Below are 115,343 nucleotides of genomic sequence, written 5' to 3'. Positions count from 1 at the left end.
GGCCAGTCGCTCGACGTCGAGCAGGATCACCGCACGGGCCTCCAGGCGGAGCCAGCCGCGCTGGGCGAAGTCGGCGAGCGCCTTGTTCACCGTCTCGCGGGAGGCGCCGACGAGCTGGGCCAGCTCTTCCTGGGTCAGGTCGTGGACGACGTGGATGCCCTCCTCCGACTGCACGCCGAAGCGGCGCGACAGGTCGAGGAGCGCACGGGCGACACGGCCCGGCACGTCGGAGAAGACCAGGTCGGACATCTGGTCGTTGGTCTTGCGCAGTCGGCGGGCGACCGCGCGCAGCAGGGCGGTGGCGACCTCGGGGCGCGCGTTCAGCCACGGCTGGAGGTCGCCGTGGCCCAGGCCCAGCAGCTTGACCTCGGTCAGCGCGGTCGCGGTGGCGGTGCGCGGACCCGGGTCGAAGAGGGACAGCTCGCCGATGAGCTCGCCGGGGCCGAGGACCGCCAGCATGTTCTCGCGGCCGTCGGGGGAAGTGCGGTGGAGCTTGACCTTGCCCTCGGTGACCACGTAGAGGCGGTCGCCGGGGTCGCCCTCGTGGAAGAGGGCGTCGCCGCGGGCGAGCGTCACCTCGCTCATCGAGGCGCGGAGCTCCGCGGCCTGCTCGTCATCGAGCGCCGCGAAGAGCGGGGCGCGCCGCAGAACGTCGTCCACGAGTTCTCTCCTTGTCGACCGGTACAGGGGACCGTGCTGCCCATTTTGCCGGACGGGGTAAACAGTGCGATCAATCACACGGGTAATCACAAGGATGACGCACCCGAACGCCGGACTGTGCGGCAGGGGGCCGATTGGGGTGGTGATTCGCGGTGGCCGGGGCGGATGTCGGCGTGTGGCTTTAGGCTGGCCGGGTGTCCAATTCGCCGGTGAGAGCGCAGGCCAGGGGGGCCACAAGAGTGTCCGCAGGCAGTGATTCCGCTGTGGGCGAACAGCCCGCGATTAAACCGAAAAATGCCGCGAAAGAATCAAAATCGGCCAATCGGGCCGCGTCGGAGGCCCAGCCCGCCCCGGGCGCGTCGCCCGCCCCGACCGGACCGGTGACGCCCGCGGGCGCGCCCAAGAAGAGCCCGTCCCAGAGGGCCGCGGCGAAGAAGCCTGCGGGGCAGAAGCCCGCGGCGAAGAAGGCCGCGGCCAAGGGATCCGTGGCCAAGAAGGCCGCGGCCCAGAAGCCCGCCGCCGGGAAGGCGGTCGCCGGGAAGACGGCCGCGGCGAAGCCCGCAGCCAAGAAGGCGCCCGCGACGGCGTCGGCCGAGAAGCCCGCCGCCACGCCCGCGGCGAAGAAGTCCGCCGCCCGCAAGACGGCTCCGGCCACCAAGAAGACCGCGACCGGAGCCACCGGCACCACCACCGCCGCCGCCCCCGCGAAGAAGCCCGCCACCAAGGCAGCTGCGGCCACCAAGGCGGCCCCCGTGAAAAAGGCCGCCACCAAGGCCGCCCCGGCGAAGAAGCCCCCGGCCAAGCCCGAGTCGCACCTCTCCATGGTCCGCCGGGCCCGCCGGATCAACCGGGAGCTGGCGGAGGTGTATCCGTACGCCCATCCGGAGCTCGACTTCCGCAACCCCTTCGAGCTGCTGGTCGCCACCGTGCTGTCCGCGCAGACGACCGACCTGCGGGTGAACCAGACCACGCCCGCGCTGTTCGCCGCGTACCCGACCCCGGAGGACCTGGCGGCGGCCGACCCGGAGGCCGTCGAGGAACTCATCCGGCCCACCGGGTTCTTCCGCGCCAAGACCAAGTCGATCATGGGTCTGGCCGCCGCCCTCCGGGACGACTTCGGGGGTGAGGTGCCGGGCCGCCTCGACGACCTGGTCAAGCTCCCGGGAGTCGGCCGCAAGACGGCGAACGTGGTGCTCGGCAACGCCTTCGGCGTTCCCGGCATCACCGTCGACACCCACTTCGGCCGTCTGGTCCGCCGCTGGAAGTGGACGGACGAGGAGGACCCGGTCAAGGTCGAGGCCGTCGTCGCCGAGATCTTCCCGAAGAGCGAGTGGACGATGCTCTCGCACCGCGTCGTCTTCCACGGCCGCCGCATCTGCCACTCCCGCAAGCCCGCCTGCGGCGCCTGCCCCATCGCCCCGCTCTGCCCGGCGTACGGGGAGGGCGAGACGGACCCGGAGAAGGCCAGGAAGCTCCTGAAGTACGAGAAGGGCGGCCTGCCGGGCCAGCGGCTCTCCCCGCCCCCGGACTACCCGGGCCTGCCCGCCGCGCCGCTGGGAGCCGGATGACGGATGGCGGATGACCGGACGGAACGAACGCGACCGTCCCGGACGTTGTGACCGGTGGACGACGGGGGTGCCTATGACGCACGCGAGTGACACCAGCAACACCAGCGAGACCAGCAAAAGGTACGGAACGTACGAAGGCGGCGCCCGGGTCTACGAGGGCGCGGCCGGTGCGGACGGGCGCCCCGGCGGGCCGGGCGGCGCCCACGCCCGCCCGCCCGCCCCCGATGCGCGCAGTGCCCCCGAGGTGCGCCGCGACGGCCTGCCCGACTGGCTGGACCCCGTCGTGCGCGCGGCCGACGGCATCGAGCCGCTCCAGCTCAGCCGCTTCCTGCCGCCGGAGAGCGGGGCCGGGCGCCAGTCCGCCGTGCTGATCCTCTTCGGCGACGGCCCGGCCGGTCCCGAGCTGCTGCTCATGGAGCGCGCCAGCCAGCTGCGCTCGCACGGCGGCCAGCCCTCGTTCCCGGGCGGCGCCCTCGACCCCGAGGACGGCGACCCGCAGACCACGGGCCCGCTGCGGGCCGCCCTGCGCGAGGCCGAGGAGGAGACCGGCCTCGACCCCGAAGGGGTCCAGATCTTCGGCGTGCTGCCCCGGCTCTACATCCCGGTGAGCGGCTTCGTGGTCACCCCGGTCCTCGGCTGGTGGCGCGCGCCGAGCGCGGTGCGCGCGGTGGACGCGGCCGAGACCGCGCGGGTCTTCACCGTCCCCGTGGCGGATCTCACGGACCCGGCCAACCGCGCCACCGCCGTCCACCCGCGCGGCCACGCAGGACCGGCCTTTCTGGTCGAATCCGCCCTCGTCTGGGGCTTCACGGCCGGTGTGATCGACCGGCTGCTGCACTACTCGGGCTGGGAGCGGCCCTGGGATCGCACCAGGCGGGTCCCGCTCGACTGGCACGCGTGACAGGGTGGGCCCGTGAACGTGCTGGACATCCTGTTGCTGGTCGCCGCCGTGTGGTTCGCGATCGTCGGCTACCGCCAGGGCTTCGTCGTCGGCATCCTGTCGGTGATCGGATTCCTCGGCGGTGGCCTCATCGCCGTGTATCTGCTCCCGGTCATCTGGGACCAGCTGACGGACAAGCGGGCCGTGTCGACCACCGCCGCCGTCATCGCGGTCGTGGTGGTGATCGTCTGCGCCTCGGTGGGCCAGGCGTTCACGACCCATCTGGGCAACAAACTGCGCCAGCACATCACCTGGCAGCCCGCCCGCGCCCTGGACGCGACGGGCGGCGCGCTGGTCAACGTCCTCGCGATGCTCATGGTCGCCTGGCTGATCGGCACCGCGCTCTCCCCGCTGGCCGACCCCCAGGAGGACCCCTCCAGCAAGGGCAACGCCCTGGGCAGGGCGGTCAACGACTCCCGGATCCTGCGCGGTGTGGACAAGGCGATGCCGAAGCAGGCGTACACCTGGTTCTCGGACTTCTCCTCGATGCTCGCGAAGAACGGGCTGCCGCAGGTCTTCGCCCCGTTCACCAACGAGTCGATCACCAAGGTCCCGCCGCCGGACCAGGCGCTCGCCTCCAGCCCCGTCGCGGCCCACGCCAAGAAGTCGATCGTCAAGGTCACCGGCACCGCCCCCAGCTGCGGCAAGCGCCTGGAGGGCACCGGCTTCGTCTTCGCCGAGCGCCGGGTGATGACCAACGCCCACGTAGTGGGCGGAGTGACGGACCCCAAGATCCAGATCGGGGGTACGGGCCGGACGTACGACGCGACCGTGGTGCTCTACGACTGGCGCCGCGACATCGCCGTGCTGGACGTTCCCGACCTGACCGCCCCGGCGCTGCGCTTCTCCACGACGCAGGCGCACAGCGGCAGCGGCGCCATCGTCGCGGGCTTCCCCGAGGACCAGCCGTACGACGTGCGCGCCGCGCGCGTGCGCGGCCGGATCACCCCGCCGGGCCCGGACATCTACCACCGGGGCACCGTCACGCGCGAGGTCTACTCGCTGTTCACCACGGTCCGCCCCGGCAACTCGGGCGGCCCGCTGCTCACTCCCGACGGAAAGGTGTACGGGGTGGTCTTCGCCAAGTCGCTGGACGACCCGAACACCGGATACGCGCTGACGGCCAACGAGATCCGCGAGGACATCCAGCTGGGCCGCACCGCCAACCAGCAGGTCGACAGCCAGCAGTGCGCCCTGTGAACCCCGGCCCCGGCCCCCGCCGCTGACCCCGGTCCCCGGCACCCGGTCCAGGGCGTCCGGCCCCCGGAACCCGATCTCCCGGAAGAGGCATCCATGCGACTGACGATCCTCGGCGGCGGCGGTTTCCGCGTGCCGCTCGTGTACGGCGCCCTGCTGCGCGACCGCGCGCCCGGCCGGGTCACCGAGGTCACGCTCCACGACGTGGACGCGCCCCGGCTCGCCTCCATCACCAAGGTCCTCGCCGACCAGGCGCACGGCGTCGCGGACGCGCCCGCCGTGCGCGCCGCCACCGACCTCGACGAGGCGCTGCGCGGCGCCGACTTCGTCTTCTCGGCCATCCGGGTGGGCGGTCTGGCCGGCCGCGCCGCCGACGAGCGGGTGGCACTGGCCGAGGGCGTCCTCGGCCAGGAGACGGTCGGCGCGGGCGGCATCGCGTACGGGCTGCGGACCGTGCCCGTGGCTCAGGAGATCGCCCGCCGGGTCAAGGCGGTCGCCCCGGGCGCCTGGGTCATCAACTTCACCAACCCGGCCGGTCTCGTCACCGAGGCCATGGCCCGCCACCTGGGGGAACGGGTGATCGGCATCTGCGACTCGCCGGTCGGACTGGCCCGCCGCGTGGCCCGTACGGTGGGCGCCGACCCCGACGCCGTACGGCTGGACTACGCGGGCCTAAACCACCTCGGCTGGCTGCACGGGCTGTACGAGGGCGAGGAGAACGTGCTGCCGCGCCTGTTCGCCGACGACGCGCTGCTCACCTCGTTCGAGGAGGGCAGGCTCTTCGGCGCCGACTGGCTGCGCTCACTGGGCTCGGTGCCCAACGAGTACCTGCACTACTACTACTTCAACCGCGAGGCCGTCGCCGCCTACCAGCGGGCCGAGCGCACGCGCGGCGCCTTCCTCCTCGACCAGCAGGCGCGGTTCTACGCGACGGTGGCCGGCTCCGAGCGCGCGTGGGACGTCTGGGACCGCACCCGTGCCGAGCGCGAGGCCACGTACATGTCGGAGAACCGCGAGGTCTCGGGCGCGGGCGAGCGCGCCGCCGACGACCTGGAGTCCGGCGGGTACGAGAACGTGGCGCTGGCGCTGATGCGGGCCATCGCCCGCGACGAACCGGCGACGCTCATCCTGAACGTGCGCAACGGCTCCTCGCTGAGCGCGCTCGACGCCGAGGCCGTCATCGAGATCCCGTGCCTCATCGACGCCTCGGGCCCGCGCCCGCTGCCCGTCAGCCAGTTGACGGGGCATGAGGCGGGCCTGGTCAGCGCGGTGAAGGCGGTCGAGCGGTGCGTTCTGGAAGCAGCCGCGAGCGGGTCGGCGCGGACGGCGGTCAAGGCGTTCGCCCTGCACCCGCTGGTCGACTCCGTCCAGGTCGCACGCCGGCTCGTGGACGGCTACCGGGACGCGCACCCGGGCCTCGCGTATCTGCGCCCGTAAGCCCGTAAGCCCGTAAGCCCGTAAGCCCGTGAGGCCGTACGCCCGTAAACCCATGAGGCCGTAGGCCCGTGAGCGTGCGCCGACTCGCACCGCGCGAACCGCCGCCTACGTCCGTGGATGGCGCAGCCGCGCCGAGACCCAGCGGGCCCGGCGGCGCAGGATACGCGGAATGCCGAGTTGGGGATCATGGCCCTGACCTTGCGGGCCACCCCTCTCGTGGGAAATCGGCGCGGTGGCCGAGCGGCGGTTGCGTGCTGCGTCACCGTAGTCGTGCGTCCAGCCCATACCGGGACGTCTGCCCGTACCCCAAGGTCGGTAACCGCGCCCAAGGGGGCCAATTGGCCTATGCGCCGGGCATTTGGCTGTTCGTCGGACAAGCGTCCCCGTGCGCTCACCCGTACGGGTGACTCAGCGGTCCGGCTCGGGATCCTTCAGCCAGTTGACCAGCTCCGCCGAGAACGCCGCCGGGTCCTCCTCGTGGGGGAAGTGGCCCAGCCCGTCGAACAGCCGCCAGCGGTACGGCGCTTCGACGTACTCGCCGGAGCCCGCCGCACTGCGCGTCCGCATCACCGGGTCGAGCGAACCGTGCAGATGCAGGGTCGGTACCCGTACCGGCCGCTTCATCCGGCGGTTGAACTGGATGCCGTCCGGCCGTGCCATCGACCGCACCATCCAGCGGTACGGCTCGATCGAGCAGTGCGCGGTGGACGGAATCGTCATCGCGCGCCGGTAGACCTCGACGGCCTCCTCCTCCGGCGCGACCGGACCCGACCACTCCCGCATCAGACGCCCCACCAGAGCCGCGTCGTCCGCGACCAGCTGACGCTCCGGCAGCCACGGCCGCTGGAAGCCCCACACATACGAACCGGCCCGCGACTGCGCCACGTCCGAGAGCATCGCCGAGCGCCAGCGCCGGGGGTGCGGCATCGACGAGACGGCCAGCCGGCGCACCAGCTTGGGCCGCATCACCGCCGCCGTCCACGCCAGATAGCCGCCCAGGTCGTGCCCGACCAGGGCCGCGTCGGGCTCGCCGAGCGACCGTACGACCCCGGTGATGTCCAGAGCGAGGTTGGCCGGGTCGTAACCCCGGGGCGTGCGGTCGCTGCCGCCCACGCCGCGCAGGTCCATCGCGACCGCCCGGAACCCGGCGTCCGCCAGGGCCGTCAGCTGGTGCCGCCACGTCCACCAGAACTGCGGAAAGCCGTGGAGCAGCAGCACCAGCGGGCCGTCACCGAGCTCCGCGATGTGGAAGCGCGCACCATTGGCGGCCACGTCCCGGTGTGTCCAGGGACCATCGATGCGGACGGGGCTGCCATTGCCGCCAGGGCTGCCCGTGGCGCCGGTACCGGTATCAGCTGCGCTCATGCAGACGAGCGTGCCACAGCCGGGGCCTGGTCCGTGACCGGGCGGGGATGCGGCTTGACGCCCCCGAGCACGGCGGCGGTCTGCTTGGCCGAGGCGATGGACTTCTCCGGCGGCTTGACCTTCTTGAACTTCGCCACCGACAGCAGCGCGAGCAGCCCCGCGAGCAGCAGGAACGCGCCGCCCACGATCAGGAACGACCAGGCGAGGCCGAGTCCCAGGTTGTGGATCCCGTACGCCGCCGCGAAGCTCAGCACCGGCAGCGAGAACAGCACGAGCACCCCCGCCGTACTGATGGCGAGGCCACCGATCGCGCCGCGCTTGACGTCCTGGCGCAGTTCCGCCTTGGCGAGCGCGATCTCGTCGTGCACCAGCGCGGACATCTCGGCGGTCGCCGAGGCGACCAGCTGACCGAGGCTGCGCTCGGCGCCGGCGGTGTTGCTCGGGTCGCTCATTCGCTGACTCCCACTTCTCTTCTCCGGTCCCGTCATCTCCGGCCCAGACGTCCTTCTCCGGTCCAGATGTCAGATCATGCCGGACGGCCGCCCTCGTCGCTCCCCGCCCCCGCCAGTTCCGCGAGGCGGCGGTGCTCGGCGGCCTTCGCCTCGTAGATGTCGGCCATCCGCAGGTGGTAGGCCGGATTGTCCTGTTCGTACACGTCCGGGATGCCGTCCTGGTCCTCGTCGCGCTCCTCGTCCTCGACGAGCGCCCGGTAGCGGCGTACGCGCAGCTTCAACAGGACCGTGGCCAGTACGGCCGCGATGAGCGAGCCCATCAGGACGGCGGCCTTGATCTCGTCCGTCAGCGCGCCGTCGCCGTCGAAGGCCAGCTCGCCGATGAGCAGCGAGACCGTGAAGCCGATGCCCGCGAGCGTGGCCACGGCGAACACGTCCGGCCAGGCCAGGTCGTCGTTCAGCTCCGCCCTGGTGAACCGGGCGGCCAGCCAGGTGCCGCCGAAGATGCCCACCGCCTTGCCGACCACCAGACCGAGCACCACACCGAGCGTCTCCGGCCGGGTGAACACCTCGGCCAGCGCGCCTCCGGTGATGCCGACACCGGCCGACATCAGCGCGAACAGCGGCACGGCGAGCCCGGCCGACAGCGGTCGCACCAGGTGCTCGATGTGCTCGCCCGGGGAGTGCTCCTCGTCCTCGCGCCGGGTGCAGCGCAGCATCAGGCCCATGGCGACGCCCGCGATGGTGGCGTGGACGCCGCTGTTGTACATCAGGCCCCAGATGACCAGCGCCAGTGGTACGTACACGTACCAGCCGCGTACGCCCTTGCGGAGCAGCAGCCAGAAGACCGCGAGGCCGACGACGGCGCCGCCGAGCGCGGCGAAGTCGATCTCCTTGGTGAAGAAGACGGCGATGATGAGGATGGCGAAGAGGTCGTCGACCACGGCGAGCGTCAGCAGGAAGGCGCGCAGGGCGGACGGCAGCGAGGTCCCGATCACCGCCAGCACCGCGAGCGCGAAGGCGATGTCGGTGGCCGTCGGCACGGCCCAGCCGTCCATCTCCCCGCCGCCGACCGTGTTGACCAGCGTGTACACGAGCGCGGGCACGGCCATTCCGCATATCGCGGCGATCACCGGCAGGGCCGCGGCCTTGGGGTCGCGCAGTTCGCCCGCGACCAGCTCGCGTTTGAGCTCGATGCCCGCGACGAAGAAGAAGACGGCGAGCAGGCCGTCGGCCGCCCAGTGCTGGAGCGAGAGGTCGAGTCCGAGGGCGCCGATCCCCACGTGGTACCCGCGCACATCGGCGTAGCTCCCGCCGAACGTGTTGGCCCAGATGAGCGCCGCGATCGCGGCGACCAGCAGCAGCACACCGCCGACGGTCTCGGCGCGGAGCGCGTCGGCGACGAAGTTCCGCTCGGGCAGGGAGAGCCGTCCGAGGAACTTCCTGCTGGTGTCCTGACGGTTCACGGGCGCGACCACGGGGTGACCTCCGGTCGGTTCGGCGGGCATGACGAGCACGTTGCCGACCAGACTTCCCGGCGCACCTGGGTCCCTCTTGTCGCGCCATTGACGCGGGTCCTTACTTTACCTAACTCTTTACCCGGGTGCGGGGTGGGATGGTTCCGGTTGATTTTTACGATATGTGGAAGTGGGGGGAGGGGCGCGGGCAATGGCGCGCCCGGCCCGCCCGGACCCGCCGTGGCAGCCGCGGCTGAACGGGGGGGCGGGGCCCCGGATGCGTACGCCCAGCGGGGTGCGGCCCCCGCGCCGGTGGCCCGGGGCGGGCAGGAAAAACGCCGGGCCCGGCCACGCGCACCGCGCGGCCGGGCCCCTGCGCACACTCCCCGCTCAGTCCTCGCTGGACGCGGCCGGCAGCTTCGTCTGGATCAGATCCATCACGGACGAGTCCGTGAGCGTCGTGACGTCCCCGAGCTCCCGGTTCTCGGCGACGTCCCGCAGCAGTCGCCGCATGATCTTCCCCGAACGGGTCTTCGGCAGCTCCGCCACCGGCAGGATCCGCTTCGGCTTGGCGATCGGCCCCAGCGTGGCGCCGACGTGCGCCCGCAGCTCGTCCACGAGGCCGTCGGACTCCGCCGCCGAACCCCGCAGGATGACGAACGCCACGATCGCCTGCCCGGTCGTCTCGTCGGCCGCGCCGACGACCGCCGCCTCGGCGACCGACGGGTGCGAGACGAGAGCCGACTCGACCTCGGTCGTGGAGATGTTGTGCCCGGACACGAGCATCACGTCATCGACGCGGCCGAGGAGCCAGATGTCCCCGTCCTCGTCCTTCTTCGCCCCGTCGCCCGCGAAGTACTTGCCCTCGAAGCGCGACCAGTACGTGTCGATGAACCGCTGGTCGTCGCCCCAGATGGTGCGCAGCATCGACGGCCACGGCTCGGTCAGGACCAGGTATCCACCGCCCCCGTTGGGGACTTCGTGCGCCTCGTCGTCCACGACGGTCGCCGCGATGCCCGGCAGCGCGCGCTGGGCCGAACCCGGCTTGGTCTCGGTGACGCCGGGCAGCGGCGAGATCATCATCGCGCCGGTCTCCGTCTGCCACCAGGTGTCCACGATCGGGCACTTGTCCGCCCCGATGTGCTTGCGGTACCAGATCCACGCCTCGGGGTTGATGGGCTCGCCCACCGACCCGAGCACCCGCAGCGACGACAGGTCGAACTTGGCGGGGATGTCGTCGCCCCACTTCATGAACGTACGGATCGCCGTCGGCGCCGTGTAGAGGATCGTCACCCCGTACTTCTGGACGATCTCCCAGAACCGCCCCTGGTGCGGGGTGTCCGGCGTGCCCTCGTACATGACCTGCGTCGCGCCGTTGGCCAGCGGCCCGTACACGATGTACGAGTGGCCGGTCACCCAGCCGATGTCGGCGGTGCACCAGTACACATCGGTCTCGGGCTTGAGGTCGAACACCGCGTGGTGGGTGTACGCGGCCTGCGTCAGATAGCCGCCGGACGTGTGCAGGATGCCCTTCGGCTTCCCCGTCGTCCCGGACGTGTACAGGATGAACAGCGGGTGCTCGGCGTCGAACGCCTGCGGGGTGTGCTCGGTGGACTGCCGCGCGACGATGTCGTCCCACCACACGTCCCGGCCCTCGGTGAAGGCCGTCTCCTGCCCGGTGCGCCGCACCACGAGTACGTGCTCGACCTGCGGGCACTTGGCCACGGCCTCGTCGATCGCGGGCTTCAGCGCCGACGGCTTGCCGCGCCGGTAGCCGCCGTCCGCGGTGATGACCAGCTTGGCGTCGGCGTCCTGGATGCGGGAGGCGACGGCGTCGGCCGAGAACCCGCCGAACACCACCGAGTGCGCCGCGCCGATACGGGCGCAGGCCAGCATCGCGACGGCCGCCTCGGGGATCATCGGCAGGTACACCGCGACCCGGTCGCCGGCCCGGACGCCCAGCTCGGTCAGGGCGTTGGCGGCCCGCGAGACCTCGTCCTTCAGCTCGGCGTAGGTGATCGCGCGGCTGTCGCCGGGCTCGCCCTCGAAGTGGATGGCGACCCGGTCGCCGTTCCCGGCCTCGACGTGCCGGTCCACGCAGTTGTACGCGACGTTGAGCCGGCCGTCGGCGAACCACTTCGCGAACGGCGGGTTCGACCAGTCGAGCGTCTCGGTCGGCTCGGTGGCCCAGGTCAGGCGCCGGGCCTGCTCGGCCCAGAAGCCCAGCCTGTCCGTCTTGGCCTGCTCGTACGCCTCCGCCGTCACGTTGGCGCGCGCGGCCAGCTCGGCGGGCGGCGCGAACCGCCGCTCCTCCTTGAGCAGGTTGGCCAGGCTTTCGTTGCTCACGACATCTCCCTTTCCCAGGGCGTCCTATGTGCCTATGTGTCCCGGCCCATAGCTCATCAGGCCAATCGCCGGGTGACAAGTAGTCTCCCGAAAATTGGTTTAGACCTGTAGGGGGATCGGGGTGTCGGCGTGTCGTGAGTGCGGGCCCTGCCGCGTACGCGATGGCGGCCCCGCCCCGGCGCGGTCGGGGGCGGGACGGGGCGGCCGGTACCGCGTCAGGTACGGGACTCCTCCAGCACGGTCGGTCCCACCCCTTCGAAAACCTCCTGCACGTCGTCGTAGGACAGCAAGTACGCCTGGGCCTCGGCCACATGGAAGTACATCCCGTGCAGCGCCAGCGTCCCCTCGGCGAGCCTGCGCGCCACCGACTCGTGCCGCCGCAGGTGCTCCAGCTGCTGCACCACATTGGTCAGGCACAGCTGCTCCACGGCGTCGGCGGGCAGCCGCCCGGAGATCCGCGCCCAGGCGTGCTGCCGGCTGGCCATCCGCTCCAGGCTCGGCAGCCCGTGCCGCAGCCAGCGGCGCAGCGGCGTCGGGGGGTCGTCCGGCGTGCTGTTCAGCAGCGCCTGCATCGCACCGCAGCCGGAGTGTCCGCAGACCGTGATGGACTCGACCCGCAGCACCTCCACCGCGTACTCGATGGCCGCCGCCACCGAGTCGTCACTGCTCTCCGCGCCGGGCAGGGGCACGAGGTTGCCCACATTGCGCACGGTGAACAGATCCCCCGGTCCGCTCGACGTGATCATGCTGGTGACCAGCCGGGAGTCGGCGCAGGTCAGGAAGAGCTGCGAGGGCTGCTGCCCCTCGCGCGCCAGCCGTGCCAGCTCGTCCCGCACCAGCGGCGCGGTGTTGCGCTGGAACGAGCTGAGCCCGCTGGCCAGTTGGTGGCCGTGTGTCCTGGGCGCGGGCGCCTTGTCGTGGCAGTGGTGGTTGCGCCACGGCGTCCACGGCCGGCAGCAGTTGTGCGCGGTGGAGGCGGGCTCGGCGATCCGCCCGCCGCCGCGCCCGGTCGTCCGCACGCTGCCGCCGCGCGCGGTGTGCGCGTCCTGCCAGCTCTGGAGCGCCTCGTACGCCGCGTGGTCCATGAATGATCCATCCAGTTCGATCACGGTGTTCACCCCCTGGGGCACCTGGGCGAGCGATCGGGTCAGCCTCGGCACGGCGAGGAAGGTCAACTGGCCGCGGGCCCGCACCAGATAGCTGTGGTCGTCCTGGCGCTGCACCGTGATCCGGGTGCGCGAGAGCCGGTGCAGGGCGACGGCGACGGCCACCGCGATCCCGATGGCCACGCCCTGGAGCACGCCGGACAGGAGCACCCCGCCGACCGTCGCCCCGTACACCAGGAACTCGCGGTGCTTGTGGACGTTGCGGATGTGCGCGTAGGACACCATCTGGATGCCGACCATCATCACCAGTGCGGCCAGTGCGGCCAGTGGGATCCACTCCAGCACGGCCACCAGCAGTCCGGCGGCCAGGAGCACCCACACCCCGTGCAGCACGGTGGAGGCACGGCCGGTCGCGCCCGCCCGCACGTTGGCACTGGCGCGCACCGCGCCGCCCGAGACGGCCATCCCGCCGAGCAGCCCGGAGACGGCGTTGGCGACGCCCTGCCCGCGCAACTCCCGGTCGAGGTCGGCGCGGGCGGGCGCGAGGCCCCCGGACCGCTCGGCGGCCAGCTTGTCCACGGCGACGGCCGACAGCAGCGACTCCAGGCTGGCCACCAGCGTCACGGTGATCACGGCGGTGACCAGCCCGGTCACCGGCGCGTGGGGCAGCTCGGGCAGCACGTGCGCGTCCCACGACGGGAGCTGGACGCGCGCGATGCCGGGGGCGGCCCAGGCGGCGACGGCGGTGGCGATCACCACGCAGGCGAGCGCCGCCGGGATCCGCCGCAGCCCCTTGCCGATCCGGCCGGGAAGGCGCGGCCAGGTCAGGAGCACGGCGATGGTGAGAGCTCCCACCAGAGGTGCGGCGGGGCCGACCTTGGCCAACTGGCCGGGCAGTGCTCGGGCGTTGTCGAGGGCCGAGCTCTGTGGGGAGCCGCCCAGGACGATGTGGAGCTGGGCGAGCGCGATGGCGGCGCCGATGCCGGCGAGGGTGCCGTGCACGATGGCGGGGCTCACGGCGAGCGCGGAGCGCGCGGTCTTCAGTGAGCCGAGTGCGATTTGGAGCAGACCCGCGAGAACGGTGATGGCGCAGGTGGTGCGCCAGCCGTAATTCTGGATCAACTCGGCCGACACCACCGTGAGTCCGGCGGAGGGGCCACTGACAAGGAGCGGTGAGCCGCCGAGCAGTCCGGCGACGATGCCGCCGACTCCGGCGGCGATGAGGCTGGCTTCCAGCGGCGCGTCGATGGCGACGGCGAGGCCGAGCGACATCGGGACGGCGAGCAGGAAGACGGTGAGCGATGCGGACACATCGGATCCGGCGATTCTGAAGCGGCGGCCTCCTTTCCGGGCCGGTGGGGGGTGCGGGTGCTGCTGGTTCGGGCCGTCTGGTTGAGCGAGTGGCTGGGTGCGGGTGGGGACGCAGGCAGGCATGGTTCCCGTCTCCTCCGGGGCGGCGCGGTCGCGGATGTGGGGTCGCGGCCGTGGGTCACGGCGTGCAGCGGCGGGATTCTCAACTCTCGGTAAATGAATCGTAATGGAGAGTAAAGGGCTGCGCTTCGCTTTTCGGTCAAATAGGTCAACGATTCACTCTCAACGGTGAATAAGCAGCTTTTCGTGCGGCTTGTCGCACCGTCTTCCCGGATCCTCCATGTCACTTTTGCGGCGATTTGATGGCATCCAGTGCGAGAGATCCGTGGATCTCTGGCTCTCCAGGAAGAGGGTGGGCGGATGATGGCCGCCACGAAGAGGATCGCGACCGGGGCCGTCGTCGCCGCGCTGGTCGCGGGCGTCGCCGGATGTTCCGTCGGCAACCCCACCAAGGCGGGCGCGCCCGGGGCCCGGCCGGTGGGCGCCGCCGCCGCGCCGAAGAGTGCCGTACGCCTGATCGGCGACGGGTCCACCGCGTACACCGGACTCCAGCCGCACCTGCTCAGGGCCCAGAAGCTGGCGCCCGGTCAGCAGCCGCCCCAGTTCGTGGTGTTCTCCTGGGACGGCGCCGGCGAGGACAGCCAGCGGCTCTTCTCCCACTTCCGCGAGGTCGGCAAGAAGTACAACGCGACCATGACGTACTTCCTCAGTGGTGTGTACATGCTCCCGGAAGAGAAGCGTGAGCAGTACACGGCCCCCAAGCACTCCCCGGGCAGCAGTGACATCGGGTTCAACGACCTGAAGGGCATCAAGGACACGGTCACCCAGCTGCGGGACGCGTGGCGGGAGGGCAACGAGGTCGGCACCCACTTCAACGGCCACTTCTGCGGCAACGACGGCGGCGTCGGCACCTGGTCGGTGGACGAGTGGAAGAGCGAGATCGCCCAGGCCAAGTCGTTCGTGAAGAACTGGAAGTCGAACTCCGGCCTCAAGGCGGAGGCGCCCCTGCCGTTCGACTACGACAAGGAGCTCATCGGCGGTCGCACGCCCTGCCTGGAGGGCCGCAAGAACTTCGTGCAGGCGGCCGGCCAGCTCGGCTGGCGCTATGACACCAGCGGTGTCAACGACCAGGTGTGGCCGAAGAAGAACGACAACGGCATCTGGGACCTGTCCATGCAGCTGGTCCCCGTGCCCGGCCGCGCCTTCCAGACGCTGTCCATGGACTACAACTTCTACATGAACCAGTCGGGCGCGGTGACCGGCGACGCCGAGCAGCACGAGTTCTGGGGCAACCAGATGCGCGACGGCCTGCTACAGGCGTTCGACCGCTCGTACAACGGCAACCGGGCGCCGCTGATCATCGGCAACCACTTCGAGTCCTGGAACGGCGGAACGTACATGCGGGCCGTCGAGGACACGATCAAGACGGTCTGTGTGAAGCGCGAGGTGCACTGCGTGTCGTTCCGTCAGCTCGCCGACTGGCTGGACGCGCAGGACCCCTCGACGCTCGACAAGTTCCGCCAGCTGAAGGTCGGTGAGGCGCCGAAGGGCGGCTGGCCGGCCTTCCTGGCCGCCCAGCCCGCCGTTCCGGCCCAGCCGGCCAAGCCGCTCCAGCAGCCCGGCCTCAAGCAGGCTGCGGCTCACTGACCTCGACGAGCTGCTCGCCGAACGGCTCCCCGAGCACGAAGGCGGGGTCGACCTGCGCGGCCAGGTCGGCGCCCGTCTTCGCGTTCCCCCAGCTCTCCGCGTTCTTCAGATGGAAATGGACCATCTGACGGGTGTAGCGCTCCCAGTCGCGCACCTCGTACGAGTCGTCCGCCGCGTTCTGGAGCGCCTGGAGGGCGAGCCGGTTGTCCGCCTCCAGGAGCTCGAAGCGCGGCGGGCGCCCCTTCTCCATCGCGCGCACCCAGTCCGAGTGGCCGATCGTGACGAGCAGGTCGTCGCCGACCTCGTCGCGCAGGAACTCCAGGTCGTCCGGGCACTGCACCTTGTTGCCGACGACCTTCAGGGCGACCCCGAAGTCGCGCGCGTACTCCTTGTACTGGCGGTACACCGACACCCCCTTGCGGGTCGGCTCGGCCACCAGGAACGTCATGTCGAAACGGGTGAACATCCCGGAGGCGAACGAGTCGGATCCGGCCGTCATGTCGACGACGACGTACTCGTCGGGCCCGTCGACCAGGTGGTTCAGACAGAGCTCGACCGCCCCGACCTTCGAGTGGTAGCAGGCCACCCCCAGGTCGGATTCGGTGAACGGGCCCGTCGCCATCAGCCGGATGTCCCCGTCGTCCAGCACCACCCGCCGCGCGCACGCCTCGTACACCGGGTTGGACTCGCGGATCCGCAGCAGCCGCGAGCCCTGCCCGGGCGGGGTGGTCTTGATCATCGTGTCGGCCGAGGCGATACGGGGGTTGGTGCCCCGCAGATAGTCCTTGATCAGCGGCAGCTGCGCGCCGAGCGCGGGCAGCGCTGCGGCCTCCGCCTCGTCGAGCCCGAGCGCGGCGCCCAGGTGCTGGTTGATGTCGGCGTCGACCGCGAGCACGGCGGCCTCGTTGGCGGTGAGATGGCGGATGAAGAGCGAGGACAGCGTCGTCTTGCCGCTGCCGCCCTTGCCCACGAAAGCGATCTTCATGTTCACCAACGGTAATCGTGAGGTAGCACGATGTGGGGGTGGCGAGTGAAGAAGACCACTCGAAGGTGGGGTGTGGGCCACGGGCGCGTAGCCTCCTTACTTATGAGTACGAACGCCTCGTCGGCCGCCGATCCGCTAGTCGCCCTGGGCTCGCTGCCGGGCGTCCCGGACGCCGTGGACTCCGTACGCAAAGCCGTCGACCGGGTCTACGGGCACCGCGTCATGCGGCGGCGCAGCAACGAGATCACCTCGGAGGCCGCGCTGCGCGGGGCGCGCGGCAGCGCCGCGCTCTCCGGCGCCGACTGGGCGCTGGAGGAGGTGCGCCGCCGCAGCGACTTCGGCTCGGAGAGCGAGGCGCGCACGGTCGGTGCGGCCCTGCGGCTGACCGCCGAGGCGGGCCAGCTGCTCTCCATCTGGCGGCAGTCGCCCCTGCGGGTGCTGGCCCGGCTGCACCTGGTGGCGGCTGCCGACTCCGGTGACACGGTGGGGCGGCCGAGGCAGCGGGGCGAGGCGGTCGACGAGCCGCTGATCGAGCTCGCGCTGCCGGACGCGGACGAGGTGGCGGGGCGCCTGGAGGGGCTGTCCCAGCTGATCATCGCGGGCTCCTCGGCCCCGGCGCTGGTCACCGCAGCGATCGTGCACGGCGAGCTCCTCGCCCTGCGCCCGTTCGGCTCGCACAACGGGCTGGTGGCGCGGGCCGCCGAGCGGATCACACTGATCGGCAGCGGTCTCGACCCGAAGTCGATCTGCCCGGCCGAGGTGGGCCATGCGGAGCAGGGGCGCGCGGCGTACGTGGCGGCGCTGGACGGCTATGCCTCCGGGACCCCCGAGGGTGTCGCCGCCTGGATCGCCCACTGCGGACGCTCGGTCGAGCTCGGTGTACGGGAGTCGACGGCCGTGTGCGAGGCGCTTCAGCGCGGCGCCGCGTAGCCGTAGCTGCCAAGGTCGGCGGCGGGCGGGGAAGGCGCGGGAAAAGAGTTGCGGCGGTACCGGATCGGTACCGCCGCTGGCATGTTCACCGTGTTACCAAGCGTCCTCGAAGGTTGCCCATCAGGTCGGGAACTTCTGCCCGTCACCTGGTGCGGCTGGCCCGTAATCGACGGGTCGACGTCGCGTGGGTGCTCGATGTCCATGCTTCGGTCCGTGGGGCCGTGTTGCGTAGAAGGTGATCCTCTCGGATGTCCCAGGTCTCGCGGGCCGTTGCCTTATTTGTACTCCAGCACGGGGTGAAGCGGAACCCCTGACTGCACTTCTTTACTTTTAGGTTCAAACAGAACAAAAGGGATGCTGCTGGTGGGGCGGTGCCGCCGGGTCAGCCGAGGGCCGCCGAGCGCCGGCGGCTCGCGTACCAGACGAGCCCGGCCGTCGCCGCCGCCGCACCCACCGCCGCCGCCGCGACCAGTGCCGGGCGGGGCGGCATAGAGATCGCGGGCAGCCGCTGCTTGAGCCGGACGGGCCGGTTGAAGACCAGAACAGGCCAATCTCGATTGGCCGCTTCGCGCCGGAGTGCCCGATCCGGGTTGACCGCGAAGGGGTGTCCGACGGACTCCAGCATCGGTACGTCGGTCGCCGAGTCGCTGTAGGCGTAGCAGCGGGCCAGGTCATAGCCCTCGGAGGCGGCCAGCTCCTTGACGGCCTCCGCCTTGGTGGGGCCGTACGCGTAGTACTCCACATCGCCCGTGAAGCAGCCGTCGGGGCCGACGACCATCCGGGTGGCCACCACGCGGTCGGCGCCGAGCAGCTCGCCGATCGGCTCGACCACCTCCGCGCCCGACGTCGAAACGATCACGACGTCCCGCCCGGCGGTGTGGTGCTCCTCGATGAGGGAGGCGGCCTCGTCGTAGATGATCGGATCGATCAGGTCGTGGAGGGTCTCGGCGACGAGCTCCTTGACCAGTTGGACGTTCCAGCCCTTGCAGAGCGCCGACAGATACTCGCGCATCCGCTCCATCTGGTCGTGGTCGGCGCCGCCCGCGAGGAACACGAACTGTGCGTAGGCCGTGCGCAGCACGGCCCGCCGGTTGATGAGTCCCCCTTGATAGAAGGACTTGCTGAACGTGAGAGTCGACGACTTGGCAATGACTGTCTTGTCCAAGTCGAAGAAGGCGGCCGTCCGCGGCAAGGAGTGGTTTTCCACGAAGGCGAGCATAGGCGCCCACCATTCGGCGTACGCTGGGGCGTGTGGGTTTGCCTGAGAAGGCTCTCGGGTACACCATGGAAGTCACGGATCGTTCGCGACCGTGCTAACCCGGTCCGGCTCCTCCCCCCCCGAGTCGGCCGGAGAGACGACCCCCGCTCTCCCCCCCGGCGGGGGTCGTCGCATGTCCGGATGCATTTTCGGGTGTCGCACACGATCCATCTCCCCTCCCTCGGGCCGCATCGGCCGGCCCCTCTGCATGTCCTGACTCGTCACGCAGCGTGATGGTTCCGGTGCGCTCCGGAAGTCACCGGTATAGGTGAACGGAATATTCACAACCGGCGAGTTGTCCACAGTTTTTGACCAAGATCCACTTGATTTCCGGAACCGCTCCACCGTGATTCCAGTTCGCGAGATCCGCGGACGCAAGGAATCGCAGTGAGAGGGGGCGGAGATCATGGACGGACCCATGGCTTCCGAACGGCCGCCGAGTGCGGAGGGGCGGCGCGCCGGGCCGCTGATCGTCACCGAGGACGAGGCATTGCTCGACGATCTGCTGCGGCTGTGCGCCGCCGCCGGAGCCGAGCCCGAGGTGCACCACTCGGTGCCCGAGCGCCGGTCCGGCTGGGAGGGGGCGCCGCTGATCCTGGTCGGGGACGACGCCGCCGCCCGGGTGCGCGGCGCCGCGCGAAGGCGCGGAGTCCTGCTCGTCGGACGCGACCAGGACGACCCCGGCGTGTGGCAGCGCGCCGTGGAGATCGGCGCCGACCACGTGCTGCTGCTGCCCGACGGCGAGCAGTGGCTGGTCGACCGGATCGCGGACGCCGTGGAGGGCGTGGGGCGGCAGGCGCTGACGGTCGGGGTGATGGGCGGGCGGGGCGGAGCGGGGGCGTCCACGCTGGCCTGCGCCCTGGCGGTGACCGCCGCGCGGGCCGGCCGGCGCACCATGCTCATCGACGGCGACCCGCTCGGCGGCGGTATCGACGTGCTGCTCGGCGGCGAACAGGCCGAGGGCAGACGATGGCCGGATTTCGCCGCTTCCCGAGGCCGGGTCGGAGGCGGCGCCCTGGAGGAGTCGCTGCCCCACCTCCACGCCCTGCGGGTCCTCAGCTGGGACCGGGGGGACACGGTGGCGATCCCGGCGGAAGCCATGCGGGCGGTCCTGGCCGCCGGGCGCAGACGCGGCGGAGTGGTGGTCGTCGACCTCCCGAGGCGGGTCGACGACTCGGTGGCGGAGGCACTGGCCCAGCTCGACCTGGGCCTGCTGGTCGTCCCCGCCGAACTGCGAGCGGTCGCGGCGGCCAACCGGGTCGCCTCCTCCGTGAGCATGGTCCTCCGCGACCTGCGCGCGGTGGTGCGCGGACCGTACGCGGCGGGGCTCGACGAACAGTGGGTGGCGGCGGCGCTCGGCCTGCCCCTGGCGGGCGAACTGCCCATGGAACACGGGCTGCTGGAAGGCGTGGAGAAGGGCCTGCCGCCCGGCAGCGCAGTGCGCGGACCGCTCTCCCGCTTCTGCACGGCCTTCTGGGAGCAGGCGCTGACCGGAGGTGCCGTCGCATGAGCACGGGGACGACGGGCACACCTTCCGACGGCGTACGGGGCCTGGCGGGGGCCGCGCCCGGCCCGCTCCTGGACGCGGTGCGCCGACGGCTCGCGGAGAGCGGCGCCGAACCCACACCGGCCCGGGTCGCGGCGGCGCTGCGGGCCCAGGGCCGCCTCCTGGGCGACGCGGAAGTCCTCGGCGGCGCCGAGAAGCTCCGCTCCGAGCTGGTCGGCACGGGCCCGCTCGAACCGCTCCTGGCCGATCCGGCCGTGACGGACGTTCTGGTGTCCGCCCCGGACCGGGTCTGGGTGGACCGGGGCGCCGGGCTCGAACTCACGGACGTCCGCTTCCCCGACACGGCCGCGGTGCGCAGGCTGGCCCAGCGGCTGGCGGCCGTCGCGGGGCGGCGCCTCGACGACGCCCGGCCGTGGGTGGACGCCCGGCTGCCGGACGGCACCCGGATGCACGCGGTACTGGCGCCGGTCGCGGTCGGGGCGGACTGTCTGTCGCTGCGAGTGGTGCGGCCCAGGGCGTTCTCCCTGGACGAACTCGTCGCGGCGGGCACGGTGCCGCCCGGCGGGGAAGGAGTGCTGCGCGCGCTGATCCAAGCGCGGGCGTCGTTCCTGGTGAGTGGTGGCACCGGGTCCGGCAAGACCACGCTCCTGTCGACCCTGCTGGGCCTCGTCGGCACGCGCGAGCGGATCGTCCTGGCCGAGGACTCGGCCGAGTTGAGGCCCGACCACCCCCATGTGGTGTGGCTGGAGTCACGGCCCGCCAACCAGGAGGGCGCGGGCCAGGTCACCCTGCGGGACCTGGTGCGCCAGGCCCTGCGGATGCGGCCGGACCGGCTCGTCGTGGGCGAAGTGCGCGGCGCCGAGGTCACCGACCTGCTGGCCGCGCTCAACACCGGCCACGAGGGCGGCTGCGGCACCGTCCACGCGAACACGGCGGCCGACGTGCCCGCCCGTCTGGAGGCCCTGGGCACGGCGGCCGGGCTCGACCGGGCCGCCCTGCACAGCCAGTTGGCGGCGGCCCTGTCGGTGGTGGTCCATCTCGCACGGGACAGGGCCGGGCGGCGCCGGGTCGCCGAGATCCGGGTGCTGGAGCGCGACCCGGCGGGCCTGGTGGTGGCCGTTCCGGCGCTGCGCTGGGGTGTGGGCGGCTTTGTGCAGGAGCGCGGCTGGGACCGGCTGCGGACACTGCTCGGAGGTGCGTGGTGACGGGTTGGAGCGCATCGGGCCCGACCGTGCCGTTCTCCCCGGCCTCGGCGGCGGCCGTCTGCGCCTTCGCCGCCGCCTGGCTCTCGGTGGGGCGGGGCCAGGGGCCGCGCAGGACACGGCTGTTGCTGGCGGGCGGGGCCGTCGAACCGGAGGAGCCGCTGTGGGGGCGGCAGTGGGAGCGGCTGCGCCGTCGGGCCCGCCCGGAGTGGCTGTGTCTGCCGGGCGCGGTGGTTCTGGCGGTCCTCGCGGACTCGCTGCTGCCGTTGGCCGCCGGGGTGCTCGCGGTGCCGCTGGTGGGGCGGTGGCTGCGGGCCCGTGAGCGGGAGCGGGCGAAGTGGCGCCGGGGTGACGAGGTCGTCGTGTGGTGCGGGGCGGTCGCGGGGGAGCTGAGGGCGGGACGGCAGCCCGGCCAGGCGCTGACGCTGGCCGCCCTGGACACGGAGGCGCTGGGCGCGGCCGAGGCACAGGTGCTCGCCGCGGCGAGGTTCGGCGGCGATGTGCCCGGCGCGCTGCGCGAGGCCGCGCGCGAGCCGGGCGCGGAAGGGCTCGCCGGGGTCGCCGCGTGCTGGCAGGTGGCGGTGGACGGCGGCGCCGGCCTCGCGGCGGGCCTGGAGCGCCTGGAGGCCGCGCTGCGCGCCGATCAGGAGCAGCGGGAGGAACTGAGAGCCCAGTTGACGGGCCCTCGGACCACGGCCGTGCTGCTGGCGCTGCTGCCCGTTCTCGGCCTGCTGCTCGGCACGGCCATGGGCGCGAGCCCCCTGCGCGTACTGCTCCACACACCGGCCGGACTCGGCTGCCTGGCCGTCGCGGGGGTCCTGGAGGCGGCGGGCCTGTACTGGACGGCGCGGATCACGCGGACGGGGGAGAAGCGGTGAGGGGCTGTGCGGCGGGGGTGGGGCTCGCCGTGACTGGCGCCGGAGCCGGGCCCGGACCGGGCGGGCCGGCGGTGGCCGGGCCTGATGTGGCCGGACTCGACTTGGCGCGGCTCGCCGTGGCTCTGCCCGGGGTGTCCCACTCCGGGGTTTTCCACAGGCTGGGGGTGACGGCGGCCTTCGTGGCGCTCGCCCTGTGGATGGTGGTGGAAGTGGCGGACCGCCGACGGGAGCGCTCGATCCGACGCAGGGGTGGGGCCTTGCTGGCGGGTGCGGATGCGGATGCGGGTGCGGGTGCGGGTGCGGGTGCGCTGGCGCGGTCGAGGGCTGTGGTCGTGTGGCGGGCGCGGGTGCTCCCGGGGCTCCCTGACGGGCCGTCACTGGGGGGAGAGAAGCGGGTGAAGGGGGCCTGGTGGGGGCCTCTGGGGGTTCTTGCCGCCGGATACGGGGTGATCGGCGGAGTGCCGGGGGTGCTGGTCGGGCTGGTGGCGGCGTACGGGGTCGGGCGCTGGCAGAGGCGGCGCGGACGGCGGCCGGAGCCGGGAAGGGACACGGCTGCGGGAGGAATCCGGGGCGGGGTTGGCTCGCGCATACCGGCGGGTGCGGGGGCGAGTGCGGGCGCGGGGGCCCGCAGGGGGCCGGGGCCGGGGCCGCGTTCAGGGTTCGCGCCAGGGCCTGGGGGATGGCTTCGGCCCGGGAGCGGCGGCTGGGGTCGGCTTGGTAGTGGCGACCCGGGGTGGGCCGGGAGGGGCGTTCCGAGGTGGGCCGGGAGGGGCGGCCCGGGATGGCCCGGGAACGGCGGCCGGGGTCGGGCCGTGGACGTGGATCCCGAACTGCCGCTCGCGGCCGACCTCCTGGCCGCGTGCCTCTCCGCCGGTGCGGGCCCGCGTGAGGCGGCCGAAGCGGTGGGGGAGTCGCTGGGCGGCCCGGTGGGGCGTCGGCTGGCCGAGATCGCCGCCGAGTTGCGGCTGGGAGGTGATCCGGCCGAGGCGTGGGGGCGGTTGGGGGCGATACCGGGCGCGACGGGGCTGGCCCGATGTCTGGAGCGGGCCGGTTCCTCGGGGGCGCCCGCGGCGGGCCCGGTGGGGCGGGTGGCCGAGCGCTGCCGAGCCGAGAGGTCCCGGGCGACGGCGGCCAGGGCGAGACGCGCGGGCGTACTGATCACCGGCCCTCTGGGCCTGTGCTTCCTGCCCGCGTTCCTGGCGGCCGGTGTGGCTCCGGTGGTGATCGGCCTGGCGGGCGGACTGCTCGGGCGCTGAGTGCACGCGAGAGGGGAGGAGCCGAGGGCGGCGCGACGGAGATCCCGTCGGCGCGGCCAAGGGAGAACACGAAGGTCGACGGCAGCAACAGGCATGACAGGCATGACAGGCATGACGGACGCGACGGACGCGACGGACGCGACGGACGCGACGGACGCGATGGACGTGCGGACACAGGCATGGACACGAACACGGAGGTTGCACGGACATGGGGGTTGCGATGAAGGCATGGATGCGGCGCGTCAGGTCGGGCGTGCGCGGGGACACCGGGATGACGACCAGCGAGTACGCGGTCGGCACGATCGCCGCGTGCGGCTTCGCGGCGGTGCTCTACAAGGTCGTGACCAGTGGTGCCGTCACCTCGGCGCTCCAGTCGCTGGTGGAGAGGGCGCTGGATGTCCAGTTCTGAGTGCGGCTTCGCCACGGCCGGCCGCGCTGGTCCCGGCACTGCGGAGGCCCGGCTCGAAGGGGATGGCCTCAAGGGGGATCGCGGCTTCGTGACGGCCGAGGCGGCCGTGGTGATACCGGCACTCGCTCTGTTCGCCCTGGCCCTGCTGTGGGCGCTGATGGCGGCGGCCGGGCAGATCGAGTGCGTGGACGCGGCACGGGTGGGCGCTCGCGCGGCGGCGCGGTCCGAGACCGAGGGGGCGGTGCTGGCCGCCGCCCGCTCGGCGGCCCCGGACGGCGCGCGGGTCACGCTCGGGCGAACGGGCGACCTTTGGCGCGTACGCGTGGAGGCGCCGACCCCGGGCCCCGGCGCACTGTCCCTGACGCTCAAGGCGGAGGCGGCGGCCCTGGCCGAGGACGCGGTGGGGGAGGAACCATGAGGGTGCAGCTCCGGGGGAGGGCCCGCGCCGCTCGGACGGTCGGGAGTTCATGCCTCGTCGTGTGCTGGGCCGGGCGCGTGCGGGAGGTGGTGGCGAGACGGGACGGGCGTGCGCGTGGGAACCGGCGGGGATCAGGCGCTTGGTCCTCATCCCGGGAGCGGGACGGGCGTGTGCGCGAGGACGGGCGGGGATCAGGCGCCTGGGCCTCATCCCCGGAGCGGAGCGGGCGTCCACGCGGGGACCGGGGTTCGGCGACCGTGTGGGTGGCCGTGGCGGCCTCCGCGATGTGCGTGGTCTTCGCGGGCGTCCTCGCCTTCGGACAGGCGGTGGCGGCTCGGCACCGCGCGGGTGGCGCCGCGGACATGGCCGCGCTGGCGGCCGCCGACCGGGCGCTCTGGGGGACAGCGGATGCCTGCGCCGTCGCCGCGCGGGTCGCCGGAGCCCAGGGCGGGGAGGTGGTGCGGTGCGCCGTGGACGGGGAGATCGCGGATGTGGCCGTACGGGCGAGGTTCGGGCCGTACGCCCCGGTGGTCCGGGCCAGAGCGGGCCCGGCGGTCCCGCCGCCGTACGACGTCCCGGCCTCGCCCTCGCCCTCGTACCGCGTTCCGGTCCGGCCCGCGGAGGAGGCCGTTTCGCTCCGGCCGATGGAGCTCGCCGATCCGATCCGGCTTGTGGAGCCCGCCGCTGGCTCCTCCGGGGTGGACGACGGGCCGCCCCGGCCGCGGCCTCGTTCACCTCCGCCGCCGCGCCCTAGGAGCCCTCCACACCCCGACGCCTCCGGTTCCCCCTGCCCTCCTCGCGCCCCACGCGCCCCTTCCCCGCTCGCCAGCCCTGTCAGCCCCTCTGAGGCTCGTACGGGTCCTACCGGCCGTCTTGGCCGCCCGGCGCCGGTTCAGGAGCGGAGGGAGCCGCCGTGGCCTCCGGTGGCGCAGGGGTTCCGGGGGCAGCGACGGGCGCCGGATCGGCCGGGGCCGCGCGGAGGAGCTCCGTGAGCAGCCGTACCGCGCCGCGCTTGTGCAGGGGTTCGTTGCCGTTGCCGCACTTGGGGGACTGGACGCAGGACGGGCAGCCCGCCTCGCACTCGCAGGAGGCGATGGCCTCGCGGGTCGCGGTGAGCCACTCCCGGGCGGTGTGGAAGGCGCGCTCGGCGAACCCGGCGCCGCCCGGGTGCCCGTCGTACACGAAGACCGTCGGCAGCAGGGTGTCCGGGTGGAGCGGGACGGAGACGCCGCCGATGTCCCAGCGGTCGCACGTGGCGAACAGCGGGAGCATCCCGATGGAGGCGTGCTCGGCGGCGTGCAGGGCGCCGCCGAGGATCTCCGGGTTGATCCGGGCGGCGTCCAGCTGGTCCTCGGTGACCGTCCACCACACGGCCCGGGTGCGCAGGGTGCGGGGCGGCAGGTCCAGCTTGGACTCGCCGAGGACCTCGCCGGTGATGAGTTTGCGGCGCAGGAAGGAGACGACCTGGTTGGTGACCTCGACGGAGCCGTAGCAGAGGCGGCCGGCTCCCCAGGGGACCTCGGTGTCGGTTTCGAGTACGGAGATGGAGGTGGTGTCCCGGGCGACGGTCGAATACGGCGGACTGGCTTCCTCGACGAGGGCCACCGAGCTGCCGGGGTCTTCCAGGTCCAGGTGCTTCACCAGGTACGTACGGCCCTGGTGGAGGTGGACGGCGCCGTCGTGGACGGTGGTGTGGGCGGCGGACGCGTCGACCGTGCCGAGCAGCCGTCCCGTCGACGCCTCGACGATCTGGACCGGGCGGCCCCCCTCGCCCCGGATGTCGGCGAGGTCGGCGGCCCGCTCGCGGCGGGTCCAGTGCCAGCCGGACGCCCGGCGCCGCAGCAGCTTCGCGGCCTCCAGCTGGGGCATCAGCTCCGGGCTGGCCGGGCCGAAGAGCTCCAGGTCGGCCTCGGTGAGCGGCAGCTCGGCGGCGGCGGCGCACAGGTGCGGGGCGAGGACGTACGGGTTGTCCGGGTCGAGCACGGTCGACTCGACGGGCTGCTGGAACACGGCCTCGGGGTGGTGGACGAGGTAGGTGTCCAGCGGGTCGTCCCGGGCGACCAGGACGGCCAGCGCGCCCTCGCCGGAGCGCCCGGCCCGGCCCGCCTGCTGCCACAGGGAGGCCCGGGTGCCCGGGTAGCCGGAGATGATCACGGCGTCCAGCCCCGACACGTCGATGCCGAGCTCCAGGGCGGACGTGGCGGCCAGGCCGAGGAGCTCGCCGGAGTGCAGGGCCTGTTCCAGGGCCCGGCGCTCCTCGGGGAGGTAGCCGCCCCGGTAGGCGGCGACGCGGCGGGCGAGGGCGCGGTCGACCTCGGACAGCCGCTCCTGGGCGATCACCGAGATCAGCTCGGCGCCGCGCCGGGAGCGGACGAAGGCGACCGTGCGGACGCCCTGGACGGTCAGGTCGGTCAGCAGGTCGGCGGTCTCTGCGGTGGCCGTGCGGCGGACGGGGGCGCCCTTCTCGCCGTGCAGGTCGGTGAGGGGCGGCTCCCAGAGGGCGAAGACCAGCTCGCCGCGCGGGGAGGCGTCGTCGGCGACCTCGACGACCGGCAGCCCGGTCAGCCGGCGGGCGGCCACGGACGGCTCGGCCGCCGTGGCGGAGGCGAGGAGGAAGACGGGGTTCGCGCCGTAGCGGGCGCACAGGCGGCGAAGGCGCCGCAGGACCTGGGCGACGTGGGAGCCGAAGACGCCCCGGTAGGTGTGGCACTCGTCGATGACGACATAGCGCAGGGCGCGCAGGAAGGAGGACCACTTGGGGTGGGACGGGAGTATGCCCCGGTGCAGCATGTCGGGATTGGTGAGGACGTAGTTGGCGTACTGGCGTACCCATTCGCGTTCCTCGACCGGGGTGTCGCCGTCGTAGACGGCGGGCCGGACGGCGTTGCCCAGGGGCGTGGCCAGGGCTTTGACGGAACGGCGCTGGTCGGCCGCGAGGGCCTTGGTGGGGGCCAGGTACAGCGCGGTGGCGCCGCGTCCGTTGGGGGCCTCGGAGCCGTCCAGGAGGGTGCTGAGGACGGGGGCGAGATAGGCCAGCGACTTGCCGGAGGCCGTTCCGGTGGCGATCACGACGGATTCGCCGTCCAGGGCGTGCTCGGCGGCGGTCGCCTGGTGGACCCAGGGATGCTCCACTCCGGTCCGCTGAATGGCGTTGATCACTTCTGGGCGGATGCGGTGCGGCCAGACTGCATGGCGGCCCTCACGCGGGGGCAAGTGCTCCGTATGAGTGATGCGCGCAGCCCGGTCCGCTCCCGAGGCGAGCCGGTGCAGGACCGTGCCGGGGTCGGGTCGTTCACCCGTGCCCTTGGCGGGTGTTCTGGGGCGGTGATTCCTGGCCATCGGCACCGAGTGTGTCACTGGCGTGACGGACAATGGTCCCAAGGCGTCGTGCATGGCTGCTGGTAAGTGATTGAATGCCATCGCGGCTGGCGATCCGTTCTCTGGCTCCGCCGGGGAGACTCAGGGGGCGGCCGCTCGATAGCAAGGTGCTGGAGGATCCGTGGACCTGTCCCTGTCGACTCGCAATGTGTCCGGCCCTGGTGGCGACCGTACGGTCGTCGAGGTCGGTGGCGAGATTGATGTGTATACCGCGCCCAAGCTGCGCGAGCAGTTGGTCGAGTTGGTGAACGACGGCAGCTACCACCTGGTTGTCGACATGGAGGGCGTGGACTTCCTCGACTCCACCGGCCTCGGCGTGCTCGTGGGCGGACTCAAGCGGGTCCGTGCGCACGAGGGCTCCCTGCGGCTCGTCTGCAACCAGGAGCGCATTCTGAAGATCTTCCGGATCACCGGCCTGACGAAGGTGTTCCCGATCCACGGCTCGGTCGACGAAGCCGTAGCGGCCACTGACTGACGGCTCCGGAGGAAGGACAGGGGCACCGGGCTCTTCATGGCCCGGGGCCCCTGCAAAGCACGCCCGTACGTTCGAGGGGGATCCGCATGGCCACCGTTGAACTCCGCTTCAGCGCCCAGCCCGAGCATGTCCGGACGGCCCGCCTGGTGGCAGCCGCCGTGGCACGTCGGGCCGGGGTCGACGAGGCGGTCCTCGACGAGGTCAGGCTCGCCGTCGGCGAGGCGTGCAGCCGTGCGGTGGGTCTGCACCGCGCGTACGGGATTCCCGCGCCGGTGCGCGTCGTGCTGACCGAGGAGGAGAAGTCGTTCTCCATCGAGGTCGGTGACGAGGTGCCCGGCCCGGGTTCCGCAAAGGCCGAGCCGGGCGGCCGGGGCGCGGGGCCCGAGGACGAGCCGGACGACGGCGGGGAGGACGGTATGGGCCTCGCGGTCATCAGCGGCCTCGTCGACGACGTGGAGGTCACTTCGGACGAGTCCGGTGGTGTCATCCGCATGTCCTGGCCGACCACACCGGCCACGGCGGTGCCCTGACCCGCCGCTTGATCGATTTTCGTACAGGCCCTGCTGAGCAGGGCCTTTTTCATTTTTGGAGATTATTCCCTAGATCGTTCATCGGCCGTCAATGCTTTTGCCCCATTACTGCTTTCGGGGGCCTTTCCGTGGCGCGATCATTTGCTGAGTAGCAACTGAAGGTCAATTCCGCTAACCGCGCCCTGTTTTGATCGTGTTCCGCTCCCTACAATCCGTCCACATCTTGAGCTCTGAACGTCAAGGAGGACGAATGGCGGGGCTCTTCAACCCACAAGAACTCGATCACCCCACTTCTCTCGCGGCCGCGGTGCTGACCGACGGCAACCGGTTGATCGTGATCGTCATCGCGGCGGTGGCCCTGGCGGCCCTGATCGTCGCCCAACTGCTGGTCCGCCAGGTGCTGGCGGCCGGCGAGGGCACCGACTCGATGAAGAAGATCGCGGCGGCCGTACAGGAAGGAGCGAATGCCTATCTGGCCCGGCAGTTGCGCACCCTCGGCATCTTCGCCGTAGTGGTGTTCTTCCTGCTCTTCCTGCTGCCGGCCGACAACTGGTCGCAGCGCGCGGGCCGGTCGGCCTTCTTCCTGATCGGCGCGCTCTTCTCGGCGACGACCGGATACATCGGCATGCGACTGGCCGTACGCGCGAATGTGCGTGTCGCCGCGGCGGCCCGCGAGGCGACCCCTGCGGAAGGCGAAGCCGAAAAGGACCTCACGGCGGTCTCGCACAAAGCCATGAAGATCGCTTTCCGTACGGGCGGCGTGGTCGGCATGTTCACGGTGGGCCTCGGCCTGCTGGGTGCCTCCTGCGTCGTCCTGGTCTACGCCGCCGACGCACCGAAGGTGCTGGAGGGCTTCGGCCTCGGCGCCGCGCTGATCGCCATGTTCATGCGTGTCGGCGGCGGCATCTTCACCAAGGCGGCGGACGTCGGCGCCGACCTCGTCGGCAAGGTGGAGCAGGGCATCCCCGAGGACGACCCGCGCAACGCCGCCACCATCGCCGACAATGTCGGCGACAACGTGGGCGACTGCGCGGGCATGGCGGCGGACCTCTTCGAGTCCTACGCCGTGACCCTGGTCGCCGCGCTGATCCTCGGCAAGGCCGCCTTCGGCGACCTGGGCCTCGCCTTCCCGCTGATCGTGCCGGCGATCGGCGTGGTCACCGCGATGATCGGCATCTTCGCGGTCGCCCCGCGGCGCGCCGACCGCAGCGGGATGTCCGCGATCAACCGCGGCTTCTTCATCTCCGCGGTGATCTCGCTCAGCCTGGTGGCGGTGGCGGTCTTCGCCTACCTGCCGTCCACGTACGGCGAGTTGGACGGCGTGACCGACGCCGCCATCAAGTCGCACGACGGCGACCCGCGCGTCCTGGCGCTGGTGGCCGTGGCCATCGGCATCGTGCTGGCGGCGGTCATCCAGCAGCTGACCGGGTACTTCACCGAGACCACCCGGCGCCCCGTCCGCGACATCGGCAAGTCGTCGCTCACGGGCCCCGCGACGGTCGTCCTGGCCGGCATCTCCATCGGTCTGGAGTCGGCCGTCTACACGGCCCTGCTGATCGGTCTGAGCGTCTACGGGGCCTTCCTGCTCGGCGGCACCTCGATCATGCTCGCGCTGTTCGCGGTGGCGCTGGCCGGCACCGGCCTGCTCACCACGGTCGGCGTGATCGTCGCCATGGACACCTTCGGTCCGGTCTCCGACAACGCGCAGGGCATCGCCGAGATGTCCGGCGACGTCGAGGGCGCCGGCGCCCGGGTCCTCACCGACCTGGACGCCGTCGGCAACACCACCAAGGCCATCACCAAGGGCATCGCCATCGCCACCGCGGTCCTCGCGGCGGCGGCGCTGTACGGCTCGTACCGCGACGCGATCGCCACGGCGGTCAACGACGTGGGCGCCAAGGGCAGTGAGATGACGCTCAGCATGGACATCTCGCAGCCCAACAACCTGGTCGGCCTGATGCTGGGCGCGGCCGTGGTCTTCCTCTTCTCGGGCCTGGCCATCAACGCCGTCTCCCGCTCGGCGGGCGCGGTGGTCTTCGAGGTGCGGCGGCAGTTCCGCGAGCACCCCGGGATCATGGACTACAGCGAGAAGCCGGAGTACGGCCGAGTCGTCGACATCTGCACGAAGGACGCCCTTCGGGAGCTGGCAACCCCCGGCCTGCTCGCGGTGCTGGCGCCCATCGCGGTCGGCTTCACGTTCGGCGTCGGCGCGCTCGGCTCCTACCTCGCGGGCGCGATCGGCACCGGCACCCTGATGGCCGTCTTCCTCGCCAACTCCGGTGGCGCGTGGGACAACGCCAAGAAGATGGTCGAGGACGGCAACTTCGGCGGCAAGGGCAGTGAGGCCCATGCCGCCACCGTCATCGGCGACACGGTGGGCGACCCGTTCAAGGACACCGCGGGCCCGGCCATCAACCCGCTGCTGAAGGTGATGAACCTGGTGGCGCTGCTCATCGCGCCCGCCGTGGTCAAGTTCAGCTACGGGGCGGACGCCAGCCCCGGAGTGCGCGCGCTCGTGGCGGTGCTCGCCACGGCCGTCATCGTCGGCGCGGTGTACGTCTCCAAGCGCCGCGGAGTGGCGGTGGGCGACGAGGGAAATCACGAGATGACCGCCAAGTCACCTGACCCGGCGGTCGTTTCCTAGCATCATCGGAACAAGAGCGGGCGGGCGGTGCGGACTGACGCACCGTCCGCCCGCCTTTTTTCGGCCGTGAGGCTTCTCTCCCTTGGTGCAAATGGCTGCAAAAGCCATCAGGTCCGGCGTACGACACGCGGTTGTCGCCCACTTGGCGTGTATGTTCCGGGGCCGAGAGCCTTGGAAGGGACCGATCCGGTGAACAAGAAGCTTGCGGCCGCACTGTCCGGCGGCGCGGTACTGGTGCTCGCACTGTCGGGTTGCAGCAGCGACGACTCGGACAAGAAGGTGAACGACTGGGCCAAGACCTTCTGCGACCAGGCCCAGCCGCAGATCAAGAAGATCACTGACGCCAACGCGGCCATCGAGAAGCAGACGGCGGACGAGAGCAAGCCGGCCGACGTCCAGAAGACCGACTCCGCGGCCTTCCAGCAGATCTCCGACGCGTACAAGGCGCTCGCCGACAGCCTCGACAAGGCCGGTGTCCCGCCCGTCAAGGACGGCGACAAGACCATGCAGGAGGCCGTCAAGGAGCTCAACGCCTCCTCCGTCTCCTACGCCAACCTCAAGAAGAAGGTCGACGCGCTCGACACGGGCGACCAGGCCAAGTTCGCCGACGGCCTCAAGGGCGTCGCCGACCAGCTGAACACCATCAGCAAGAGCAGCGACGACGCGCTGAAGAAGCTGGAGTCCGGCGACCTGGGCAAGGCGATGCAGAAGCAGCCCGGCTGCCAGAAGCAGAACGCCTCGGCCTCGCCCGCCGCCGGCGGCGACGCCTCCAAGGCCGCCTCCCCGTCCGGCTCCGCCTCGCAGAGCGCCAAGCCCTCCGGGTCGGCCAAGCCTTCGGACTCCGTGAAGCCCTCGGACTCGGCCAAGCCGTCCGACTCCGCCAAGCCGTCGTCCTCCGCCAGCAGCGACTGAGCGGGCGACGGCCCCGGCGGCGCGCCCGCCGACGGCCGGAACACGCGGCCCGGACCCCATGTGGGGGCCGGGCCGTCGCTGTTTGTCAGTGGCAGCCGCCACAATGGCCGGGTGAGTACGACCAGTGTTTCCGCCGACCTGCCCGACGGCCTGCCCCGGCCCGACCGCGCCGCCCGGCTCCGCGACGCCCTGCTCGCGGCCGACTTCACCGCCGACGGGCTGCTCGACCTGCTCGGCGCGCCCGCGTACGCCGCGCTGGCCCGCAGCGAGACGGTGCCCGCCCTGCGCGCCACCCGCGGGGGCGCCCCACTGGACACGCTGGTGCGGCTGTTCCTGCTCCAGCAGCCGGTGGCGTACGAGCGCGTCCGCGCGGCCCTGCCGGGCGAGGAGGCGCTGGAGGACGGCTGGCTGACCCGCTCCGGTGACGACGTGCGCGCGACCGTCGACGTCCGGCCGTACGGGGGACCGGACGGCGAGGACTGGTTCATCGTCTCCGACCTCGGCTGCGCCGTCGGCGGCGCGGGCGGCGCGAGCGGGCGCGACGAGGGCATGGTCCTCGGCGTCGGCGGCGCGTCCACCACGCTGGCCGGGCTCACCGTGCGGGGGCCCGTCGCCTCCGCCCTCGACCTCGGCACCGGTTCCGGCATCCAGGCGCTGCACGCGGCCCAGCACGCCACCCGGGTCACCGCCACCGACCTCAACCCGCGCGCGCTGTCCTTCACCCGCCTCACCCTCGCCCTGTCCGGCGCCCCCGAGGCTGAGCTGGTGGAGGGCTCGCTGTACGAGCCGGTGGGCTCCCGGACGTACGACCTGATCGTCTCCAACCCGCCCTTCGTCATCTCGCCCGGCGCCCGGCTGACCTACCGGGACGGCGGCATGGGCGGGGACGATCTGTGCCGCTCGCTCGTTCAGCAGGCGGGCGACCGGCTGAACGACGGGGGGTTCGCGCAGTTCCTCGCCAACTGGCAGCACGTGGAGGGCGAGGAGTGGCAGGAGCGGCTGCGCTCCTGGGTGCCGCGCGGCTGCGACGCCTGGATCGTGCAGCGCGAGGTCCAGGACGTCACGCAGTACGCAGAGCTGTGGCTGCGCGACGCGGGCGACCACCGCACCGACCCCGACGCGTACGCGGCGCGGTACGGGGCGTGGCTCGACGAGTTCGAGGCGCGCAAGACCAAGGCGGTCGGCTTCGGCTGGATCACCCTGTACAAGTCGGGGTCCGCGCAGCCGTCGATCACCGTGGAGGAGTGGCCCCACCCGGTCGAGCAGCCCCTGGGCGAGACCGTACGGGCGCACTTCGCCCGCCAGGAGTATCTGCGCACCCACGACGACGCGGCGCTCCTGTCCGACCGGTTCCGCCTCGCCGCCGAGGTGGTGCAGGAGCAGGTGGGGCTGCCGGGCGCCGAGGACCCGGAGCACGTGGTGCTGCGGCAGAACCGGGGCATGCGCCGGGCCACCACGGTGGACACGGTCGGCGCGGGCTTCGCGGGCGTCTGCGACGGCCAGTTGGACGCCGGGCGGATCCTGGACGCCATCGCCCAGCTGATCGGCGAGGACCCGGTGCAGCTGCGCGACCGCACCCCGGAGGCGATCCGCATGCTGGTCGGCCAGGGCTTCCTGGAGCCGGTGGAGGAGTAGCAGGCGGAGTGGAGGAGGACTGGCGGCGGGGTTCGGCGGCGGGGCGGCAGGAGGGTGGACGGCCCGTCACCGCCCCGCCCGGTGGACCGGCCCATCTCCTGGGCCCTGCCCGCCATTTGGGGTGCCCAGGTCCGGGTCCTCGCGTCGCGCGTGGCCAGTTCCGTACGGCCGCCGCCCACCGGCGCCCCGGTGCCGTGCGGCGCGCTGTCGGGGTGGACGCGTACGACAGGTGAGGTACGGCCGCTCACCCATGCGGCGGGTGCGGCCCGTAGGCCGGTGTCGGGCGGGGCTACCGCATGGCGCCAGGTCGGGGCGGAACGCGCGGTGGGCGGGGGCCGGGCGCTGCCCGCCGTGCCGCTCCCGGCCGTCTTCGAGCACGTCGGCCGCCGCCGGGCCGCGCCCGGCGCGCTGTGGCGAAGGGGAAGGGCGAGGCGGGTGGGGGAGGGGACGTGCCCCCAAGGGTAGGAATTCGGCCAACACGCCCTGCCCTCTTCCGCTGGGCCGGATGGGGGTGCGGCCGTTCACCTGGAGTTCGCCGGGGCTCCTCCCGGGGGTGCCAGGATCCGCGCCATGAACGGGATGGGTGGGGCGGAGGCCGGTCCGGCCGTGTTCGCGGGGACGGTCTTCGTCCTGTTCGGGGGCGCGCTGCTGGCCTGGACGGGGATGCGCGTACGGCACCGCGCACCGGTGGCGGACGGGGCGGCCCCGGTGCTGTCGGCCGCGCTGGCCACTTTCTTCGGCGCGGCGTTCCTGCTGGCCGGGGTGTGGTGCTTCACACGCCTGTGAGCGCCGGAGGGCCGGGCGGCGACCCGCCGCGCGGGGCGCCGCGGCACCGGTTCTCCGCTGGGACGAAACGCTTTTCAGAACGTTGTGGGACGGTCCAGGCGGCAGACTCGCCGTAAGTCGGGTTACCGTTCGAGTGGCCGCTGCGGGCTTTTGCTGTTTGACACGGGGGCGGGTTGTACCGTCACACTCCGCAGCGACCGTACAGCTCGTACGTGCCACCCGAGTGCCGACCGGAGAGAAGAGCGAAGTTGTCCCCGACCAGCGAGACCGCAAAGGGCGGCCGCCGACTCGTCATCGTCGAGTCTCCTGCCAAGGCGAAGACGATCAAGGGCTACCTCGGCCCCGGTTATGTCGTCGAGGCGAGTGTCGGGCACATCCGCGACCTCCCGAACGGCGCCGCCGAGGTGCCGGACAAGTACACCGGTGAGGTGCGCCGCCTCGGAGTGGACGTCGAGCACGACTTCCAGCCCATCTACGTCGTCAACGCCGACAAGAAGGCCCAGGTCAAGAAGCTCAAGGACCTGCTGGCCGAGTCGGACGAACTCTTCCTCGCCACCGATGAGGACCGCGAGGGCGAGGCCATCGCGTGGCACCTCCAGGAAGTCCTGAAGCCCAAGGTCCCCGTCCACCGGATGGTCTTCCACGAGATCACCAAGGACGCCATCCGGGACGCCGTCGCCAACCCGCGCGAGCTCAACCAGCGCATGGTCGACGCCCAGGAGACCCGGCGCATCCTCGACCGCCTCTACGGCTACGAGGTCTCGCCGGTGCTGTGGAAGAAGGTCATGCCGAAGCTGTCGGCGGGCCGCGTCCAGTCGGTGGCGACCCGGCTCGTGGTGGAGCGGGAACGCGAGCGCATCGCTTTTCGTTCTGCTGAGTACTGGGACCTGACCGGGACGTTCTCCACCGGCCGGGCGGGCGACGCCTCCGACCCGTCCTCGCTGGTGGCACGGCTGGCCACGGTCGACGGCCGCCGAGTGGCGCAGGGCCGCGACTTCGGTCCCGACGGACAACTCAAGAGCGACGTGCTCCACCTCGACGAGGCGAACGCCAGAGCCCTGGCCGCCGCCCTCGCCGACTCGTCCTTCGCCGTGCGCTCGGTCGAGTCCAAGCCGTACCGCCGCTCGCCGTACGCCCCGTTCCGTACGACGACGCTCCAGCAGGAGGCGTCCCGCAAGCTGGGCTTCGGGGCCAAGGCCACCATGCAGGTCGCCCAGAAGCTGTACGAGAACGGCTTCATCACCTATATGCGTACGGACTCCACGACGCTCTCCGACACCGCGGTGTCGGCGGCCCGTGCGCAGGTGACGCAGCTGTACGGCGCGGACTACCTGCCGGAGAAGCCGCGTACGTACGCGGGCAAGGTCAAGAACGCGCAGGAGGCGCACGAGGCGATCCGTCCGTCGGGTGATCGTTTCCGCACTCCGGCCGAGACGGGTCTGACCGGCGACCAGTTCCGCCTGTACGAGCTGATCTGGAAGCGGACGGTCGCCTCCCAGATGAAGGACGCCGTCGGGAACTCGGTGACCGTGCGGATCGCGGGCCGGGCGAGCGACGGGCGGGACGCCGAGTTCACCGCGTCCGGCAAGACGATCACCTTCCACGGCTTCATGAAGGCGTACGTCGAGGGCGCGGACGACCCGAACGCGGAGCTGGACGACCGCGAGCGGCGCCTGCCGCAGGTCGCCGAGGGCGACGCGCTGTCGGCCGAGGAGATCACCGCGGACGGCCACGCGACCAAGCCGCCGGCCCGCTACACCGAGGCTTCGCTGGTCAAGGAGCTGGAAGAGCGCGAGATCGGCCGCCCGTCGACGTACGCGTCGATCATCGGCACGATCCTGGACCGCGGCTATGTCTTCAAGAAGGGCACGGCGCTCGTCCCGTCGTTCCTGAGCTTCGCCGTGGTCAACCTGCTGGAGAAGCACTTCGGCCGGCTCGTCGACTACGACTTCACCGCGCGCATGGAGGACGACCTCGACCGCATCGCGCGCGGCGAGGCCCAGTCGGTGCCGTGGCTGAAGCGTTTCTACTTCGGCGAGGGCGAGGCGGGCGCCGGTGCGGCCTCCGACGCGGGCAACGGCGACGGCGACCACCTCGGCGGTCTGAAGGAGCTGGTCACGGACCTCGGCGCGATCGACGCGCGCGAGATCTCCTCGTTCCCGGTGGGCAGCGGAATCGTGCTCCGGGTCGGCCGCTACGGGCCGTACATCGAGCGCGGCGAGAAGGATGCGGAGGGCCACCAGCGCGCCGACGTGCCGGAGGACCTGGCGCCCGACGAGCTGACGATCGAGCTGGCGGAGGAGCTGCTGGCGAAGCCGAGCGGCGACTTCGAGCTGGGCACGGACCCGGTGAGCGGCAACCAGATCGTGGCGAAGGACGGCCGGTACGGGCCGTATGTGACCGAGATCCTGCCCGAGGGCACGCCCAAGACCGGCAAGAACGCGGTGAAGCCGCGCACGGCGTCGCTGTTCAAGTCGATGGCGCTGGACACGGTGACGCTCGCGGACGCGCTGAAGCTGATGTCGCTGCCGCGTGTGGTGGGCGCCGACGCCGAGGGCGTGGAGATCACCGCGCAGAACGGCCGGTACGGGCCGTATCTGAAGAAGGGCACCGACTCCCGTTCGCTGGAGACCGAGGACCAGCTGTTCTCCATCACGCTGGAGGAGGCGCTGGCGATCTACGCGCAGCCGAAGGCGCGCGGCCGGGCCGCGGCCAAGCCGCCGCTGAAGGAGCTCGGCACGGACCCGGTGAGCGAGAAGCCGGTGGTCGTGAAGGACGGGCGCTTCGGTCCGTACGTCACGGACGGCGAGACCAACGCGACCCTGCGGACCGGCGACAGCGTGGAGGACATCACGCCGGAGCGCGGCTACGAGCTGCTCGCGGAGAAGCGCGCCAAGGGGCCCGCCAAGAAGACGGCGAAGAAGGCGGCGGCCAAGAAGGCGCCCGCCAAGAAGACCGCGGCGAAGAAGACCGCCGCCAAGAAGACGGCGGCCACCGCGAAGAAGGCGCCTGCCAAGAAGACGGCAGCGGCGGCCAAGAAGGCCGCCCCGGCGGAGTAGACGGAGCGGGACGTGTGTCGTACGGGCGGGGTGATCCCCGCCCGTATGTTCGGGCGGGCCCCCGGGGATCGTGGCGCTCCGGATAGGCTGGGCGGATGACGCGAGCCGAGCATCCCCAGAGCTCCGAAGGCGGGACCCCCACGGTCGGGAGCCCCATCTCCGACGCCCTTGCCGCCGACTCACGCGAGCGCGCCGTCAGGGCCCTGTTGCGCATCCCGCCGTTGCGACGGTTGTGGAGTGCGCAGTTCGTCGGCGGTGTCGGCGACGCCCTGGGGGTCCTGGTACTCCTGCTGCTGGCGCTGCAGGCGGCGGTCTCCGAGGACGCGTTCGGCGGCGGCTACCGGGGTGCGGCGTTCGCCGTGGCCGCGGTGCTCGGCGCCCGGGTCGTGGCGACCGTGCTGTTCGGGGCGGTGCTGCTCGGGCCCGTCGCCGCGCTGACCGCGACCGACGGTCCGCTGGACCGGCGCTGGACCATGATCGGCGCCGACGGAGTACGGGCGGCGCTGCTGATCGTCGCGCCCCTGTGGATCGACTGGACTCCCGGCAACGCGCTGACCCTGCTGCTCGTGACCGCCTTCGTGGCCGGTGTCGGCGAGCGCCTGTGGACGGTGTGCAAGGAGAGCGCGGCACCCGCGCTGCTGCCCGCGCCGCCGCTGGAGGGCGCCGCCGTGCGCCCGCTGCCGGACCATCTGGACGCGCTGCGCAGGCTCTCGCTGCGCACGACGTTCGCCGCCGGGCCCGCCGCTGCCGCCGCCCTGCTGTTGGCCGCGCTGGTCAGCAAGGCCCTGGGCAAGGGCATCGACTGGTTCTCGCTGCACCAGGCGGCGCTCGGCTCCTATGTGGCGGCCGGTCTGTTCGCCGCGTCCGTCTCCGTCCTGGCGATGCTGGAGCTGCCGGACGCCCAGACCCCGCGCGCCCGCTCCCCGCTGGAGGGCCTGCGCCGCCCGTCGACGGCCGGCGGCCCCGACAAGGGGCGTACGGGCGCGGTCCCGCTGCTGGTGCTGGCCTGCGGCGCGGTCGCGGGGGCGATCGCCTCGGCGGCGGCCGTCGCCGTACTGCACGCGGCGGACCTCGGCGGCGGCCCGGCCGGATTCGCGCTGCTGGTCCTCGCGCTGGTCGGCGGCGTGGGCGTGGGCATCCGCACCGCGCCGAAGGTGCTGCCGGTCCTCTCGCGGCGGCGGCTGCTCGCCCTGGCCCTCGCGATCACCGGGGTGGCGCTGCTCGCGATGGGGCTGGTGTCGGACACGGCGACGGTCCTGTTCATCGCGCTGCTCGCGGGCGTGGCCGCCGGTGTGGCCGCCAACAGCGGGCACACGCTGATCGACCAGGAGACCGAGGAGTACCGCCGGCCCCGCACCACCGACCACCTCCAGGCGGTCGTACGGGTGGCGATCGGCCTCGGCGCGATCGTGGCCCCGCTGCTCGCCGCCGCCATCGGCCCGCACCGGCTCGCCGGTGACGGCTTCGTCTTCGCGCACGGCGGCGCCGGGTTCACGCTGATGCTGGTGGGCGCGCTGCTGCTGCCCGTGGCGGCCGTGGTGCTGGCCAAGACCGACGACCGCCAGGGCGTGCCGCTGCGGCGCGATCTGCTGGACGCGGTGCGCGGCGCCGACCCGGTGCAGGCCCCGGCCGCGACCGGCTTCTTCATCGCCCTGGAGGGCGGCGACGGGGCGGGCAAGTCCACCCAGGCGCAGGCGCTGGCCGAGTGGATCAGGGCCAAGGGCCATGAGGTGGTGGTGACCCGTGAGCCGGGCGCGACCCCGGTCGGCAAGCGGCTGCGCTCGATCCTGCTCGACGTCTCCAGCGCCGGACTCTCCAACCGCGCCGAGGCGCTGCTGTACGCGGCGGACCGCGCCGAGCACATCGACTCGCTGGTCCGCCCCGCCCTGGAGCGCGGCGCGATCGTCATCTCGGACCGCTACATCGACTCCTCGGTCGCCTACCAGGGCGCCGGGCGCGATCTGTCGCCGACCGAGATCGCCCGCATCAACCGCTGGGCGACCGACGGTCTCGTACCGCATCTGACGGTGCTGCTCGACGTGTCGCCGGAGACCGCCCGCGAGCGGTTCACGGAGGCGCCGGACCGGCTGGAGTCGGAGCCGCCCGAGTTCCACGCGCGCGTACGCGCGGGGTTCCTCACCCTCGCCGCCGCCGACCCGGCCCGCTATCTGGTGGTGGACGCGGGCCAGGAGGCCGAGGCCGTCACCACGGTCGTACGCCACCGGCTCGACCAGGTGCTGCCGCTCTCCGAGGCCGAGGTGAAGGCCCAGGAGGAGGCGCGCAGGGCGGCCGAGGAGGAGGCCCGGCGCAAGGCCGAGGAAGAGGCGGCGCGCAAGGCCGAGGAGGAGCGCCTGGAGCGTGAGCGCCAGGAACAGCTCGCCAAGCTGCGCGCCGAGGAGGAGGAGCGCAAGCGGCGCGAGCTGGAGGAGGCGCGCCGCCGCGAGGAGGAGCGCCAGGCGGAGGAGGCCCGGCTGCGGGCCGAGGAGGCCAGGCGGCTCGCCGAGGAGGAGCGCGCCAAGCGCGAGGCGGAGGCCAAGGCCGCCGCCGCCGAGCAGGAGCGGCTGCGCAAGCTCGCGGAGGAGCAGGCCAGGCTGCGCGCCGAGGCCGAGGAGCGCCGTCTGGAGAAGCAGCGCAAGGCCGAGGAGGCGCTGCTGCGGGCGGAGGAGGCGCGGCGGCTCGCGGAGGCCGCGGCTGCTGCCGCGGCGGCCACGGCGAGTACCGCTGTCGTGTCTCCGTCCGCGGGGACCGGGGCCGGGGCTTCGACCGCTTCGGGTGCTTCGGCGTCCGACAACCCGGCTTCCGGGACTGCCGGGGCCTCCGGGGCCTCCGGCGAGGGTGCGCGGGCTGCCGAAACTGCGACTACGCGCGCGAAGCGGAAGCCCGCGCCGGAGTCGGACTCCGAGGTGACGGTTCCCACTCCGGTGGTGAACCCCAACGAGGTCACCCAGGAGGTCCGGGTGCCGGGCGCGAAGGCGGCCGAGCGGGGCGCTGCTGGACAGGGCGGTTCCGGGGCGGAGGCTTCCGGCAAGGGCGCCGCTGCCGGTGCTGCCGGGTCGGGCGCGCGTGCTGAGGAGGCGCGTGGTGCGGGCGCGGGCGCTTCGGAGGCAGGGGCTTCGGGCGCGCGTGCTTCGGGCGCGAGCGCTTCGGACGTGACCGAGACCACGGTTCTGCCGCAGATCCCGGCCGACGCGGACGAGACGACCGTGCTTCCGGCCGTGCGGGACGTGGACGAGACGGCTGTGCTGCCGCCCGTACGGCCCGCGCGCGACGGGGCCGGGACGAGCGCCGCGCAGCTGCCGGTGCGGGACGCGGACCGCTTCCCGCCGGGGATCTTCCGCGACGAGGAGACCGGGCACCCGGAGCGGGCGAACGAGCGGACGCGCGAGCTGCCGCAGGTCGACCCCGCCGCGCTGCGGCCCGGGGCCGAGCCCTCGCCCGAGCCGGACGACGCGCGGGGCCGCAGGCCGCGGCGGCGTTCGGACTGGGCCGAGGAGACTCCGCTGGACGATCTGCCGACGCTCGCCGACGAGCTGCTGGGCCCGCACGCCGACGAGGACGAGGACCGGCGGGGCCGCCGCCGCTGAGGGGTTGCTCGGCTGTGGGGGTGGCGGCGCCGGCTGAGGGGTGGCCGTGCTCGGTCGGGCACTGCGGCTCGGGTGCCCGGCCGGTCGCCGGGCACCGGCCGTCCGTTGGACCCGGGTCACGGGCTTTGGACCGTCCGTTGGACTGCTGCACCGCGAACCGAGGGCCGTACGACGGGCCGCCACGTCGCGTACCGTCGCGCCGGCGCCCGGCAGGCGGCGCCCGGCGGTCGGCAGCCTGCCGCCGGCCGCCAGGCGGACGCCGCTGACCTGCGCGGATGCCGGGCCGGACGGGATTGTCGGACCCCTGCCCCACAATGGGGTCGTAGCAGGGCAGAGCAGGGACATACGGGGCGGAACAGAGCGCGGAGGCGGTGGCCCATGGCCGTGTGGGACGACCTGGTCGGGCAGGACCGGGTGCAGGAGCAGCTGGCCGCTGCCGCGCGCGACGCCGACGCGCTGGTGACCGCCACGGCGGCGGGGACGCCCGTTCCGGAGGCGTCGAAGATGACGCACGCGTGGCTGTTCACCGGGCCGCCGGGTTCGGGCCGCTCCACGGCGGCGCGCGCGTTCGCCGCCGCGCTCCAGTGCGTCAGCCCGGACCGGGCGCTGGGCGGCTCGCCGGGCTGCGGGTTCTGCGACGGCTGCCACACCAGTCTGGTCGGCACGCACGCGGACGTGGAAGTGGTGCGTACGGACCTGTTGTCCATCGGCGTCAAGGAGACCCGAGACCTGGTCCGCCGGGCGCAGCTCTCGCCCGCCGTCGGCCGCTGGCAGGTGATCGTCCTGGAGGACGCCGACCGGCTGACCGAGGGCGCGGGCAATGTGCTCCTGAAGGCGGTGGAGGAGCCCGCTCCGCGTACGGTGTGGCTGCTGTGCGCCCCCTCGTTGGAGGACGTGCTCCCGACGATCCGCTCCCGCTGCCGCCACCTGACGCTGCGCACCCCGCCCGTGGAGGCGGTCGCCGATGTGCTGATCCGCCGTGACGGCATCGCGCCGGAGACCGCGCTGGCTGCCGCCCGCGCCACCCAGGGGCACATCGGCCGGGCCCGCAGGCTGGCCACCGACGAGCGCGCGCGTGCCCGCCGCACCGCCGTCCTGAAGGTGCCGCTGCGGATCGAGGACGTGGGCGGCTGCCTCAAGGCGGCGCAGGAGCTCGTCGACACGGCCGCCGAGGACGCCAAGCAGCTCGCCGAGGAGGTGGACGTCAAGGAGACGGAGGACCTGAAGGCGGCGCTGGGCGCGCAGGCGGGCGGCCGGATGCCGCGCGGCACGGCCGGGGCGATGAAGGAGCTGGAGGACCGGCAGAAGCGCCGCAAGACGCGTACGCAGCGCGACAGCCTGGACCTGGCGCTCACCGATCTGACCGCGTTCTACCGCGACGTCCTGGCGCTCCAGCTCGGCTCGCGCACGGCGCTGGCGAACGAGGACGTACGGGACGCGGTCGACAGGGTCGCGCGCGGTTGCGGCCCCGAGGGAACCCTGCGCCGGATAGAGGCGGTCCTGGCCTGCCGCGAGGCGCTCGACCGCAATGTGGCGCCGCTGCTGGCGGTGGAGGCGATGACCATGGCGCTGCGGGCGGGCTGAGCCGGGGAGCCGGGGGCGGTGGCGGCCCCCCGGATGCGGGGCGGGCAGCGCGCGTCCACCCGGGGGGGCTCGTCCACGCGAGGCCGGTGGTGCCCGTCGACCCGAAGGTGATGGCGCCCATCGCCACGGGACGCCCGCCGATCCGAGGGCGGTGGCGAGTGTCGATGCGGGAGCAGTCTCCCGTCCACGCGGGGGCGTGCCACTGTCATCAGGGGGCGTACCGGCGCGCGGCGGGTTGACCGACTCACTCGTACGAGCCGTCGTCCGGCCGCCAACAGGGCACATGCGGTCACTACCCGGTTACGCTCCGGGGATGGACACCAGGCGCCTGATCCGTTCCTCCGCCATCGCCGTCGTGACCGCCGGGCTGTTCGCCTCCGGATGCTCGTCCGGCACCTCGTCCACCCGGGCGAACGCGTCCACCACCTCGGTCGCGGGCGCGCCGACCTCGGACGCCCTGCGCCCCTACTACCAGCAGAAGCTCAGCTGGCGGGAGTGCGGAGCGTCCGGGTTCGAGTGCGCCACGATGAAGGCGCCGCTCGACTACGCCGACCCCGGCGCCGGCCCGATCAAGCTGGCGGTGGCCCGCAAGAAGGCGACCGGACCGGGCAAGCGGATCGGCTCCCTCCTGGTGAATCCGGGCGGCCCGGGCGGGTCGGCCGTCGGATACCTCCAGCAGTACGCGGGCCTCGGCTACCCGGCCCCGGTGCGGGCCCGCTACGACATGGTGGCGGTCGACCCGCGCGGGGTGGCCCGCAGCGAGCCGGTCGAGTGCCTGTCGGGCCCGGAGATGGACGCGTACACGCAGGTCGACCAGACGCCGGACGACGCCGCCGAGAAGGCAGCGCTCGCCACGTCCTTCAAGAAGTTCGCGGCGGGCTGCGAGAAGCGGTCCGGCAAGGTGCTGCCGCACGTCTCGACGATCGAGGCGGCCCGCGACATGGACATCCTGCGCGCCCTGCTGGGTGACGAGAAGCTGTACTACGTGGGGGCGTCGTACGGCACGTTCCTGGGCGCGACCTACGCCGAACTGTTCCCGGACCGCACCGGGCGGCTGGTCCTGGACGGCGCGATGGACCCGTCCCTGCCCGCCCTGGAGATGAACCGGGACCAGACGGCGGGCTTCGAGACGGCGTTCCAGGCGTTCGCGGCGGACTGCGTGAAGAACAACAAGGACTGCCCGCTGGGCACGGAGTCCCCGGCGGACGCGTCGAAGCGCCTGAAGAAGTTCTTCGCCGACCTCGACGCCAAGCCGGTCGAGACGGGCGAGTCCCGCAAGCTCGGCGAGGCGCTCGCCACGACCGGGGTGATCGCGGCGATGTACGACGAGACGACCTGGCCCGAGCTGCGCACCGGCCTCACGCGCGCGATGCAGGGCGACGGCGCGGGCCTGCTCGCCCTCGCCGACTCGTACTACGAGCGGGACGCGAAGGGCGGCTACGCCAATCTGATGTACGCCAACGCGGCCGTGAACTGCCTGGACCTGCCGCCCGCCTTCACCGGCCCCGACGCGGTAGCCGCCGCCGTGCCCTCCTTCGAGAAGGCGTCCCCGGTCTTCGGCGAGGGCTTCGCCTGGGCGGCCCTGAACTGCACGTACTGGCCGCTGAAGGCCACCGGCTCGGCCCACCGCATCGAGGCGAAGGGCGCGGCCCCGATCGTGGTGGTCGGCACCACCCGCGACCCGGCCACCCCCTACAAGTGGGCGCGCTCCCTCGCCTCCCAGCTGTCCTCCGGCCGACTCCTGACCTACGAGGGCGACGGCCACACGGCGTACGGCCGCGGCAGCGACTGCATCGACACGGCGATCAACACGTACCTCCTGGAGGGCACGGTCCCGCCCGCCGGCAAGAAGTGCACCTGAGCTGCGAGGTCGCCCCGCAACGGGGGTGGTCGGGAGCACTCCCGAAACTGTGTAGACTTGGCGGCGTTGCTGATCGCACCATGGTGCGCACGGCGCGCCGCCTTAGCTCAGTTGGCCAGAGCAACGCACTCGTAATGCGTAGGTCTCGGGTTCGAATCCCGAAGGCGGCTCAGAGGAAGCCCAGCCCAGACACTGTCTGAGCTGGGCTTTTCTGGTTACTGAACGCGTCGGCGGCGCCGGGCACGGGCTGCTCGGCTGTCCGTGGTCTCATTCCTGGTCTCAGTTGCCGTCTCCGGCTGGCGCTCGCCCTGGCTCTGCGGCCAGAAGGCATCTCCCATCCGCCGCATGGCGTCCTTCGAGAGGGTGGACCTTCCCTTCACGTACCGCCGGGTCTGGCTGATCTGGGTGTGTCGGAGGATCTCCATGATCGTGGGCATGTCGACGCCGAGCTCGTTGAGGATGGTGCCCGCGGTGTGCCGACTGCCGTCGTAGAGGCGTCGATCACTGATCCCGGCCTCCGCAAGCAGCTCCTTGAATTCGTCCCAGTCGGATCGGGGGTCAATGGGGCGCCCGTCCGGCCGGGTGAATACCGCCTCGTGCTCCTCCCACGCGTCTCCGGCAGCGGCTCGCATCTCGTCCTGCTGTGCTTTGTGTTCGTACAGGTACGGGATGAAAGGCGGCGGGATCGGCACGGGATCCCGGCTCTTCTTTGTCTTCGGCCGAGTGAAGACGAGCCCGCCGCCCTTGCGCTCCGGACATGTACTCGCGTGCCGCTTGCACGACTTCGGACACGGCTTGGGGCAGCCGCGCTTGTAGCTCTTGTGTGTGGGGCAGTCTTTCGGGCACGGCTCGAATCTGTGAAGCCGAGCTCCGCACGCGTGTGGGTCCTTGCACCCATGCCGCCATGTCAGTCGTTGAAGCTGCCACCGCGGGTGGAAGAGCTCCTGATCGAGGTCGACGTACGGCCACCGCAGACCAAGCGCCTCCCCTTGCCGGAATCCCATCCCGACGCCGACACACCAGCGCATGAAGGTGGGCCGCTTGGCCGCTGCCTCCAAGAACGCCTTGGCCTCTTCGGTCGTGAAGGGGTTGGCCTCGGTCTCGTCGACCGTAGGGGGATCCACGAGTGTGGCGACGTTCTCGCTGATCATGCGACGGCGGTGGGCGATCTTCAGAGCGCGCGACAGGATGCGGTGGACCTTGAGTACGTGCGACGGCGCGTGTCCGGCGTCCAGCATCGCGCGGTACATCTTCTCCAGGTGCTCCGGCGCCAACTTGTCGATGCGATGGCCCCCGACGCCCGGCACGATGTCGTTGCGGGTCTTGGACCAATAGTCGTCCAGCGAACGCGGCTTGAGCTTCAGGCTCGCGATGTCGGTGAGGTACGTGTTCATCCATTGCGCGACGGTCGGCTTGCGGCCGGCCTTGGGTGCGCGTCCCTCGTCCCGGAGCTTCTCCAACTCCTTGACCTTGCGCTTGACGGCCGTTTCGGTCCTGGCCCTGCGGTGTCGCCGATCTGGCCGGCCGTCGTCCTTCACACCCATCGTGACGCGGCCGTGCCACCAACCGTCGCTGCCGAAGTAGATGGACGATTCCATGTTCGCCTTGCGGGGGCTCATGTTCTCCTCCAAGCAAAAGGCGGCCCCGGAACCCCCAGGGCCGCCTGCGGTGGGCCGGGGTTCAACGGGGCAGCGCTTCGAGGCTGTTCACATACGCCTCAAGGTCGCTGCGACGGATACGGCGGGAGCGGCCCCGCTTCACGTACTTCAGAACTCCGGCAGCCATGAGTTCGTACACCGTCGAGCGGCCGTAGCGGAGGACGTCAGCCGCTTCCTCGGGCGTATAGAGGAGCGGCTCCACGGTTCGCGTCTTGGGGTTCATCGCGGTAACCCCGTTTGTACGCGGCCGAGTTCGGCCGCACTGACTGATGGGCGGTCGATTCCGGCCCGGGGCAGCGGGGGAGAGGTGGGCTGGGGCATGCTTGGTGCACCTCCTGTTTCTTTGGGATGGGAGGCCGGGGCAGTGGGCTGCGTTGACCCGTCGACCGCTGCCCCGGGCAAAGCTCAGGCGACCTGGGCGTGACGCCAGCTGCGGTACTCCTCGCGGACGTACGCACGGAAGTCGTCGGCGGTGGCCAGCTCCGCTCCTCTGAACGTGAGCGGCCCGTGCTCCGCGTCGTACGTGGCGAAGTCTTCCGCCGCCTGGACCGCAGTCGCGATCGCCTCGGCGGCGAGGCCGGACGGGCGGGTGGCCTCTTCCTGGAGCGCGATGCGGTCCAGGGACGCGGCCTTCCGGAGGCGGAACTCGCGCTCGGCCAACGCGTCGGCCGGCGGAGTGTTGGTGTGCTTCGCGATCCACCCGATCTCGGCCGCGATTTCGGGAGCGTTCGCGTACGCGGCTTCGGGGCCGCTGGGGTCGTTGATCATCGGGCATCCTCCTCGGGGAAGTGGTTCGCTCGTGCGGCGAGGAGGAGGTAGTTCAGGGCGCTCTCCGCGACCTCGCCGTATGCGTACGCGCTGTCCGCCAGGCTGGCGGTGAACTCGGAGGCGGGGAACACCTCGGAGGCTTCGTGATCCGTCAGGTAGTTGTTCGATGAATCGTCGGTGGCCACGGAAGCGGTGAACTCGCGCCGCATGACCTCTGCGCGGAGTCGCGACAGGTGATCGCGGCCCGGCCACCTGATCATTGCCCTGTTGAGATCGGGCAGCAGGCTCGTGGGCGGCAGGACGTAGAGCCCGTCGTGGCGGCGCAGCTCGATGTGCCGGGGGCGTTCGCCCAGGGACACGAGACGAACGCTCTCGGCGGCGCCGTAGGCATAGGCGAGGCACGCGTTCTCGTGGAGGTGCCTGGTGTGGTGACGCAGCCCTCCGAACAGCTCGCTGAGCAGCGTGATCGCGGTGTCGTGCGGCTGGAGCAGACGCGTCTCGTTGACGCGCAATGTGCCGTCGGCGGGTAACAGCCGGTTCGGCTCGACGCTCCAGGCGGCGAAGCGCGCCGCCTCGCTGGCCGCACGATGTTCGCGGGCCGCGGCACCGAGGGCGAACACGCTGTCCGACAGGCTGATGAACCACGCGTAGGTGGTGTCGGGCATCGGAGCCCTCCGTTCTCCTCGGCGGGACTCGCGGCGCGGATGGCGACGTCCCGAGGCTGTTCTGCGGGCGAGCGCGGCGGGGCGGCGCCGCTACCTCACCTTCAGCAAGCTGGTGTTCCCGTCGGCAGCCGCGAGGAGCAGGCCGCGGAGGTCCCCGCCCACGGCGGCGACGCGGTGCTCCATCGCCTGCCACGAGTCCGCGTCGATGGCCATCAGGGCGGCGACCGCGACGGAAACCTTTCCTCGCTCCAAGGCGGCGAGGGCGTCCCGCAGGTCGCCGACCGCCATCAAGGTGGGGCGCTCAGGCTTGGCCGAATGCAGCTCAGACATGGGTTGTCTCCCTCGTTGTAGATCGTGGATCTAGGTCAGTTGATGAAGCCTGCGACGGCGTCCTTGAACGCGGTCATGATCTGGTCGACGGAACTCGCCCCGTCGCTCCTCGCGAGGTAGAAGCCGAAGAGCAGGGCGACGATGGCCGCGCCGGCGCCGAGTGCCTTGAAGCGCAGCAGCAGGAGCAGAAGGACCCCGAACAGCGCGAGGGCCGAGATCGAGAACTGCATGACGCGACTCCTCGGGGTCAGCGGGTGCCTTCGTGGTGGAAGCGGGCGAAGGTGTTGTAGAGACGACGCCCGACGCGGATCCGCTTGCCGTAGCCCCGGCAGCGGCGGCACTCCCGGCCGCGCCGGATCCGACCCCGACGGTTCTGCTTCACCTTGAAGCCGAACCCCCTGCACCCGCGGCAGTTCCCGAACGGGCTGAGCGAGCAAAGGGCGATGTAGCAGAGCGTGAGGAGCGTTAAGGCGGCTATAGCGTCGACGCGGGAAGCCATGGGAACCCCTTCCAGGGTGGGAATCACGGGACGCGGGGATCGGCTGCTAGGGGCTAGTCGGCAGCTCAGAGCCGCTGTATGCCGCTAGCGGAGGTGCTAGGTCTAGCGGGGGCATCCGCTAGACCTAGCGGCGAGTTGGCTAGGCCGCTTCGGATCTTCCCTCACGTTCTGCGACCGCTTTGACGACGTCGGCGCGCCGGATGCCACGGCGGTTGGCGCCCTTGCCGTCCTCGGCCGTGCCCCACACCTGAATCGGCCGGATGCCGTGCGGCTTGAGCGCCGGGGCCAACTGCTCCGCCGTCCACTCGCCGTACGCGTCCGGCCGGAGCTCCGCCAGGCGGGCAACGATGTCCTCGTTCCAGACCTTCGACTTGCCCTCCGGCATCGCGATGAGGAGATCCGCCAAGAGGTCGTACGCGGCGGATGCCGACGCCTCCGGCTCCTGACCGAGGGCGTACCCGGCGAGGGTGCCGGCGCGTTCGCGCATCTTCCGGGCATGTCCTGCGATGAGCTCCGCCTGTACGCCGTCGATCTTGATCGAGCGGACGATGCGAGCGTCCGCTCCCTCACCGAGGAAGTAGCAGATCCCCTTGTCGTCCCAAGCGAACATCGTGGCCCGTACGCCGCGCTTGTACGCGCCTGTGCCGAGGACGAGGTCGTTCTCGATGTGGCTCATGACCTTGAGGCACCAGCGAGCGGAGGCGTTCGCGGAGATGCCTTTGGGAAGGCTGGCGTCGTCCGGCCGCTGCGTCGCCAGGAGCAGCACGATCCCGGTGGCCGGGCCGCGCTTCACCAGGTCGGTGCAGATCTCCTCAAGCTCCTTGCCGTACTTGGGATGCTCGAACCACTTCTGGCACTCGTCGACTCCGACGACGATCGGGTGCAGTCCGAGGGAGCGCTTCGACGCCAGCTCGGTGGTGACCTTCGACTCCGGGCAGATGTCGCGCGGCAGGCTGCGGATGACCTTCGTACGTCGCCGCAGCTCGCCTTGGAGCTCGCGCATGGAGGTGAGGGCGTAGCGGATGTCCTCTTCGTCGTCGCCGGCGCGGTGCCGGTAGCTGACGGCGTCCCCCACCGGGTCCAGGTCGCCCGTCCCCTTCAAGTCGTAGCTGTGCACCTCCGCACGCGGATCAAGTGCGGCGATGAGCAGCAGTTCGCGCAGGAGGAACGTCTTCCCCATCCTCGGAATGGCGCCGATGACGCCCGCGAGGTACATCAGGGTGACGGCGACCCAGCGCCCGCGCTGGTCGGTTCCCCAGGGAACGGGCTGGAACAGGTCGACCGTCCCCGATTTCGCGAGCGGCCAGTCAGGCTGCTTCGTCTGGGACATGTCCTGGTCGCCGACCCACAGCTTCAGCCGGCCCGTGTGTTCGTCCGGCACGGCCTCCGGCCACACGGTGCCGAGTGGTCGGCGAAGACCGGAGGCCAGCCTCTCGCGCCGGTCGATCACGTCGGTCACGGTCACGCCGTACGGAAGGTCACCCGTGGCGAGCCACCCGGGGCCGTCGCGGGTGATGGGGCCAGTGAAGGTGAAGCCCTCTCCGCCCTTCGACTGCGCCTGATTGATCGCCGGGATGCCGAGCGAGCCCAGAGCCCTGAGCACGATGTCGCTGGTGAGCTTGGTTGCCTTCGGGATCTCCACAGCTCTGTGGATGACCGGTGCGTCGGCGGGCTGTCCCAGCCTCCCGAGCGCGAGGGTGATCACCGAGCCCGCCAGTCCCAGGAGCCAGGCCGGAGCCAGTACGTACAAGGCCAGGGCGGTCGTCGGACCGACCACTGCGGCGCACGCGGCGACGACGGTCCGCCAACGCACCCGGCGGTCACGCTGCCGGGAGAGCTTCAGATAGTCGTCGATGTCCTCCCGGCTCGCTGCCGCCTGCCGGAAGGGCTCGCCTTCGAGGTCCACCACCCAACGAGCCGCGCCTCCGACGAACCGTAAGGCGCCGCGAGGTGCTTGGAGGGTGAGGCGGAAGGCGTACCAGGGCGTGCGCACCGCGTGATACGCGGCGACGTGCCAGCCGAACGCGGCCACCCCTTTGCCGGCCGTCTGGAACTCGGTCCAGGACTGGGCCCACACGGGGATCACCGGGCGACGCTTCGATCCGAGGACCCGATCCATCAGGGTCGGACCGGTGGGGCCGCCGGGTCGGTCGACGACGACAGTCGTGTCGGGGTCGGCCGACTCTGACGAGGTCGAGTCGGGCGGCTGGGTCGGGCGGTCAGTGACCGACGATGCCCGATCGGAATCGGCTGCCATCTGTCCGGAGTCGGGCTTCAACTCCAGTTCCAGGCGCTCGAAGAGCGCCTTCTCGTGGTCGTCATCGTCTTCGTGCTTCACTGGCGTCTCCTTCCGGGTTTGGAGGGACACCGGGGCCCGGCCCTACCCGCCAAAGCAGCGGCCGGGCCCCGGAGGAATGCGGGGTCAGAGCGACGTCTCGGGCGGGGGTGCAGCCGTCTCCAGAGGAGCCGGCCTCTGCGCTGTTCGTTCAGACCGGAGCGCATCGCGCAGCTCGCGGGAGCGTGACTGGCTGCACCCGACGGCCCTCCGGATGGGATCGGCGTCCAACCGCTCGTAGGGCCAACTCGACGTCAGCTCCTGGGCCTTGATCAGTGCTTCGTCCCAGGTCATTCGCGGGCTGGGCCGCCCAGCCCGGTGTCTGCGCCGAGGTGGATGCTGCGGCGGCTCCTCGGAGGGAGGCGGGCCGGAGGCTTCGGGCGGCAGCTCTCCCAGCTTCAGGAGGACCAGATCCCGCCGTGGCGCCGTTCTGCGCCAGAAGCGCCCGTACACCGTCCGCAGTTCGGCGCGCACCAACTGACGGTCCTTCTCCAGTGCCAGCGCCTCGCGGTAATCGGTGATCTCCCAGAGCACCATCCGGCGCCAAAGAAGGAGAGTGGAGCAGGGTGCGAACAGCCACCGGGACCGGCGGACGCGCTCCATGCGGGTTCCGGTGGCGACGCCGACTCGGACCGCGTAGACGTGGGCGACGACTTCTCCGAGGACGACCCACAGCAGAGGCATCGACCCGTGGGCCACACGTGCCGAGGCCGACTCTCCTGCCGCGATGTTGAGCCAGCAGGTCACCAAAGTCAGCCCCCAGGGAACCCAGCGGACCCAGGCCAGCGGCATGCCGACTCTGATCAGCAACAGGTTCGCCACGGTGAAGACCGGGATGGCCAGGTCGATACCGATGGGCAACATCCACGGGTCCTTGAACCCCCAGCGGCTCGCGGCTGCGGAGACCGAACTGAAGGAGGCGGCCAGACCGAGGCCACCCACGCCCCCGCCTGCCGGGATCAGCAAGCCAAGGAGGAACTTCTCGGCCCTGCTGAGCGGTGACGGCACGGCGGGCGCCACGCTGATCGTGCTCACGCTGCCTGCCCCCTCCGGTCGGCTTCCTGAGCGGCGCAGACGGTGCTCCTCAGCTGCGCGGCGTTGCCCAGGGCGACCGCGTACATCGCGTCCTCGCGGGCGACAGGGTCCGTCAGGCTCTGCTCCAACAGCTCCGTCAGGACCTCGCGGGCGACAGCCACGCGGGCGTTGCGCTCCTCCGTGGTCTCGCCGGCCTCGCCGAGGAAGAGCGTTCGAAAGCACTCCGGCGGAGGCGCCTCGAACTCAATTGGCGGTAAGTCCTGCTGGTTCCGGGCGTAGCTACCCATGTGGGCTCTCCTGTTCCTGATTGGGATGGGAGAGCCAGAGCAGTGGGCTTCCTTGACCCGTCGACCACCGCCCTGGCCGAGGTGGATCTGGGGACGGGAAAATCCGTGAACCTCAGACGCGGAAGCGTCGGGGTCCGGTGAGGCGGTACCACCAGTGGTAGGCGGACATCACGGCCGAGTAGCCGCCGAGTCCGGAGAGGAACATCAGCACCCAGTCGGCTCCCAGGACTTGGGCCGACCGGCACCCGATAAAGGCGACGAGTAACGCGACGGCCAGCGTGATCATCGCCGCCGCGCTCTGACCGGCCGTGGGGTGCCGCTTGGCGTGCGCGACGACGAACAGGTCGTAGGGCCGTACGAAGCGAAGCGCTCCACCGGAGAGCTTCACCGCTACCAAGTTGCCGTCGCCTTCGTCGCTGACCCCGGCAACGGTGCCGAGTGTCCGGTCCTGGCGATGGCGCACGACGTCGCCGATGGCGATCAGCATGGGGTCCCCCTTGTTGGCAGTAAAGGCAGGGTTCGAGGCGGGCCGGGGCCAGCCAGCTGAGCACTCGCGGAGGACCACTCATCAGGAGAGACGAGTGGCCATGACCTCTGGCGCGGCCCCCTTCGGCGGCAGCGCCACAGATCAAAATCACTCGTTCGTCCAGGCACTCTGTGGAGTTCTGAAGGAGCGGCCGTTTCCTTTGCGCCCGTTCACCGGGCCCTCCGGACGGTGATTCATAAAGAGGTCTTGTCCTCAAGTCCTCTTTATGAGTTCTCAGGAGTGTGGCGGACGGGACTCCACTCGTCAAGACCTCTTGATGACTCGTATGCTGATCGAGGTCGTACGACGGGAACGGTGAGCAAGGTGGCAAAGGTCTACGAGCGGATCGCCGATGAGCTCAGGGAGTCCATCCGGGCGGGTCAGCTGGCTCCGGGGGACCAACTGCCCACGGAGGCAAAGCTTTCCGACCAGTTCGGGCGGAGCGTGCCGACGATCCGGGAGGCCCTGCGTCTTCTGCGGGACGAGGGGCTGATCGAGAAGCAGCACGGACGCGGGAACTTCGTCCGCCGTCCGCGCACGCCGGTGGTGCGTGACAACGCCCGGCACCAGTGGGAGAAGGACCGCGCTCGGGAGCCCGAGACGAAGCGGTTGGAGACCGGTGCCACGGAACACGACACGGGTCTCACGGTCAACGACCTCGTCTTCCATGCCTCCTACCGCGAGGCGAAGGCGGACGCCGAGTTGGCCGAGGCGCTGGGGGTGCCGGAGGGAACGCTTCTCCTTCAGCGCACCTACCGGACCCGGTACAGCGCCGAAACCGCCCCGTTCAACCTCGTGACCTCGTACCTCATCCACGAACTCGTCGCCGGCAACCCGGCTTTACTGGACGAGACCAAGGAGCCGTGGCCCGGCGGCACCATGAACCAGCTCTTCACCATCGGTATCGAGCTGGGGCGCATAGAGGAGCGTGTCACCGCGCGCCCGCCGTCGCCGGAAGAGGCGGAGGAGCTTGAGCTCCCGCCGGGGACGGCTGTCGTGCTGCTTCGGAAGACCTCGTACGACATCAACGACCGGCCTGTGGAGGTCTCGTACGTCACGGTGCCCGGCGATCGCACGGAAATGATCTTCAATACTCCACTGGAAAGGTGGTGACGCCGTGGCCCGGCGCATCATCGTCGTGACCGCTGTGCACCCGCCGTCCGCCAAGTTCCTGTCCGAGGCGTACAAGTCGCTCTGCGACCAGGAGCTCCCGGACGGCTGGGAATGGCACTGGGTCATCCGCGAGGACGGGCACAGCGAGGAAGTCGCCCCGCACGTCCCCGACGATCCGCGGGTGACCTTCCGGCAGGGACGCGCCGGCGGCCCCGGGGTGGCTCGCACGATGGCGCTGGCGGACGCGGACGGCGACTACGTCAAGATTCTCGACGCCGACGACCAGCTTGCCCCGGGCGCACTCGCCCGCGACCTGGCCGTACTCGAATCCGACCGCGGCATTGGCTGGACGACGTCCCGGGTCCTCGACCTTCTCCCGGACGGTTCGACCCTCGGCTTCGACCAGGATCCCGAGGGCGGGCCGATCGAGCGTGGCGAGGTGCTGCGCCACTGGCGGGAGCACGGGTACCGCGCGCAGGTGCACCCGGCGACCCTCTTCATGCGCCGTGACCTTCTCGTCGCGCTCGGCGGGTGGATGGCGCTTCCGGCCTCGGAGGACACGGGGCTGCTGCTTGCCCTGGACGCCGTCAGCCGCGGGTACTTCACGCGCGAGGTCGGGCTCATCTACCGCAAGTGGGAAGGCCAGGCGACCAGCCAGGCGGCCCACACGGACACCACCGAACGCGATGCGCGCATGGCGGTGGTGGAAGCCAGGGCCACGGCCCTGTCGTACTTCCAGTGGCACTTCCCGGCGGCGGACTGATCCGCGTTACGGATTGACCGGCACCTCGTAGACGATCTCGCAGAGGGCGGCGGGCACGATGATGTCCGCCGTCTCTACGGGCCGGTTGTCGTCGCTGTAGTACGTGCGCCGGATGTGGGTGACGAGCGCGCCCTTCTGTACGCCCAGGAGCTGGGCCTCCTCGGCGCTCGCGAGGCGTGGCTCCGGTTGCTCCACCGAGTGGCGGACCGTGATGCCGATCTCCGCCATGCGGTCGACGACGCCCTTGCCCGCGTGCGGACCACCCTCGGGCAGTACTACCAGCGTGCCGGACGTCAGCTCGTACGGCTCCCAACTGGTCGACAGCTGTACGGGCTTGGCGTCGGCCAGGAACTCGTAGGTCGTCCGTACGCACAGCGCACCTTCGGCGATGCCGAGGCGTTCGGCGATCTCCGCCGGTGCTGGAACCTTCGCGTCGCTCCGGCTCTCCCAGGCGCCTCGCTTGCCCAGCGCGGACATGTCCGCGTCGAAGGGCGAGCCCCCTCGCTGCTCGCGGTACTGCGAGCGGACCATGCGCACCCGGCTGCGCGGTTCGGCCACGTAAGTCCCTGATCCGGCACGCCCTTCCAGGACGCCCTGGGAGATCAAGAGCTCCTGCGCGCGCCGGATGACGTTCTCTCCCACGTGGCACTCCTGTGCGAGCTGGCCGCGCGAAGGCAGCCTGTCTCCCGGTGTCCACTCCTGGTCCGCGATGCGCTGTCGGAGGATTTCGGCGACGCGGAGGTACGGCGGCTGCTCACGCATATGGAAAATCTAGTCCACTAGCTCTAAGCTAGTTAACTAGCTTCACTCACCGTCATTCCATCGACGGAGGACGCCTTGTGCCCTCTTCGGAAGAACGTGCCGCCGAGACCGCCGACCGGCTCGCCGCCGCTGGACTGACACCCCATGTGGAAGAGCTCGCCGACCACTTATCCATCGAAGCGGGAGTGCCGGACTCGCTGCCCAAGGAGTCCTGGCGTGAGCTCTTGGCCGCACTGGAGGCGGGGGACTGGTTCGGGTTCGTCGACAGCCGTGAGAAGGGCCGCACGGTATGGGCCTGCTTCCGCCGAGACGAGCCCGCGGCGGTCGCCGCCGCCCAGCGACAAGAACATCAGCCACATCAGCCATAGGGAGCTGATCAACGTGTTCAACCGTATCCGCCGCGCCGTCGCACGGGTCGTTCCGGCCCGGGAACGCCGTCGACGACCGGAACCGGCGCACTGCGCGGACGCCAACTCGTTGCGCCTGGGCCAGGGGGAGCCGTCTCCGCTCACCAGGTCCGTGGTGCGCGAAGAGGTGATCTGGATGGATGGCGAGCCCAGCCTGCGGCCTTACGTACTCGTGTGTGAGCCGTTCGCCGCAGCGGAGGCCGAGTGATGAGTGCGAAGCAGGCCGTTCCCTATCTCTCGGCGTCATGCCGGATCGGCACCCATGCCGAGTGCACCGAGGCGCACCGGGTGGCGTCGACGCAGGGCGTCCCCGTCTTGTACGAGAAGTGCCGTTGCACCTGCCACAAGCCGTCGGCCGAGGGGCAGCGCGTCAGGAGGGCCTCTTGATGATGGGGTCCAAGCCACTTCGGCCGGCCATCGTGGTCACATCCACCACGGTCATGCGGGGCGACGTGATCGAGATCGGCGGCCGGCACTTTGAAATCACGGATCTGATCGACCTCTCCGGCCGCGCACGGCGACTGCGTTTCCGCACGGGGGAGACGCTCACGATGAGCTCCACCACTCGGCTGTTGGCCACACGACCGACCGCCAGGAGGTGACGGCCCCGATGGCTTTCCGGTATCGGGAGATCGCCGATGATCTGCGGGGCCGCATTGAGGTCGGTCAGCTGGCGGCGGGGGCGCGCCTTCCTTCGGAGGCCGCGCTGGCCAGGCAGTACAAGACGAGCACACCCACGATTCGCAACGCCTTGGACGTGCTCCAGCTCGAAGGGCTGGTGGACAAGCGCCACGGCGACGGGAACTTCGTGAGACGGGCCTGTCGGCGGCTGGACTACATGAGCGGTGAGGGGGCGACGGAGCCGTCCGAACCGCTCAGCGTGGAGTTGTGGATCCGTGTTCGGGTGGCCGAGATCCAGGCATCGGGAGAGGTGGCCTCGCTCCTCCGTACGCCGAAAGGCAGCCGTCTGACCCAGTGCCTGTACCTCCACATGGAGGAGGACGCTCCGCACAGCATGGCCCGCATCTATGTGCCCTGGTCAGTGGCCCAACTCCGCGTGCCCAAGGTGACCAGGTCACCTTGGGGCGACGACGTTCGGCAGTTGCTCGCCAAGGCCGGTGTGGTCGTCGTCTCCGTTGTCTCGCGGGTCGTCGCCCGGCCTCCGAACCAGGAGGAGAAGCAGAGGCTGCGCCTTGATCCGCGGACCTCGGTGCTGGCAGTGGAACGAGTCTCGACGGACGCCGAAGGCCGTGTCGTAGAGCTTGCGCTCCTGTCACTTCCCAGCGACCGCGCAGGTGCGGTCTTCGCTCACACAATGGTTGACCGGATAGGGGCTGCTCGATGAGGGACGATCTCGGCATCAGTCTGGGGGAGGACAGGAACGCCGGTCTCCGGCTGCTTCCGTGGACCAGGCCGGACGGGAACCCGTGCTACCTCCGCACGGACGACAACAAGGGCCATCTCTCTCGGCTCGCTGACGAAGCGGAGCAGATGCTCCTCGACATGGCGGAGACGATGCTCCCGCTGGCGGAGAGGGCTCTGGCCGACCCGGAGGTCCACAGAGACGACCTCATAAGCCTCGGGACGCAGCTCACCCAGTGCTTGCATGACACGCTTCGGGTGGCTGTCAGCCGCGGCGGACGGCTGGCTCGGCCTGCGACGACGAGTGCCCGAGGGGCAGAGGACGACGGGCCGGAGCTGCCCGCGGAGGCGTGCGGATGAGAGCTCTCGCCGACCAACCATGGCCGTTGTCCTGATCAGGGGAGGCTCTCGGCGTCGACGCGGGAGAAGACGAGATCACTCTCCGAGTCGATCGGCCCGCGCCAGCGAACCGGCACCGAGGCGGGGCGGCTGAGCGCGGCCGGGTAGGACTCCGGTGCGTAGTCGTTGGCCAGGCGATACGTGTGGAAGCCATGCGCCTGCATGGTGGCTAGCAGCTCGGCGGCGTCGTCGCCGAGCTGCTGCATGCGTTGCGGGGTCACTTCGACGGTGATCTCCGCGTCGGGCCGCAGCTTGTCGAGCATCGGGGCGAGGCCACGGACGACGGAGCCCTCCGCACCCTCGACATCGATCTTGATCACGCGAGCGTTCGCGATCTCCTGCGGAGCAAGGATCTCCGGCAGGGGATGCGCCTCGATCTCGAATGTGGACTCCGCCGGACCCTCGTACGGCACGGTGCTGGTCGCGCCCATGTTCCGCGAGCTGGCCAGGATGAACTTGAGCATCTGAGTACGGTCGGAGACCGCGGAGTTGATCGCACGGATGTTGTCGCAGCCGTTGAGCCTGGCGTGCTGGAGCACTCGGCGATGAAAGGCGGGCGACGCCTCAATGGCCACCACGCGACCCGTCTCACCGACAAGGCGCGAGGCCAGCACGCCGTAGTAGCCGATGTTGGAGCCGACATCTATGAAGGTGTCCCCGGGGCGTAGCCGACGCTGTAGCCACGTCGTCATGTGCGGCTCCCAGACGCCGTACATGTACAAGTACCGCTGGATCAGGTCCGTCGTGTCGACGGCGAAGCTGGCGCCGAAGCGGGTGCGGACCACGCGTTGCCGGGGGTGGTCCCGGAGGTACGGGTTGAGGTGGCGCGCCGCGAGCGGAGCTTTGCCGAGCGCTGTGGGGGCGTGGCGCACGTAGTCGCGTGCCACGGTCACCAGAGCCTCTGACACGGGATTGCTCATGCGTCCGCCTCTCCGCCGGTCTCACCTGAACCGTAACGCCGGGAGCGTGTGGGCTCCCAGCGTCCGACTCCGGCGGTACCCGAAGATCAGGCGGGCGAACCGACCCTCCGCTCGCGATCGAACGGGAGATCCAACATGCGGATGGCGTTCCCGCGGAGAAGCTTGTACGCCACGTCCTCCGGCAGCCCGGCGACGTGGTCTTCGGCCACCGCCTTCGTGTGCGGCCATGTCGAGTCGACGTGCGGATAGTCGGTCTCGAAGGTGGCGTTGTCGACTCCGACCGTCTCGATCGAGGCGATGCCGTGCTTGTCGCGGAAGAAGCAGCAGAAGATCTGGCGGTAGTAGTAGGTGGAGGGCGGCTCGGGGACCAGGTCCTTGACCCCGCCCCAGGCCCGGTGCTCCTCCCACACGTCGTCGGCACGCTCAAGCGCGTATGGGATCCACCCCATCTGCCCCTCGGAGTACGCCAGTTTCAGGCGCGGGAACTTCACCAGGACCCCGCTGAAGAGGAAGTCCATCATCGACGCCATCGCGTTGTTGAAACTGAGCGACGCCTGCACCGCCGGCGGCGCGTCCGGGCTCGCGGCCGGCATCTGCGAACTGCTCCCGATGTGCATGTTCACCACCGTCCCGGTCTCTTCACAGGCTGCGAAGAAGGGATCCCAGTAGCCGGAGTGGATCGAGGGCAGTCCCAGGTACGTCGGGATCTCGGAGAAGGTGACCGCCCGTACTCCGCGTGCGGCGTTGCGGCGGATCTCGGCGACGGCGAGGTCGATGTCCCACAGCGGGATGAGGCAGAGCGGGATCAGGCGCCCGCCGCTGTCGCCGCACCACTCCTCCACCATCCAGTCGTTGTAGGCCCGCACACAGGCCAGCGCCACCTCCTTGTCCCGCGCCTCGGCGAAGGTCTGCCCGCAGAACCGGGGAAAGGTGGGGAAACACAGGCTCGCCTCGACATGGTTGAGGTCCATGTCCGCCAGCCGCGCCTTCGGATCCCAGCACCCCCGCCGCATCTCCTCCCGCGTGATGCCGTCGAGCGTCATCTCGTCCCGGGAGAACCCGACGGCGGCGATGATTCGCTTGTACGGGAAGAGCAGGCCCTCGTACTCCCACCAGTCGGTGATCTGGCCCGCGGGGTCGGTGGTGAACCGGTACTTCCCGCCGATGTACTCCAGGTCCCCGATGCCGGCGGTGAACGGCTTCGGGCCCTTGTCGCGGTACTTCGCCGGAAGCCAGGTCTCGAAGAGGTGCGCGGGCTCGATCACGTGGTCGTCCACGCTGATGACCCTGGGCACGTCACTGGTGCCGATGTCGTCGTTGACCACGTCGTCTACCCCCTACTGCCTGCCGGTTCAACCGACTCGAATCTGACGATCCATCAGATCGAGGCTAGAGGGCCACCCGCGAGGCGGCAAGGAGCAGTGTCGGCCGACCCCTTGCGCGGGAGTCCGACTTCACGGTCAACTGACGCTCCGTCAGCTATGCCCGAAGGAGGGATCTGCCGTGGAGACGATCTGGCTCAGCGGAGCGGAGTGGTTCGCGGTCCTGCGGATCGGGCTGGGGCTGTGGTGGCTGGAGAGCTGGCGGCACAAGGACAAGAAGACGTGGTTCGCCGGCGGGGGCATCGCCTGGGCCGCGGGAATCGCGGAGGAGCACCGCTGGCCGTTCGTACGGCGGGGGTTCGACGTGGTGGTGAAGCCCCGCCCCAAGCTGATGGCGTACGTCGTCGCCTACGCGGAACTGGCCCTGGGCCTCGGCTTGATCTTCGGCTTCCTGACGCCGATCGCGCTGGTGGGTGGGCTGCTGCTGAACCTCATCTACTTCGTGCTCATGATCCACGACTGGGCAGAGCAGGGGCAGAACCTGATGATGGCGCTGGTGTCTGTGGGTGGGCTGTTCGCATTGTGCTGGCAGAGCTGGTCTGTTGATGAGGCTTTGGGGCTATTTGCGTAGCGGATAACGGGCCGGGCGGGGGTGCCCGGTCCAGGCAATCGTCGATCTGTGATGACTGCTCAGTGCCGTGGTTGCGCTCCGATCCGCCATCAGCGTGCGAACTCTGGCCCCTGCGCACGCAGGGCTCCACCTCGGCCAACGGCCTTAGCCCGCCGAATCCTTCAGTTGTGAGCCCTTCTAAGATCCCCTAGACATCTACATGTCTGCCGCGTCTGGGGGATGCAGTGGGGGCCGTCGAGCAGCTTGTCACCGTTGCCGCTGTGATGTTGGGCGCAGGGACGACGTACCTGACGAACCATGCGATGGAACGGAGCCGTAACCGCTACCAACTCCTGACCCGGTGGGATGACAAGAAGATCGACGCTTACGCCAACTACGTCGATGCGGTGAAGGCGAAGATCGCCATGTCCGTCCGGCTCTACGAGTTCAGGGAGGGCCTCCGACAGGAGGACAGGACGGAGCGCGAGCTCCGCGACGACCTGGCGGACGCCTCGCTCACCTGGGGGCGCAGCTTCGAGCGGGTCATGTTGCTCGGCGGGGACGATGCGATCGAGACGGCGCACGAGCTGAACGTCGTGCTCGCCGAGATCGAGTGGCAGGCCACAGGGAAGATAGCCGGGAGCTTGGAGGAGTGGCGCCAGCGACACCGCGGCGCGTTCCGCGTGATCAACGCCTTCCACGAGGCGGCGCGGGCGGACCTTGGTATCCAGGGGCGGGTGACAGGCGAGAATCACCCGGAGCGTGATCTCCTACTACCGTCGGCGCGCCGTGACGACGACGCTTCCTGACCGGATTCATGGGATGCACTGGTTTGTTGGCGCTGGACCTGTCACCCTGCCGCAGAACCGTTGCCTAGAGCGAACAACGGTGCTCGATCACCGTGGTCTGGGGAGACAGGGAGATGGCGATGAGCGAACCCTCTGGCGCTGAGCAACTGGCCACCTCGCAGGCTGAGATCGGTTCGGCCACAGCAGAAGCACTCAGGAAGGTGCACGCTGCGCGTGCGAGAAGGGCATTGGACCGTGCTGCGGCCGCGTGCCGCTACGCCGGCATTGAGGAACATGACGCCCAAGCAGTGCCCAGAAATCCAGCCGCGAAGGCAGCGAATGCCCTCCGTCTCTCCGCTCAGGTGCTTGCGGAGCTGGACCGTTCGCCTCTGGACCCAGCAGCGGACGCCCGCTGCGCCAGGAACGCCGCTGCCGCTGCGGCTGTCGCTGCGCAGGTAGCTCGTGACCAGGGCGGCGCGACGGAGCGCTCCGACGTCGCCTACCGGGCGGCCCTGAAGGCGTCTCAGGCTGCTATGCAGGCGGCGGGTAGCGGAGGTCTGGGTAGGAATGAAGAGTTGAATGCCGATGCGGATGCGGCGGAATCTGATGCCGCACTTGCTGCTCAGGCGGCGGGCTGGATCTAGAGCTGGGCGACCGCCGATCTCCTATCGCAATGCAAGGTGGCGACTTCTGGATGGGCTCTGGCCGCTCAGCATCGCCAAACACGGCAGCGGCGCTGAGGCGGCGCTCGGCTGGATGGTGCCGGAGTCGCATGAGCAGCTCAGGAGATGTGAACGAAGGCCTTCCGGGACCCTGATCGCGTTGTGGACCCAGCGAAGTTCGACTTCTACGCGACGGACTGCCAGCACCTTGTCGGTGCGGACAAGCTTGCACGCACGCTCGCTCGCCGAAGAGGTGATCAGGGCGGGAACAGACGTCGTCGGTACCGAGCGTAGGCCAATGCGCAACGCGGAAGCCCGCGTCACGTTGAGGGCCGCAGCTGCTCGTGAGGGGGGACTTGGAGCAGGCGCTCACGATGGGCCAGAGTGCCCTTGAAGGGGCTGCCAATCTGCGGCGTCATTCATCATGACTGGCTGGAGCTTGCTGCCGGGATGAAGAGCAGGTACGAGGCCGAGTCGTCAGACAGGACTATCGCGCATGGTCAGTGAGCCCTTTTCGGTCTGCTGCCTGGGCCAAGATTTGGACGATCCGACGCAGCAATGAGGCTCCTGGTAGATGGTGTCGCGACCAAGCACCACCGTGCCGCCAGGAGCCTCACGCGTATTTCTACCCGTTGTTGATCAACCTGTCCAGCCGCACCTTGCGATACCTGAGTGGGCAAGTCGCCTCCCGCATCGAAAATTTCGCCGACGACTTCAGGAATCAGATGCTCCACTCTTGAGTCTTCGTTGAGAATTGAGGTTCCTCTGAGGTTTATCTATCTGATTCCCGCCACTGAAGGGCGTGGCAGGGGGGAAGGGTGGCGGAAAACCTATTGCCGGAAGATCGATACCCCGCATAGGCTCCTCTCATGCGAACGAGGGGGTTTCCCCGGGGGGTTCGCATAAACAACACAGGAGTCATAGGGTGATTAGAATGGAAAGTCGGCGGGGGGTGCTGGCCGGAGCTCTGGTCAGCGCGACGGCACTTCTCGTAACTCTCGCCCCTTCTGCGGTAGCTGATGGAACACCCTGGAACGGGCGAGATCTTCAAATCGCCACGGCGCTGAAGCATCACGCTGAGGGGACTCAGAATCAGGCGGACATCAACCTTATTCGCTCTATTCCAGAGCTGGCTGCGAGCGTCCCGGACCCGACCCAGCCGGAGGAGGTGACCATCAAGGAGGCCATTTTCACTGGCAGCGGACAGGCGGTTTCGCCCGCGAATGGTGAACCACTCAGCTCTGCGGAACTGGCGGACATCATGCCGCCGTCGACCGCCCAGCCGAGTGCTCCGGGCGAGGCCGTCGAGGGGCCGGAAGAAACAGAGGTGGACAAAGAGCCCGGTTCCGGGCTTGTCGGCGCCACGGGCGGCACGTGGAAGATGACGCACGTCTACCACACCCACCGCAGCTACCTTGGTAGCGTGATCTTCAAGTATCACACCTATGCGGAGTTCAACTACGGCGGCGGCAAGGTGCGCGCCTGGGGCGACCGGTATGACGACTTCTCGAACGTGCAGCAAGTGGTCAAAATCGACAATCGTCGCCTCGCGGACAGGTACTCTCGGGTCCCGGCTTCGTCGGGCACCTCGAAAATGTCGCGCCAGATAGAACTTTGCTTCACCAAGTATGGGTGCTACGCCACCCTGCACCCCTACGCTAGTGTTCAGGTATTCGGCACCGGCAAGACGAAGATTGCCGGTACAGGCGTGTAAACGTAGGAGTCATCGTGAAGCCTCTCGCTGCACAGATAATCTTGATTGCCGCGATCTTCCTGCTTCTTCTGATCGTCCTTGGGGCGCAGTTCGGTACTCTAGAAATAAGCATCTGGCTCATTGCTCTAATCGGCCTGATCTTCTTCACGGTCCGGCGTCATCGCAGGAATTCAGGCGCATCAAACTCTTGAGACATCGGTGCATCGCGAGGTACATAGATTGATGCTTCTATCGCTGGTGGAATCTCCCGCTCAAGTTTAGTGACAGAAATCGGTCCCTTCGCGCGGTGAGGCGTGAAGGGACCGACCCCTTTTCGGGCTTGGGTTTCATCGGTGTGCCGGGCTGCTGGGGGTGCGACCGGAGCATTCGGGATAGTGATCCTCGGCTGCACAACGTGCGTAGTCGTTTGGATTCGCCTGGAACTCGTGCGTGTAGCCAGCGCTGTTCGCCGTGGTGATGGAGAATCGGCCGTCGCGCTCTTCCATATGCGTGAGGCGTCCGGGCGGGCCGTCGAAGCCACTGAGCGTTTTCCATCTTCAGGCTGAGGCGTGATGGAGGACGAGGGCGGCCTTGACGATGTTGGTGATGCGGTTGGTGCTGCAGCGGAGCTTTCGGAGGGGGCGCCATTCCTTCAGGGTGGCCATGGCCTGCTCGCCGAGTCAGCAGATCTTGGCATGACTGCTGTGGTGGCGGCGTTTCCATCTCTTCAGACGACGTCCTCGGAACGGCACCCGGACCGTCTCGCCGACCCCCTTCTACGCCTTGTCCAACCAGCATTTGACGTCAGCGTAAGCCGAGGTCACGAGGGTGCTGATCGCGTTCGGTACGAAGCGGTCATGGGCCAAACCCCGCCGCCCCCACAACTGCAACACGACGTCGGGCCCGGTCTTCATCTCAAGAGCCGGGCCTGACACTTTCTCTGCGCTGCTTGGGACTAGGTATTGGATCATGGGGACCTGCTACCCGGGCAGTAGTACACAAGCGAGACGGGATGAGGGCCCAGCCCGAAGACCGGAGCACCTCACCACACCCAGCAACCCCAAAGAATCCGCTCCCCGAGGAACGGCCTCTTCCGCAACGACTGCTGTCGGCGCCCTCCACAGGCCGCCCGATGCATCCCCACCCGACCGCTCGGTCCGGCGCCAGTCCCTCCCCTGTTGGGACTGGTGCCGGACCACACGGTCGGCGTCGATCCGCGCCACGTTGTGTGGCTTGGATCAAGGGATGCCGGACCCGTGGTTGATGTGCCAGCCGTCCGCATACGGTCTGGCTCCACGGATCCCTGTTGCTCACGCGGCGAGGCCGTCGCCGCCGTTTCGTGGCTCCGAATCGAAGCTGTCCGAGAACGTGCGGCATCATGAGCTGTCTCATTGAGCGCCGGGCTGGTGGCCCCCTCTGGGCCTCGCCCGGTTGATGCGCTGCTGGGACGAGATCCTGCCAGCTGCGGCTCCAAGTGAGGAGGTTCTGGCGTCCGGTCCACGGCTTAACCGCAGGTCAGCCGTATAGGGTGGGTTTTCCGGTCCGGATGTCCAGGCGCGGGGGAAGTAAAGGAGTGGAGACCTTGAGTTCCGACTCAGGGGCACGCACAGCCTTCGCGGAACGTCTCGCGCTGCTGTACACGGAGGCCGGCAACCCTCCCCTCAAGCGCGTCGCCGAGGCGGTCGTGCGGCTTCAGCGTGTCGACGAGCGAGGGCGGCCCGTGCGGGTCTCCGCCCAGCGGATCAGCGACTGGCGACGGGCCAGGAACGTGCCTGCCCAGTTCATCGCCCTCGCCGTGGTGCTGCACGTCCTCATACCCGAGGCCCGGCGCTCGCGGCCTGCACCCGTGTCTCCGGGCCTGTACGACCTGGCGCAGTGGCAGCGCCTGTGGGAGCGTGCCGTCGCTGACCCGGTCGGTGATCGCCCCGCGACGCCCGCGGAAGAGGACGATCGGCCTCCGGCCGAAGCCGTGGCTGTGCCCGGCAGCGTGTGTCCGTACCGAGGGCTGGCCTCGTACCGTCAGGAAGACGCTCGCTGGTTCTTCGGCCGGGAGCGGAGCAGGGACGCCCTGGTCACCCAGCTCCGCGCGGCGGAGACGACGGGCGGCCTGGTCATGCTCGTGGGCGCCTCGGGAGCGGGAAAGTCGTCCCTGTTGAACGCCGGGCTGGTGCCCGCGTTGCAGAACGGCGGCCCGAGCGACGACAGCGGCCCGGCGAGGCAGGTACTTCAGCTTGTGCCGGGAAGCGACCCTCTCAAGGAACTGGCGCGCCGGATGCCCGAGCTCGCACCCGTCATCTCCGCCACAGAGGGATCAGCCGCGGAGGAACCCGGTACTCCGCAGTTCGCGCACGCGGTGAGATCGGCTGTCACGGCCTGGGCGACTCGGGACTCGTCTTCTCCCTCTGGCCCCTCCTCTCCCGTCGTCATCGTCGATCAGTTCGAGGAGACGTTCACTCTCTGCTCCGACGAGGCGAGTCGGCGCACGTTCGTCCAGCTCCTCCACGCCGCCTGCACGCCCGCCGAGACGGGTGAGCCGGCCCCCATGGTCGTCGTCCTCGGCATACGCGCGGACTTCTACGAGCGGTGCCTCGCGTATCCCGAACTGGCCGACGCGCTGCAGCACCGGCACATGGTCCTCGGTCCGCTGACCACCGCCGAGCTGCGTGAGGCGGTGACCGGCCCGGCCAAGGCCGTGGGCATGGAGCTCGAACCCGGGCTGGCCGAGCTGATCGTCCGAGAGGTGAGCGCCGACGGCCCCCGCGGGGTGCACGACGCGGGGGCGCTGCCGCTCCTCTCTCACGCCCTTCTCGCCACCTGGCAGCGACGGAAGGCGGGACGGCTCACGCTGGCCGGCTACCGCGCCGCGGGCGGAATCCAGGGAGCGGTGGCCGCGACCGCCGAGCGAGCCTGGTCGGGCCTCGACCCGGCGGCGCGTACGGCCGCGAGGCTGCTCCTGCTCCGGCTGGTCAAGCTGAACGAGGACACCCAGGCCACCCGCAGGCGGGGGACGCGGCGCCAGCTGGCGGAGGAGTCGACGGACCCCAACCGGACTGAGGAATCCCTCGAAGCGCTGGTCCGCGCCCGATTGGTGACGCTCGACGCCGAGACCGTGGAGATCACCCACGAGGCGCTCCTCCATGCCTGGCCGCGCCTGCGCGAGTGGATCGACGAGGACAGGAACGACCATCTGCTGCGCCAGCGGCTGGAGGAGGACGGCAGGGCCTGGGAGGACTCGGAGCGGGACACTTCGCTGCTCTACCGGGGTTCTCGTCTGGAGCAGGCCCGCGCCTGGGCCAAGTCGGCCGGTGACACCTTCCTGACCCGGAGCGCCGTGGAGTTCCTGGCCGCTTCGGTGAGGCTGCGCAAGCGCATGGTCTGGATCAGCCGCAGCGCGATTGCGGCGCTGGTCGTCCTGGCGGTTCTGGCTGTCTGTTCAGCGCTGGTCGCACGGGAGCAGCGCGACGATGCCGTGTTCGAGCAGGTGGTGGCCGAAGCCGATCGGGCTCAGCACACGGACCCCTCGCTCTCCGCGCAGCTCGCCTTGGTGGCGCACAACCGGCGGCCTCACGACGAAGGCGCGAAGAACCGCCTGATCTCGATCGTCAACGCTCCGCTGGCCACTCCGCTCCTGGGCCACACCGGAGCCGTCTACCTCACCTCGTTCAGCCCGAACGGGCGGATCCTGGCGACCGCCAGCTACGACCGGACCATTCGACTGTGGGACGTGTCGGACCGCGCCCACCCCAAGCCGCTCGGCGTACCCCTCACCGGTCACACGAGCTGGGTGAGCAGCGCGGTCTTCAGCCCCGACGGCCACACCCTCGCCAGCGCTTCGGACGACGGGACGATCCGGCTGTGGGACGTACGCAATCCCAGCCGTCCGCAGCCGCTCGGCGCGCCCCTGACCGGCCACCACGGCACGATCTATCTCATCGCCTTCCGGCCGGACGGCCACACCCTGGCCTCCGTCGGCGAAGACCGCACTGTCCGGCTGTGGGACGTGGCCGACCCGCTCCGACCGAAAGCCCTCAGCGCCCTGACCGGCCACACCGCCGCCGCACGCTGCGTGGCGTTCAGCCCTGACGGGCGGACGCTGGTGGCCGGCGGCGATGACGGCTCGATCAGGCTGTGGGACACATCGGATCCGCTTCGGCCCGCGCCGATCGACACAGTGCTGACCGGCCACACGGGCACGGTGCACTCCGTGGCTTTCAGTCCTGACGGCCGCACCCTGGCCAGCGGCGGCGCGGACGACACCATCCGGCTCTGGAGCATCTCCGACCCGCGTCACGCGGCACCGCTCGGCACACCGCTCACAGGCCACACCGGTCCCGTCTGGTCGGTGGCCTTCAGCCCCGATGACACCAAGCTCGCCGCCGCCAGCGCGGACAGCACGGCGAGCCTGTGGAACGTCAGCGATCCGGCGTACCCGTCCCAGGTCGGCGAGCCCCTCGCCGGGAGCAGCGGTGAGATGTACGCCCTGAGCTTCAGCCCCGACGGCCGGACCCTGGCTACCGGGAGCGGCGACAGCAAGGTGCGGCTGTGGTCGATACCGACTTCCGACATGATCGGCCGCATCGGAGCGTTCCGCCCGGACGGCCGGGTGCTGGCCACGGCCGCGCGCGATCACCGGGTGCGGCTGTGGAACGTGGCGGCTCCCAACCGGCCCGTGTCGCTGAGCGAGCCGTTCACGCCGGGGGACGGTGACGTCCGCTCGCTGGCGTTCTCCCCGGACGGCCGCACGCTCGCGGTGCTGATGCGGAACAGCGCGGTGCAGCTGTGGAACGTCACCGACCCGACCCGGCCCAGTGCCTACGGGGCGTCCATCGTGCTGCGCACCCGGTTCTCCGGACCCGAGGCACTGGCGTTCAGCCCGGACGGGCGCACGCTGGCGACCGCGTACGACGACCGCACGATCCAGCTGTGGAACGTCGGTAGCCCGGCTCAGCCGCTTCCCCTTGGCGCGCCGCTCTCGGGCCACAAGGGCTACGTCAACTCCCTGGTCTTCAGCAGGGACGGCCACACTCTCGCCAGCGGCAGCGCGGACGGCACCGTCCGGCTGTGGAACACGGCCGACCCGCGGCGCGTCTCCCCACTCGGCGCGCCGCTGATGGGGCACCTCGGGCCCGTCAACACGCTCGCCTACAGCCCGGACGGCCATACGCTGGCCAGCGGCAGCGACGACGACACCGTCCGCCTCTGGAACATCATCGACCCGCTCAAGGCCGACCGGCTGGGCTCGCCCCTCATCGGCCACACCGAAGCGGTCGTGTCACTGACGTTCAGCCAGGACGGCCGCACCCTGGCAAGCGGCGGCAACGACAACGCGGTCCGGCTCTGGAACGTCGGCCGCCCGTCCAAGGCCACGCCCATCGGCCAGTCGATGAGCCCCAACGCCAAGACGGGAAATTTCCTGTCGTTCAGCCCCAACAGCCACATGCTCGGGGTGTCGAGCGGCAGCGATACGGTCCGGCTGTGGAACCTGGATGCCGATGAGGCCATCGAGCGTATTTGTGCGACCACTCAGGGTGTCCTGACGCCGGATAAATGGCGTGAGAATCTACCTCGTCTGTCGTACGCGCCTCCCTGCGACGGGTAACCACGAGATGTGATCCCAGTCACAAGTGCCCGGTATGGCCCCGTAGCCCATTCCCGCAGCGTAAGCAGGGTTGTTACTGTTGGTCGCAGCCCGGCCGCTGATGCATCCCCCGTCGTCAGCGGCCGGGCTTTTCTCTGCCTTGCGAGAATTGCGAGGCTCTTTTTGCTGTGCCGGGAATTTGGCCCTCACCAAGGCAATAGCTAGGGCTTGTCCAGCGGATCATGTGACCTGTCTCGGGTTCGAGTCATGGGCGTGTTCATGGGGGCTCACGAGCAGGGAATGGGTGCGGCAGGCCATACCTGCCGAAGCCCGGGCAACGGATCGGGCGCTGGAAGGGTCATCGCAGGGTGATCAACGGGATCATCTTCCGTCAGCGCACCGGGGTGCCGTGACGGGATCTACCCGAGCCTTTCGGCGGGTGGAAGACCATGCACGAGCGGCATAGGCGCTGGTCTGCGGACTGCACGTAGGACATGATCTTCGCCGCAGTCCCGGCGGACGCTGTCGCGGAAGGCCCCATCGACTGGCCCATGGTGCCGTGGACTTCACCACCTGCGGGTTCCACCAGCAGCACGCCGGCGGGGCCTGCACGAGACTCTCAGGGGGCGGGAAGGGTGTGCGCCCCGGCAGCACAGGCCCGACGAGGGACTCGGACGCTCCCGGGGTCGCTTCACCTGCAGGATTCATCTGGCTGGGGAAGGCGGGCGCTGCCCCTGGCCCTGCTGATCACTCCGGTCCAGTGGGGCGAAGGCCCGCGGCTCATCCCCGTCATGAAACGTATCCGCATCGGCTACCTCGGCGCCGGGCGTCCCCGCACACGGCCGGACTGTCTCGGCGGTGACGAGGCGTACTCCTCTCATCGCAAGCGCCACTAGCTGCGGAGACAGCAGATGAAGCACACCATTCCCGAGCCGGGCAACCAGCGGGCCAACCGCAGGGGCCGCGGCAGTCGTGGTGGGAGGCCCACCGGCTCCGGCAAGACGATCTGCAAACGCGCGAACGAAGTCCAGCGGGCGATCAATGCCATGAAAAATTTCCGAGTCGTGGCCACAAGATTCGACGAGCGTGCCTATGTCTTCCGCAGCATCGGCACCGTGGCCTCGATCCGTCTCTGGCTCAAGCCATGATCACCCAGCTCCAAGGGCATCGGCCCGCCTCTCCAGGTCCGCCGCGATGCCATCCCAACCCGGTCCGTGAAACCACAGGTTCAAGGCAGCCTCGCATATGAGCGTCGGCTCGCTCGGCCGCTGCAGCACAATCAGCCGATAGGCCAGATTCTGCACCCAGACCGGCGGCTGGCCGTCAACCACGTGCGGACTGAGCTCACGCAGCATGCTGAGGATGTCTTCCGCGTCCGCGAAGGTCAGCTCCTCAACGAAGTAGTGCTCCCGGTGTTCCTGGTCACACTCCGGTGTGGGTCGGTACTCGTCTCCATAGAGACACCGGGCGTGCTCCGTCAAGGTGCTGTGCATGGACCTGAAGCCTACGACGCCATGATCCGCCGGACAGAACCTAGCGGCGGCAAGCGATGGGGCAGAGTGGCTGCTGCTCCTAGGTTTCGCCTCGGTGCACTTGGCCGTCGTTGGTCGGCGGAGCCGGACTCCGCTCGTCTACGGGTCGACGTGATCGGGTCCTGAGGTGACTTGCTGTCAGCACGTGGTGATAGACCTGTCAACCACAGTTGGTTACAACGGGACCAGAACAAGGGGGAGGCTCAGCATGACCGTTTTCGCACAGCCAGCGAGTCTGAAGCGGCCGGCCGTTCGGGAACACTACAAGGACACCATCCTGCAGCCAGTCGATCTGGCGAGCCACGCCGATCTGTTTGATCCCACGGTCTTGCAATCGTTGAACGATCTCTTCCCTGCTGGGAAGGCGCAATTGTGGGGGGTCACGCCAGGCATCGGCGGGGCCAATCTGCCACAGATTCGCAAGATGCAGGATGGAGACGTCGTCTTCTTCTCGGGCAGCAAGCGCCTGTACCTCGTCGGCACAGTAGCTCTAGCGTGGCATAACCCTGCTCTTGCGCTGCGCTTGTGGGGCGTTGATGACCGGACGGAGCAGACGTGGGAGTACATGTACGCCCTCACCAGCGTGCGGGGCATTGACTTCCCGATGGAAGAGATTCGCTCCCTGCTGAACTGGAAGCCCAACCGCAACATACAGGGCTTCGTTGCATTGAGCGAGATGGACGGGGCTATCCTCACGGATCTGGTTGGATATGAGGACAGCGTCCGTGGAGTGCCGCCACAGAGCCCCGGGGGAGCCTCGCCTCGTCTCGGCCCGTCGGATGCAGTCGCGGAGGTTCAACGCCGGACAGAGCAAGGGCACCTGAAGAAGACCCTGCTCCCTGGGTCCGAGGGCGAATGTGCTCTCTGTAGACGTACGCTTCCGCGAGCCCTCCTTGTTGCGGCACATATCAAAAAGCGTGCCGCGTGCAGCGAGGCGGAGCGATGGGACCTGAACAACGTGGCCATGCTGGCGTGTCTACTCGGCTGCGACAGCCTTTTTGAGCACGGCTTCGTCGCCGTCGAGGAGGGGGGACAGCTCGCTGTTAGCCCTGTCGCAGCGTCCGCTCCCGCCGTGGTCCAGTACATAGGTGAACATCTGCTGGGTCACTCTATTGATTGGTGGTCGCCGGAGCGTGAGCACTACTACGCATGGCACCGAGCGCACACGTTCCAGCGTGGAGCCCTTACCCCAGCGCAAGTCAGTCAACAACTGAGCGCTGCGTCGCGTATCAGCCAGTTGCCATTTCCCTAACCGCGGATCATCTGTTCGTGAGTGAGGACTGAGCGCCAGCCTTAGAAATGAGAGCCCCGAGGGAAATGCTCGACGTCCCTCGGGGGTTGCGGCCAGTAGGACATCTTCCCAAGAATTACCCCCCTGGCTCCGCCGCGCGGCTCGGTAATATCACCCGCCATCCGTGGAATCAGATGAATGCGAGCATGCTCGACTGGTTGTGCAGCAGTCCCTCCGTAATTGACGCCAACATTGAAACCAGCGATGTTTGGATCGGTTTCCAGGAGGGCCGGCCGAAGATCTCGCAGGGCAATAATGCTGTCGTGCTCAGCATCGTTGAGTGGAGCACCGCGTACTTGATATCGCGGGGACCGACCTCACTCTTGATGAGGTAGTCGATGCCGTTGCGGACAGGCGGGAAGTCGATCTTTTGGGATTCCGGCACCCCGGCGGGGCGTTGAGGCATCCGAATCAGGTGGCATTTTGAGACCATCCCCATAAGATCTCTGGCAGGGTCCTATTCATGAGAGAGCAGGTTATAAGGGGTGTGGGGAGCCCGCCGTAAATCTACTGACTCGGGCGGCTGCGGTCTCGGTTGTGGTCTCAATGGCTACTAGCTCTGCAGCCATCCACCATCGTCCGATGAGATCCGTCAACCATTCTGAACAGGTATGGAACGTCATTCGCGGAAGCTCCCGGCCGTCCCAGGATCAATATCTGACAACTCGTAATGCGTAGGTCTCGGGTTCGAATCCCGAAGGCGGCTCAGCGAGAACCCCAGGTCGGATCCCTTCCGACCTGGGGTTTCGTCGTTCAGATGGGCAGCGCCTGGGGCGTGCCGGGGTGGGTGGGTCAGTTGATTCCCTGGGCGAACGCGAACACGCCGTACGGGTCGTACTTCGACTTGATGGCGGACAGGCGGCCGTAGTTCTCGCCGTAGTAGGCCGAGCGCCAGTTCGTCAGGGCCGGGTCGATGAAGTTCTGGTAGGACTCGCCCTTCGAGATCGGGTCCACCGCGGTGAAGCCGTTGTCGACGAAGTTCTGGGCGGAGGTCAGTTCGGCGCCGGAGAGGATGCCGTACGCGAAGGTGTAGTACGACATCAGCAGCGTGCTGTCGCGGTGGACGTATGCCGTGGAGGTGCGGGAGACCTTGTTGGCCGCGCCCCCCAGCGCCATGATCTCGAACTTGTGGAAGTGGCCCGCCGTGCGCTCGGTGTCGAAGACGCCGACCAGCCGGGCCCACTCCGTCTCTGTGGGGGACTTGCTCAGCAGCCGGCCGCGGCCCAGGACGTGGCCGAACGGGGCGAGCTTGCCGTTCGTGGGGTCCCAGGTGTTGTTGTGGCACTGCTGCTGCGAGTACGCGCCGCAGCCGAAGATCTTCATCATCGCGGACTGGTACGTGTCCGTGTAGACGTTCTGCTGGATCGGTGCCGCGCCCGTCAGCGCGATCAGGCGGGCGATCTCCGTGTCGAACTCCGCGCGCGTGCCCACGGACGCCACCAGCAGGGTGACCAGCGGCGGGTTGCCCGCCGCCGCGTCGAACAGGTCGATGTTGGAGCGGCTGCCGAACGTGGTGGGCGCGGTTTCCAGCCACTGGGTGAGGCCGTGCATCGCGCCCACGGCGTGGTCGTAGCTGAACAGCAGCTCGGCCACGTTCAGGTTCGGGACGGCGGTCGGGGTGACCGTGTACTGGGTCACGATGCCGAAGTTGCCGCCGCCGCCACCGCGGATCGCCCAGTACAGGTCGGGGTTGGAGGTCGGCGACGCGGTGACCTGGCGACCGCTGGCGAGCACCACCTTCGCCGAGGTCACCTTGTCGGCGCCGAGTCCCGCGTGCCGGGTGAGCAGGCCGACCCCGCCGCCCTGGAGGAAGCCGCCGAGCGCGACGGTCGGGAACATGCCGCCGGGGATGGCCAGGCCGCTCGCGCCGAGGCCGTTGACGACGTCCACCAGCTGCGTACCGCCGCCGACGGTCGCCGTGCCGGGGCCCGCCGTCACCGCGTTGAGGTGCGACACGTCGATGATCAGGCCGCTGGTGGTGGAGTACCCGCCGCCGCTGTGGCCGCCGCTGCGGGCCGTCACCGGGATGTCGTGGTACTGGGCGAAGATCAGGCTGTTCGTCACGTCATTGGCGTTGGCCGCGTAGACGACGGCCTGCGGGTTGGTCAGGCTGAACTGGCCGTACTCGACGGTCTTGGCCGCCGTGTACGAGGAGTCGGAGGGCAGCACCAGTGTGCCCTTCAGGTTCGCGCGCAGCCGGTCCCACTGGCTGGTGGTCGTGGCGGTGGCGGTGGTGAACCCCGACAGGGACAGGGCCGCGGCTCCGGCGCCCGCCATCCCGATGAACGACCTGCGTGTGATCATGCCTTGCTCTCCCCTGTGATCCCTGAACTGTGATCCCTGAACGTGCACTGTGAACCCGTACGGGAACGTCTGGAACGCCAAGCCCTGCCCGGACCTCTAACTCTGGCCCTGGCCCTGGCCCTGGATCCCGCACCCCTGGCCCTGGATCCCGCGCCTCGGACCCGGGACCCCCGACCGGCCCCGCGAACCCACAGGCCCCGCAGTCCCGCCGTCCCAGAACCCCGCGATCCCTGAACGCCGAATCCCCGCAACTGTTCGGACCGTCGTGCGCATCGGCGGTCGGATCGCGTCGCTGTTCGGTCCCCGTCGTCGGTGCCCGTGGCCGCTCCCCGTTCCGCCCGAACCGGGCGCCCGGAGCGGCCTCCCCCGCTCCGAGGGATCGGAATCCTGCCATGGATCCGACAAACGCGTGGGGCAGTTGGCCAGTACGGCCAGTCCTCGATCCCCGCTCAAGTCCTGCTCGAACGCTGGTGGTTGGGTGTCCCGCCGGTTGCCCCCGGCGTTCAAGTGTGGAGCTTGACCTGCGTACCGCGCCCGCGCGCGGCCCCTAGGCTGAACCCGCGGAGACCACGGAAAGGGACGGGTGTCGATGGCTGAGGAGTGGGTCAATTCCGCGGAGCGGATCGGTGCCGACCTCCATGTGGAACTGGCCGGATCCGGCAGCCGCCGGGCCGCCCTCATCCGGGCGCTGCGCGGCGCCGTGCGGGACGGGCGGCTCGCGCCGGGGACGCGGCTGCCGCCCTACCGTTCGCTCGCCGCCGACCTCGGTCTGGCCCGCAACACCGTCGCCGACGCGTACGCCGAGCTCGTCGCCGAGGGCTGGTTCACCGCCCGCCAGGGCTCGGGCACCAGGGTCGCGCCGCGCACCGAGCCCGTACGGCCGGCCCGGGTGCCCAAGAAGGTGTCGCGGCGGGCCTCGGCCCCCGCGCACAATCTGACGCAGGGGCAGCCGGACGCGGGCTCCTTCCCGCGCGGACCCTGGCTCTCGGCGGCGCGCCGCGCGCTCGGCGCCGCGCCCAACGAGGCGTTCGGGCCGGGCGATCCGCAGGGGCGCGTGGAGCTTCGCCGGGCGCTCGCCGGGTATCTGGCGCGCGTGCGCGGTGTGCGCACCACCCCCGAACGCATCGTGATCTGTTCCGGCTTCGCGCACGCCCTGCGGCTGCTGTTCGCCGGCGGGGTGCTGCGCGGCCCGCTCGCGGTGGAGGCGTACGGACTGGGCTTCCACCGTTCGATCTTCGCGGCGGCCGGAGTGCGCACGGTCCCGGTCGGACTGGACGAGCAGGGCGCGCTGGTCGAGGAGTTGACGCGCGAGGGGGCGCTCAGGGGTGTACGCGCGACGCTGCTCACTCCCGCACACCAGTTCCCGACCGGCGGACCGCTCCACCCGGAGCGCCGTGCCGCCGTCGTCGACTGGGCGCGGGCGCGGGGCAGGCTGGTCCTGGAGGACGACTACGACGGCGAGTTCCGGTACGACCGGGAGCCGGTCGGGGCGTTGCAGGGGCTCGACCCCGAGCGGGTCCTCTACATCGGGTCGGTCAGCAAGAGCCTGTCGCCCGCCGTGAGGCTCGGCTGGATGGTGCTGCCCGAGGACCTGGTCGACCCGGTCCTCGCGGCCAAGGGCCAGCGCGAGGCTTGGGCGAGCGTGCTGGACCAGCTGACGCTGGCGGAGCTGATCGAGAGCGGCGCGTACGACCGTCATGTGCGGCGGATGCGCCAGCACTACCGGGGGCGGCGCGACCTGCTGGTGGCGGCGCTCGCCGAGCACGCCCCGCACATCGCGCCGACCGGCATCGCGGCCGGGCTGCACGCCGTGCTGCGGCTGCCGCCCGGCACCGAGCGCGCGGTCCTGAAGGCCGCGGCCTGGCAGGGCATCGCCCTGGACGGGCTCGCCGGATACCGCCACCCGGACGCGACCGGGCCCGCCCCCGACGGCCTGGTCGTGGGCTACGCGACCCCGCCCGACCACGCCTATCAGGCCGCCCTGGACGCCTTGTGCCGGGCACTGCCGGGACCGTGATCCCAGGAAGCCCGGGGAGCCCCGGGAACCTAGGGTGGAACGGCGGGAAACGGACGAGGGGGGAGCGGGTCGACGTGAGTGAAGCGGCCGAAGCAACCGAAGCAACCGAAGCAACCGAAGCAACCGAAGCAACCGAAGTGATCGAAGCGATCGAAGTGACCGAAGTCGTGGGTGAGTTCGACGGGGAGCGGATCAGCTGCGCGCTGGCCGAACCGGATGGCGTCATTCCGTCCGTCACGGTCGTCCTGCTGCACGGCGCCGGGATCGGCGACAAGGCACGGCTCGCGGAGCTGGCCGAGGAGTTCCGGGTGCGCGGCCACCGCGTCCTCTCCCTCGACTTCTCCGGCCACGGCGCCTCCTCCGGAGCGCTCGGCGACCTCAGCCTGAAGCGGCGCTTCCGCCAGGCGCGGGCGGCCGTTGACGCGTACGTGCCCGAGGGGCACAGCCTGGTACTGACCGGCTTCAGCATGAGCGGTCAGACCGTCGCCGATCTCGCCGCGCACTACGGCTCGCGCGTCGCGGGCATCGGGCTGTGCGCGCCCGCGGTCTACGCGGACGAGGCGTGGGCCGAGCCCTTCGGGGCGGAACCGGGCGCTCCGGGAACGCCGCCAGGGGCGCCCGTCTCCCGTTTCACCGAAATCCTGCGTACGCCCGACAGTTGGCGCGACTCCCGGGCCCTCGATGTGTTCCGGTCGCTGCGCACCCGGGTGGTGCTGGCCGTGCCCGCCGTGGACGAGATCATTCCGGCGGCGGTCACGGAGGCGGTGGCAGCCGCGCTGGCCGAGGGGAACGAGTCCCGCTGCACCCGGCTCGTGTTCGAGGGCGCGCACCACAGGCTCGGCGTGTGGCTGCGCGAACACCCCGTCGAGCGCGCCCGGTTCGTGGACGAGGTCCTCACCGACCTCGGCGCGGACGGCTGGGAGCTCACCCGGACCTGGGCCGAGAAGTCCCTGCCGCCCGGCGCCCGGATCCGGGACGCGGTGGAACTGCGCGGCGGCTGGACCTCCCAGATGCGACTCATCCGTACGGAGGCGGTACCGGGACCAGTACCAGGACCGGCACTGGGATCGGGAACAGCACTGGGACTGGCAACGGCGCTGGCACCAGTATGGGTACCAGGGCCGGGAACAGCACCGGCACCGGGTGCGGGACCGGGAACAGCGGCGGTACCGGTACCAGGACCGGGAACGGTGCCGAAGCCCGATCCGGGTCCCGGGCGGGACCCCGGCCCGGGTCCCGCCCAGACCCCCGGCCCGGCGGTCGACGGCCACGCCCCGCAATGGGTGCTGCGCTCATTCGCCAAGCCGTTCTACCGGCGGCACGCGCCCGGCCTGCTGGCGCGCGAGGCGGCCGTGCTGCGGCTGCTCGCGACGACGGAGGTGCCCGCGCCCGTCCTGCTCGCCGTCGACCTGCGCGGCGAGCACTGCGACCACCCCTCCCTCCTGATGACCCGCCTGTCGGGCCGGGTACGGCTCGACGAGGAGGATCTGGGTCGGCGGATCGGGCTGCTGGCACGGCAGTTGGCTGAAATCCACCGCGTACGAGCAGAGGGCGCCGACCGGCCGCGCGACTACGAGGCGTGGACCTCCGCCGACCGGGTCCGCGTTCCGGCGGACACCGCGCGCCCCGAGGTGTGGCGGCGGGCGGTCGAGGTGATCCGGCGCCCGCCGCCCCCGTACGAGGGCCGTTTCCTGCACCGCGACTTCCACCCGGGCAACGTCCTGTTCGACGGTGCGGGCGAGGGGCTGCGGGTCGGCGGGGTCGTCGACTGGGTCGAGACGTCGTGGGGCCCGGCGGCGCTGGACGTGGCGCACTGTTCGACGGCGCTGGCGCTGCTCCACGGGGTCGACGCGGCCCGGGAGTTCACCGCCCGGTACGAGGCCGAGGGCGGTCGCCCCGACGGGAACGCGCTGTACTGGCGGCTCCTGGACGCCCTGGCCTTCGCTCCGGACGCGGAGAAGGTGGCGCTGCCGTGGCGGCAGCTGGGCCGCACGGACCTGACGCCCGAGGTGCTGACCGGACGGCTGGAGGAGTACCTCGCGACCCTCCTCGAAGAGGAGGGTCTCTACGGGGCCTGAGCGGGACCGTACAGAGCCTGAGCGGAACCGTACGGGTGCGGCGGAGGCGGTGGGCCGCGAGAGGTGCTCCTCGACTGGCCCAGAGAGTACGTGCCATGCCCAAAGGATGTACGTACACGTAAAATTGGCGCAAAATCGCTCACCCGCTCGACGGCGGTGGCGAGCCGCTCCGGCGCCTTCGCGCGGTGGACCGGAAAGGGGCCGGGACGGACGAGGTCCCCGGGCACTCACCTGGGATGCCCGAGGACCTCTCTGTCCCTCGGTTCCGCCCCGACGATGACACTCCCCCGAGTGTGGCTGCTCCACCGAGCACCGGCGGGCCGGATCCGATGTCCACATCAGATCAGGAGGCACCAACAGATCGCTAACATGTGGCCAACGGTCAGCGGGGGAGTCTGTGGCCACGGTCGACGGGACAGCCGGTGGACGGGCAGTGAGGGAGCCGGTGGAGGTCGGGGTGTGCGTGCGATTCGGCCTGCTCGGGCCGTTGACCGTACGGGGTGAAGCCGTCGGCAGTGGCAAGATCCGATCGCTTCTGGCCGCCCTTCTGATGCGGCCCGGCCGGGTCGTCCCCTGCGAGGACCTGAAACTCGCGCTGTGGGGTGACGAGCCGCCCGCCTCCGCCACCGCGTCCCTGCACAACCATGTCGCCCGGCTGCGCCGACTGCTCGGCGACGAGGACCGCGTCCGGGCCGTGCCCCCCGGGTACGTCCTGCGCGTCGACCCGGGCGAACTCGACACCCAGGTCTTCGAGGCCCACGCGCGCGTGGCGCTCGCCGCGCACAACCGGGGCGACTGGCCGGTCGTCGCCGAGGAGAGCGCCGCCGCCCTCGCACTGTGGCGCGGTGCGCCGCTCGGCGGGCTCTACGACCCCGCCGACGGCGAGCCCGCCCTGGCCCAGCGGCTCACCGAGACCCGGCTGCTCGTTCTGGAGTGGAAGTACGAGGCGGAGCTGCGGCTCGGCCGCCATGAGGCGATCGGGCCGGAACTGGCCGCGCTGACCACGGAGTTCCCGCTGCGGGAGGCGTTCCACCGGCAGCTGATGCTGGTGCTGCACCGCACCGGCCGCCAGGCCGAGGCGCTCGCCGTGCACCAGCGGCTGCGCCGCACCCTGGTCGAGGAGCTCGGCGTCGACCCGGGCCCGGCCGTCCGGGAGGCGCACGAGGAAGTGCTGCGCGAGCCCGCCGCACGCACCGGACTGCCCGCCCCGGCGCAGCTTCCGCCGGGCCCCGCCCACTTCACCGGGCGCGCGCACGTGGTGGCCGGGCTGCGGGCCGCCCTGGCCCGGCGCCGGTGCGAGCCCGTGGGGCCGGTCGTCCCGCAGCAGGCCACCGGGGCCGTCCGGGACGGCGCGGGCCGTCCGGACGCCTTCGCCGCGCTCGCCGCCCTCGCGGGCCCGGCCGCACCGGTGGCCGTCGTCCGCACCACCGCCGCCCCGGCCGCACGGCCCAGCACCCCCGTCGCGGTGGTCACGGGCATGGCCGGAGTCGGCAAGAGCGCGCTCGCCCTCCATGTGGCGCACACCCTGCGCGAGGACTTCCCGGACGGGCAGCTCTACGTCAATCTGCGCGGCGCGACCCCCGGACTCACCGCGCTCCCGCCGATCCAGGCGCTGGCCGCGCTGCTGCACGCCCTCGGCGTGGACCCCCGCCAGGTCCCCGACACGCCCGACGCCGCCTCCGCGCTGCTGCGCTCCCGGCTCGCCCCGACCCGTACCCTCCTCGTCCTCGACGACGCGGCCTCCGCCGCGCAGGTACGGCCGCTGCTGCCCGCCGGGGACGGCTGCGCGGTGGTCGTCACCAGCCGCTCGCCGCTGGCCGCGCTCGACGGCGCCGCCCGCTTCCCGCTGACCCCCATGACGGCGGCGGAGAGCCTCGGGCTGCTCCGGGCCGTCTCCGGGCGCCAACTGGCCGACGGCGCCGCCCGCCTGGTCGAGCTGTGCGGGCGCCTCCCGCTGGCGCTGCGCGTCACCGCCGCCCGGCTGGCGGCCCGCCACGCGCTCAGCCCCGACGCCCTCGCCGGACTGCTGGACGCCGAGGACGGGCGCCTGGACCACCTGGAGTACGACGACCTGAGCGTGCGGCGTTCGCTGGCCGTCGCCCTCGGCGCGCTCGACTCCGACGCGGCCCTCGCACTGCGCCGCCTGGGCGCTCTGGACCTGCCTTCTTATGAAGTGCCCGTCATGGCGCGTCTGATGGGCGTCACCGAAGCGCGTACGGGCGCGGCCCTGGACCGGCTGGTCGAGGTGGCCCTCCTGGAGGAGATCTCGTACGGGCGGTACACGCCGCACGACCTGGTGCGCGACTACGCGCGCGAACTGGCCGCCCAGGACGACGGACGCGAGCCGGCCGTCGAGTGCGCACTGCGCTGGTACGCCGAATCCGCACGGCAGAACGGCCTGCTGGTCAGCCCGCCCGACCGCGAGGGCCCGGCCCGGGTGCCCGACCCGGTAGGTGACGCGGCGCCCTTCCCGGACCTGGCCGCCGCGCTGGCCTGGGGCGACCGCGAAGTGCCCGCGGTGCTCACCCTGACCGAGCGGTACGCGCACACCTCACCGACCGTGTTCCTGCTGGTACGGGCCTACTTCAGCCACCTCCAGTACCGGGGCCGGTACGGCGCGCTGCGCCACCTCAACCGTTTCGTACTGACCGCCGCGCGGGCCAGTGGCGACCGGGAGGCGCAGGCCCACGCCCTCAGCGACCTCGCGGGGGCGAACTTCCTGGCCAGCCGGATCGAGGAGTCGCTGGCGCTCAACGACGAGGCGACCGCGCTCTGGGAGGAACTCGGCGAACGGCGGCGCACCCAGCGCGCCCTCGCCAACCGGGGCATGCTCCTGGAGCGCCTGGGCCGGCACGCCGAGGCCGCCGAGGCCCTGGAGCGCAGCATCGGCCTGGCCCGCGAGCTCGACGACGCCTACGGCGAGGCCATCATCCTCAGCCACCTCGGCAACCTCCACGAGCACACGGACGCCCGGGTCGCCATCGGCTACCACGAGCGCAGCCTGGCGGCCGGCTGCCGCATCGGCAGCGAACTCCTCGCGCACACCGCCCACTGCAACATCGGCTACGCACTCATCAAACTCGGCGAATGGGCCACCGCCGTCGGCCACTTCGAGGAGGCGCGGCGGATCCTCGGCGAGCACGGCGACTGGCACGGGCGGGCCCAGTCGGGGGTCGGCCTGGTCCGGGTGCTGGGCGAGCTGGGCCGCACCGAAGCGGCGTACGCGACCTGCGCGGTCCTGCTCGACCAGGCGATCGAGCGCTGCGATTCCTACACCGAGGGCCTGGCCCGGCGCGAGTACGGGCGCCTGGACCGGGCGGCCGGGCGGCCCGCCGAGGCCCGGGCCCAGTGGGAGCGGGCGCTGGCGGTCCTTGAGGGCCGCGACGGCAAGGCGCACGGCGAGGTGGCGGCCCTGCTGGCCGGTCTGACCTGCTCCGAACTCGTCTGAAACATTCCCGCGCCCTCATCGCGTCAATGAGGTGTAGGGGAGGACGGGGGCAGGGGTGGCAATGAGAAAACCGAGGCAGTCGAAACAGGCGCGCCAGGACGCCTTCATGGAGTTCGCGTCCGGGCGCACCAACCAGCTTTTTCGTTCCGCATGCCTTCTGACCAGCGGAGACGTTCATCTGGCGGAAGACCTGACACAGGAAACGCTGGGGAAGATGTACGCGCTGTGGGGCCGCATGTCCCGGGTGGACAACCCGGCGGCCTACGCGCAGACCATCCTCGTCCGCACCTTCCTCACCCACCGCCGACGCCGCTCGGCCACCGAGCGGCCCATAGGCGAGCTGCCGGACCACCCCGTCACCACCGGCGACGACCCGGCGCTGCGGCTGGCGCTGCTGGACGCGCTGGCCCGGCTGGCGCCGAAGGACCGCGCGGTGGTGGTGCTGCGGTACTGGGAGGACCGCACCGTCGAGGAGACGGCGGACGCGATGCACGTCAGCTCGGCCGCCGTCCGCACCCGTTCGGTCCGCGCACTCGCGAAACTGCGCGAACACCTGGGCGGCACCCTCGCGGAGCTCGCCGCCCTCTGAAATACCCGGCTCTCTGAAGTACCCGAAACGCACACGTGCTTGTCGTGCTTGAAGTATCTGAAGCGACTGAGGTACCCGAAGTGCCCGAAGTGCCCGAAGTGCCTGAAAGTGCTCACGGTGCCCGCAGTGCTCACGGTGCCCGCAGCGCTCGCAGTGCTTGAACGACGGCTTCCGACCGATGACGACCACGCAAGGAGTGGGGTCCCACATGCCTTTCGAAGACCAGCTCGGCGACGCGATGCGCCGCACCGGCGACAGCTTCGCCCCGCAGGACCGCCCGGCGCTGCTGGATCGCGGCCTGATGAACGGTCGCCGCCGGGTGGTGCGCCGCCGGGTCGCCACGGTGACCGGCAGCGTAGTGGCGCTCGCGGCCGTCGGCCTCGGCGGGGCCTGGGCGAGCGGCCTGGTCGGCGACGGCTCCGGCGGCGCGGCCGACGGGAGCGGCACGTCGTCGTCCGTGGCCGCACCGCCCAAGTCGACGCTCCCCGAAGGGGTATCGGTCTCCGCCGAGCAGATGATCAAGAATCTGCTCGCCCTGCTCCCGGCCGGGAAGATCAGCCAGGAGCGGGGGACGGGCGCCGGCCCGGCCGGGGGTGCGTCGCCGGGGAGCGGTTCCGGATCGGGCTCCGGTGGGGTTCCGGGCGGTGGGGAGAAGTCCCCCATGCCGACGGCCTCGGTCGTCTACGACGACGGCAAGGGCGCGGCGTCGATCGGGATCGCCCTCAGCACGATCGACCCGGCGGGCGAGAGCGCGGCCCAGTATGTGAGCTGCCCGTCGAAGGCGATCGTCGACTACGACCACTGCTCGTCCCAAGTGCTCGCCGACGGCTCGCGGTTCATGCTCCTCCAGGGGTATGAGTACCCCGACCGGCGCGAGGCGACCAAGGACTGGCGGGCGACGCTGATCACGCCCAAGGGCGTCATGGTGGACGCGAACGAGTACAACGCACCGGCCGAGAAGGGGGCGCAGGTCTCCCGGGTCGACCCGCCGCTCACCGGCGCGCAGATGAAGTCGCTGGTCACGGCCGATGTGTGGAAGAGGACCATGGCGGGCGCCGCGGTGCCGCGCCATGAGCCGGTGCCCGCCGGGGAGCCGAGCGGGGCGTCCATGCAGCGGGAGCTGATCGCCTCCCTGCCGAAGGGCCTGCACGTCGTCGACAAGGGCAACCAGGGAGGCTATGCCTTCGTGGTGGTCGACGACGGCAAGGGCAAGAGCCTCATAGGCATCAACGTCCAGCCCAGGATGGGGGACATAGCGCTCCGGGGCACCGTCACCACCCTGCCCGACGGCACCCGGGTGGGCGAGGACCAGCGGCCGGGCGAGAAGGGCGGCGCGGGTGTGGTGTGGTGGGAGGTCGACACGGTCCGTACGACGGGTCTGCGGGTGGTCATCAGTGCCTTCAACACGGGCAACCAGAACTCCCCGGCGACCCGCGAGCAGCCCGCACTGACGATGGCCCAGCTGAAGGCGATAGCGCTCGACAAGAAGTGGGAGACGCTGAGGTAGGGGGAGAAGGGGGCCGGGAGGGCCAGTGGGTCGGGTCGCCGGCCGGTCGGTCCCCCCCCGGGGGCCTACTTCGCCTCCGAGTACCGCTCCACCACCGCCGTGGTGAACGGGAACCGCACCGGGGTCTCGCCGAAGGCGATGCGGCCGGCCAGGTCGCTCGCCGAGCGGATCGCCTTCACCACCAACGGCGCCTCCTCCTCGGGGCAGTGGACCATCACCTCGTCGTGCTGGAAGAAGACCAGCTCGGCCCGGGCCCCGGCGGTGGCGAGCTCCTGGCGCAGTGCGGCCAGGAGCAGCAGGGCCCAGTCGGCGGCGCTGCCCTGGACGACGAAATTACGGGTGAAGCGGCCCCGGGCGCGGGCGTTGCTCGACGCGTAGCCGGGGGTGAACTCGCCGTCCCCGCGCGGCGCTTCCTCCTCGGTCTCCTGGGGCAGGCCCGCCTCGCCGTCGTCGCCGGAACCGGCGGCGGGCGGGCTGGTGCGGCCCAGCCAGGTCCGCACCAGACGGCCCTCCTCGCCCGCCTTGGCCGCGTCGTCGACATAGGCCACGGCGCGGGGGAAGCGCCGTCGCAGCGCCGCCAGGTTCTTCAGGCCGTCGCCGGAGGTCTGGCCGTAGATCGCGCCGAGCAGAGCGAGCTTGGCGTGCTCCCGGTCGCCGGAGAAGGCGCGGTCGGACAGGGCGGTGTACAGATCGCCGTCGTGCCCGGCCACCTCCATCAGGCCGGGGTCGCGGGAGATGGCGGCGAGCACCCGCGGCTCCATCTGGTCGGCGTCGGCGACCACCAGCCGCCAGCCCGGGTCGGCGACGACGGCCTGCCTGATGACCTTGGGGATCTGGAGGGCGCCGCCGCCGTTGGTGGTCCAGCGTCCGCTGACCGTCCCGCCGGGTGTGTACTCGGGGCGGAAACGGCCCTCGCGCACCCAGTCGGCGAGCCAGCTCCAGCCGTGCGCGGTCCAGATCCGGTACAGCTTCTTGTACGCGATCAGGGGCGCGACGGCCGGGTGGTCGATCTCCTCCAGGGCCCAGCGCCGGGTGGAAGTGATCCGGATCCCGGCCTCGGCGAACGCCTTGATCACATCGGCGGGCAGATCGGGCCGCACCCGGCGGCCGAACGCGGCAGACACCTCGTCGGCGAGCTCGGCGAGGCGGCGCGGTTCGCCACCGCCCGCGTACCGCTCGCCCAGCAGGTCGTGGAGCAGGGCGCGGTGGACGTCGGCCCGCCAGGGCACGCCCGCCCGGTTCATCTCGGCGGCCACCAGCATCCCGGCGGACTCGGAGGCGGTGAGCAGCCGCATCCGGCCCGGGTGTTCGGCCCGGTCGTGCCGCCGCTGCTGGTCCGCGTACACCTCGACCAGGGCCTCCAGCGGAGGGGAGACGGCGCTGGGCGGTTCGAACAGGGGGGACTGACGGCTGGGCTCGACGGTGCGGGAGGGGGGATCGGGAGGTACGGGGAGCCGGTGCAGCCGGGCCCAGGCGGCCGCGGCCGAGCGGGGTTCGCCGAGGCGGCCTTCGTGGCCGAGGAGCAGGAGTTCGGCCGCCTCCAAGTCGTAGCAGCGCTCCACGCGGACGCCGGCGGCGAGCAGGCGGGGGTAGATGTCGGGGGTCGAGCGCCACACCCAGCGGCCGACGCCCGGCCGGGTCCGGACGGCGGCGGCCAGATCCGGTTCGTGCGCCACGGGCCCACTGGGCAGCCCGTCGTGCCCGAGGGCAACGAGCCGCGCGCCGCCGTCCTCGGTGGGGTCCAGCGCCCACTTCTCGTCCACGAGTGCGAGTGTGGCACCGGGTACTGACAATGTGGCGCCGCGCGCCGGTGGGGTCGTCCACAGACTGTGGACGAGTGCGACGGGTGGGCCGGGCCCGGCCCATGCCTGGGGCTCCGGCCCGGGACGACCCCGTACCCCGCCCCGATTCGTACCCCGGGGCCGACCCCGACCGTGCCTCGACCCGCATTCCGGGCCGACCCCGACCGTGCCTTGACCCGCATCCTGGGCCGACCCCGTACGCCGCCCCGAGCCGCATCCCGGGCTGGCCCGTCCCCCGTGTCGGCCCGTATCCGGACCGGGGCACGGTCCGTGTGCGGTGTTTGAGGAGGGGGCTGGGACGATCGTGGGGTGAGTGACGAGAAGACGGTTGATCTGGCGCTGGCCGCCGCGCTGTACGCCGAGACGGATGCGGGCCTGGACACCGGTGCTTCGCTGCTCGCCGCCGATCCGGCGGCCGATGCCGAGCTCGCCCTGCGCGGCCAGGATCTGATCGCACGGGCGTGGGAGCGGGGGTGGCAGCCCGCGGACGTCGTGCGGATGGTGCGGCGCGAGCTGGCCGAGCCGCAGGTGGCGCTGGTGGCCGAGCTCGTACGGGGGCAGCTGGGGAGGTACGGGGAGTTGCCGCCGCGCTGGGCCGAGCAGGTGGCGGCGCTGCCCGGGGAGGTGCGGCGGGCCGAGGACCGTTTCTCGCGGGCGACGGCCGTGCTGGAGCTGTACCGGCTGCTGCTGCGGCTGCCCTCGATCGAGCCGGTGGGGCCGGTGCCGGGTGCGGCGGTGCACCGCGCGCCCGTACACGGCGAGCCGAAGGCGCTGACCCGGATCCGGGGGCTGCTGGCGAAGGCGGAGGCGACGGAGTTCCCGGACGAGGCGGAGGCGCTGAGCGCCAAGGCGCAGGAGCTGATGGCGCTGCACAGCATCGACGAGGCGGTGCTCGCGGCGGGCGGGCGGCGCGCGGACGTACCGGGGGCGTGCCGGATCGGGGTGGACACGCCGTACGAGACGTCCAAGGCGATCCTGCTCGACGCGGTCGCCTCGGCGAACCACTGCCGGGCGGTGTGGAACGGGGAGCTCGGGTTCTCCACGGTCGTGGGGTTCGAGGCGGATCTGGAGGCGGTGGAGCTGCTGTACGGCTCGCTGCTGGTGCAGGGGCTGGCGGCGATGGTGCGGGCGGAGGCGGCGCAGCGGGCGGGCGGACGGAAGCGGACGAAGACGTTCCGGCAGTCGTTCCTGCTGGCGTACGCGCATCGGCTCGGCGATCTGCTCGCGGCGACGGCCCGACAGGTGGAGGAGGCGGCCGAGCGGCGCGACGACGCGTTGCTGCCGGTTCTGGCCACGCGCGCGGTGGCGGTCGCGGACCGGGCGGACGAGATGTTTCCGAGGACGGTGCGGACGCGGGTGCGGGGGGCGACGGACGAGGCGGGGTGGCAGGACGGGACGGCGGCGGCGAACCGGGCCCACCAGCCGGGCAGCCGCCGCCCCCTGCCACCGGTCTGAGGCTGCCCCTGCCCCCGGGCCCTCGGGGGGGGGGCGTGCCCTCGGGGGCTCCGCCCCGGACCCCTGGCGGGGGCTCCGCCCTCTCACCCCTGCACCCCTGGCCCCGCCTCCCGAAGGCCCGGGCGGGGCCCGCGCCCGGAAGACCTCGGCGAGGCTTCGTCCCCAGCCCCCGGCGGGAGCGCCCCCGGAAGGCTCCCCAGGGGACCCCGGGCCCACCAACCCCCGCGCACCCCGGAAGCCCTCGGCGGGGCGCCCCCGGGGCTTCGCCCCCCACGTGGGGGCACCTCTCCCGAGGGCTCGGTTGCCCCGCGCCCGCGAAGCCCTCAGCAGGGCTTCGCCTCCAGCTCCCAGCGGGGGCACCTCCGAAGGCTCCCCGGCGGGGCCCGGAACCCCTCGGTGGAGCTCTGCCCCCAGGTGGGGGCACCTCCCGCTGGGTTGAGGGGGTGGGGCGAGGCAGGGGCGTTACGCTCGGGCCATGGGCTGGGTCCGGGCGTTGAGGGAGACCGCGCGTTCGGGGCTGAGTGTGGAGCGGCGGCGGCTCGAACCCGCCGTGGCGTTGCGCGGGGCCGCCGGGCTCGCGCTGGTCGTCGGGGTGAGCCTCGCCGCGCTCGGTCCGGCCGCCGCCGTCAGCTCCGCGTTCGGCGCGCTGCAGGCGGCCATCGCCACCTTCCAGCGCAGCTGGCGCCCGCGCCCCGTGCTGGCGCTGGCCTCGGGGGCCTCCCTCGCCGTGTCGACCTTCCTCGGTTATCTGGTCGGCGCCCACTCGCCGTTCTTCCTGCTGCTGCTCGCCGTCTGGACCTTCGTGTCGGGGCTGGCCTGGGCCGTCGGTCCGACGGCCGGGATCATCGCGTCCTCCAACGTCGCGATCATGCTGGTCACGGTCACCCTGCCGACCTCGCTGGCCGCGGCCGCCGGACACGCGGCGCTGATCGCGGCGGGCGGTGTGGTCCAGGCGGCGCTGGTCGTCCTCGTACCGATCCGCCGCTGGGGCGCCCAGCGCGACGCGCTCGCGGACGCCCTCGCCGCCGTGGCGGACTACGCGCGCAGGCTGCGCCACGACCCGCGCGCCCCCTTCGACCCGGGCCCGCTGATGACGGCCCGCCTGGCCGCCGCCGTCACGCCCCGCGAGGCCCGTCGCAGACCGGCCGAGCTGCACGGCTCGCGCGGCGTCGCCGAGCGCATCAGACCCGTACTCGCCTCGCTCGCCGATCCGGCGCTCGGGGTCCCCGAGGAGGGCCGCGAGCGCGACCGGGTGCGCGAACTGCTCGGCGCCGCCGCCTCCGTGCTCGACGCGGCGGCCCGCGCGATCCGGCACGGCGAGGAGGTCCGCATCCCCGCGCCGGCCGCCGCCGCGCTGCGCACCCCGGACACCGGCGCGATCCTCACCGGCCCGGCCTTCCGTGCCGCGACCCGGCTGATCGCCCTGCTCGGCGATGTGATGGAGACGGCCGAGGGGACCGGCGGCGCCGGGGCGGAGCCGCTGCTGCGGCCGACCGTGCCCCGGCTCGTTCCGGTCGCGCTGCGCACGATGCGCGCGGAGTGCGCCCGGCGCGACTCCCCGGTGTTCCGGCACGCCGCCCGGGTCTGCGCGGTCGCCGCCGCCGGCTATGTGATCGGCCAGGCCCTGCCGCTCGGCCACGGCTACTGGGCGCCGATGGCCTCCGTGATGGTGATGCGCCCGGACTTCTCCCAGACGTACTCCCGCGCGGTCGCCCGTTTCGGCGGCACCCTCGTCGGCGTCGCCGTCGCCACCGGGATCGTCCAGCTCACCCACCCCGGCCCGGTGCTCTCGATCACCCTCGCGGTGCTCTGCGCGTTCCTGCTGTACCTGCTGATGCGTACGGGGTACGCGGCGGCCAGCGCGTGCGTCTCCGCGTACGTGGTCTTCCTGCTCGGCACCGGCGGACTGCGCTGGACCCAGACCGTTCCCGACCGGGTGCTGCTCACGCTGCTCGGCGGGGTGCTGGCGATGGCCTCGTACGCGGTCTACCCGGCCTGGGAGACGCCCCGGCTCCGGACCCGCCTGGCGGACTGGCTGGCGGCCTGCGGACGGTACGCGGCGGCCGTGGCCGACCGGTACGCCGACCCGGCCGCCCCCGCCGACGAGGTCCGGCGGGCGCTGCTCGACACCCGGGCGGCCCGGCTCGCCTGGGAGGAGGCGCTGGAACGGGCCAGGCACGAGCCGGTGCGCCACCGGGGCCTGTCGCGCGCGGTCGCCGACGAGGCCGGGCACGCGGTCGGCCAGTTCGGGCGGATCGCGATGCTGATGGAGGCGCACGTGCCCGAACGGGGCGCGGACCCGGTGCCGGGCGCCGCCGCGTTCGCCGAGGCGCTGCGGGAGGCGACCGGGCGGGGCGCCAGGGAGGTCCGGGAGCGCAAGGTGCCGGGGTGGGACGAGGTGGAGCGGGCGCTGGCGGCGCGGGACGGCGAGGCGGGCGCCGACCGGGTCGTACGCAAGGGCGCGGGTCTGCTGCTCGACGCCCTGCGCGACTTCTCCGACGCGCTCGCCTCGCCCGCGCCACCGATGGCGGTGAAGGACGCGGCCGGGCCACCGCGTCCCTGAGCGGGCGGCGGGCCCGGAGGTACGGGGCGGGGACGCCGCCGACCCGTCACGCTCGGGGGTACGAGGATGGCGATGCGGCCGGCCCGACCGCGCCGGGCTCCGGGGGACCGGCCGCCGTGCCCGGATCTACGGTGTCGGGACGCCGCCCGCCGTCATCCCCGGCGGGACCTTGCCGTCCAGCTCCGACTTGGTGAACTTGTCCGTCGTGCCGCCCTCCCACTTCACCGTGAGGGTCTTGCCGTCCGGGCCGAGCGAGGGCATGCCCGCGACGCGGTCGGTGTTGCCGTCGGCGCACTTCAGCTCGATCATCGCCATGCCGTTGTCGTTGACCGTGCCGGTGCACGTGTGTTCGCCGCCGAGCGCCACGGTCGTACCGCTGATCACCAGGGCGGTGGGCTTGCCCTGGAGGACCGCGGCCCATGCCCCCGCGATGTCCTTCGCGGCCACCTTGCCCGAGCCCGGTCCGGAGCCCGACCCAGAACCGGAACCCGAGCCGCCGCCGGCCCCGTTGCCGCTGCCGCCACCGTTCGCACCCGCGCTCTGCGACGGGGACGACGCCGCTCCGCCGGTGCTCTTCTGTCCGTCCTTGTCCTTCGCCTTGTCGCCGTTGTCCGAGCTGGAGCACCCGGCCAGGGCGAGGCAGGCGGCGAGGGCGAGGGCGCCCGTCCCGGTGCGTACGTGCCTGTGCACTGTGAAATCCCCTTGCGTCGGCGGTTCTCGGACCGCGACAAGCTACCAGCGGGTGAACCAGCCGGGCGTGAGGCGCGTCTATACCCAGTGGGCGAGGGGTTCAACCCGGTGAAACGCCTGTAACGGCCCGCGTACCGCGCGTGCACGTGCATATGCTCATGCAGGCGCACATGAACACGGCTATGATCCGGGGCAGTTGACCTTTCACGAATGCACCCCTGCACATCCCCGGGAGCGACCTTGCACCACGCGTACAACGGCATGGCGGCAACGGAGCTTCACGGTGTCGTCTGGCAGAAGAGCCGTCACAGCAATTCGCAGGGAACCTGCGTGGAGTTCGCCCGGCTGCCCGGCGGGAGGGTTGCGGTCCGTAACTCGACGTTTCCGGACGGGCCCGCGCTGGTCTACACCCGCGCGGAGATCGAAGCGATGCTGCTCGGCATCAAGGACGGCGAGTTCGACCACCTGATCACCGACTGACCGATCGCCGGCTGGCTGATAGCCGATTGACCGACCGTCGACCGGCCGATCACGGATTGATCGCCGCCCGATCGTCACCCGGCCTCGGCCGATCGCCTGGAACAAGCCGAACGCCGACCGGTTCCCCACGGGGCCGATCGGCGTTTTCGCCGTGCTCGGGCCAGGCTCGGGCTCAGTCGGACGGCTGGAGGCGGAACAAGGCCCAGACCACCTTGCCGTGCAGGGTGCCGGTGAGCGGGTGCCAGCCCCAGGAGTCGCTGAAGGAGTCCACCAGGAACAGGCCGCGCCCCGACTCGGCGTCGCAGTCGTCGGAGCCGGGCGAGGACGGGCTGTCCACACTGGGGTCGCGCACCGCGCACACCAGTCGGCTGGTCCAGCGCATCAGGTGCAGCCGCACCGGCGACTCGCACTCGCGGGCCTCACGGACGGTGTCGACGGGCAGCGCGTGCCGCAGGGCGTTGGTGACGAGTTCCGAGACGACCAGGGCGACTTCGTCGAACCGTTCCGTCAGGTCCCACTGGCCGAGGGTCTTCCTGGTGAACTGTCTCGCGCCGCCCACGGCCTCGTAGCGGGCGGGCAGGGCACAGGAGGCGGAACTGGCCACGGCGGACGGGTCGATGGGCGGGAGGGTCTGCCTTAAAGGCTCCAACGGCTCCAGCATGGTCGATCCATTCGTCCCCATGCGAGGCACTCCCGGGATTCGCGGCCGTGGCGGTACAGGTGAACGTGGCGTGCAGCAGAACAGAACGCAGGACACAGCAGGACACAAGACGAGCACGCAGGTGCGCGGGGACCATGGTTCCGAATGCCCGCTCCCGATGCAAGGGCAGATGCACGTGCACGTGCCAGACCTGTCCAAACCCGTGGTGATTCTTGCTCATTTCTTCCCGAGGCCGATTTCGTAGCTTGACCATTTCCGTAATCGATTGAGTACGGGGTGAAGCGTTTTGGTGGCAGACTGCCGAGCACCGTCGGTTGGGGAGGGACAGCGAAGTGACCGCAGGAGAGTCGAGCGGGTCGGTGGTCCGGCGCATTCTGCTGGGATCACAGCTCAGGCGCCTGCGCGAGTCCCGGGGCATCACCCGTGAGGCCGCCGGGTATTCGATCAGGGCGTCCGAGTCGAAGATCAGTCGTATGGAGTTGGGGCGGGTGAGCTTCAAGGCAAGGGATGTCGAAGACCTGCTGACGCTCTACGGGGTCACCGACGACGCCGAGCGCGCGTCGCTCCTGGGGCTGGCGAAAGAGGCCAACATCGCCGGCTGGTGGCACAGTTACGGGGACGTGCTGCCGGGCTGGTTCCAGACGTACATCGGTCTGGAGGGCGCGGCCTCGCTCATCCGCATCTATGAAGTCCAGTTCGTGCACGGCCTGTTGCAGACCGAGGCGTACGCGCACGCGGTGGTCAAGCGCGGCATGCCCAACGGGTCGAACGCCGAGATAGAGCGCCGGGTGGCCCTGCGCCTGGAGCGCCAGAAGGCCCTGGTCTCCGAGCGCGCTCCCCGCTTCCACGCCGTCCTGGACGAGGCGGCGCTGCGCCGCCCGTACGGCGAACGGGACGTGATGCGCGGGCAGTTGCGGCACCTCATCGACGTGTCCGAGCAGCCGAACGTGACGCTCCAGGTGATGCCGTTCAGCTTCGGCGGCCACGCGGGCGAGAGCGGTGCCTTCACCCTGCTGCGGTTCCCGGAGTCCGACCTCTCCGACATCGTCTATCTGGAGCAGCTCACCAGCTCGCTCTATCTCGACAAGCCGGAGGAGGTCGCCCAGTACGAAAGGGCGATGGAACGGCTCCAGAAGGACAGTCCGGGACCGGAGGAGAGCCGCGATCTTCTCCGCGGACTGCTCCAACTCATCTGATACGTCAGTACGATGACGTCACATCAGGATGGTGCAGCGGAAGCGGGGGACACAGTGGACGCGACGAAGTACCCGTTCGCGACGGACACGGTGGCGGCGCAGTGGCAGCAGTAAGGGATGGCATGTCCTTCTTCACCGACCTGGCCCACCAGTACATCGACGGTGAGTGGCGCACCGGCAGTGGTTCGTGGGACATCATCGACTTCGATCCGTACAACGGGGAGAAGCTCGCCGCCATCACGGTCGCCACGGTGGACGAGGTCGACCAGGCGTACCGCGCGGCCGAGCGCGCCCAGGTCGGCTGGGGCGAGACCAACCCCTATGCCCGGCGGCTGGTCTTCGAGCGCGCCCTGCGGATCACCGAGGAGCGCGAGCCGGAGATCATCGAGGCGATCGTCACCGAACTCGGCGGCACCCGGCTCAAGGCCGGCTACGAGGTCCACCTCGCCAAGGAGTTCCTGCGCGAGGCGATCCAGCTCGCGATCCGCCCGGAGGGCCGCATCCTGCCCTCGCCGGTGGACGGCAAGGAGAACCGCGTCTACCGGCTGCCGGTCGGCGTCGTCGGGGTGATCAGCCCCTTCAACTTCCCCTTCCTGGTGACGATGAAGTCGGTCGCCCCGGCCCTCGCGCTCGGCAACGCCGTCGTGATAAAGCCGAATCAGAACGCGCCGGTGGTCGGCGGCGGTCTGATCGCCAAGGTCTTCGAGGACGCGGGCCTGCCCGCCGGGCTGCTGAACGTGCTGGTCACGGACATCGCCGAGATAGGCGACGCGCTCATAGAGCACCCGGTGCCCAAGGTGATCTCGTTCGCGGGCTCCGACCGCACCGGCCGCCATGTGGCCGCCGTCGCGGGCAGCCACTTCAAGCGGGCCATCCTGGAGCTGAGCGGCAACAGCGCCCTGGTCGTGCTGGAGGACGCGGACGTCGACTACGCGGTCGAGGCGGCTGTTTTCAGCCGGTTCGTCTACCAGGGGCAGGTCTGTATGGCCGCCAACCGGGTGCTGGTGGACAAGAGCATCGAGCGCGAGTTCACCGAGAAGTTCATCGCGCGGGTGACGGCGCTGAAGACCGGCGACCCCGCCGACCCGGCCACCGACATCGGCCCGGTGATCAACCACTTCCAGGCGGACGCGCTGACCACCCTGGTCGACCAGGCCCTCGCCGAGGGCGCCACCGCGCTGGTGCGGGGCCGCACCCGGGGCAACCTCGTCGAGCCGACCATCCTCGCCGGGCTGCCCGAGGACTCCCCGCTGCTGCGCCAGGAGATCTTCGGCCCGGTGGTGCTGCTGCTCACCTTCGACGGCGAGGAGGAGGCGGTCCGGCTGGCCAACGACAGTCCGTACGGGCTGAGCGGCGCCGTCCACACCGCCAATGTCGAGCGGGGCGTGCGGTTCGCCAAGCGGATCGTCACCGGGATGATCCACGTCAATGACTCCACCATCCAGGACGAGCCGCTGGTGTCGTTCGGCGGCGAGAAGTACTCGGGGCTCGGCCGGCTCAACGGCGACTCGACGGTGGAGGCGTTCACCACGCAGAAGTGGGTCTCGGTCCAGCACGGGCGGAGCCAGTTCCCCTTCTGAGGAGCTCTGGGGGGCGCTGAGGAGCTCTGAGCAGTGCTGGGGAGCCCTGAGCGGGGGTGAGGGGGACGGCGGCGCGCGAGGGGGCGCGGGTGGCGGACCGTGTGCGGGAGGGCCGAGGTCAGGGCCCTAACCTGGATGCCGTGTCAGCCATCCGACTCCTCGTCCTCGGCGCGATCCGCCAGCACGGCCGGGCGCACGGCTACCAGGTCCGCAACGACCTGGAGTACTGGGGTGCGCACGAGTGGTCCAACGCCAAACCGGGCTCGATCTACCACGCCCTGAAGCAGATGGCGAAGGAGGGCGTGCTGCACGCCCACGAGATCGCGCCGAGCACCGCGGGCGGACCGCCGCGCACCGAGTACGAGCTGACGGACGCGGGCCGCGAGGAGTATCTGAAGCTGCTGCGCGCGGCGCTGACCTCGTACGACCAGAAGATGGACATGCTCTCGGCGGCCATCGGCTTCATGGTCGACCTGCCGCGCGCCGAGGTGGTGGCGCTGCTGGGCGAGCGGCTGGACAAACTGGCCCGCTGGCGGACCTCGGTCACCGAGTACTACGTGCCCGCGGAGGGCCCGGAGTCCCTCGGCCACATCGGCGAGATCATGAACATGTGGGTGCACTCGGCGGACGCGGAGGCGGAGTGGACCCGCGGTCTGATCGCCCGCATCGAGAAGGGCGCCTACACGTTCGCGAACGAGGGGGAGCCCTTCGTGGGCGTCCTGTAGGGAGCGGACGGAGACCGGAGCGGACGGAGACCGGGGGAGAGCGGGCGACCGGCCGCACCCCGCGCCCGAAGGCGCACCCCGCAACCCCGCACCCCTCGCCCCGCAGGCGCGGCCCCGCCCGGCCTCAGTGGTGGAACGCCGTGGCCACCGACGTGTCCCGCCCGAGCGGCGCGTCCTGGCGCCGCAGCTCGGGCAGCACCCGCTCCAGGTCCTCCACCAGCATCGCCGCCAGGTCCGCCGAGAACCCGTTGCGGCACACCACCCGCAGCACGGACAGGTCCTCCCGGTGGGGCGGGAAGGTGTACGCGGGCACCAGCCACCCCCGCTCCCGCAGCCGCCGCGACACGTCGAACACGTCGAACCGGCTGATCTCCGGCGCCGTCGTGAACGCGAACACCGGCAACTGGTCGCCGCGCGTGAGCAGTTCGAAGTCGCCGATCGCCTGGATCCGCTCGGCCAGCGCCCGCGCCACGTCGCGCGTGGTCTGCTGGACCGCCCGGAACCCCTCCCTCCCCAGCCGCAGGAACGTGTAGTACTGGGCCACCACCTGCGCCCCCGGCCGCGAGAAGTTCAGCGCGAACGTGGGCATGTCGCCGCCCAGGTAGTTCACCCGGAAGACCAGTTCCTCGGGCAGCTCGGCCGCCGAGCGCCACAGGGCCCAGCCCACCCCGGGGTACACCAGCCCGTACTTGTGACCGGACGTGTTGATCGAGGACACCCGGGGCAGCCGGAAGTCCCACACCAGGTCCTCGTCGAGGAAGGGCGCCACCATCGCCCCGGACGCCCCGTCCACATGCACCGGCACGTCCAGACCCGTACGCTCCTGCAACGCGTCGAGCGCCGCGCAGAGTTCCCCGATCGGCTCGTACGATCCGTCGAAGGTCGAGCCGAGCACCCCGACCACGCCGATCGTGTTCTCGTCGCAGAGTTCGGCGGCGGCCCGCGGGTCGAGGTGGTAGCGGTCGCCCTCCATCGGCACCTGGCGGGCCTCGACCTCCCAGAAGGTGCAGAACTTCTCCCAGCAGACCTGGACGTTCACGCCCATCACCAGGTTGGGCACCGCGTCGCGGCCGGGGTAGCGGTCCGCGTTCCGCTTGGCCCAGCGCCGCTTCAGCGCCATCCCGGCCAGCATGCACGCCTCGCTCGACCCGGTGGTCGAGCAGCCCACCGCGCCCGCCGGGTCCGGGACGTGCCAGAGGTCGGCGAGCATCGCCACGCACCGCCGTTCCAGCTCGGCGGTGCGCGGGTACTCGTCCTTGTCGATCATGTTCTTGTCGCGGCACTCCGCCATCAGCACCCCGGCCTGCGGCTCCATCCAGGTGGTGACGAAGGTGGCCAGGTTCAGCCGGGAGTTGCCGTCCAGCATGAGTTCGTCGTGGACGAGCTGGTACGCCGTGGCGGGGGCCAGCGGCCGGTCCGGCAGCCGGTGCCGGGGCGGCGCGGACGTCATGGAGCCGACCGGGTCGGCCTCGCCGAAGAAGGGGTTCAGGGCGAGCCGCCCGTACTCCTTCTCGTACTCCCGCTCCTCGTCGCCGCTGCCTCGGTGCAGTGCCATGGCGTGCCCGTTCTCCTCCGTCAGAGCTTGGTGAGCACGACGGCCGTGCCGTACGCGCAGACCTCCGTGCCGACGTCGGCAGCCTCGGTGACGTCGAAGCGCATCATGAGGACGGCGTTCGCCCCACGCGCGCGTGCCTGTTCCACCAGGCGCTCCATGGCCTGGTTGCGGGTCTGCACGAGGGTCTTGGTCAGGCCCTTGAGCTCGCCGCCGATCATGGACTTCAGGCCCGCGCCGATCTGGCTGCCGAGGTGGCGGGAGCGCACGGTCAGGCCGAAGACCTCACCGATGACCTGCTGGACCTGATAGCCGGGTACGTCGTTGGTGGTGACCACCAGTACGTCGGACTGGGCGCCCTGACCGCCGCCGAAATCCTCGATGCCCATCGTGCCTACCTCCTGGAGTTCCTGGACACAGCTTTGTACCGGTCCGAGCACAGCGCATCCGCAGGAGCCCACTGGAACCTGGATCGATCCGAACGCGTTGATAACTTTGGCCCGTCAACGCGCTGCTTACCCGCCCCGCCCTCCCCCTCACCCAGGAGCCCGGAACCCGTGACCAACCTCGCACTCGGTCCGAGCTGGCTGGACCCCGACCAGCTGCTGTCGTCCTTCGGCCTGGCCGGTCTGCTGGTGATCGTCTTCGCCGAGTCCGGCCTGCTCATCGGGTTCTTCCTGCCGGGCGACTCGCTCCTGTTCACCACGGGTCTGCTGGTCACCAGCGGCAAGATCGACACCCCGCTGTGGCTGGTCTGCCTGCTGGTGGTGGCCGCCGCCGTCGTCGGCGACCAGGTGGGCTACCTCTTCGGCCGCAAGGTCGGCCCCTCGCTCTTCAACCGGCCGGACTCCAAGCTGTTCAAGCAGGAGAACGTGGAGAAGGCCCACGAGTTCTTCGAGAAGTACGGCCCCAAGTCGCTGGTGCTGGCCCGCTTCGTGCCGATCGTGCGGACGTTCACGCCGATCATCGCGGGCGTGAGCCGGATGAACTACCGCTCGTTCATCACGTACAACGTGATCGGCGGCACCCTGTGGGGCGCGGGCGTGACGCTGCTGGGCGCGGCCCTGGGCAACGTCGAGTTCGTGCACAAGAACATCGAGCTGATGCTGGTCGCGATCGTGCTGATCTCGGTGGTGCCGATCGCCATCGAGTTCCTGCGGGCCCGCTCCAAGGCGAAGAAGGCGGGCCCGGGCGCCCAGGGCGGCCCGGACGCCTCCGCCCCCCGCCCGCCCCAGCGCAGGCGCCACGCGAAGCGCTGAACCCCGTCAGAACCGCCGGCCCCGGGCACAAGCCCCGGACCGCCGTCCCCAGCGGACCGGGGTCCCCGGCAAAAGCCCCGGGCCCCGGTCAGAAGCCCCGGGTCCGCTTGGCCGCCTTGCGGGCCGAGCCCGGGGCCTTGAGGAACATCCGGGACACCTCGCTGCCGAGGTTCACCCCGATCGCGATGGCCATGGCCAGCGCCGCCGCCTTGGCGATGTTGGCCAGCCCCTGGTCCCGGTGGTTCTGGGCGATGGCCAGCACCCCGAAGTAGGTGGCGCTACCGGGCAGCAGGGGCCCGATCGCGGCGGTCACGTACGGCAGCGCGGAGGTGTTCCGGTAGCGCGCGAGGAGCTGGCCGAAGAGGCCGACGAGCCCCGCCGCCACCGCCGTGGCCATGATCGGCGAGCCCTTCGCGGTGACCGCGATCGACGCGTAGATCACCCAGGCGATGCCGCCGTTCACCGTGGCGATCCACACGGTGGACCGTTCCTGCTGGAGCAGTACGGCGAAGGTCAGGCACAGCACCATCGAGGCGAGCGTCTGCACGACGGGCCGTTCGATGGGGCTGAGCGCCGCTTCCGGATTGAGCTTGGCGTCGACCTGGAGCCCCCCGTACAGCACGGTGAGGACGCCGATCACGATCGCCACGAAGAAGTACGTGACTTCGAGGAGGCGGGCCGAGGCGGTGATGTAGAAGCCGGTCAGGCCGTCCTGGACGGCGGCCACCAGGGCCCGTCCGGGGATCAGGGCGAACAGCCCACCGGTGATGACCGCCGAGGGCCGCAGGTCCCAGCCGAGCAGGCTGAGGGCCACCCCCATCGCGGCCGGCGGCATCGCGGCCACCACGAACTGGTAGAACTCCGGCAGCCCGCGCGCCGCGCAGAGCCAGGCGAGCCGGTCGCCGAGGATCGCCCCGGCCGCGGCCACCGCGAACACCGTCACGCCGCCGCCGACCAGCACCGAGGCGGCCCCGGCGAGCACGCCCGCCGCGAGGGTGAGGACCCAGCCGGGGTACGGGTGGCGGTTGCGGCGGATCTCCGCGAGCCGCCGGTACGCCTCTTCGAGGGTGACGTCGTGGTCGGAGCTGGTCATGTCCGTGACGAGCCGGTGCACGGCGGCGAGCCGGGTGTAGTCGGTGCCCCGGCGGCGCACCGTCCGGTTCGCCGTGACGGGGTCGTCCACCAGCGACGGCTGATGGGTGATCGACAGCAGGGTGAAGGTCACCGTCGGCTCGCAGCGGTCCAGACCGTACGAGCGGCAGATCGCGAACATCGCCGCCTCGACGTCCTCCGCGCCCTCGCCGCCCGCGAGCAGCAGTTCGCCGATGCGCAGGGTCAGGTCGAGCACGCGGGGCACGGCGGGCCCGGACTCGTCCGTCTTCAGCGGCGCCTCCGGCACCGGCCGCTCGCCGACCGGCATCCGCAGCATGGTGCGCATGCGGTCCTGCCAGGGCGCGTCCTTGGAGAGGCGGACCAACGGCAGACCGGCCGTGGTGATCGTGGCGGGCGGCGCCTCGCGGGCCGAGTAGGTGCTGGGCGTCGCGAAGGCCGAGGAGGGCTGCTCGTGCATCGGCTCGGGCTCCGGCACGCCCGCCGGAAGCGCGAACTCCGAGGTCGGCGCGTCCTCCTCCAGCGGCGCGGGGTGGTCCACCCCGTCGGGAGCCGCGAAGGCGCTGTGTGCCTCGTCCGAGGGCTTCCGCTCCTCCGGCGCCTGCTGCTCGGCCACCTCTCGCCTCCCTCCGGTCCCTTCCGTACGCATGCGTGTGCCCAGTATGTGGGTGATCATCGGGTGATACGACAACGGGCGGCGCACCCCGGAAGGTGCACCGCCCGCTGTCGTACCGGTCAGAGACGCGTCAGTGCGCGCCGCCCTGCGCCTCCAGGCGCTTGTAGGAAGCCTTGATCTCTTCCTCGGCCTCGGCGCGGCCGACCCAGTTGGCGCCCTCGACGGACTTGCCGGGCTCCAGGTCCTTGTAGACCTCGAAGAAGTGCTGGATCTCCAGGCGGTCGAACTCGGAGACGTGGTGGATGTCGCGCAGGTGCTCCACGCGCGGGTCCGAGGCCGGGACGCAGAGCAGCTTGTCGTCGCCGCCCGCCTCGTCGGTCATCCGGAACATGCCGATGGCGCGGCAGCGGATCAGGCAGCCGGGGAAGGTCGGCTCGTCCAGGATGACCAGCGCGTCCAGCGGGTCGCCGTCCTCGCCGAGGGTGTTCTCGACGAAGCCGTAGTCCGCCGGGTAGCTGGTCGAGGTGAAGAGGCGACGGTCCAGGCGGATCCGGCCGGTCTCGTGGTCCACCTCGTACTTGTTCCGCGAACCCTTCGGGATCTCGATGGTGACGTCGAACTCCACGGGTGGCTCTCCTCCATGATCAGCACATGCAACGGTCGGTTGCTGCGTCCCCCGGGTGGACCCGGGACGCTCAGCCGGACGGGCCGCCGGTGCTGACCCGGAGTGCCATGTTCGCGGCAAGACGCAGTTCTGGTGATTAAGTGTCCCTCACGCAGGTGTGTGATCGCGAAAGGGGCTGGTCCTCGGTGCCGGGACCCAAGACTTGGCAGGTCATGGCGGGTGCGACCGCCGTGGGCCTGGCAGTGGCGGCCGGAGCGGTGGCGGCGGCCGGTCCCTGGGACTCCGGTCAGCGTACGGCCGAGCGCGACCGGGCCGCCGTCCGGTCCGCAACAGGTGGCGCACATCACGCGCCCGCGCCCCACGCACCGGCGCCCGCGCCCAGCGCGCGGGGCGTACTGGCCGCTCTGGGCGCCCCCGCGCACGACCCGGCCGCCTCCTTGGCCACCGCCCTGCCGCAGCTCCTCGGCCCCCTGCTGGCCTCCTCCGGCCTCGGCCCGCGGCCCGCCGCCGCCGTGTACGACACGGCCACCGGCCGGCAGATCTACGGCGAGCGCGCGGACACCGCCATGACGCCCGCCTCCACGATCAAGATCGCCACCGCCGTCGCCGCGCTCTCCGCGCTCGGCCCCGACCACCGCATCCCCACCACCGTGGCGGCCACCGCCGACGCCCGCGCGCTCACCCTGGTCGGCGGCGGCGACCCCACGCTCGGCAAGGACGGCCTGCGGACCCTGGCCGACACCACCGCCCGCGCCCTGCGCGCCCGGGGCGTCACCCAGGTGGCGCTCGGCTACGACACCTCCCGCTACAGCGGCCCCGAGCTGCACCCCATCGGCCCGAACGAGAACCTCGCGCGCGTAGTGGCACTGATGACCGACGAGGGCCGCACCGACGGCAGCGACAGCGGGCCCGCGCCGCGCACCGGCGACCCGGCGGGGGACACCGCCCGTACCTTCGTCTCGCTGCTGGCCGAGCGGGGCGTCACCGCGAGCACCCCCCGGCCCGGCCGGGCCCCGGACGGCGCCGCCGAACTCGCCCGTACGCTCTCCGCGCCGCTCTCCGACCTCGTCGAGCGGATGCTGACCAACAGCGACAACGACCTCGCGGAGGCGCTGGCCCGGCAGACCGCGATCGCCGGCGGCAGGCCCGCCGACTTCGCGGGGGCCGCGAGCGCCGTGGCCGACCGGCTCGCCGCCCTCGGCCTGCCGCAGAGCGCCGGCGTCCACTTCGCCGACGGCAGCGGACTCGACAGGGACGACCGCGTCACCGCCCAGCTCCTGACCCTGCTGCTGGCCCGCGCCGCCGACCCCGGCCACCCCGAACTGCGCCCGGTCCTCACCGGTCTGCCGGTCGCCGGGTTCACCGGCACCCTGCGCGCCCGCTATGGCGCCGCCTCGGCCGGCACCGGCCTGGTCCGCGCCAAGACCGGCACCCTCTCCGGCGTCAACGCGCTGGCCGGGACCGTCGTGGACGCCGACGGCCACCTCCTCGCCTTCGCCTTCCTGGCCTCGGACACCCCCGGCCCCGACGCCGCCCAGCGGGCCCTGGACCGGCTCGCCGAGCGCCTCGCCACCTGCGGCTGCCACGGCGGCCCGACCCCTGCCGGCGGACCGTAGGAGTCCGCGCCGCCCCCGGCGCCCGGCGTCAACCCCCCTCCCAGTGCGGGGAGGACAACGTACGGTTGACGCATGACGAGCATCGGTGGTGCCGAGATGGTCGACTGGAACCTCGCGGTGGCGACCGCGACCCGACTGGTGAGGCCGGGCCCCGACGTGAGCCGGGACGAGGCGCGGGCCGTCGTCGCCGAGCTGCGCCGGCATGCCAAGTCCTCGGAAGAACATGTGCGGGCGTTCACCCGGATGATCCCGGAGGGCGCCGAACCGGCCGACACCCCCGTCCTCGTGGTCGACCGGGCGGGCTGGGTCAAGGCCAACGTGGCGGGCTTCCGCGAGATCCTCCGGCCGCTGCTCGACAAGATGCAGGAGCGCCGCGGGAGCAGCCCGGGCGGCGCCGTGCTCGGCGCGGTCGGCGGCAAGGTCACCGGCGTGGAGCTGGGCATGCTGCTCAGCTTCCTGTCCTCGCGCGTCCTGGGGCAGTACGAGACGTTCGCGCCCGCCACCCGCGACCTGCCCGCCGGGGCCGAGGGCGGCGGACGGCTGCTGCTGGTCGCCCCCAACATCGTCCACGTGGAGCGCGAGCTGGACGTGGACCCGCACGACTTCCGCCTCTGGGTCTGTCTGCACGAGGAGACCCACCGCACCCAGTTCACCGGGGTGCCCTGGCTGCGCGACCACCTTGAGGGTGAAATCCAGTCGTTCCTGGGGGAGACCGACGTCGACCCCATGACCGTGCTGGAACGGCTGCGCGAGGCCGCGCAGTCGCTGGCCGGCAGCCGCCCCGAGGGGGAGGAGGGCGACAGCGGCCGGTCCCTGGTGGAGCTGGTGCAGACCCCCGCCCAGCGCGAGATCCTCGGCCGTCTGACGGCCGTCATGTCGCTCCTGGAGGGCCACGCGGACTTCGTGATGGACGGGGTCGGCCCGCAGGTCGTGCCCTCGGTGGCAGAGATCCGCGAGAAGTTCCAGCAGCGCCGCGCCAAGGGGGCCTCCCGCCTCGACCTGGCGCTGCGCAAGCTGCTGGGGCTCGACGCCAAGCTGCGCCAGTACCGCGACGGCGAGCGGTTCGTCCGCGCGGTCGTCGACCAGGTCGGCATGGACGGCTTCAACCGGGTCTGGACCTCGCCCAACACGCTCCCGACCAAGGCCGAGATCGCCAAACCGGCGGACTGGGTCGCGCGGATGCACCGGAAGTCGGAGGGCTGATCCCGGGCGCGACCGGCAGCGGCCGGGTGCCCGGGGCCCGTGGCTGTCCCCCGGAAATGCGCAGTATCACCCATCCGAGGGACCGTAGGGCATGGGTAGGCGTGCAATGCTCGGGTATCGGCTCGGTTCTGTCACCATCTACGCACTCTGTGTGACCGAACTCTTCCCTCGTCCCGAGGCACCCCCCAACTTCACCGAAGGGCACCGGACATGGGTCCCCATCCTGCGGTCGCGGCGATACGCCTGGCGGTCCGCCGCGTACTCCACGACGTCCTGCACGACGCGCTCGTCCTCCCGGACGGCCGCACCGACCACACCACCCCCGACACCGCGCACCCCGCCCCCGCCTCCCGCACCGGCGCGCCCCCCGCCCCCGCGCGCGAGGGCGGCACCGACGGCCCGCTGGTCCTCGTCGCCTGCTCCGGCGGCGCCGACTCCATGGCCCTCGCCTCGGCCCTCGCCTTCGAGTCCCGCAAGCTCTCCGTCCGGGCCGGCGCGGTCACCGTCGACCACGGTCTGCAGTCCGGCTCCGACCTGCGCGCCGCCGAGGTCGCCGCCCGGCTCGCCGCGCTGGGCCTGGACCCGGTCGAGGCGGTCGCCGTGCGGGTGGGCCGCGAGGGCGGCCCCGAGGCCGCCGCCCGCGACGCGCGCTACGCGGCCCTGGACGCCGCGGCCGAGCGCCACGGCGCCGCCGCGATCCTGCTCGGCCACACCCGCGACGACCAGGCCGAGACGGTGCTGCTCGGCCTCGCCCGCGGCTCCGGCACCCGCTCCCTGTCCGGCATGGCCGCCGTCTCCGGCCGCCACGGCCGCTACCGCCGCCCGTTCCTCCAGCTGGACCGGCAGACCGCCCGCAAGGCGTGCCTGGTCCAGTCGCTGCCCGTCTGGGACGACCCGCACAACACCGACCCCGCCTACACCCGCTCCCGGCTGCGCCACGAGGGCCTGCCCGCGCTGGAGAAGGCCCTCGGCAAGGGCGTCGTGGAGGCCCTGGCGCGCACCGCCGAGCTCTCCCGGGACGACGCCGACGCCCTGGACTCCTGGGCGGCCCAGGCCGACCCCTCCGTGCGCGACGACGGCGGAGAGCTGGTCTGCGGCAAGCTCTACGCCCTGCCCCCGGCCGTGCGCCGCCGGGTGCTGCGCCGGGCCCTCATCGAGGCCGGCTCCCCGGCCGGCTCGCTCTTCGCCCGCCACGTCGAGGAGGTCGACCGCCTGATCACCGGCTGGCGCGGCCAGCGGGCCATCAACCTCCCCGGGCGCGTCGAGGCGCGGCGCCAGGGTGGCAGACTGGTCATCCGGCAGAGCTGAGCTCATGTAGGTACAACGAAAGTGGCCCGGGTGAACGAGAAGGACATGGGCACCGACCTCCAGTCGGTGCTCATCACCAAGGAAGAGATCGACGCGAAGCTGGCCGAGCTGGCCGCGAAGATCGACGCGGAGTACGCGGGCAAGGACCTCCTGATCGTCGGCGTCCTCAAGGGTGCCGTGATGGTCATGGCGGACCTGGCGCGCGCGCTGTCCACCCCGGTCACCATGGACTGGATGGCCGTCTCGTCGTACGGCGCGGGCACCCAGTCCTCGGGCGTCGTGCGGATCCTCAAGGACCTCGACACCGACATCAAGGGCAAGCACGTCCTGATCGTCGAGGACATCATCGACTCGGGCCTCACGCTGTCGTGGCTGCTGTCCAACCTCGGATCGCGCGAACCGGCCTCGCTGGAGGTCTGCACGCTGCTCCGTAAGCCGGATGCCGCAAAGGTCGCGATCGACGTGAAGTGGATCGGGTTCGACATTCCGAATGAATTCGTCGTCGGATACGGCCTCGACTACGCCGAGAAGTACCGCAATCTCCCCTTTGTCGGGACGCTCGCTCCGCACGTCTACGGCGGCTGAGCCGGAAACCCGGTCGGGAACCCGGAGCCCCCTTCCCGCGTTGGAGCTTGGGAAGGCGGGTTTGTCAGCCGTCCCTTGCGGCCGCGGGTGACAATGCTGGGGTACCGTCCGAAGAACAGTCTTTACTCACAGCAGCATTTACCTACGGGCAGGAGGGACGGGGCGTTCTCGCTCCGTATGGATGGACGTGAAGCGATACTTCCGTGGGCCGGTCATGTGGATCGTGCTGGCCGTCCTCGCCGTGGTCGTGTTGATGCAGGTCGTCGGCTCGTCGGGCGGCTACAAGACGGTGGACACCTCTGAGGTCGTCCAGGCGATCGACAAGAACCAGGTGGATCAGGCCAAGATCACGACCGGCGACGAGTCGGTCATCAAGGTCGACCTCAAGGACGGCCAGAAGGTCAAGGGCGCCAACAAGATCCAGGCGAGCTACATCGGCGACGCCCAGGGCACGAGCCTGGCCAACAAGCTGCAGGGCAAGTTCGACAGCGGGGACCTGACCAAGGGCTACACGGTCTCCCCCTCGAAGCAGAACCCGATCGTGGGGATCCTGCTCTCGCTGCTCCCCTTCGTCCTCATCGTCGTCGTCTTCCTGTTCCTGATGAACCAGATGCAGGGCGGCGGCTCCCGGGTCATGAACTTCGGGAAGTCCAAGGCGAAGCTCATCACCAAGGACACCCCGAAGACCACGTTCGCGGACGTGGCCGGGGCCGACGAGGCCGTCGAGGAGCTCCACGAGATCAAGGAGTTCCTCCAGGAGCCGGCGAAGTTCCAGGCCGTCGGCGCCAAGATCCCCAAGGGCGTCCTGCTCTACGGGCCGCCCGGCACCGGCAAGACGCTCCTCGCGCGCGCCGTCGCGGGCGAGGCGGGCGTGCCGTTCTACTCGATCTCCGGCTCGGACTTCGTCGAGATGTTCGTCGGCGTCGGCGCCTCCCGGGTGCGCGACCTCTTCGAGCAGGCCAAGGCGAACGCCCCGGCGATCGTCTTCGTCGACGAGATCGACGCCGTCGGCCGGCACCGCGGCGCGGGCCTCGGCGGCGGCCACGACGAGCGCGAGCAGACGCTCAACCAGCTGCTCGTCGAGATGGACGGCTTCGACGTCAAGGGCGGCGTCATCCTGATCGCCGCCACCAACCGGCCGGACATCCTCGACCCGGCGCTGCTGCGCCCGGGCCGGTTCGACCGTCAGATCGCCGTCGACCGCCCGGACATGCAGGGCCGTCTGGAGATCCTCAAGGTCCACCAGAAGGGCAAGCCGGTCGCCCCGGACGTCGACCTCGCGGCCGTCGCCCGCCGGACCCCCGGCTTCACCGGCGCCGACCTGTCGAACGTGCTGAACGAAGCGGCGCTCCTCACGGCGCGCAGCAACCAGAAGCTGATCGACAACCACATGCTGGACGAGGCGATCGACCGCGTCGTGGCGGGCCCGCAGAAGCGGACCCGGATCATGTCCGACAAGGAAAAGAAGATCACCGCGTACCACGAGGGCGGTCACGCCCTGGTCGCGGCGGCCTCGCCCAACTCGGACCCGGTCCACAAGATCACGATCCTGTCGCGCGGCCGTGCCCTCGGCTACACGATGGTGCTGCCGGACGAGGACAAGTACTCGACCACGCGCAACGAGATGCTCGACCAGCTCGCCTACATGCTGGGCGGGCGCGCGGCCGAGGAGCTCGTCTTCCACGACCCGACCACGGGCGCGGCGAACGACATCGAGAAGGCCACGGCCACCGCACGCGCGATGGTCACGCAGTACGGCATGACCGAGCGGCTCGGCGCGATCAAGTTCGGCGGCGACAACACGGAGCCGTTCCTGGGCCGTGAGATGGCGCATCAGCGCGACTACTCGGAAGAGGTCGCGGCGCTGGTCGACGAAGAGGTCAAGAAGCTCATCGAGACCGCGCACAACGAGGCGTGGGAGATCCTCGTCGAGAACCGCGACGTCCTCGACAACCTTGTCCTGCAGCTCCTGGAGAAGGAGACGCTGGGCAAGGAGCAGATCGCCGAGATCTTCGCCCCGATCGTCCGGCGCCCCGCGCGTCCGGCCTGGACGGGCTCCTCGCGGCGCACGCCGTCGACCCGCCCGCCGGTCCTCTCCCCCCGGGAGCTGGCCCTGACCAACGGTGCCGCCGCGGCCAACGGCTCGGCCCCGGCGGACTCGGTCCCGACCGAGCAGCTCCCCGGTGCGGAGGACCGCCCCGAGAGCTGACCCCCGGCTCCTCGGACCCGGAATGCACGCCGCGCCCCCCAGGTTTTAGCCTGTGGGGGCGCGGCGCTTTCGTACGCCCGTGCAGGGACGCGAGGAACGAGGCACAGATGACCGACCCGGTGACGCTGGACGGCGAGGGCCGCATCGGCGAGTTCGACGAGAAGCGGGCCGAGAACGCCGTGCGCGAGCTCCTCATCGCGGTGGGCGAGAACCCGGACCGCGAGGGTCTGCAGGAGACGCCGGCGCGGGTGGCCCGGGCGTACCGGGAGATATTCGCGGGTCTGTGGCAGAAGCCGCAGGACGTGCTGACGACCACGTTCGACCTCGGGCACGACGAGATGGTCCTGGTGAAGGACATCGAGGTCATGAGCAGCTGTGAGCACCACCTGGTCCCGTTCGTGGGCGTGGCCCACGTCGGGTACATCCCGTCGGCGGACGGGAAGATCACGGGTCTGTCGAAGCTGGCGCGGCTGGTCGACGTGTTCGCGCGCCGCCCGCAGGTGCAGGAGCGTCTGACGACGCAGATCGCGGACTCGCTGATGGAGATCCTGGAGCCGCGGGGCGTCATCGTGGTCGTGGAGTGCGAGCACATGTGCATGACGATGCGCGGGGTCCGCAAGCCCGGCGCGAAGACGATCACTTCGGCCGTGCGGGGTCAGCTGAGGGACTCCGCGACCCGGGCGGAGGCCATGAGCCTGATCATGGCTCGCTGACCTTCCCTGAGGTCTCCGGGGCCGCCGGACGACGAGCGGCGGACCACGTGCCTGCCTCGGGCCCGTGGATCCGCCCGGCAGGCATCTGCCTAGCCCGCCGGGGCCGTCCCGTCGTCCTCGTCGTCCGGGAGCTTGCAGACGCGCTCCAGGAAGAAGGCCGCGGCCACCACCGCGATGCCCGCCGCCACCGAGAAGCCCGCGTAGATCGCCTGGTCGCGGCGGGCCGGGATGTCCAGGGAGCCGAGCAGGAAGACGCCCGTCCCGCCGTACATCCCGGAGACCAGGGCGGCCACCAGGGCGCTGGACTGGCCGAAGACGACGGCCCGGGCGGCCATCAGGGGCTCCACGCCCTTGGCGCCGGGGCGCCGCTCGCGCTGGGCGCGCAGCCGGGAGCGGATGGACAGCGCCGTGGCGGCCAGCACGACCGCGATCACGGCCAGCACGATGGGCGCGGCGAGCGGGACGCTGGGCAGGGTGCCCAGCGAGTCCCACATCCGCGCGCCCGCCCAGGAGAGCACTCCGGCGACGGCGAACAGTCCCGCCAGTACGCCAAGCCTCAGTTGTCTCACCGAAGAGTGCCCTTCGTGTTCGGAACCTGCTCGCCCTGAGCAGCCTTACGCGGTCGTCAGCAGCCTAACGACTACTCGGGCAGGCGGAGTTCCAGGTCGGCGCGCGGCAGCACGCCTTCCCGGCCGATCGCTTCGAGCAGACCTGCGACCGGGCCGCGGCCGGGCAGCTGGGCGGCGGGGTCCACGTCGATCCAGGGGGCGAGGACGAACGCCCGCTCGTGGGCGCGGGGGTGGGGGAGCGTCAGGAGCGGGTCGTCGGCGATCACATCGGCGTAGGCAACGATGTCCACGTCGATGGTGCGCGGGCCCCAGCGCTCGTCGCGGACCCGGTCGAAGGCTTCCTCGATGGCCTGGCCGCGCTCCAGGAGCGAGGTGGGCGGCAGGGTCGTCTTCACGATGACCACCGCGTTGAAGTACGCCGGCTGGGAGCCGGGGGCGACGCCCCAGGGCTCCGTCTCGTACACCGGGGAGACCGCTTTGACCCGCAGGCCCGGGGTGTCCTCCAGGGCGTCGATCGCGCCCTGGAGGGTCTCCAGGCGGTTGCCGAGGTTGGAGCCGAGGGAGATCACCGCCCGCTTCGGGTTGGAGAGGGTGACGTCGGCCGCGTCCACCTGCTCGACCACGGACGCGGGCACCGGCTGGACGGTCGGGTCGCTCTGCGGGCTCTCGTGCGAGAACACAGTCATACTCGGCTCCGGGTGATGGTGATGGTCACGTCGTCGAAGGGGACGGTGATCGGCGCGTCCGGCTTGTGGACGCACACCTCCACCTGCTGGACCCCCGCATGCTTGAGGCACTGCTGGGCGATGCGCTCGGCCAGCGTCTCGATCAGGTCGACCGGCTCGCCCTGGACGACGTCCACGACCTCCTCGGCCACCACTCCGTAGTGCACGGTCTTCGCCAGGTCGTCGTCGGCCGCCGCGGGGCGGGTGTCGAGGCCGAGCACCAGGTCCACGATGAAGGTCTGGCCTTCTTCGCGCTCCCGGGGGAAGACGCCATGGTGCCCGCGGGCCTTGAGGCCGCGCAGCGCGACACGATCCACGCGAATCACTCCTGCTGTCGTTGGTCGGTCGGGCACCCGGCCGCGTGCGGGCGGCTCCGTACCCGCCATCGAATCTACCTGCGAGCACTGACAGCGCTCGCCCACGGGGGCTATGGACAGACGGGGCCGGGACTGGTACCCGCCCCTACCCCGAGCCCCCGGTTTCAATCCTCGTGATCCAGGGCTTCAGCCGCCGGAAGCGCCGGGTTCAGTCCTCGGAACCCTCTTCGTCGCCCGTCTCGGCGAGTACGGGCGAGCCGTGGTGGGACCAGAGCTTCCAGCCCTCGGGTGTGCGGCGGAACACATTGGTGGCGACGATCAGCTGGCCGACCAGCGGACCGAGCTCGCCGCTCTCCTGGGCGGGGCCGCCGCTGAGGATGTTCTCGGTGCAGGTGACCAGGGCGGTGTCGGTGAGGACGACGACCTTCACATCGGTCAGGAAGAACTGGATGTACTCCGTGTTCGCCATGATCAGCGCGTACGAGCGGAGCACCTCGCCGCGCCCGGAGAGCACCGGCCAGCCGGGGTGGACGCAGGAGATCGCGGTGTCCCCGGCGTCGGTGGCGCTCAGCCAGAGCTCGGAGAGCTCCTCGAAGTCGCCGCGCTCCAGCGTCTCGTAGTAGGCGGTGTTGGCCAGCTCGACCGCCTCGACGTCGGTGGGGGCCGTCACGCCGCTCCCTCGACGGCCCGGGCCACGCGCACGGCGTCGGCCGTGGCCCGGACCTCGTGCACCCGGACCGCCCAGGCGCCCTCGTGGGCGGCGATGGCGGAGACGGCCGCGGTGGCGGCGTCGCGCTCGCGCGCGGGGGGCGGCCCGGAGCCGTCCGGGGCCAGCACATGGCCGAGGAAGCGCTTGCGGGAGGCGGCGACCAGCAGGGGGTGGCCGAGCGCCCGCAGCTCGGCCAGGTGGGCGACGAGCGCCAGGTCGTGCTCGGCCCGCTTGGCGAAGCCGAGGCCGGGGTCGACGACGATGCGCTCGGGGGCGATGCCGCCCGCGACGACCGCCTCCACGCGCGCGTGGAGCTCGGCGACGACCTCGGCGACCACGTCGGCGTAGACCGCGCGGCTGTTCATGTCCTGGCTGAAGCCGCGCCAGTGCATGACGACGAAGGGGGAGCCGGTGGCCGCCACGACCTCGATCATGGCCGGGTCGGCGAGTCCGCCGCTGACGTCGTTGACCAGCAGCGCGCCCGCGGCGACGGCCTGTTCGGCCACGGAGGCGCGCATGGTGTCGACGGAGACGGTGACGCCCTCGGCGGCGAGGCCGCGCACCACGGGGACGACCCGGCGCAGCTCCTCCGCCTCGTCGACGCGGGTGGCGCCGGGACGGGTGGACTCGCCGCCCACGTCGACCAGGTCGGCGCCCTCGGCGACGAGGTCGAGACCGTGCTTGACGGCGGCGGCCGTGTCGAACCACCGGCCGCCGTCGGAGAAGGAGTCGGGCGTGACATTGACCACGCCCATGACCGCGCAGCGGTCCCACTCGGGCAGTCCGGTGACCGTGCCCCGTCGGCGCAACGTACTCATACGTCCAGCGTAGGCGTCAGCCGAGGGTCCTCGGACCAGTGGCGGTGCGGGAGGCGGGACCGGCGAAGGTGCGGCGCAGCAGCCGGTGCAGGGCGCCGCGCTCCTCCTCGTCTAGGGCGTCCAGGGCGCCGTGGGTGCCGTGCATGGCGGCCCGGACGGTCTCCACGGCCCGCAGGCCGGCCTCGGTGAGGACGACGTTCTTGACCCGGCGGTCGGTGGGGCTCGGTTCGCGCCGTACGAGGTCGCGGCCCTCCAGGCGGTCCACGATGCCGGTGACGTTGGAGGCGTCGCAGTGCAGCGTGGTGGCGAGCGAGCGCATGGCGGCGGGGCCGCGGCGCAGCACGGTGAGGGTCTTGGCCTGGCTGACGGTGAGGCCGGCCTCGTTGGCGGCGGCGGTGAAGTCGCCGTAGTAGTCCGCCAGGGAGTCCCAGAGGGCGTCCATGAGCGCGTCGTTCGTGACGGCGTCGGTCACGGCGGCCGGGCGGCTGGTTCCAGACATGGCGCCACCTTACCGCGAGAAACTTGACGATCTCAACCTTTGAGGTTTACCGTCACTCTAGTTGCTTGGGGTAATCAAGCACTTGAGGTGGTCAAGCGTCGAACACCTCAAGCATCTCCCTACCGGACTCCTACGGAAGAAACCGTGACTCCCACACATCACGTGGCGCCCGCGCGCCCCACCGGCGGCCCCGCGCTCGTCCTGGTCCTCGGGCTGGCCGCCATGGTCGTCTCGATGATGCAGACCCTGGTCGTGCCGATCCTCGGCATCATCCAGAACGACCTCGGCACCTCCACCGCCAACGTCAGCTGGGTCACCACCGCGACCCTCCTCTCCGCCGCCGTCTTCACCCCGCTGCTCGGCCGCTTCGGCGACATGCACGGCAAGAAGCCCACGCTCATAGGCGTCCTGGTGCTGATGGTCGCGGGCTCGGTGCTCGCCGCCACCACCAGCTCGCTGCTCTGGCTGATCGTCGGCCGGGTCATGCAGGGCGCCGCCACCGCGATCTTCCCGCTGGCCCTCTCGGTCCTGCGCGAGGAGATCCGCCCGGAGAAGCTGCACGGCGCGATGGCGCTGGTCAGCGGCACCCTGGCGTTCGGCAGCGGCCTCGCCCTGGTGGGCGCCGGCCTGCTCACCCAGGGCGACCACCCCGACTACCACCGCGTCTTCTGGCTCGCCGCCGTCCTCGCCGTCGTGGCCCTGGTGGCCGTGGTCGCCGGCGTCCCGGCCTCCCGCCACAAGCCCGGCGGGCGCACCGACTGGCTGGGCGCGGGCACGCTGGCGGCCCTCCTGGTCCTCCTGCTGCTGCCGATCTCGCAGGGCCACGAGTGGGGCTGGACCTCGGTGCGCACCCTCGGCCTGTTCGTCGCCGCCGTCGTGATGGCGGGCGTCTGGGTCCTGGTCGAGCGCAAGGTCAAGGAGCCGATGGTGGACATGAAGATGTTCGCCCACCGTCCGGTGCTCTTCACCAACCTGGCCGGTCTGCTGCTCGGCTTCGCGATGTTCTCGCAGTTCATCGGCGTCTCGTACCTGGTGCAGATGCCCGAGAAGGTCACCGGTTACGGGTTCACGGCCTCGGTGCTGCGCGCCTCCGTCGAGTACCTGCTGCCCACCACGGTCATGTCGCTGCTGGCCGCCCAGGCCGGAGGCATGCTGGTGCGCCGCATCGGTGCCCGCTTCACGCTGACGGCCGGTGCCGCGTTCGGTGTCATCGGCTTCGCCTGGCTGACCGGCGCGCACGACTCCAGCGCCTCGGTGATCCTGGCGGGCATGGTGATCGGTGTCGCGATCAGCTTCGGCTACGCCGCGATGCCCGCCCTGATCGTGGCGAGCGTCCCGCACCACCAGACGGGCATCGCCAACGGCATCAACTCGATCTCCCGCTCGGTCGGCAGCGCCATCGCCAGTGCGGTGATCACCTCGCTGCTCGCCTCCAAGACGATCGAGCACCTGCCGGCCGGGGTTCCGCCGCTGCCGCAGGAGAGCCAGTTCACGCTGAGCTTCGCGCTGGCCGGGGCCGCGTTCCTGCTGGTCGTGGTGGTCGCGCTGGTCGGACTGCACTCGGACCGCAGGCCCGCGCAGGCCGTCGCCGCCGCCGGCGGGGCCGAGAAGGCGCCCGAGCCGGAGACCGCGTCCGCGTAAGACGAAGAGGGGCCCGGGGAGAAATCCCCGGGCCCCTCTTCGTCACTGCCGCGTGTCACCGCTCACCGCGGGCCGCCGGCGCGGCCCGACGGGTCACAGGGCCGCCCGGACCGTTCTCTCGGTCTCCCGCGTCGTGGACGGGTGGGCGCACGGCCGCTGGCGGTGGGCCCGGCTGAAGCGGGTGAACGGACGCGGCAGGGCGACGTTCACGAAGCCCTCGGCCTGCATCACCGCGAAGCCGATGCGCGGCAGGTCGCCGTGGGCCCGGTAGACCATGAAGCGCGGCTCCCAGCGCGGCTGGAACTTGGCGTTGAACTTGTACAGCGACTCAATCTGGAACCAGCGCGAGAGGAAGACCAGCAGACCGCGCCAGAGCCGCAGCACCGGCCCGGCGCCGATCTTCTCGCCCCGCGCCAGCGCGGAACGGAACATCGCGAAGTTCAGGGAGACGTGTTCGATGCCGATCTTGGGTGCCGCCTGGAGGGCGGCCACGATCAGCAGCTCGTTCATGCCCGGGTCGGCGGAGCGGTCGCGGCGCATCAGCTCCAGCGACATTCCGTCGGCGCCCCAGGGGACGAAGTGAATCATTGCCTTGAGGTCGCCGTACGGGCCCGGCTCGCCCGAGCCGTCGTCGTCGGCCTTGTGGGCGGTGGCGATCACGCAGTCGCCGTCGTCCGGGTCGCCGATCCGGCCCAGCGCCATGGAGAAGCCGCGCTCGGTGTCGGTGCCGCGCCAGTCCTCGGCGGCCCGCCGGACCCGTTCCAGCTCACCCACGGAGAGATCACGGACGCGCCGTACGCGGGTTTCGTAGCCATTGCGCTCGATGCGCTTGACCATCTGGCGTACGTTCCGCATGGCGCGCCCGGACAGGGAGAAATCCGCGGCGTCCACCACCGCCTCGTCACCCAGTTCCAGGGCGTCCAGGCCGGTCTCGCGGGTCCAGACCTCGCCGCCGGTCTCCGAGCAGCCGACCACGGCCGGGGTCCAGGAGTGGGCCTTGGCCTCGTCCATGAACCGCTCGATGGCGCCGGGCCACGCCTCGACGTCGCCGATCGGGTCGCCGGAGGCGAGCATCACACCGGAGACCACCCGGTAGGTGACGGCGGCCTTGCCGCTGGGGGAGAAGACGACCGCCTTGTCGCGGCGGAGCGCGAAGTGGCCGAGCGAGTCGCGGGCGCCGTGCTTGGCGAGCAGGTCGCGCAGCTTGCGCTCGTCGTCCTCGGTGAGCCGGGCGGCCGGGTGCTCGGGGCGGAAGGCCAGGTAGATGGTGGTGATCGCGGTGAGCAGGCCGAGCGCGCCGAGCGAGTAGGCGACGGTCCAGCTGGTGTCGCCCGCGTACTCGACGGGGCCCTCGAAGCCGAACAGGCCGTACATCACGTGCTGGATCCGGTCGGCGATCGACGGGTTGCCGACGACGCGGCCCGGGTGGACCGAGACGATCACCAGGCCGAGGCCCATCGAGCCGGTGCCGAGCAGGATGAAGTTGGCCAGCGCCTTCCAGCGGCTGCGCGGGTCGGGCAGCGCGGTGAACTCGGTGCGGTGCCGGACCAGCAGCACCAGCAGCGCGATCGAGATCAGTACGCCGACGACCGAGTGGCGGTAGAGGAACTGGGCCACCGCGCCGATCGGCAGCAGGGCGACCGCGGCCCGCCAGGCGCGCCGCTTGCGCCGCTTCAGGCCGTGGGCCAGGAGCAGCAGCAGCACGCCGGTGCTGAGCGCGAGGGCCGCCGCGAAGGGGCCCGTCGTACCCGGCAGGACCTCGGTGACGGCGTGCATCCGGCTGGCGCGGAAGCGCGGGAAGATGCCCGCGGCGATGTTGAGCAGGCCGACGAAGGTCGCGGCCGTGCCGACCAGTGAGGGCACCGAGTCGGGGCGCGGTCCGCGGAGGACTTTGCGCGCGCCGGCCGGAACCGAACCCTTTTTGTCCCCATCTATCCTGACAGACATCGCTTCCCGTGACTCCGCGAGAGATTCTGTTGTCGGACACAGTGACAAGGTCGCCACCGTGTTCCGGACAATTTGCGCCCTCTAG

At 71.1% G+C, this 115,343-nt stretch carries 96 protein-coding genes, 1 tRNA gene and 3 pseudogenes (1 of these 100 only partly in view); 58 read left to right on the top strand and 42 right to left on the bottom strand.

From position 1 onward, the window contains the following. On the bottom strand, positions 1-660 hold the 5' portion of the coding sequence (locus AB5J87_RS16395) for a Crp/Fnr family transcriptional regulator (protein ID WP_017947815.1). 15 nt of this gene lie to the left of the window's left edge; only the first 660 of its 675 coding nucleotides appear in the window; the start codon lies at positions 658-660; its stop codon lies beyond the left edge, outside the window. Between the two features lie 485 nt (positions 661-1,145). On the opposite strand from AB5J87_RS16395, the gene nth reads away from it, so the two are divergent. The 4 genes from nth (at position 1,146) to AB5J87_RS16375 (ending at position 5,802) form a co-directional block, all read left to right on the top strand. After that, positions 1,146-2,228, top strand: coding sequence for an endonuclease III (gene nth / locus AB5J87_RS16390; RefSeq protein WP_369377447.1), 1,083 nt, complete (start codon positions 1,146-1,148; stop codon positions 2,226-2,228). 73 nt (positions 2,229-2,301) lie between these two features. After that, the gene (locus AB5J87_RS16385) at positions 2,302-3,129 is read left to right on the top strand and encodes a CoA pyrophosphatase (protein ID WP_369377445.1); all 828 of its coding nucleotides are present in this window, start codon (positions 2,302-2,304) and stop codon (positions 3,127-3,129) included. A 12-nt stretch (positions 3,130-3,141) separates the two neighbouring features. After that, positions 3,142-4,368, top strand: a complete 1,227-nt coding sequence (locus AB5J87_RS16380) for a MarP family serine protease (protein ID WP_369377443.1) — start codon at positions 3,142-3,144, stop codon at positions 4,366-4,368. Positions 4,369-4,461: 93 nt separating this feature from the next. Further along, entirely contained in the window at positions 4,462-5,802 is a 1,341-nt protein-coding gene (locus AB5J87_RS16375; protein WP_369377442.1) for a 6-phospho-beta-glucosidase, read from the top strand. A gap of 105 nt (positions 5,803-5,907) precedes the next feature. Here AB5J87_RS16375 and AB5J87_RS16370 read toward each other — a convergent pair whose 3' ends face one another. From AB5J87_RS16370 to AB5J87_RS16345, 6 genes are all read right to left on the bottom strand, one after another. Beyond that, on the bottom strand, positions 5,908-6,087 hold the full coding sequence (locus tag AB5J87_RS16370) for a hypothetical protein (protein WP_369377440.1): 180 nt from the start codon (positions 6,085-6,087) through the stop codon (positions 5,908-5,910). 123 nt (positions 6,088-6,210) lie between these two features. Continuing rightward, entirely contained in the window at positions 6,211-7,167 is a 957-nt protein-coding gene (locus AB5J87_RS16365; protein WP_369377438.1) for an alpha/beta fold hydrolase, read from the bottom strand. After that, complete coding sequence (locus tag AB5J87_RS16360; protein WP_369377437.1) at positions 7,164-7,619, bottom strand: phage holin family protein; 456 nt, start codon at positions 7,617-7,619, stop codon at positions 7,164-7,166. The genes AB5J87_RS16365 and AB5J87_RS16360 overlap by 4 nt, the downstream gene beginning before the upstream one ends. Positions 7,620-7,693: 74 nt before the next feature. Continuing rightward, positions 7,694-9,127, bottom strand: a complete 1,434-nt coding sequence (gene nhaA / locus AB5J87_RS16355; protein ID WP_369377435.1) for a Na+/H+ antiporter NhaA — start codon at positions 9,125-9,127, stop codon at positions 7,694-7,696. Between the two features lie 339 nt (positions 9,128-9,466). Further along, entirely contained in the window at positions 9,467-11,422 is a 1,956-nt protein-coding gene (gene acs / locus AB5J87_RS16350) for an acetate--CoA ligase (RefSeq protein WP_369377434.1), read from the bottom strand. Positions 11,423-11,637: 215 nt separating this feature from the next. After that, positions 11,638-13,962 carry a SulP family inorganic anion transporter gene (locus tag AB5J87_RS16345; RefSeq protein WP_369377432.1) on the bottom strand — a complete coding sequence of 775 codons (2,325 nt, stop codon included), beginning with the start codon at positions 13,960-13,962 and terminating at the stop codon, positions 11,638-11,640. A gap of 297 nt (positions 13,963-14,259) precedes the next feature. On the opposite strand from AB5J87_RS16345, the gene AB5J87_RS16340 reads away from it, so the two are divergent. Then, positions 14,260-15,546, top strand: coding sequence for a hypothetical protein (locus AB5J87_RS16340; protein WP_369377431.1), 1,287 nt, complete (start codon positions 14,260-14,262; stop codon positions 15,544-15,546). Here AB5J87_RS16340 and AB5J87_RS16335 read toward each other — a convergent pair. Beyond that, a complete protein-coding gene (locus tag AB5J87_RS16335) occupies positions 15,524-16,531 on the bottom strand; it encodes an ATP-binding protein (protein ID WP_369377429.1) in 1,008 nt (335 codons plus the stop codon). The two genes, AB5J87_RS16340 and AB5J87_RS16335, sit on opposite strands and share 23 nt — an antisense overlap. 102 nt (positions 16,532-16,633) lie before the next feature. Here AB5J87_RS16335 and AB5J87_RS16330 point away from each other — a divergent pair, with 102 nt between their 5' ends. After that, positions 16,634-17,461: an oxidoreductase gene (locus AB5J87_RS16330; protein WP_369377428.1), complete on the top strand. Its 828-nt coding sequence runs from the start codon at positions 16,634-16,636 to the stop codon at positions 17,459-17,461. A gap of 382 nt (positions 17,462-17,843) precedes the next feature. Here AB5J87_RS16330 and AB5J87_RS16325 read toward each other — a convergent pair whose 3' ends face one another. Next, positions 17,844-18,680, bottom strand: a complete 837-nt coding sequence (locus tag AB5J87_RS16325) for an HAD family hydrolase (RefSeq protein WP_369377427.1) — start codon at positions 18,678-18,680, stop codon at positions 17,844-17,846. Between the two features lie 445 nt (positions 18,681-19,125). Between AB5J87_RS16325 and ssd the strand changes: the two genes are divergently transcribed. The 7 genes and pseudogenes from ssd to AB5J87_RS16290 form a co-directional block, all read left to right on the top strand. Continuing rightward, entirely contained in the window at positions 19,126-20,229 is a 1,104-nt protein-coding gene (gene ssd, locus AB5J87_RS16320; RefSeq protein ID WP_369377426.1) for a septum site-determining protein Ssd, read from the top strand. Next, entirely contained in the window at positions 20,226-21,431 is a 1,206-nt protein-coding gene (locus tag AB5J87_RS16315; RefSeq protein WP_369377425.1) for a TadA family conjugal transfer-associated ATPase, read from the top strand. The genes ssd and AB5J87_RS16315 overlap by 4 nt, the downstream gene beginning before the upstream one ends. Continuing rightward, positions 21,428-22,306, top strand: a complete 879-nt coding sequence (locus AB5J87_RS16310; protein WP_369377424.1) for a type II secretion system F family protein — start codon at positions 21,428-21,430, stop codon at positions 22,304-22,306. The genes AB5J87_RS16315 and AB5J87_RS16310 overlap by 4 nt, the downstream gene beginning before the upstream one ends. 482 nt (positions 22,307-22,788) lie before the next feature. Next, the gene (locus AB5J87_RS16305) at positions 22,789-23,562 is read left to right on the top strand and encodes a type II secretion system F family protein (protein ID WP_369383549.1); all 774 of its coding nucleotides are present in this window, start codon (positions 22,789-22,791) and stop codon (positions 23,560-23,562) included. A gap of 208 nt (positions 23,563-23,770) precedes the next feature. Then, positions 23,771-23,971, top strand: a complete 201-nt coding sequence (locus AB5J87_RS16300; protein WP_369377423.1) for a DUF4244 domain-containing protein — start codon at positions 23,771-23,773, stop codon at positions 23,969-23,971. Next, positions 23,958-24,389: a TadE family type IV pilus minor pilin gene (locus AB5J87_RS16295; RefSeq protein ID WP_369377421.1), complete on the top strand. Its 432-nt coding sequence runs from the start codon at positions 23,958-23,960 to the stop codon at positions 24,387-24,389. Before AB5J87_RS16300 ends, AB5J87_RS16295 begins: the two co-directional genes overlap by 14 nt. Further along, positions 24,386-24,928 (top strand): annotated as a pseudogene (locus tag AB5J87_RS16290) (Rv3654c family TadE-like protein); the annotation flags it as partial. The gene AB5J87_RS16295 and the pseudogene AB5J87_RS16290, both read left to right, overlap by 4 nt. Before the next feature lie 322 nt (positions 24,929-25,250). On the opposite strand, the gene AB5J87_RS16285 reads toward AB5J87_RS16290, so the two are convergent. Beyond that, a complete protein-coding gene (locus tag AB5J87_RS16285; protein WP_369377419.1) occupies positions 25,251-27,809 on the bottom strand; it encodes a DEAD/DEAH box helicase in 2,559 nt (852 codons plus the stop codon). Positions 27,810-27,888: 79 nt separating this feature from the next. Between AB5J87_RS16285 and AB5J87_RS16280 the strand changes: the two genes are divergently transcribed. The 11 genes from AB5J87_RS16280 (at position 27,889) to AB5J87_RS16230 (ending at position 45,007) form a co-directional block, all read left to right on the top strand. Continuing rightward, on the top strand, positions 27,889-28,242 hold the full coding sequence (locus AB5J87_RS16280) for an STAS domain-containing protein (protein WP_369377418.1): 354 nt from the start codon (positions 27,889-27,891) through the stop codon (positions 28,240-28,242). An 86-nt stretch (positions 28,243-28,328) separates the two neighbouring features. After that, on the top strand, positions 28,329-28,772 hold the full coding sequence (locus tag AB5J87_RS16275) for an ATP-binding protein (RefSeq protein ID WP_369377417.1): 444 nt from the start codon (positions 28,329-28,331) through the stop codon (positions 28,770-28,772). Positions 28,773-29,022: 250 nt separating this feature from the next. Next, positions 29,023-31,416 (top strand): sodium-translocating pyrophosphatase, encoded by a 2,394-nt coding sequence (locus tag AB5J87_RS16270; RefSeq protein WP_369377415.1) that lies wholly within the window; start codon positions 29,023-29,025, stop codon positions 31,414-31,416. A gap of 189 nt (positions 31,417-31,605) precedes the next feature. Then, positions 31,606-32,328 (top strand): small secreted protein, encoded by a 723-nt coding sequence (locus AB5J87_RS16265; protein WP_369377414.1) that lies wholly within the window; start codon positions 31,606-31,608, stop codon positions 32,326-32,328. Positions 32,329-32,439: 111 nt separating this feature from the next. Beyond that, positions 32,440-33,963: a methyltransferase gene (locus AB5J87_RS16260; protein WP_369377413.1), complete on the top strand. Its 1,524-nt coding sequence runs from the start codon at positions 32,440-32,442 to the stop codon at positions 33,961-33,963. 570 nt (positions 33,964-34,533) lie between these two features. Beyond that, on the top strand, positions 34,534-34,749 hold the full coding sequence (locus AB5J87_RS16255) for a hypothetical protein (protein WP_369377412.1): 216 nt from the start codon (positions 34,534-34,536) through the stop codon (positions 34,747-34,749). Positions 34,750-34,997: 248 nt separating this feature from the next. Further along, positions 34,998-37,808 carry a type I DNA topoisomerase gene (gene topA / locus AB5J87_RS16250; protein WP_369377411.1) on the top strand — a complete coding sequence of 937 codons (2,811 nt, stop codon included), beginning with the start codon at positions 34,998-35,000 and terminating at the stop codon, positions 37,806-37,808. Positions 37,809-37,903: 95 nt separating this feature from the next. Further along, on the top strand, positions 37,904-41,392 hold the full coding sequence (gene tmk, locus AB5J87_RS16245) for a dTMP kinase (protein ID WP_369377409.1): 3,489 nt from the start codon (positions 37,904-37,906) through the stop codon (positions 41,390-41,392). A 378-nt stretch (positions 41,393-41,770) separates the two neighbouring features. Next, complete coding sequence (locus tag AB5J87_RS16240; protein ID WP_369377408.1) at positions 41,771-42,976, top strand: DNA polymerase III subunit delta'; 1,206 nt, start codon at positions 41,771-41,773, stop codon at positions 42,974-42,976. 313 nt (positions 42,977-43,289) lie between these two features. Beyond that, positions 43,290-44,837: an alpha/beta hydrolase gene (locus AB5J87_RS16235; RefSeq protein ID WP_369377407.1), complete on the top strand. Its 1,548-nt coding sequence runs from the start codon at positions 43,290-43,292 to the stop codon at positions 44,835-44,837. 96 nt (positions 44,838-44,933) lie between these two features. Next, positions 44,934-45,007 (top strand) — tRNA-Thr (locus tag AB5J87_RS16230). A 45-nt stretch (positions 45,008-45,052) separates the two neighbouring features. Here the strand turns inward: AB5J87_RS16230 and AB5J87_RS16225 are convergent. The 11 genes from AB5J87_RS16225 to AB5J87_RS16175 form a co-directional block, all read right to left on the bottom strand. Continuing rightward, positions 45,053-46,456: a tyrosine-type recombinase/integrase gene (locus AB5J87_RS16225; protein ID WP_369377406.1), complete on the bottom strand. Its 1,404-nt coding sequence runs from the start codon at positions 46,454-46,456 to the stop codon at positions 45,053-45,055. 61 nt (positions 46,457-46,517) lie between these two features. Next, a complete protein-coding gene (locus AB5J87_RS16220; protein ID WP_369377405.1) occupies positions 46,518-46,718 on the bottom strand; it encodes a helix-turn-helix domain-containing protein in 201 nt (66 codons plus the stop codon). Positions 46,719-46,900: 182 nt separating this feature from the next. Next, a complete protein-coding gene (locus tag AB5J87_RS16215; RefSeq protein ID WP_369377404.1) occupies positions 46,901-47,263 on the bottom strand; it encodes a hypothetical protein in 363 nt (120 codons plus the stop codon). Beyond that, a complete protein-coding gene (locus tag AB5J87_RS16210) occupies positions 47,260-47,928 on the bottom strand; it encodes a hypothetical protein (protein ID WP_369377402.1) in 669 nt (222 codons plus the stop codon). Before AB5J87_RS16210 ends, AB5J87_RS16215 begins: the two co-directional genes overlap by 4 nt. Before the next feature lie 90 nt (positions 47,929-48,018). After that, a complete protein-coding gene (locus AB5J87_RS16205; protein ID WP_369377400.1) occupies positions 48,019-48,258 on the bottom strand; it encodes a hypothetical protein in 240 nt (79 codons plus the stop codon). Positions 48,259-48,293: 35 nt separating this feature from the next. After that, positions 48,294-48,488 carry a hypothetical protein gene (locus AB5J87_RS16200; RefSeq protein WP_369377399.1) on the bottom strand — a complete coding sequence of 65 codons (195 nt, stop codon included), beginning with the start codon at positions 48,486-48,488 and terminating at the stop codon, positions 48,294-48,296. 17 nt (positions 48,489-48,505) lie between these two features. Beyond that, positions 48,506-48,640, bottom strand: a complete 135-nt coding sequence (locus AB5J87_RS16195) for a hypothetical protein (protein ID WP_369377398.1) — start codon at positions 48,638-48,640, stop codon at positions 48,506-48,508. Positions 48,641-48,896: 256 nt separating this feature from the next. Continuing rightward, complete coding sequence (locus tag AB5J87_RS16190; protein ID WP_369377397.1) at positions 48,897-51,095, bottom strand: cell division protein FtsK; 2,199 nt, start codon at positions 51,093-51,095, stop codon at positions 48,897-48,899. A gap of 84 nt (positions 51,096-51,179) precedes the next feature. After that, positions 51,180-52,127 carry a DUF2637 domain-containing protein gene (locus tag AB5J87_RS16185; RefSeq protein WP_369377396.1) on the bottom strand — a complete coding sequence of 316 codons (948 nt, stop codon included), beginning with the start codon at positions 52,125-52,127 and terminating at the stop codon, positions 51,180-51,182. Beyond that, positions 52,124-52,414, bottom strand: a complete 291-nt coding sequence (locus AB5J87_RS16180) for a hypothetical protein (protein ID WP_369377395.1) — start codon at positions 52,412-52,414, stop codon at positions 52,124-52,126. Before AB5J87_RS16180 ends, AB5J87_RS16185 begins: the two co-directional genes overlap by 4 nt. 112 nt (positions 52,415-52,526) lie before the next feature. Then, complete coding sequence (locus tag AB5J87_RS16175; protein WP_369377394.1) at positions 52,527-52,901, bottom strand: hypothetical protein; 375 nt, start codon at positions 52,899-52,901, stop codon at positions 52,527-52,529. A gap of 363 nt (positions 52,902-53,264) precedes the next feature. On the opposite strand from AB5J87_RS16175, the gene AB5J87_RS16170 reads away from it, so the two are divergent. Both AB5J87_RS16170 and AB5J87_RS16165 read left to right on the top strand, forming a co-directional pair. After that, positions 53,265-54,053 (top strand): GntR family transcriptional regulator, encoded by a 789-nt coding sequence (locus tag AB5J87_RS16170; RefSeq protein WP_369383548.1) that lies wholly within the window; start codon positions 53,265-53,267, stop codon positions 54,051-54,053. Between the two features lie 4 nt (positions 54,054-54,057). Then, complete coding sequence (locus tag AB5J87_RS16165; RefSeq protein ID WP_369377392.1) at positions 54,058-54,816, top strand: glycosyltransferase family 2 protein; 759 nt, start codon at positions 54,058-54,060, stop codon at positions 54,814-54,816. Between the two features lie 6 nt (positions 54,817-54,822). On the opposite strand, the gene AB5J87_RS16160 is transcribed toward AB5J87_RS16165, so the two are convergent. Continuing rightward, complete coding sequence (locus tag AB5J87_RS16160) at positions 54,823-55,578, bottom strand: GntR family transcriptional regulator (RefSeq protein ID WP_369377391.1); 756 nt, start codon at positions 55,576-55,578, stop codon at positions 54,823-54,825. A 77-nt stretch (positions 55,579-55,655) separates the two neighbouring features. On the opposite strand from AB5J87_RS16160, the gene AB5J87_RS16155 reads away from it, so the two are divergent. The 5 genes from AB5J87_RS16155 to AB5J87_RS16135 all read left to right on the top strand — a co-directional run bounded on the left by AB5J87_RS16155 (position 55,656) and on the right by AB5J87_RS16135 (position 57,707). Next, complete coding sequence (locus AB5J87_RS16155) at positions 55,656-55,946, top strand: hypothetical protein (RefSeq protein ID WP_369377390.1); 291 nt, start codon at positions 55,656-55,658, stop codon at positions 55,944-55,946. 13 nt (positions 55,947-55,959) lie between these two features. Beyond that, positions 55,960-56,193: a hypothetical protein gene (locus tag AB5J87_RS16150; RefSeq protein ID WP_369377388.1), complete on the top strand. Its 234-nt coding sequence runs from the start codon at positions 55,960-55,962 to the stop codon at positions 56,191-56,193. Positions 56,194-56,371: 178 nt separating this feature from the next. After that, on the top strand, positions 56,372-56,587 hold the full coding sequence (locus tag AB5J87_RS16145; RefSeq protein ID WP_369377387.1) for a hypothetical protein: 216 nt from the start codon (positions 56,372-56,374) through the stop codon (positions 56,585-56,587). A gap of 8 nt (positions 56,588-56,595) precedes the next feature. Then, on the top strand, positions 56,596-57,330 hold the full coding sequence (locus AB5J87_RS16140; RefSeq protein ID WP_369377386.1) for a GntR family transcriptional regulator: 735 nt from the start codon (positions 56,596-56,598) through the stop codon (positions 57,328-57,330). Continuing rightward, the gene (locus AB5J87_RS16135) at positions 57,327-57,707 is read left to right on the top strand and encodes a hypothetical protein (protein WP_369377384.1); all 381 of its coding nucleotides are present in this window, start codon (positions 57,327-57,329) and stop codon (positions 57,705-57,707) included. The genes AB5J87_RS16140 and AB5J87_RS16135 overlap by 4 nt, the downstream gene beginning before the upstream one ends. 35 nt (positions 57,708-57,742) lie before the next feature. Here the strand turns inward: AB5J87_RS16135 and AB5J87_RS16130 are convergent, their stop codons facing one another. Beyond that, positions 57,743-58,666 (bottom strand): FkbM family methyltransferase, encoded by a 924-nt coding sequence (locus tag AB5J87_RS16130; protein WP_369377383.1) that lies wholly within the window; start codon positions 58,664-58,666, stop codon positions 57,743-57,745. An 86-nt stretch (positions 58,667-58,752) separates the two neighbouring features. Beyond that, entirely contained in the window at positions 58,753-59,991 is a 1,239-nt protein-coding gene (locus tag AB5J87_RS16125; RefSeq protein WP_369377382.1) for an amidohydrolase family protein, read from the bottom strand. A 178-nt stretch (positions 59,992-60,169) separates the two neighbouring features. Here AB5J87_RS16125 and AB5J87_RS16120 point away from each other — a divergent pair, with 178 nt between their 5' ends. The 5 genes from AB5J87_RS16120 to AB5J87_RS16100 all read left to right on the top strand — a co-directional run bounded on the left by AB5J87_RS16120 (position 60,170) and on the right by AB5J87_RS16100 (position 63,953). Then, positions 60,170-60,619 carry a DoxX family membrane protein gene (locus tag AB5J87_RS16120; protein ID WP_369377380.1) on the top strand — a complete coding sequence of 150 codons (450 nt, stop codon included), beginning with the start codon at positions 60,170-60,172 and terminating at the stop codon, positions 60,617-60,619. A 224-nt stretch (positions 60,620-60,843) separates the two neighbouring features. Further along, positions 60,844-61,407: a hypothetical protein gene (locus AB5J87_RS16115; protein ID WP_369377379.1), complete on the top strand. Its 564-nt coding sequence runs from the start codon at positions 60,844-60,846 to the stop codon at positions 61,405-61,407. A 119-nt stretch (positions 61,408-61,526) separates the two neighbouring features. Next, positions 61,527-62,030 (top strand): hypothetical protein, encoded by a 504-nt coding sequence (locus AB5J87_RS16110; RefSeq protein WP_369377377.1) that lies wholly within the window; start codon positions 61,527-61,529, stop codon positions 62,028-62,030. Between the two features lie 943 nt (positions 62,031-62,973). Then, complete coding sequence (locus tag AB5J87_RS16105) at positions 62,974-63,762, top strand: hypothetical protein (protein WP_369377375.1); 789 nt, start codon at positions 62,974-62,976, stop codon at positions 63,760-63,762. Positions 63,763-63,776: 14 nt separating this feature from the next. Continuing rightward, entirely contained in the window at positions 63,777-63,953 is a 177-nt protein-coding gene (locus AB5J87_RS16100) for a hypothetical protein (protein WP_369377374.1), read from the top strand. A gap of 345 nt (positions 63,954-64,298) precedes the next feature. Here AB5J87_RS16100 and AB5J87_RS16095 read toward each other — a convergent pair. After that, positions 64,299-64,550 (bottom strand): annotated as a pseudogene (locus AB5J87_RS16095) (IS5/IS1182 family transposase); the annotation flags it as partial. A gap of 764 nt (positions 64,551-65,314) precedes the next feature. Here AB5J87_RS16095 and AB5J87_RS16090 point away from each other — a divergent pair. Beyond that, a complete protein-coding gene (locus AB5J87_RS16090; RefSeq protein WP_369377373.1) occupies positions 65,315-69,340 on the top strand; it encodes a hypothetical protein in 4,026 nt (1,341 codons plus the stop codon). Between the two features lie 283 nt (positions 69,341-69,623). Further along, positions 69,624-70,467 (top strand): annotated as a pseudogene (locus AB5J87_RS16085) (IS5 family transposase). On the opposite strand, the gene AB5J87_RS16080 reads toward AB5J87_RS16085, so the two are convergent. Further along, positions 70,468-70,812, bottom strand: a complete 345-nt coding sequence (locus AB5J87_RS16080; RefSeq protein WP_369377372.1) for a hypothetical protein — start codon at positions 70,810-70,812, stop codon at positions 70,468-70,470. It abuts the pseudogene before it with no gap. A gap of 247 nt (positions 70,813-71,059) precedes the next feature. On the opposite strand from AB5J87_RS16080, the gene AB5J87_RS16075 reads away from it, so the two are divergent. Further along, positions 71,060-72,103 carry a hypothetical protein gene (locus AB5J87_RS16075; protein WP_369377371.1) on the top strand — a complete coding sequence of 348 codons (1,044 nt, stop codon included), beginning with the start codon at positions 71,060-71,062 and terminating at the stop codon, positions 72,101-72,103. Between the two features lie 169 nt (positions 72,104-72,272). Here AB5J87_RS16075 and AB5J87_RS16070 read toward each other — a convergent pair whose 3' ends face one another. Both AB5J87_RS16070 and AB5J87_RS16065 read right to left on the bottom strand, forming a co-directional pair. Continuing rightward, a complete protein-coding gene (locus tag AB5J87_RS16070) occupies positions 72,273-72,548 on the bottom strand; it encodes a hypothetical protein (RefSeq protein ID WP_369377370.1) in 276 nt (91 codons plus the stop codon). Positions 72,549-72,934: 386 nt separating this feature from the next. Continuing rightward, positions 72,935-74,446, bottom strand: coding sequence for an FAD-binding oxidoreductase (locus AB5J87_RS16065; protein WP_369377369.1), 1,512 nt, complete (start codon positions 74,444-74,446; stop codon positions 72,935-72,937). Between the two features lie 589 nt (positions 74,447-75,035). Between AB5J87_RS16065 and AB5J87_RS16060 the strand changes: the two genes are divergently transcribed. From AB5J87_RS16060 to AB5J87_RS16040, 5 genes are all read left to right on the top strand, one after another. After that, entirely contained in the window at positions 75,036-76,463 is a 1,428-nt protein-coding gene (locus AB5J87_RS16060; RefSeq protein ID WP_369377367.1) for a PLP-dependent aminotransferase family protein, read from the top strand. A 137-nt stretch (positions 76,464-76,600) separates the two neighbouring features. Next, the gene (locus tag AB5J87_RS16055; protein ID WP_369377366.1) at positions 76,601-78,541 is read left to right on the top strand and encodes an alpha/beta fold hydrolase; all 1,941 of its coding nucleotides are present in this window, start codon (positions 76,601-76,603) and stop codon (positions 78,539-78,541) included. Between the two features lie 433 nt (positions 78,542-78,974). Then, positions 78,975-81,989, top strand: a complete 3,015-nt coding sequence (locus tag AB5J87_RS16050; RefSeq protein ID WP_369377365.1) for a BTAD domain-containing putative transcriptional regulator — start codon at positions 78,975-78,977, stop codon at positions 81,987-81,989. A gap of 61 nt (positions 81,990-82,050) precedes the next feature. Then, entirely contained in the window at positions 82,051-82,578 is a 528-nt protein-coding gene (locus AB5J87_RS16045; RefSeq protein ID WP_369377363.1) for a SigE family RNA polymerase sigma factor, read from the top strand. Between the two features lie 208 nt (positions 82,579-82,786). Continuing rightward, a complete protein-coding gene (locus AB5J87_RS16040; RefSeq protein WP_369377362.1) occupies positions 82,787-84,085 on the top strand; it encodes a hypothetical protein in 1,299 nt (432 codons plus the stop codon). A gap of 65 nt (positions 84,086-84,150) precedes the next feature. Here the strand turns inward: AB5J87_RS16040 and AB5J87_RS16035 are convergent, their stop codons facing one another. After that, positions 84,151-85,848, bottom strand: a complete 1,698-nt coding sequence (locus AB5J87_RS16035; RefSeq protein ID WP_369377360.1) for a bifunctional 3'-5' exonuclease/DNA polymerase — start codon at positions 85,846-85,848, stop codon at positions 84,151-84,153. Positions 85,849-86,196: 348 nt separating this feature from the next. Between AB5J87_RS16035 and AB5J87_RS16030 the strand changes: the two genes are divergently transcribed. Both AB5J87_RS16030 and AB5J87_RS16025 read left to right on the top strand, forming a co-directional pair. Continuing rightward, positions 86,197-87,342, top strand: coding sequence for a DUF2786 domain-containing protein (locus AB5J87_RS16030; RefSeq protein WP_369377358.1), 1,146 nt, complete (start codon positions 86,197-86,199; stop codon positions 87,340-87,342). 475 nt (positions 87,343-87,817) lie between these two features. After that, positions 87,818-89,905: an FUSC family protein gene (locus AB5J87_RS16025; RefSeq protein WP_369377357.1), complete on the top strand. Its 2,088-nt coding sequence runs from the start codon at positions 87,818-87,820 to the stop codon at positions 89,903-89,905. A gap of 126 nt (positions 89,906-90,031) precedes the next feature. Here AB5J87_RS16025 and AB5J87_RS16020 read toward each other — a convergent pair whose 3' ends face one another. Further along, complete coding sequence (locus AB5J87_RS16020) at positions 90,032-90,595, bottom strand: hypothetical protein (RefSeq protein WP_369377356.1); 564 nt, start codon at positions 90,593-90,595, stop codon at positions 90,032-90,034. Positions 90,596-90,835: 240 nt separating this feature from the next. Between AB5J87_RS16020 and AB5J87_RS16015 the strand changes: the two genes are divergently transcribed. After that, the gene (locus AB5J87_RS16015; protein ID WP_329400994.1) at positions 90,836-91,075 is read left to right on the top strand and encodes a DUF397 domain-containing protein; all 240 of its coding nucleotides are present in this window, start codon (positions 90,836-90,838) and stop codon (positions 91,073-91,075) included. Between the two features lie 172 nt (positions 91,076-91,247). Here the strand turns inward: AB5J87_RS16015 and AB5J87_RS16010 are convergent, their stop codons facing one another. Further along, complete coding sequence (locus tag AB5J87_RS16010; protein WP_369377355.1) at positions 91,248-91,757, bottom strand: ATP-binding protein; 510 nt, start codon at positions 91,755-91,757, stop codon at positions 91,248-91,250. 311 nt (positions 91,758-92,068) lie between these two features. On the opposite strand from AB5J87_RS16010, the gene AB5J87_RS16005 reads away from it, so the two are divergent. The 3 genes from AB5J87_RS16005 to AB5J87_RS15995 all read left to right on the top strand — a co-directional run bounded on the left by AB5J87_RS16005 (position 92,069) and on the right by AB5J87_RS15995 (position 95,237). After that, positions 92,069-92,932, top strand: coding sequence for a helix-turn-helix domain-containing protein (locus tag AB5J87_RS16005; RefSeq protein WP_369377354.1), 864 nt, complete (start codon positions 92,069-92,071; stop codon positions 92,930-92,932). A 122-nt stretch (positions 92,933-93,054) separates the two neighbouring features. Then, positions 93,055-94,512 (top strand): aldehyde dehydrogenase family protein, encoded by a 1,458-nt coding sequence (locus AB5J87_RS16000; protein ID WP_369377352.1) that lies wholly within the window; start codon positions 93,055-93,057, stop codon positions 94,510-94,512. 140 nt (positions 94,513-94,652) lie between these two features. Continuing rightward, positions 94,653-95,237, top strand: coding sequence for a PadR family transcriptional regulator (locus AB5J87_RS15995; protein WP_369377351.1), 585 nt, complete (start codon positions 94,653-94,655; stop codon positions 95,235-95,237). Positions 95,238-95,361: 124 nt separating this feature from the next. On the opposite strand, the gene AB5J87_RS15990 is transcribed toward AB5J87_RS15995, so the two are convergent. Continuing rightward, positions 95,362-96,792, bottom strand: coding sequence for a glutamate decarboxylase (locus AB5J87_RS15990; protein ID WP_369377349.1), 1,431 nt, complete (start codon positions 96,790-96,792; stop codon positions 95,362-95,364). Between the two features lie 20 nt (positions 96,793-96,812). Beyond that, on the bottom strand, positions 96,813-97,178 hold the full coding sequence (locus tag AB5J87_RS15985; protein WP_369377348.1) for a YbjQ family protein: 366 nt from the start codon (positions 97,176-97,178) through the stop codon (positions 96,813-96,815). A 168-nt stretch (positions 97,179-97,346) separates the two neighbouring features. Here AB5J87_RS15985 and AB5J87_RS15980 point away from each other — a divergent pair, with 168 nt between their 5' ends. After that, a complete protein-coding gene (locus AB5J87_RS15980; RefSeq protein ID WP_369377347.1) occupies positions 97,347-98,048 on the top strand; it encodes a DedA family protein in 702 nt (233 codons plus the stop codon). Positions 98,049-98,136: 88 nt separating this feature from the next. Here the strand turns inward: AB5J87_RS15980 and AB5J87_RS15975 are convergent, their stop codons facing one another. Together AB5J87_RS15975 and AB5J87_RS15970 are read right to left on the bottom strand one after the other, a co-directional pair. Then, positions 98,137-99,807: a threonine/serine exporter ThrE family protein gene (locus tag AB5J87_RS15975; RefSeq protein ID WP_369377346.1), complete on the bottom strand. Its 1,671-nt coding sequence runs from the start codon at positions 99,805-99,807 to the stop codon at positions 98,137-98,139. 97 nt (positions 99,808-99,904) lie between these two features. Beyond that, positions 99,905-100,399, bottom strand: a complete 495-nt coding sequence (locus AB5J87_RS15970; RefSeq protein ID WP_101389400.1) for an inorganic diphosphatase — start codon at positions 100,397-100,399, stop codon at positions 99,905-99,907. Positions 100,400-100,611: 212 nt separating this feature from the next. On the opposite strand from AB5J87_RS15970, the gene dacB reads away from it, so the two are divergent. From dacB to folE, 6 genes are all read left to right on the top strand, one after another. Beyond that, complete coding sequence (gene dacB / locus AB5J87_RS15965) at positions 100,612-102,015, top strand: D-alanyl-D-alanine carboxypeptidase/D-alanyl-D-alanine-endopeptidase (protein ID WP_369383547.1); 1,404 nt, start codon at positions 100,612-100,614, stop codon at positions 102,013-102,015. Between the two features lie 72 nt (positions 102,016-102,087). Further along, complete coding sequence (locus AB5J87_RS15960) at positions 102,088-103,218, top strand: zinc-dependent metalloprotease (protein WP_369377344.1); 1,131 nt, start codon at positions 102,088-102,090, stop codon at positions 103,216-103,218. Positions 103,219-103,428: 210 nt separating this feature from the next. Next, on the top strand, positions 103,429-104,526 hold the full coding sequence (gene tilS / locus AB5J87_RS15955) for a tRNA lysidine(34) synthetase TilS (protein WP_369377343.1): 1,098 nt from the start codon (positions 103,429-103,431) through the stop codon (positions 104,524-104,526). Between the two features lie 45 nt (positions 104,527-104,571). Then, the gene (gene hpt / locus AB5J87_RS15950; protein WP_067161225.1) at positions 104,572-105,111 is read left to right on the top strand and encodes a hypoxanthine phosphoribosyltransferase; all 540 of its coding nucleotides are present in this window, start codon (positions 104,572-104,574) and stop codon (positions 105,109-105,111) included. 181 nt (positions 105,112-105,292) lie between these two features. Beyond that, on the top strand, positions 105,293-107,320 hold the full coding sequence (gene ftsH / locus AB5J87_RS15945) for an ATP-dependent zinc metalloprotease FtsH (protein WP_369377342.1): 2,028 nt from the start codon (positions 105,293-105,295) through the stop codon (positions 107,318-107,320). Between the two features lie 107 nt (positions 107,321-107,427). After that, on the top strand, positions 107,428-108,033 hold the full coding sequence (folE, locus tag AB5J87_RS15940; RefSeq protein ID WP_369377341.1) for a GTP cyclohydrolase I FolE: 606 nt from the start codon (positions 107,428-107,430) through the stop codon (positions 108,031-108,033). An 89-nt stretch (positions 108,034-108,122) separates the two neighbouring features. Here folE and AB5J87_RS15935 read toward each other — a convergent pair whose 3' ends face one another. The 6 genes from AB5J87_RS15935 to AB5J87_RS15910 form a co-directional block, all read right to left on the bottom strand. Then, a complete protein-coding gene (locus tag AB5J87_RS15935) occupies positions 108,123-108,602 on the bottom strand; it encodes a DUF3180 domain-containing protein (protein ID WP_369377339.1) in 480 nt (159 codons plus the stop codon). Between the two features lie 71 nt (positions 108,603-108,673). Continuing rightward, positions 108,674-109,288, bottom strand: coding sequence for a 2-amino-4-hydroxy-6-hydroxymethyldihydropteridine diphosphokinase (gene folK / locus AB5J87_RS15930; protein ID WP_369377337.1), 615 nt, complete (start codon positions 109,286-109,288; stop codon positions 108,674-108,676). Continuing rightward, on the bottom strand, positions 109,285-109,644 hold the full coding sequence (gene folB, locus AB5J87_RS15925) for a dihydroneopterin aldolase (RefSeq protein WP_101389407.1): 360 nt from the start codon (positions 109,642-109,644) through the stop codon (positions 109,285-109,287). Before folB ends, folK begins: the two co-directional genes overlap by 4 nt. Positions 109,645-109,852: 208 nt before the next feature. Further along, a complete protein-coding gene (locus AB5J87_RS15920; protein ID WP_369377336.1) occupies positions 109,853-110,314 on the bottom strand; it encodes a nuclear transport factor 2 family protein in 462 nt (153 codons plus the stop codon). Next, positions 110,311-111,171, bottom strand: a complete 861-nt coding sequence (gene folP / locus AB5J87_RS15915; protein ID WP_369377334.1) for a dihydropteroate synthase — start codon at positions 111,169-111,171, stop codon at positions 110,311-110,313. Before folP ends, AB5J87_RS15920 begins: the two co-directional genes overlap by 4 nt. Before the next feature lie 16 nt (positions 111,172-111,187). After that, positions 111,188-111,613: a MarR family winged helix-turn-helix transcriptional regulator gene (locus AB5J87_RS15910; protein WP_369383545.1), complete on the bottom strand. Its 426-nt coding sequence runs from the start codon at positions 111,611-111,613 to the stop codon at positions 111,188-111,190. Between the two features lie 219 nt (positions 111,614-111,832). On the opposite strand from AB5J87_RS15910, the gene AB5J87_RS15905 reads away from it, so the two are divergent. Continuing rightward, the gene (locus tag AB5J87_RS15905) at positions 111,833-113,311 is read left to right on the top strand and encodes an MFS transporter (RefSeq protein ID WP_369383543.1); all 1,479 of its coding nucleotides are present in this window, start codon (positions 111,833-111,835) and stop codon (positions 113,309-113,311) included. Between the two features lie 93 nt (positions 113,312-113,404). Here AB5J87_RS15905 and AB5J87_RS15900 read toward each other — a convergent pair whose 3' ends face one another. Next, a complete protein-coding gene (locus AB5J87_RS15900; protein ID WP_369377333.1) occupies positions 113,405-115,258 on the bottom strand; it encodes a phosphatidylglycerol lysyltransferase domain-containing protein in 1,854 nt (617 codons plus the stop codon). Between the last annotated feature and the right edge of the window lie 85 nt (positions 115,259-115,343).

The sequence above is a fragment of the Streptomyces sp. cg36 genome (genome assembly GCF_041080675.1).
In the GTDB taxonomy this organism is placed as follows: domain Bacteria; phylum Actinomycetota; class Actinomycetes; order Streptomycetales; family Streptomycetaceae; genus Streptomyces.
Note: the sequence above shows the minus strand (reverse complement) of the source record. Positions and strands in the feature narration are given on the sequence as shown.

Coding starts and splice junctions, on each gene's coding strand:
- AB5J87_RS16275 (WP_369377417.1), top strand. CDS start 28,329: ATGGCCACCGTTGAACTCCGCTTCAGCGCCCAGCCCGAGCATGTCCGG.
- AB5J87_RS16080 (WP_369377372.1), bottom strand. CDS start 70,812: ATGCACAGCACCTTGACGGAGCACGCCCGGTGTCTCTATGGAGACGAG.
- tmk (WP_369377409.1), top strand. CDS start 37,904: ATGACGCGAGCCGAGCATCCCCAGAGCTCCGAAGGCGGGACCCCCACG.
- AB5J87_RS16070 (WP_369377370.1), bottom strand. CDS start 72,548: ATGCCTCAACGCCCCGCCGGGGTGCCGGAATCCCAAAAGATCGACTTC.
- folK (WP_369377337.1), bottom strand. CDS start 109,288: ATGACTGTGTTCTCGCACGAGAGCCCGCAGAGCGACCCGACCGTCCAG.
- AB5J87_RS16235 (WP_369377407.1), top strand. CDS start 43,290: ATGGACACCAGGCGCCTGATCCGTTCCTCCGCCATCGCCGTCGTGACC.
- ssd (WP_369377426.1), top strand. CDS start 19,126: ATGGACGGACCCATGGCTTCCGAACGGCCGCCGAGTGCGGAGGGGCGG.
- AB5J87_RS16385 (WP_369377445.1), top strand. CDS start 2,302: ATGACGCACGCGAGTGACACCAGCAACACCAGCGAGACCAGCAAAAGG.
- nhaA (WP_369377435.1), bottom strand. CDS start 9,127: ATGCCCGCCGAACCGACCGGAGGTCACCCCGTGGTCGCGCCCGTGAAC.
- AB5J87_RS16200 (WP_369377399.1), bottom strand. CDS start 48,488: ATGCAGTTCTCGATCTCGGCCCTCGCGCTGTTCGGGGTCCTTCTGCTC.
- AB5J87_RS15960 (WP_369377344.1), top strand. CDS start 102,088: ATGACGAGCATCGGTGGTGCCGAGATGGTCGACTGGAACCTCGCGGTG.
- ftsH (WP_369377342.1), top strand. CDS start 105,293: ATGGACGTGAAGCGATACTTCCGTGGGCCGGTCATGTGGATCGTGCTG.
- AB5J87_RS16270 (WP_369377415.1), top strand. CDS start 29,023: ATGGCGGGGCTCTTCAACCCACAAGAACTCGATCACCCCACTTCTCTC.
- AB5J87_RS16075 (WP_369377371.1), top strand. CDS start 71,060: ATGACCGTTTTCGCACAGCCAGCGAGTCTGAAGCGGCCGGCCGTTCGG.
- AB5J87_RS16240 (WP_369377408.1), top strand. CDS start 41,771: ATGGCCGTGTGGGACGACCTGGTCGGGCAGGACCGGGTGCAGGAGCAG.
- AB5J87_RS16225 (WP_369377406.1), bottom strand. CDS start 46,456: ATGAGCCCCCGCAAGGCGAACATGGAATCGTCCATCTACTTCGGCAGC.
- AB5J87_RS16365 (WP_369377438.1), bottom strand. CDS start 7,167: ATGAGCGCAGCTGATACCGGTACCGGCGCCACGGGCAGCCCTGGCGGC.
- AB5J87_RS16045 (WP_369377363.1), top strand. CDS start 82,051: ATGAGAAAACCGAGGCAGTCGAAACAGGCGCGCCAGGACGCCTTCATG.
- AB5J87_RS15985 (WP_369377348.1), bottom strand. CDS start 97,178: ATGGGCATCGAGGATTTCGGCGGCGGTCAGGGCGCCCAGTCCGACGTA.
- AB5J87_RS15975 (WP_369377346.1), bottom strand. CDS start 99,807: ATGCGTACGGAAGGGACCGGAGGGAGGCGAGAGGTGGCCGAGCAGCAG.
- AB5J87_RS16300 (WP_369377423.1), top strand. CDS start 23,771: ATGGGGGTTGCGATGAAGGCATGGATGCGGCGCGTCAGGTCGGGCGTG.
- AB5J87_RS16060 (WP_369377367.1), top strand. CDS start 75,036: ATGGCTGAGGAGTGGGTCAATTCCGCGGAGCGGATCGGTGCCGACCTC.
- AB5J87_RS16335 (WP_369377429.1), bottom strand. CDS start 16,531: ATGAAGATCGCTTTCGTGGGCAAGGGCGGCAGCGGCAAGACGACGCTG.
- AB5J87_RS15900 (WP_369377333.1), bottom strand. CDS start 115,258: ATGTCTGTCAGGATAGATGGGGACAAAAAGGGTTCGGTTCCGGCCGGC.
- AB5J87_RS16325 (WP_369377427.1), bottom strand. CDS start 18,680: ATGCTCGCCTTCGTGGAAAACCACTCCTTGCCGCGGACGGCCGCCTTC.
- AB5J87_RS16025 (WP_369377357.1), top strand. CDS start 87,818: ATGGGCTGGGTCCGGGCGTTGAGGGAGACCGCGCGTTCGGGGCTGAGT.
- AB5J87_RS16255 (WP_369377412.1), top strand. CDS start 34,534: ATGAACGGGATGGGTGGGGCGGAGGCCGGTCCGGCCGTGTTCGCGGGG.
- folP (WP_369377334.1), bottom strand. CDS start 111,171: ATGAGTACGTTGCGCCGACGGGGCACGGTCACCGGACTGCCCGAGTGG.
- AB5J87_RS16370 (WP_369377440.1), bottom strand. CDS start 6,087: ATGGGCTGGACGCACGACTACGGTGACGCAGCACGCAACCGCCGCTCG.
- AB5J87_RS16360 (WP_369377437.1), bottom strand. CDS start 7,619: ATGAGCGACCCGAGCAACACCGCCGGCGCCGAGCGCAGCCTCGGTCAG.
- AB5J87_RS15990 (WP_369377349.1), bottom strand. CDS start 96,792: ATGGCACTGCACCGAGGCAGCGGCGACGAGGAGCGGGAGTACGAGAAG.
- AB5J87_RS16205 (WP_369377400.1), bottom strand. CDS start 48,258: ATGTCTGAGCTGCATTCGGCCAAGCCTGAGCGCCCCACCTTGATGGCG.
- AB5J87_RS16110 (WP_369377377.1), top strand. CDS start 61,527: ATGAGCGAACCCTCTGGCGCTGAGCAACTGGCCACCTCGCAGGCTGAG.
- AB5J87_RS16010 (WP_369377355.1), bottom strand. CDS start 91,757: ATGGGGACGAATGGATCGACCATGCTGGAGCCGTTGGAGCCTTTAAGG.
- AB5J87_RS16220 (WP_369377405.1), bottom strand. CDS start 46,718: ATGAACCCCAAGACGCGAACCGTGGAGCCGCTCCTCTATACGCCCGAG.
- AB5J87_RS16145 (WP_369377387.1), top strand. CDS start 56,372: ATGATGGGGTCCAAGCCACTTCGGCCGGCCATCGTGGTCACATCCACC.
- AB5J87_RS16330 (WP_369377428.1), top strand. CDS start 16,634: ATGAGTACGAACGCCTCGTCGGCCGCCGATCCGCTAGTCGCCCTGGGC.
- AB5J87_RS16215 (WP_369377404.1), bottom strand. CDS start 47,263: ATGATCAACGACCCCAGCGGCCCCGAAGCCGCGTACGCGAACGCTCCC.
- dacB (WP_369383547.1), top strand. CDS start 100,612: ATGGCGGGTGCGACCGCCGTGGGCCTGGCAGTGGCGGCCGGAGCGGTG.
- AB5J87_RS16375 (WP_369377442.1), top strand. CDS start 4,462: ATGCGACTGACGATCCTCGGCGGCGGCGGTTTCCGCGTGCCGCTCGTG.
- AB5J87_RS16040 (WP_369377362.1), top strand. CDS start 82,787: ATGCCTTTCGAAGACCAGCTCGGCGACGCGATGCGCCGCACCGGCGAC.
- AB5J87_RS15910 (WP_369383545.1), bottom strand. CDS start 111,613: ATGGACGCCCTCTGGGACTCCCTGGCGGACTACTACGGCGACTTCACC.
- AB5J87_RS16180 (WP_369377395.1), bottom strand. CDS start 52,414: ATGGGTAGCTACGCCCGGAACCAGCAGGACTTACCGCCAATTGAGTTC.
- AB5J87_RS16315 (WP_369377425.1), top strand. CDS start 20,226: ATGAGCACGGGGACGACGGGCACACCTTCCGACGGCGTACGGGGCCTG.
- folE (WP_369377341.1), top strand. CDS start 107,428: ATGACCGACCCGGTGACGCTGGACGGCGAGGGCCGCATCGGCGAGTTC.
- AB5J87_RS16340 (WP_369377431.1), top strand. CDS start 14,260: ATGATGGCCGCCACGAAGAGGATCGCGACCGGGGCCGTCGTCGCCGCG.
- AB5J87_RS16140 (WP_369377386.1), top strand. CDS start 56,596: ATGGCTTTCCGGTATCGGGAGATCGCCGATGATCTGCGGGGCCGCATT.
- AB5J87_RS16160 (WP_369377391.1), bottom strand. CDS start 55,578: ATGCGTGAGCAGCCGCCGTACCTCCGCGTCGCCGAAATCCTCCGACAG.
- AB5J87_RS16065 (WP_369377369.1), bottom strand. CDS start 74,446: ATGATCACACGCAGGTCGTTCATCGGGATGGCGGGCGCCGGAGCCGCG.
- AB5J87_RS16130 (WP_369377383.1), bottom strand. CDS start 58,666: ATGAGCAATCCCGTGTCAGAGGCTCTGGTGACCGTGGCACGCGACTAC.
- AB5J87_RS16345 (WP_369377432.1), bottom strand. CDS start 13,962: ATGCCTGCCTGCGTCCCCACCCGCACCCAGCCACTCGCTCAACCAGAC.
- AB5J87_RS16175 (WP_369377394.1), bottom strand. CDS start 52,901: ATGCTGATCGCCATCGGCGACGTCGTGCGCCATCGCCAGGACCGGACA.
- tilS (WP_369377343.1), top strand. CDS start 103,429: ATGGGTCCCCATCCTGCGGTCGCGGCGATACGCCTGGCGGTCCGCCGC.
- AB5J87_RS16285 (WP_369377419.1), bottom strand. CDS start 27,809: ATGGCATTCAATCACTTACCAGCAGCCATGCACGACGCCTTGGGACCA.
- AB5J87_RS16295 (WP_369377421.1), top strand. CDS start 23,958: ATGTCCAGTTCTGAGTGCGGCTTCGCCACGGCCGGCCGCGCTGGTCCC.
- hpt (WP_067161225.1), top strand. CDS start 104,572: ATGGGCACCGACCTCCAGTCGGTGCTCATCACCAAGGAAGAGATCGAC.
- AB5J87_RS16135 (WP_369377384.1), top strand. CDS start 57,327: ATGAGGGACGATCTCGGCATCAGTCTGGGGGAGGACAGGAACGCCGGT.
- AB5J87_RS16000 (WP_369377352.1), top strand. CDS start 93,055: ATGTCCTTCTTCACCGACCTGGCCCACCAGTACATCGACGGTGAGTGG.
- AB5J87_RS16210 (WP_369377402.1), bottom strand. CDS start 47,928: ATGCCCGACACCACCTACGCGTGGTTCATCAGCCTGTCGGACAGCGTG.